At 50.8% G+C, this 115,343-nt stretch carries 108 protein-coding genes and 3 riboswitches (2 of these 111 cut by a window edge); of the genes, 75 read left to right on the top strand and 33 right to left on the bottom strand.

The genetic code is table 11. The features are described from left to right. Both J2Y43_RS00955 and J2Y43_RS00950 read right to left on the bottom strand, forming a co-directional pair. Positions 1-1,582 carry the 5' portion of a TonB-dependent receptor gene (locus J2Y43_RS00955; protein ID WP_309981662.1) on the bottom strand. Its footprint begins 1,190 nt before the window's first position, so 1,582 of the gene's 2,772 nt are visible here — the first part of the coding sequence; the start codon lies at positions 1,580-1,582; its stop codon lies off the left edge, out of view. Then, complete coding sequence (locus tag J2Y43_RS00950) at positions 1,569-2,345, bottom strand: GLPGLI family protein (RefSeq protein WP_309981663.1); 777 nt, start codon at positions 2,343-2,345, stop codon at positions 1,569-1,571. The genes J2Y43_RS00955 and J2Y43_RS00950 overlap by 14 nt, the downstream gene beginning before the upstream one ends. Before the next feature lie 233 nt (positions 2,346-2,578). Between J2Y43_RS00950 and J2Y43_RS00945 the strand changes: the two genes are divergently transcribed. The 4 genes from J2Y43_RS00945 (at position 2,579) to J2Y43_RS00930 (ending at position 8,092) form a co-directional block, all read left to right on the top strand. Beyond that, a complete protein-coding gene (locus tag J2Y43_RS00945) occupies positions 2,579-4,222 on the top strand; it encodes a hypothetical protein (protein ID WP_309981664.1) in 1,644 nt (547 codons plus the stop codon). Positions 4,223-4,306: 84 nt separating this feature from the next. Continuing rightward, positions 4,307-5,767, top strand: a complete 1,461-nt coding sequence (locus tag J2Y43_RS00940; protein ID WP_309981665.1) for a HAMP domain-containing sensor histidine kinase — start codon at positions 4,307-4,309, stop codon at positions 5,765-5,767. Between the two features lie 3 nt (positions 5,768-5,770). Further along, positions 5,771-6,445, top strand: a complete 675-nt coding sequence (locus J2Y43_RS00935) for a response regulator transcription factor (RefSeq protein ID WP_309981666.1) — start codon at positions 5,771-5,773, stop codon at positions 6,443-6,445. A gap of 114 nt (positions 6,446-6,559) precedes the next feature. After that, positions 6,560-8,092, top strand: coding sequence for a carbohydrate-binding domain-containing protein (locus J2Y43_RS00930; protein ID WP_309981667.1), 1,533 nt, complete (start codon positions 6,560-6,562; stop codon positions 8,090-8,092). Positions 8,093-8,099: 7 nt separating this feature from the next. Here the strand turns inward: J2Y43_RS00930 and J2Y43_RS00925 are convergent, their stop codons facing one another. Further along, complete coding sequence (locus J2Y43_RS00925; RefSeq protein ID WP_309981668.1) at positions 8,100-9,815, bottom strand: arylsulfatase; 1,716 nt, start codon at positions 9,813-9,815, stop codon at positions 8,100-8,102. 84 nt (positions 9,816-9,899) lie between these two features. Here J2Y43_RS00925 and J2Y43_RS00920 point away from each other — a divergent pair, with 84 nt between their 5' ends. After that, a complete protein-coding gene (locus J2Y43_RS00920; protein WP_309981669.1) occupies positions 9,900-10,352 on the top strand; it encodes a hypothetical protein in 453 nt (150 codons plus the stop codon). Positions 10,353-10,439: 87 nt separating this feature from the next. After that, the gene (locus J2Y43_RS00915; RefSeq protein WP_309981670.1) at positions 10,440-10,820 is read left to right on the top strand and encodes a DUF1801 domain-containing protein; all 381 of its coding nucleotides are present in this window, start codon (positions 10,440-10,442) and stop codon (positions 10,818-10,820) included. On the opposite strand, the gene J2Y43_RS00910 is transcribed toward J2Y43_RS00915, so the two are convergent. Beyond that, positions 10,817-11,299 (bottom strand): RES family NAD+ phosphorylase, encoded by a 483-nt coding sequence (locus J2Y43_RS00910; protein ID WP_309981671.1) that lies wholly within the window; start codon positions 11,297-11,299, stop codon positions 10,817-10,819. The genes J2Y43_RS00915 and J2Y43_RS00910 overlap by 4 nt on opposite strands. Positions 11,300-11,302: 3 nt before the next feature. Then, positions 11,303-11,734 (bottom strand): antitoxin Xre-like helix-turn-helix domain-containing protein, encoded by a 432-nt coding sequence (locus tag J2Y43_RS00905; protein WP_309981672.1) that lies wholly within the window; start codon positions 11,732-11,734, stop codon positions 11,303-11,305. 170 nt (positions 11,735-11,904) lie between these two features. Here J2Y43_RS00905 and J2Y43_RS00900 point away from each other — a divergent pair, with 170 nt between their 5' ends. Continuing rightward, positions 11,905-14,724 carry a PVC-type heme-binding CxxCH protein gene (locus J2Y43_RS00900; protein WP_409014411.1) on the top strand — a complete coding sequence of 940 codons (2,820 nt, stop codon included), beginning with the start codon at positions 11,905-11,907 and terminating at the stop codon, positions 14,722-14,724. Between the two features lie 299 nt (positions 14,725-15,023). Continuing rightward, a complete protein-coding gene (locus J2Y43_RS00895) occupies positions 15,024-15,506 on the top strand; it encodes a low affinity iron permease family protein (protein ID WP_309981673.1) in 483 nt (160 codons plus the stop codon). Here the strand turns inward: J2Y43_RS00895 and J2Y43_RS00890 are convergent, their stop codons facing one another. Then, positions 15,507-16,691, bottom strand: a complete 1,185-nt coding sequence (locus J2Y43_RS00890; RefSeq protein ID WP_309981674.1) for a DUF748 domain-containing protein — start codon at positions 16,689-16,691, stop codon at positions 15,507-15,509. Between the two features lie 179 nt (positions 16,692-16,870). On the opposite strand from J2Y43_RS00890, the gene J2Y43_RS00885 reads away from it, so the two are divergent. The 16 genes from J2Y43_RS00885 to J2Y43_RS33500 all read left to right on the top strand — a co-directional run bounded on the left by J2Y43_RS00885 (position 16,871) and on the right by J2Y43_RS33500 (position 38,517). Then, positions 16,871-17,212 carry a YciI family protein gene (locus J2Y43_RS00885; RefSeq protein ID WP_309981675.1) on the top strand — a complete coding sequence of 114 codons (342 nt, stop codon included), beginning with the start codon at positions 16,871-16,873 and terminating at the stop codon, positions 17,210-17,212. Positions 17,213-17,300: 88 nt separating this feature from the next. Beyond that, positions 17,301-17,642 carry a YciI family protein gene (locus J2Y43_RS00880; protein WP_309981676.1) on the top strand — a complete coding sequence of 114 codons (342 nt, stop codon included), beginning with the start codon at positions 17,301-17,303 and terminating at the stop codon, positions 17,640-17,642. A 60-nt stretch (positions 17,643-17,702) separates the two neighbouring features. Next, positions 17,703-18,932 (top strand): DUF6596 domain-containing protein, encoded by a 1,230-nt coding sequence (locus J2Y43_RS00875; protein WP_309981677.1) that lies wholly within the window; start codon positions 17,703-17,705, stop codon positions 18,930-18,932. 160 nt (positions 18,933-19,092) lie between these two features. Next, positions 19,093-19,605, top strand: a complete 513-nt coding sequence (locus J2Y43_RS00870) for an ImmA/IrrE family metallo-endopeptidase (protein WP_309981678.1) — start codon at positions 19,093-19,095, stop codon at positions 19,603-19,605. Further along, positions 19,595-19,978 carry a hypothetical protein gene (locus J2Y43_RS00865; RefSeq protein WP_309981679.1) on the top strand — a complete coding sequence of 128 codons (384 nt, stop codon included), beginning with the start codon at positions 19,595-19,597 and terminating at the stop codon, positions 19,976-19,978. The genes J2Y43_RS00870 and J2Y43_RS00865 overlap by 11 nt, the downstream gene beginning before the upstream one ends. 263 nt (positions 19,979-20,241) lie before the next feature. After that, positions 20,242-22,752 carry a glycoside hydrolase family 95 protein gene (locus J2Y43_RS00860; RefSeq protein WP_309981680.1) on the top strand — a complete coding sequence of 837 codons (2,511 nt, stop codon included), beginning with the start codon at positions 20,242-20,244 and terminating at the stop codon, positions 22,750-22,752. A gap of 25 nt (positions 22,753-22,777) precedes the next feature. After that, positions 22,778-25,009, top strand: a complete 2,232-nt coding sequence (locus J2Y43_RS00855; RefSeq protein WP_309981681.1) for a c-type cytochrome — start codon at positions 22,778-22,780, stop codon at positions 25,007-25,009. Positions 25,010-25,038: 29 nt separating this feature from the next. Next, positions 25,039-27,258 carry a PQQ-binding-like beta-propeller repeat protein gene (locus J2Y43_RS00850; protein WP_309981682.1) on the top strand — a complete coding sequence of 740 codons (2,220 nt, stop codon included), beginning with the start codon at positions 25,039-25,041 and terminating at the stop codon, positions 27,256-27,258. A gap of 11 nt (positions 27,259-27,269) precedes the next feature. Continuing rightward, positions 27,270-28,634 carry an enolase C-terminal domain-like protein gene (locus J2Y43_RS00845; RefSeq protein WP_309981683.1) on the top strand — a complete coding sequence of 455 codons (1,365 nt, stop codon included), beginning with the start codon at positions 27,270-27,272 and terminating at the stop codon, positions 28,632-28,634. Between the two features lie 211 nt (positions 28,635-28,845). Next, entirely contained in the window at positions 28,846-29,376 is a 531-nt protein-coding gene (locus tag J2Y43_RS00840) for a sigma-70 family RNA polymerase sigma factor (protein WP_309981684.1), read from the top strand. Between the two features lie 321 nt (positions 29,377-29,697). Continuing rightward, positions 29,698-30,708 carry a FecR domain-containing protein gene (locus J2Y43_RS00835; RefSeq protein WP_309981685.1) on the top strand — a complete coding sequence of 337 codons (1,011 nt, stop codon included), beginning with the start codon at positions 29,698-29,700 and terminating at the stop codon, positions 30,706-30,708. Positions 30,709-30,744: 36 nt separating this feature from the next. Beyond that, positions 30,745-34,158 carry a SusC/RagA family TonB-linked outer membrane protein gene (locus J2Y43_RS00830; RefSeq protein WP_309981686.1) on the top strand — a complete coding sequence of 1,138 codons (3,414 nt, stop codon included), beginning with the start codon at positions 30,745-30,747 and terminating at the stop codon, positions 34,156-34,158. A gap of 28 nt (positions 34,159-34,186) precedes the next feature. Then, positions 34,187-35,719: a RagB/SusD family nutrient uptake outer membrane protein gene (locus J2Y43_RS00825; RefSeq protein ID WP_309981687.1), complete on the top strand. Its 1,533-nt coding sequence runs from the start codon at positions 34,187-34,189 to the stop codon at positions 35,717-35,719. A gap of 31 nt (positions 35,720-35,750) precedes the next feature. Continuing rightward, on the top strand, positions 35,751-37,742 hold the full coding sequence (locus tag J2Y43_RS00820) for a GDSL-type esterase/lipase family protein (protein ID WP_309981688.1): 1,992 nt from the start codon (positions 35,751-35,753) through the stop codon (positions 37,740-37,742). A gap of 72 nt (positions 37,743-37,814) precedes the next feature. Continuing rightward, a complete protein-coding gene (locus J2Y43_RS00815) occupies positions 37,815-38,042 on the top strand; it encodes a UPF0175 family protein (RefSeq protein ID WP_309981689.1) in 228 nt (75 codons plus the stop codon). 241 nt (positions 38,043-38,283) lie between these two features. Continuing rightward, positions 38,284-38,517, top strand: a complete 234-nt coding sequence (locus tag J2Y43_RS33500) for a DUF3368 domain-containing protein (protein WP_409014403.1) — start codon at positions 38,284-38,286, stop codon at positions 38,515-38,517. On the opposite strand, the gene J2Y43_RS00810 is transcribed toward J2Y43_RS33500, so the two are convergent. From J2Y43_RS00810 to J2Y43_RS00795, 4 genes are read right to left on the bottom strand one after another with little or no spacing between them, the layout of a single operon-like run. Then, positions 38,484-39,188, bottom strand: coding sequence for a response regulator (locus tag J2Y43_RS00810; protein ID WP_309981690.1), 705 nt, complete (start codon positions 39,186-39,188; stop codon positions 38,484-38,486). The two genes, J2Y43_RS33500 and J2Y43_RS00810, sit on opposite strands and share 34 nt — an antisense overlap. Before the next feature lie 25 nt (positions 39,189-39,213). Continuing rightward, the gene (locus J2Y43_RS00805) at positions 39,214-39,726 is read right to left on the bottom strand and encodes a copper resistance protein NlpE N-terminal domain-containing protein (RefSeq protein ID WP_309981691.1); all 513 of its coding nucleotides are present in this window, start codon (positions 39,724-39,726) and stop codon (positions 39,214-39,216) included. A 16-nt stretch (positions 39,727-39,742) separates the two neighbouring features. Further along, positions 39,743-40,273 carry a hypothetical protein gene (locus J2Y43_RS00800; RefSeq protein ID WP_309981692.1) on the bottom strand — a complete coding sequence of 177 codons (531 nt, stop codon included), beginning with the start codon at positions 40,271-40,273 and terminating at the stop codon, positions 39,743-39,745. Between the two features lie 12 nt (positions 40,274-40,285). Continuing rightward, entirely contained in the window at positions 40,286-41,362 is a 1,077-nt protein-coding gene (locus J2Y43_RS00795) for a histidine kinase (protein ID WP_309981693.1), read from the bottom strand. A 169-nt stretch (positions 41,363-41,531) separates the two neighbouring features. Here J2Y43_RS00795 and J2Y43_RS00790 point away from each other — a divergent pair, with 169 nt between their 5' ends. From J2Y43_RS00790 to J2Y43_RS00760, 7 genes are all read left to right on the top strand, one after another. Then, a complete protein-coding gene (locus J2Y43_RS00790; RefSeq protein ID WP_309981694.1) occupies positions 41,532-42,506 on the top strand; it encodes a hypothetical protein in 975 nt (324 codons plus the stop codon). 148 nt (positions 42,507-42,654) lie between these two features. Then, positions 42,655-43,503 carry a CHRD domain-containing protein gene (locus J2Y43_RS00785; RefSeq protein ID WP_309981695.1) on the top strand — a complete coding sequence of 283 codons (849 nt, stop codon included), beginning with the start codon at positions 42,655-42,657 and terminating at the stop codon, positions 43,501-43,503. 232 nt (positions 43,504-43,735) lie between these two features. Then, a complete protein-coding gene (locus J2Y43_RS00780) occupies positions 43,736-44,659 on the top strand; it encodes a nuclear transport factor 2 family protein (protein WP_309981696.1) in 924 nt (307 codons plus the stop codon). A gap of 132 nt (positions 44,660-44,791) precedes the next feature. After that, entirely contained in the window at positions 44,792-48,001 is a 3,210-nt protein-coding gene (locus tag J2Y43_RS00775; RefSeq protein WP_309981697.1) for a SusC/RagA family TonB-linked outer membrane protein, read from the top strand. A gap of 11 nt (positions 48,002-48,012) precedes the next feature. Next, positions 48,013-49,497, top strand: a complete 1,485-nt coding sequence (locus J2Y43_RS00770; protein WP_309981698.1) for a SusD/RagB family nutrient-binding outer membrane lipoprotein — start codon at positions 48,013-48,015, stop codon at positions 49,495-49,497. A gap of 58 nt (positions 49,498-49,555) precedes the next feature. Beyond that, positions 49,556-50,032: a hypothetical protein gene (locus J2Y43_RS00765; protein ID WP_309981699.1), complete on the top strand. Its 477-nt coding sequence runs from the start codon at positions 49,556-49,558 to the stop codon at positions 50,030-50,032. A gap of 17 nt (positions 50,033-50,049) precedes the next feature. Then, complete coding sequence (locus J2Y43_RS00760; RefSeq protein WP_309981700.1) at positions 50,050-50,250, top strand: hypothetical protein; 201 nt, start codon at positions 50,050-50,052, stop codon at positions 50,248-50,250. Position 50,251: 1 nt separating this feature from the next. On the opposite strand, the gene J2Y43_RS00755 is transcribed toward J2Y43_RS00760, so the two are convergent. From J2Y43_RS00755 to J2Y43_RS00745, 3 genes are all read right to left on the bottom strand, one after another. Then, positions 50,252-52,456 carry a TonB-dependent receptor gene (locus J2Y43_RS00755; protein ID WP_309981701.1) on the bottom strand — a complete coding sequence of 735 codons (2,205 nt, stop codon included), beginning with the start codon at positions 52,454-52,456 and terminating at the stop codon, positions 50,252-50,254. A 2-nt stretch (positions 52,457-52,458) separates the two neighbouring features. Then, positions 52,459-53,112 (bottom strand): hypothetical protein, encoded by a 654-nt coding sequence (locus tag J2Y43_RS00750; protein ID WP_309981702.1) that lies wholly within the window; start codon positions 53,110-53,112, stop codon positions 52,459-52,461. A 101-nt stretch (positions 53,113-53,213) separates the two neighbouring features. Beyond that, a riboswitch (cobalamin riboswitch) is annotated at positions 53,214-53,412 on the bottom strand. A gap of 77 nt (positions 53,413-53,489) precedes the next feature. After that, a riboswitch (cobalamin riboswitch) is annotated at positions 53,490-53,692 on the top strand. Beyond that, positions 53,656-53,820: a hypothetical protein gene (locus J2Y43_RS00745; protein WP_309981703.1), complete on the bottom strand. Its 165-nt coding sequence runs from the start codon at positions 53,818-53,820 to the stop codon at positions 53,656-53,658. It overlaps the preceding riboswitch by 37 nt. Positions 53,821-53,860: 40 nt before the next feature. Here J2Y43_RS00745 and J2Y43_RS00740 point away from each other — a divergent pair, with 40 nt between their 5' ends. From J2Y43_RS00740 to cbiB, 6 genes are read left to right on the top strand one after another with little or no spacing between them, the layout of a single operon-like run. Beyond that, entirely contained in the window at positions 53,861-55,246 is a 1,386-nt protein-coding gene (locus tag J2Y43_RS00740; protein ID WP_309981704.1) for a cobyrinate a,c-diamide synthase, read from the top strand. Beyond that, on the top strand, positions 55,243-59,523 hold the full coding sequence (locus tag J2Y43_RS00735) for a cobaltochelatase subunit CobN (RefSeq protein ID WP_309981705.1): 4,281 nt from the start codon (positions 55,243-55,245) through the stop codon (positions 59,521-59,523). Before J2Y43_RS00740 ends, J2Y43_RS00735 begins: the two co-directional genes overlap by 4 nt. A 23-nt stretch (positions 59,524-59,546) precedes the next feature. Then, on the top strand, positions 59,547-61,391 hold the full coding sequence (locus J2Y43_RS00730) for a magnesium chelatase subunit D family protein (protein WP_309981706.1): 1,845 nt from the start codon (positions 59,547-59,549) through the stop codon (positions 61,389-61,391). 32 nt (positions 61,392-61,423) lie between these two features. Further along, positions 61,424-62,872 (top strand): cobyric acid synthase, encoded by a 1,449-nt coding sequence (locus J2Y43_RS00725; protein WP_309981707.1) that lies wholly within the window; start codon positions 61,424-61,426, stop codon positions 62,870-62,872. A gap of 3 nt (positions 62,873-62,875) precedes the next feature. After that, the gene (locus J2Y43_RS00720) at positions 62,876-63,898 is read left to right on the top strand and encodes an aminotransferase class I/II-fold pyridoxal phosphate-dependent enzyme (protein WP_309981708.1); all 1,023 of its coding nucleotides are present in this window, start codon (positions 62,876-62,878) and stop codon (positions 63,896-63,898) included. After that, positions 63,877-64,827 (top strand): adenosylcobinamide-phosphate synthase CbiB, encoded by a 951-nt coding sequence (cbiB, locus tag J2Y43_RS00715; RefSeq protein WP_309981709.1) that lies wholly within the window; start codon positions 63,877-63,879, stop codon positions 64,825-64,827. Before J2Y43_RS00720 ends, cbiB begins: the two co-directional genes overlap by 22 nt. Here the strand turns inward: cbiB and J2Y43_RS00710 are convergent. Next, positions 64,784-65,680 (bottom strand): hypothetical protein, encoded by an 897-nt coding sequence (locus tag J2Y43_RS00710; RefSeq protein WP_309981710.1) that lies wholly within the window; start codon positions 65,678-65,680, stop codon positions 64,784-64,786. The two genes, cbiB and J2Y43_RS00710, sit on opposite strands and share 44 nt — an antisense overlap. 50 nt (positions 65,681-65,730) lie before the next feature. Continuing rightward, positions 65,731-65,913, top strand: a riboswitch (cobalamin riboswitch). Between J2Y43_RS00710 and J2Y43_RS00705 the strand changes: the two genes are divergently transcribed. The 7 genes from J2Y43_RS00705 (at position 65,912) to J2Y43_RS00675 (ending at position 71,165) form a co-directional block, all read left to right on the top strand. Continuing rightward, positions 65,912-67,114, top strand: coding sequence for an ABC transporter substrate-binding protein (locus J2Y43_RS00705; protein WP_309981711.1), 1,203 nt, complete (start codon positions 65,912-65,914; stop codon positions 67,112-67,114). (Overlaps the previous riboswitch by 2 nt.) Next, complete coding sequence (locus tag J2Y43_RS00700; protein WP_309981712.1) at positions 67,115-67,699, top strand: cob(I)yrinic acid a,c-diamide adenosyltransferase; 585 nt, start codon at positions 67,115-67,117, stop codon at positions 67,697-67,699. It abuts the gene before it with no gap. Beyond that, positions 67,696-68,208: a bifunctional adenosylcobinamide kinase/adenosylcobinamide-phosphate guanylyltransferase gene (locus J2Y43_RS00695; protein ID WP_309981713.1), complete on the top strand. Its 513-nt coding sequence runs from the start codon at positions 67,696-67,698 to the stop codon at positions 68,206-68,208. Before J2Y43_RS00700 ends, J2Y43_RS00695 begins: the two co-directional genes overlap by 4 nt. A 2-nt stretch (positions 68,209-68,210) precedes the next feature. Next, on the top strand, positions 68,211-69,254 hold the full coding sequence (gene cobT / locus J2Y43_RS00690) for a nicotinate-nucleotide--dimethylbenzimidazole phosphoribosyltransferase (protein WP_309981714.1): 1,044 nt from the start codon (positions 68,211-68,213) through the stop codon (positions 69,252-69,254). A gap of 3 nt (positions 69,255-69,257) precedes the next feature. Then, on the top strand, positions 69,258-70,043 hold the full coding sequence (locus J2Y43_RS00685; RefSeq protein ID WP_309981715.1) for an adenosylcobinamide-GDP ribazoletransferase: 786 nt from the start codon (positions 69,258-69,260) through the stop codon (positions 70,041-70,043). After that, a complete protein-coding gene (cobC, locus tag J2Y43_RS00680) occupies positions 70,028-70,555 on the top strand; it encodes an alpha-ribazole phosphatase family protein (protein WP_309981716.1) in 528 nt (175 codons plus the stop codon). The genes J2Y43_RS00685 and cobC overlap by 16 nt, the downstream gene beginning before the upstream one ends. 46 nt (positions 70,556-70,601) lie before the next feature. Continuing rightward, complete coding sequence (locus J2Y43_RS00675; RefSeq protein WP_309981717.1) at positions 70,602-71,165, top strand: DUF1572 domain-containing protein; 564 nt, start codon at positions 70,602-70,604, stop codon at positions 71,163-71,165. 12 nt (positions 71,166-71,177) lie between these two features. Here J2Y43_RS00675 and J2Y43_RS00670 read toward each other — a convergent pair whose 3' ends face one another. Together J2Y43_RS00670 and J2Y43_RS00665 are read right to left on the bottom strand one after the other, a co-directional pair. Next, positions 71,178-71,522, bottom strand: a complete 345-nt coding sequence (locus J2Y43_RS00670) for a hypothetical protein (protein WP_309981718.1) — start codon at positions 71,520-71,522, stop codon at positions 71,178-71,180. A gap of 23 nt (positions 71,523-71,545) precedes the next feature. After that, positions 71,546-71,848: a sigma factor gene (locus J2Y43_RS00665; protein WP_309981719.1), complete on the bottom strand. Its 303-nt coding sequence runs from the start codon at positions 71,846-71,848 to the stop codon at positions 71,546-71,548. 246 nt (positions 71,849-72,094) lie between these two features. On the opposite strand from J2Y43_RS00665, the gene J2Y43_RS00660 reads away from it, so the two are divergent. After that, positions 72,095-72,499 carry a DoxX family protein gene (locus J2Y43_RS00660; protein WP_309981720.1) on the top strand — a complete coding sequence of 135 codons (405 nt, stop codon included), beginning with the start codon at positions 72,095-72,097 and terminating at the stop codon, positions 72,497-72,499. A gap of 75 nt (positions 72,500-72,574) precedes the next feature. Here J2Y43_RS00660 and J2Y43_RS00655 read toward each other — a convergent pair whose 3' ends face one another. Further along, entirely contained in the window at positions 72,575-75,082 is a 2,508-nt protein-coding gene (locus tag J2Y43_RS00655) for a phosphocholine-specific phospholipase C (RefSeq protein ID WP_309981721.1), read from the bottom strand. Between the two features lie 123 nt (positions 75,083-75,205). Between J2Y43_RS00655 and J2Y43_RS00650 the strand changes: the two genes are divergently transcribed. Beyond that, positions 75,206-75,967 (top strand): DNA alkylation repair protein, encoded by a 762-nt coding sequence (locus J2Y43_RS00650; RefSeq protein WP_309981722.1) that lies wholly within the window; start codon positions 75,206-75,208, stop codon positions 75,965-75,967. A 27-nt stretch (positions 75,968-75,994) separates the two neighbouring features. On the opposite strand, the gene J2Y43_RS00645 is transcribed toward J2Y43_RS00650, so the two are convergent. Together J2Y43_RS00645 and J2Y43_RS00640 are read right to left on the bottom strand one after the other, a co-directional pair. Further along, positions 75,995-76,963, bottom strand: coding sequence for a DUF1080 domain-containing protein (locus tag J2Y43_RS00645; protein ID WP_309981723.1), 969 nt, complete (start codon positions 76,961-76,963; stop codon positions 75,995-75,997). A gap of 43 nt (positions 76,964-77,006) precedes the next feature. Further along, complete coding sequence (locus tag J2Y43_RS00640; protein ID WP_309981724.1) at positions 77,007-78,119, bottom strand: Fic family protein; 1,113 nt, start codon at positions 78,117-78,119, stop codon at positions 77,007-77,009. 242 nt (positions 78,120-78,361) lie between these two features. Here J2Y43_RS00640 and J2Y43_RS00635 point away from each other — a divergent pair, with 242 nt between their 5' ends. Next, complete coding sequence (locus J2Y43_RS00635) at positions 78,362-79,096, top strand: metallophosphoesterase (RefSeq protein WP_309981725.1); 735 nt, start codon at positions 78,362-78,364, stop codon at positions 79,094-79,096. Positions 79,097-79,157: 61 nt separating this feature from the next. On the opposite strand, the gene J2Y43_RS00630 is transcribed toward J2Y43_RS00635, so the two are convergent. Beyond that, positions 79,158-79,409: a hypothetical protein gene (locus J2Y43_RS00630; RefSeq protein ID WP_309981726.1), complete on the bottom strand. Its 252-nt coding sequence runs from the start codon at positions 79,407-79,409 to the stop codon at positions 79,158-79,160. Positions 79,410-79,762: 353 nt separating this feature from the next. Between J2Y43_RS00630 and J2Y43_RS00625 the strand changes: the two genes are divergently transcribed. The 4 genes from J2Y43_RS00625 to J2Y43_RS00615 all read left to right on the top strand — a co-directional run bounded on the left by J2Y43_RS00625 (position 79,763) and on the right by J2Y43_RS00615 (position 81,908). Then, positions 79,763-79,960, top strand: coding sequence for a hypothetical protein (locus J2Y43_RS00625; protein ID WP_309981727.1), 198 nt, complete (start codon positions 79,763-79,765; stop codon positions 79,958-79,960). Then, a complete protein-coding gene (locus J2Y43_RS33495; RefSeq protein ID WP_409014404.1) occupies positions 79,957-80,214 on the top strand; it encodes a type II toxin-antitoxin system RelE family toxin in 258 nt (85 codons plus the stop codon). The genes J2Y43_RS00625 and J2Y43_RS33495 overlap by 4 nt, the downstream gene beginning before the upstream one ends. A gap of 206 nt (positions 80,215-80,420) precedes the next feature. Continuing rightward, positions 80,421-81,263, top strand: a complete 843-nt coding sequence (locus J2Y43_RS00620) for an AraC family transcriptional regulator (protein ID WP_309981728.1) — start codon at positions 80,421-80,423, stop codon at positions 81,261-81,263. A gap of 30 nt (positions 81,264-81,293) precedes the next feature. Continuing rightward, a complete protein-coding gene (locus J2Y43_RS00615; RefSeq protein WP_309981729.1) occupies positions 81,294-81,908 on the top strand; it encodes a c-type cytochrome in 615 nt (204 codons plus the stop codon). A gap of 5 nt (positions 81,909-81,913) precedes the next feature. Here J2Y43_RS00615 and J2Y43_RS00610 read toward each other — a convergent pair whose 3' ends face one another. After that, positions 81,914-82,210, bottom strand: coding sequence for a DUF1330 domain-containing protein (locus tag J2Y43_RS00610; RefSeq protein WP_309981730.1), 297 nt, complete (start codon positions 82,208-82,210; stop codon positions 81,914-81,916). Positions 82,211-82,388: 178 nt separating this feature from the next. Between J2Y43_RS00610 and J2Y43_RS00605 the strand changes: the two genes are divergently transcribed. The 4 genes from J2Y43_RS00605 to J2Y43_RS00590 all read left to right on the top strand — a co-directional run bounded on the left by J2Y43_RS00605 (position 82,389) and on the right by J2Y43_RS00590 (position 85,798). Then, positions 82,389-83,102 carry a hypothetical protein gene (locus tag J2Y43_RS00605; RefSeq protein WP_309981731.1) on the top strand — a complete coding sequence of 238 codons (714 nt, stop codon included), beginning with the start codon at positions 82,389-82,391 and terminating at the stop codon, positions 83,100-83,102. Positions 83,103-83,233: 131 nt separating this feature from the next. Then, positions 83,234-84,661, top strand: a complete 1,428-nt coding sequence (locus J2Y43_RS00600; protein ID WP_309981732.1) for a B12-binding domain-containing radical SAM protein — start codon at positions 83,234-83,236, stop codon at positions 84,659-84,661. 10 nt (positions 84,662-84,671) lie between these two features. Then, entirely contained in the window at positions 84,672-85,037 is a 366-nt protein-coding gene (locus tag J2Y43_RS00595) for a DUF2809 domain-containing protein (RefSeq protein WP_309981733.1), read from the top strand. Then, entirely contained in the window at positions 85,034-85,798 is a 765-nt protein-coding gene (locus J2Y43_RS00590; protein WP_309981734.1) for an oxygenase MpaB family protein, read from the top strand. Before J2Y43_RS00595 ends, J2Y43_RS00590 begins: the two co-directional genes overlap by 4 nt. Here J2Y43_RS00590 and J2Y43_RS00585 read toward each other — a convergent pair whose 3' ends face one another. Beyond that, entirely contained in the window at positions 85,799-89,029 is a 3,231-nt protein-coding gene (locus tag J2Y43_RS00585) for an error-prone DNA polymerase (protein WP_309981735.1), read from the bottom strand. It lies immediately after the preceding gene. Positions 89,030-89,065: 36 nt separating this feature from the next. Further along, positions 89,066-90,577 carry a DNA polymerase Y family protein gene (locus J2Y43_RS00580; protein ID WP_309981736.1) on the bottom strand — a complete coding sequence of 504 codons (1,512 nt, stop codon included), beginning with the start codon at positions 90,575-90,577 and terminating at the stop codon, positions 89,066-89,068. A 147-nt stretch (positions 90,578-90,724) separates the two neighbouring features. Between J2Y43_RS00580 and J2Y43_RS00575 the strand changes: the two genes are divergently transcribed. From J2Y43_RS00575 to J2Y43_RS00545, 7 genes are all read left to right on the top strand, one after another. After that, a complete protein-coding gene (locus J2Y43_RS00575; RefSeq protein WP_309981737.1) occupies positions 90,725-91,168 on the top strand; it encodes a BRO family protein in 444 nt (147 codons plus the stop codon). Positions 91,169-91,269: 101 nt separating this feature from the next. Next, complete coding sequence (locus J2Y43_RS00570; RefSeq protein ID WP_309981738.1) at positions 91,270-91,611, top strand: metalloregulator ArsR/SmtB family transcription factor; 342 nt, start codon at positions 91,270-91,272, stop codon at positions 91,609-91,611. Position 91,612: 1 nt separating this feature from the next. After that, positions 91,613-92,122 (top strand): SRPBCC domain-containing protein, encoded by a 510-nt coding sequence (locus tag J2Y43_RS00565; protein ID WP_309981739.1) that lies wholly within the window; start codon positions 91,613-91,615, stop codon positions 92,120-92,122. A gap of 167 nt (positions 92,123-92,289) precedes the next feature. Further along, entirely contained in the window at positions 92,290-92,901 is a 612-nt protein-coding gene (locus tag J2Y43_RS00560; RefSeq protein WP_309981740.1) for a hypothetical protein, read from the top strand. 4 nt (positions 92,902-92,905) lie between these two features. Then, positions 92,906-93,508: a hypothetical protein gene (locus J2Y43_RS00555; protein WP_309981741.1), complete on the top strand. Its 603-nt coding sequence runs from the start codon at positions 92,906-92,908 to the stop codon at positions 93,506-93,508. Next, positions 93,508-93,906: a VOC family protein gene (locus J2Y43_RS00550; RefSeq protein WP_309981742.1), complete on the top strand. Its 399-nt coding sequence runs from the start codon at positions 93,508-93,510 to the stop codon at positions 93,904-93,906. Before J2Y43_RS00555 ends, J2Y43_RS00550 begins: the two co-directional genes overlap by 1 nt. A 31-nt stretch (positions 93,907-93,937) precedes the next feature. Next, on the top strand, positions 93,938-94,810 hold the full coding sequence (locus J2Y43_RS00545; RefSeq protein ID WP_309981743.1) for an alpha/beta hydrolase-fold protein: 873 nt from the start codon (positions 93,938-93,940) through the stop codon (positions 94,808-94,810). 4 nt (positions 94,811-94,814) lie between these two features. On the opposite strand, the gene J2Y43_RS00540 is transcribed toward J2Y43_RS00545, so the two are convergent. Together J2Y43_RS00540 and J2Y43_RS00535 are read right to left on the bottom strand one after the other, a co-directional pair. Next, positions 94,815-95,339, bottom strand: coding sequence for an energy transducer TonB (locus J2Y43_RS00540; protein WP_309981744.1), 525 nt, complete (start codon positions 95,337-95,339; stop codon positions 94,815-94,817). A gap of 87 nt (positions 95,340-95,426) precedes the next feature. Next, positions 95,427-96,167 (bottom strand): Error-prone repair protein ImuA, encoded by a 741-nt coding sequence (locus J2Y43_RS00535; protein ID WP_309981745.1) that lies wholly within the window; start codon positions 96,165-96,167, stop codon positions 95,427-95,429. A gap of 214 nt (positions 96,168-96,381) precedes the next feature. Here J2Y43_RS00535 and J2Y43_RS00530 point away from each other — a divergent pair, with 214 nt between their 5' ends. Continuing rightward, a complete protein-coding gene (locus tag J2Y43_RS00530; protein ID WP_309981746.1) occupies positions 96,382-96,885 on the top strand; it encodes a DinB family protein in 504 nt (167 codons plus the stop codon). A 79-nt stretch (positions 96,886-96,964) separates the two neighbouring features. Next, positions 96,965-97,378, top strand: coding sequence for a hypothetical protein (locus tag J2Y43_RS00525; RefSeq protein ID WP_309981747.1), 414 nt, complete (start codon positions 96,965-96,967; stop codon positions 97,376-97,378). 54 nt (positions 97,379-97,432) lie between these two features. On the opposite strand, the gene J2Y43_RS00520 is transcribed toward J2Y43_RS00525, so the two are convergent. After that, the gene (locus tag J2Y43_RS00520; protein WP_309981748.1) at positions 97,433-97,840 is read right to left on the bottom strand and encodes a VOC family protein; all 408 of its coding nucleotides are present in this window, start codon (positions 97,838-97,840) and stop codon (positions 97,433-97,435) included. A gap of 120 nt (positions 97,841-97,960) precedes the next feature. Beyond that, a complete protein-coding gene (locus J2Y43_RS00515; RefSeq protein ID WP_309981749.1) occupies positions 97,961-98,683 on the bottom strand; it encodes a DUF1080 domain-containing protein in 723 nt (240 codons plus the stop codon). A 104-nt stretch (positions 98,684-98,787) separates the two neighbouring features. On the opposite strand from J2Y43_RS00515, the gene J2Y43_RS00510 reads away from it, so the two are divergent. The 5 genes from J2Y43_RS00510 (at position 98,788) to J2Y43_RS00490 (ending at position 106,027) form a co-directional block, all read left to right on the top strand. Continuing rightward, positions 98,788-99,876, top strand: coding sequence for a histidine kinase (locus J2Y43_RS00510; protein ID WP_309981750.1), 1,089 nt, complete (start codon positions 98,788-98,790; stop codon positions 99,874-99,876). Next, on the top strand, positions 99,873-100,619 hold the full coding sequence (locus J2Y43_RS00505; protein ID WP_309981751.1) for a LytTR family DNA-binding domain-containing protein: 747 nt from the start codon (positions 99,873-99,875) through the stop codon (positions 100,617-100,619). The genes J2Y43_RS00510 and J2Y43_RS00505 overlap by 4 nt, the downstream gene beginning before the upstream one ends. Before the next feature lie 125 nt (positions 100,620-100,744). After that, entirely contained in the window at positions 100,745-101,554 is an 810-nt protein-coding gene (locus tag J2Y43_RS00500) for a hypothetical protein (RefSeq protein ID WP_309981752.1), read from the top strand. A 114-nt stretch (positions 101,555-101,668) separates the two neighbouring features. Beyond that, the gene (locus tag J2Y43_RS00495) at positions 101,669-104,479 is read left to right on the top strand and encodes a VWA domain-containing protein (protein WP_309981753.1); all 2,811 of its coding nucleotides are present in this window, start codon (positions 101,669-101,671) and stop codon (positions 104,477-104,479) included. A gap of 135 nt (positions 104,480-104,614) precedes the next feature. After that, entirely contained in the window at positions 104,615-106,027 is a 1,413-nt protein-coding gene (locus J2Y43_RS00490) for a dienelactone hydrolase family protein (RefSeq protein WP_309981754.1), read from the top strand. 2 nt (positions 106,028-106,029) lie between these two features. Here the strand turns inward: J2Y43_RS00490 and J2Y43_RS00485 are convergent, their stop codons facing one another. Further along, positions 106,030-107,181: a histidine kinase gene (locus tag J2Y43_RS00485; protein ID WP_309981755.1), complete on the bottom strand. Its 1,152-nt coding sequence runs from the start codon at positions 107,179-107,181 to the stop codon at positions 106,030-106,032. 201 nt (positions 107,182-107,382) lie between these two features. Next, positions 107,383-108,159, bottom strand: coding sequence for a LytTR family DNA-binding domain-containing protein (locus tag J2Y43_RS00480; protein ID WP_309981756.1), 777 nt, complete (start codon positions 108,157-108,159; stop codon positions 107,383-107,385). 98 nt (positions 108,160-108,257) lie between these two features. On the opposite strand from J2Y43_RS00480, the gene J2Y43_RS00475 reads away from it, so the two are divergent. Continuing rightward, positions 108,258-109,376, top strand: coding sequence for a S41 family peptidase (locus J2Y43_RS00475; RefSeq protein ID WP_309981757.1), 1,119 nt, complete (start codon positions 108,258-108,260; stop codon positions 109,374-109,376). A 72-nt stretch (positions 109,377-109,448) separates the two neighbouring features. Here the strand turns inward: J2Y43_RS00475 and J2Y43_RS00470 are convergent, their stop codons facing one another. Further along, positions 109,449-109,877, bottom strand: coding sequence for a VOC family protein (locus J2Y43_RS00470; protein WP_223406842.1), 429 nt, complete (start codon positions 109,875-109,877; stop codon positions 109,449-109,451). 214 nt (positions 109,878-110,091) lie between these two features. Here J2Y43_RS00470 and J2Y43_RS00465 point away from each other — a divergent pair, with 214 nt between their 5' ends. The 3 genes from J2Y43_RS00465 to J2Y43_RS00455 are packed head-to-tail and all read left to right on the top strand — an operon-like array spanning position 110,092 to position 111,732. Further along, on the top strand, positions 110,092-110,424 hold the full coding sequence (locus J2Y43_RS00465; protein ID WP_309981758.1) for a metalloregulator ArsR/SmtB family transcription factor: 333 nt from the start codon (positions 110,092-110,094) through the stop codon (positions 110,422-110,424). Next, a complete protein-coding gene (locus tag J2Y43_RS00460; RefSeq protein ID WP_309981759.1) occupies positions 110,414-110,884 on the top strand; it encodes an SRPBCC family protein in 471 nt (156 codons plus the stop codon). The genes J2Y43_RS00465 and J2Y43_RS00460 overlap by 11 nt, the downstream gene beginning before the upstream one ends. Then, on the top strand, positions 110,881-111,732 hold the full coding sequence (locus J2Y43_RS00455; protein ID WP_309981760.1) for an alpha/beta hydrolase: 852 nt from the start codon (positions 110,881-110,883) through the stop codon (positions 111,730-111,732). The genes J2Y43_RS00460 and J2Y43_RS00455 overlap by 4 nt, the downstream gene beginning before the upstream one ends. Here the strand turns inward: J2Y43_RS00455 and J2Y43_RS00450 are convergent. From J2Y43_RS00450 to J2Y43_RS00440, 3 genes are all read right to left on the bottom strand, one after another. Continuing rightward, positions 111,729-112,637, bottom strand: a complete 909-nt coding sequence (locus J2Y43_RS00450; protein WP_309981761.1) for an NmrA family NAD(P)-binding protein — start codon at positions 112,635-112,637, stop codon at positions 111,729-111,731. The genes J2Y43_RS00455 and J2Y43_RS00450 overlap by 4 nt on opposite strands. A 136-nt stretch (positions 112,638-112,773) precedes the next feature. Further along, positions 112,774-113,013, bottom strand: a complete 240-nt coding sequence (locus J2Y43_RS00445) for a hypothetical protein (RefSeq protein WP_309981762.1) — start codon at positions 113,011-113,013, stop codon at positions 112,774-112,776. A gap of 289 nt (positions 113,014-113,302) precedes the next feature. Continuing rightward, complete coding sequence (locus J2Y43_RS00440; protein ID WP_309981763.1) at positions 113,303-113,797, bottom strand: GNAT family N-acetyltransferase; 495 nt, start codon at positions 113,795-113,797, stop codon at positions 113,303-113,305. Between the two features lie 295 nt (positions 113,798-114,092). Here J2Y43_RS00440 and J2Y43_RS00435 point away from each other — a divergent pair, with 295 nt between their 5' ends. Both J2Y43_RS00435 and J2Y43_RS00430 read left to right on the top strand, forming a co-directional pair. Further along, positions 114,093-114,974, top strand: coding sequence for a pirin-like C-terminal cupin domain-containing protein (locus tag J2Y43_RS00435; protein ID WP_309981764.1), 882 nt, complete (start codon positions 114,093-114,095; stop codon positions 114,972-114,974). A gap of 69 nt (positions 114,975-115,043) precedes the next feature. Beyond that, on the top strand, positions 115,044-115,343 hold the 5' portion of the coding sequence (locus J2Y43_RS00430; protein ID WP_309981765.1) for an alpha/beta hydrolase-fold protein. It continues 741 nt past the right edge of the window; only the first 300 of its 1,041 coding nucleotides appear in the window; its start codon is at positions 115,044-115,046; the stop codon falls past the right edge of the window.

The raw sequence follows: 115,343 nt of genomic DNA, 5'->3' as shown, positions 1-115,343 counted from the left end.
AAATGGGCTCGGTGAATGAAACGGTCATGGTGTTTTGCAATGCCGATTGATTTTGCGCGTTACGCTGATCGATATTTTGCCGGGGACCGGTCGTCAGCGTATCGAAGAAGGTGTTCTCCGACCGGTTGTAAGCCGTTGAATTGCCCGTGGTCAATACGGTGTTCAGATTCGCGGATAGTGAACGGCCTTCCTTCCTGAATTTCCGCATGAGCAACAGATTGTTGTAGCCGTTCAATGCGGTCCCGTGGAGGTCGTAATAAGTGAGACCTCTGTTCAGGGAGTCGGTTAATGAGCGGTAGGAATAGCTGTTGCTTTTGCTCAGCAAGTCTTTTGTCTGGAAGTTGACGTTGGGCGTGAGCCGCAGGCTGGTCAGCGAGTCGATCGGCAGGTCGAAGCGGCCATTAATGCGGTGCGTGAGCAGCGTGTTTTTGGAATAATTGCTTTGATCGGTCAGGAACGACTGGCCGGGCAATATGTTTTCGCGATGACTCTGCCGGTCGGTAGTGGTAACCGCGCGGTTGGCAAAATAGCTGGCGGCCATTTCCGAGCGCTTGCCCCATTTGACGGTACTGCTTTCTGTCCGGTAATTGGCACCCAAAGCGGCCACTTCGGTGATATTCGAAGGTGCGGATGGTCCGTCATCTCCGTCCCCGCCAGGCTGCCCTATAAACTGCGGGCCGCCGCCTTCACCGATTGTGAAGTTCTGCTGATTCAGATTGTTGGCCTGCCCGATGAGCGAAATCTGCCGGTTGGGCCCTCCATTGTGGTTATTGAAGCGGTTCACGTTCAGTTTGGCTTCATATCGTGCCGATTGTTCGCCGCTTTTGGGTCCTGCACCCAATGCATTTTGTCCAAAATAGCCTTTCCCTTTGTCCTTTTTGATGGTAATGTTGATCGTCCGTTCACGGTCGCCGTCGTCTACACCTGAAAATTGCGATTGATCGGAGGACTGATCGTACATCTGAACCTTATCGACAATGTCGGCGGGCAGGTTACGGGTCGCCATTTTGGGGTCATTACCAAAGAACGGTTTGCCATCCACAAGTACTTTGTTCACCGCCTGGCCATTGGCCTTAATGGAGCCGTCGCGCGCCACTTCCACACCCGGCAGCTTGCGAAGCAGTTCTTCCACCTGGGCATTCGGTTGCGTTTTAAATGAACCTGCATTGAATTCGATCGTATCCTGTTTGATCGTCACCGGAGCGCGTTCCTGTTTAATCACCACCTCGTTAAGCTGTGTGCCCTGCTCGGTCATCAGTAACGTTCCCACGTTCAGCGGAGCATCACGTGATACGGTAATAGGCAGCGAAATGTTTTTGTATCCCATAAAAGTGACCAGCAACCGGTAGGGGCCGGGCGCAACTCTCCGGAACAGGAAATCGCCATCGCCGCCGGTGGTCGTCGCGGTTACGTATGCGGAGTCCCGTGCGTGCAGGAGCGAGACGGACGCAATCCGCAGGGGCTTGCGCGAAGCCGAGTCGAGCACCGTGCCGGTGATTTCACCCGCCGCCGGGACTTTTTGTGCGAACACGGGCGATAGCGACAGCAGCAGCAGGCAGCATATCAGTTTAAATGCCTCCACCGCCGGGTCCCATTTTTTGGTGGAAGTCAGCTATTGCTTTCTGGCGGATATCGGTCATTTGTTCCGCGCTAACCTTTTCGGCGTGAACATCCGGCATCACCGCCTTTTCATCGACTTTGCCCAGGCTCACCTTCGTAGCCCTGAACTGCTCACGGCTGCCTTCCACGAGCAATACCACTCCTTTTTCGGGCGTAAGGCTGGGTACCGGCGAGTACCTGAACGGCAATTCGGTCGTAAACCACACGGCATAAGGCTCTTTGTGGTAATTCACCACTGCTTTCTGGCACAAATAGCCTGCGATTTTCTTAGTCTGCTGCGTGAGCTGCCATCCGGCGGTCGGTTCGATGGGCGCCTCGGTTTGGTAGGTATGGGCCTCTTTTTCTTGGCCGACCGTCACGAACGTGAGCACTTTCTGCCCTGCAATGTCGATCACCGCGTATTCTTCAAACGGGCGCCCTGCATTAGTCACTTGCGGCATGCCGCCGGGTTCCTGGATGACCCGCTTCATCATGTTTTCTTCATCGCGGTTTTCGCGTACGAAATTTCCTGCGAACAGCACTTTCTGACCGATGGTGCGGGTGTCGGGAACGTCCGTCGGAAAGTTGGGGTCACCTTGTTTCACTTCCTCGCCGTTTACCATGAAGCGTAACCGCGATTGGTCGATTTTCCGCACGACTTCGTAATTGATCTGACCGGAGGTTTGTGCGAGCATGTCCGGGGCGGCCGCAAAGAGCAGCGCGATGATCGAAAGGAGCTTTTTCATAATGTCACCGTGTTTTTGATTTGATGGATCAAAGGTCAGGCGACAGTTTGTAAGGTTCTGCTATTTAATGTTAAGTAGTGTTAAGAGGAAATCCCGTAAGAGTTCAATAAAAAACTCTCCTGATTCCATTTCGCGACCGAAAACTAAAAAAAATTACATTCCATAGTGCATTATCAGGGGACTGGTCTTATATTGGTTTAACGAACTCAACCTAAGCAACCCTCTGTTTACTAATGGTTTATAACCTCTACTTCAAACTATTTCTGTTTGTTGTCTTTTTTCTATCGACTTTGTGGATTTATAAGGTGTACATTAATGACCCTAAGCACAAAGTTTCCGGAAAAGGCGCGGCAGCGATAATCGCCTCGATCCTGGCGCTGATATGGGCTGTGAGAGTCCCTTTTTTACGCGATAGGGAGTATGACATCGATACAAGTACCTGGCTCAGTGCGGTTATAGCCATCAATCATTACCCCGATAAACTCTGGACATTGCTCAACTACACCGACGCGCGCCCACTGACGGTATTTCCGCTGCTCGCCGGCTCATGGGCGGGAATGCCGGTCAATTACAGCAGCGCCGAAATCATCGGCTTGCTCCTTTGGACGGGGACTGTACTCCTCCTGTATCAGGTATGTAAGTTGTTTGCGGGGAAAAGTCTTAGTTTGGTGATGACTTGGAGCCTTGCGCTCTTTTTGGGCACGATCTGCCATATTTTCGCCGCTTATAACTCCGAGCATAGCAGCATTTTCATGGTGACTGCGGGTGTGGCGCTGTTCTTTTTGTACGTCTACCGGCGATGGACGAGCCCTGCGGTAGCGACTTTTGCGGGTATATTGCTGGGAAGTCTTGTCTATGCCAAATTTCAAAATGCCCCGATGGGATTGCTCACCGGGGCATTTTTATTGCTCGCCATGGCGCAGCGGAAGGACTGGCGGAACATAGCCGCATTGCTGGTGGGCTGCCTTTTGCCTACCGTGCTAATCAACGTGTTTTATGGTTTGAGGGGCAAGCTGGACGTTTTCTGGAACAACTATTTCTGGAACTACTTTTACTATTCCTTCACAACCCAGTTTTCATCCATGCCCATTGCCGAGCGGTTCAGTCCCGGCCGTGTCGTGCGGTTTATCTTCTATGCGACGAGCTCGGGTATCTACGTGCTCACGCTGGCGATGTTGGCCGTTGTATTACCGGTGTTATCGTTCAAAAAATGGAGCTCCGAGTTCAAAACCAACTGGATACCGTTTGTCTTTACCTTTTTGCTTTTGCTGCTGAGTATTTACGCCGTGCTGCAATCGGGTAACAATTTTGAGCATTACAAACTCTTCCTCTTTGTTCCTTTACTGATCTTCAATGCATTATTCCTGTCGGTAACCCAGCCGGAGATTCGGAAATATGCAGTGGGGCTGCTGTTACTCGGCGGCATCGTGCAAACGGCCGTGAGCCTCAAATACCTCGACCAGGATATTGCTTACGACAAACGCGATGATATTGATAAGAAAGTGGTTGGGCATATCGTACAGAATAGCCGCTCGTCGGATCCCGTGGTAGTATGGGGCTGGCGGGACGGGCTGCTGGTGGATGCGCAGCGGCCTATGGGCTACCGCGACGTGCACACCTTCCATTTTTCGATGAAATCGCCGCTTGTTCCGAACTGGACGCGTGATTTTGTGGAAGATATGGAAGAAAACAAGCCGAAAATCTTCATAGAAGCGATGATCCGCGACTATTCGGAGCGCGGAGACGTTTTTCTGCCCCACGACAAAGTGCCGGTCGTACGCGAGTATGTACAGCGGCATTACCGGCTGGTGAGGGAGCTGAACGGCGTCCGGATTTTTCACCGCAAGGAGGCGCCGGCCATTTCGCTCTTGCGTTAGAATACCCTATTAATCAATGCTATTTTGTGTTAAATAGTGTTAAGGTCAAGGAAATCATCCGTTGGGAAAGCGTAGCTTTGCGGTATGACTAACCGCCGTATCCGATCGATTTTCTGGCTCATGACCGCCTGCATTGTCGCGATCAATGCATTCCAGGGATATTGGCTCCTGACAACCTACCGGCTCAACCGGCAGCAGTTTGCGAATGTGGTTCAGGACGCATTGTTTCAGGTTGTAGAGGGACAACAGCTTGACCACGCGCGTATTTTAATGAGAGAGCAGAATGTTCCCTCAAAGCCTCCCGGCCGCGATATTCCTGATGGACCTCCCGTTAGCAACACCTCAAAAAAAGCGCCCGGCAGCGTTGCCCGCGACGCACGTGTGGTGGTCAGGCGGCTGGGTGTTCGCAGTGGCGAGGCCTCCCGGTTCTATTATCAGTTCAACAACGATAGCGTAATAGTGGCGCCGGCCGATACGCTTGCGCGCCGTATATCCAGGTTTGTGGTGCAGGAATGGCAGGAAGGTGGTAAGGTCGACATGAAGAAGATTTACGCGGCCTACCAGTCGGAGTTGGCGAGAAGGGATATTCAGGCTTCGTTTCTGCTCGATACGCTCTATATCCTCCCCAAAGCCGGTGCCAATAACGTGATCATTTTTAATGGTTTGAGGAGGCAGAGCGACGATCGCTTCCGGACATTACCGCTGCCGATCAACCCGGTGCGGCATCTGTTCGTCCAGGCTACGTTTGAAACCCCGGTACCCTATTTGTTGAGACGAATGGCATGGTTGCTCGGTTGCTCGCTGCTCTTGCTGCTGCTTACCACGGGCTGTTTCGTGTTTATGCTTCGGACGATCCTGCGCCAGAAAAGGCTCTCCGACATCAAGAACGATTTCATCAACAATATGACTCACGAGCTGAAAACGCCCATTGCGACGGTTAATGCAGCTGTGGATGCATTGCTGAACTTCGGGGCATTGAACGACCCGCGCAAAACGGAAGAATACCTCCATATTTCACAGAATAACCTCCAGAGGTTGTCGGACCTGGTCGAAAAAGTATTGAACCTGGCTGTGGAAGAGAAGCAGGAGTTTGAATTCCGCACGGAGCCGGTGAGCCTGGCCGAAATCCTGTGTGAACTGGCCGCCAGCCACCGCATTAAAGCCGCGAAAACGGTGGTTTTTAATATGCATATCCCGTTCGGGACGATGGTGCAGGTGGACAGGATGCATTTTGGAAATGTGATTAATAACCTTATCGACAATGCGATCAAATACTCCTACGACCGCGTGACCATATCGTTCAACTACGAACAGGAGCCGCATGGCTGGCAACTCACCGTGGCCGACAATGGCATAGGTATTCCGAAAGCTTACCAGGCCTCGGTCTTCGACCGTTTCTTCCGCGTCCCGACGGGCGATCTGCATCAGGTAAAAGGCTTTGGCCTCGGACTTGCCTACGTGCGACAGGTGGTCGAGAAGCATGGCGGGAGCATTAGTCTGGCCAGCGAGCCTGGGAAGGGGAGTGCATTTGTCTTAAAATTCTGAAAAATGGCTACGGTACTATTCATCGAGGACGAGCCCGCGCTGGGAATGATCGTGAAAGATAGTCTGGTTTACAGAGGGTTCGATGTGCTGTACGCTGCCAACGGGGCCGACGGGCTCGAACAATACCGCCAGCACCAGCCTGATATCGTCGTCGCGGACATTATGATGCCCGATATGGATGGGTTCACGATGGCCGAGCAAATTCGCCGCGACGATCCGCATACACCGATCATGTTCCTCACGGCACGTTCCCAGACAGCGGATGTCGTCCGCGGTTTTGAACTGGGGGGGAATGATTACCTCAAAAAGCCATTCAGCCTCGATGAACTGGTCGTGCGCATCAATGCGCTCCTGCGTACAGGCGCGTCGCGCACGAATGCGAACGGAACGCTCAAAATAGGGCGCTACATTTTTGATCCTGCCAAGCAGAAACTCACCGTTGACGACCGCGAGATAACGCTGTCCCATCGGGAAGCTGAACTCCTCCGGCGGCTGTACCAGCAACGCAACGAAGTGCTCGGCCGCAGCGAAGTCCTTACCGAACTCTGGGGCGACGACTCGTTCTTCAACGGCCGCAGCCTCGACGTCTTCATTACCAAACTCCGCCGCCACCTCCGCGAGGATCCTAAGATCCAGATTATCAATATCCGGGGAAGAGGGTATAAGCTGGTGCTTTGAAAAGCGGGTAGTTTGTATTGAGTTAGAGCAAAACTTTGTAACAATGCGTCACATACCGGCGCGAGCGCGTACTGAGCCATAAGTAATAATTCTGCGCACCAATCATAACTCAGTATGAACCTCCGAATTACACAGTTTACAAGGGCCGCGCTCGCGGCGCTGCTAGTCACGACATGCCTGGCTTGTTCAAAAGAAGATGACAACACGGTCGATCCTGGCAATACCAATGCTGATGGTTCGATTAATATTGACAGCGTCAGTTTCGTATCGACAGCGCCGGAAGGCGACACCGGCACAGCGGCCGATGAGGATGATCTTTTGGCTAATTCTACTTTTTCATCGGTTGTATCAATCCAGTTTGGGAACACTGTTGCGATTACCAATCCACTGGCAGGGAATGGCGTAACGGTAACGGATTCCAATGGCGACGTGGTCGTCCATGCTACGGTAGCGGAAGTAGAGTACGTCTTGTCCGGAACTACCACAAATGGTTCGTTCAAGATTTACAGCGATAAGAAGTTCAAGCTCACACTCAATGGTGTTAGCATTACCAATGCCGACGGTCCGGCGATTAATATCCAGTCGGAGAAACGGGCTTTCATTGTTTTGAACGACAACACTACCAACTCACTGACCGACGGCGCCAGCTATACGGCCAGCGGTGAGGAAGATATGAAAGCGACGCTTTTCAGTGAAGGGCAAATGATTTTCAGTGGAACCGGTACCCTGAACCTGAAAAGCAATTACAAGCACGCCATTTGCAGCGACGATTACGTACGCATTATCAGCGGTGGCATTACTGTCACTGGTGCGGCGTCTGACGGGATCCATACCAACGATGCGTTCATCGCCGACGGCGGCACGGTCAGCATTACCGCGGCGGGAGATGGCATTCAGTGTGAGGAGGGGTATATTGTGATCAATCAAGGCAATTTCACTGTAAATGTAGTCGACAAGGCCATTACGGCCAGCTACGATACCGATACGAGTATCGATCCTTTTGTGACGATCAACGGCGGGACGTTCAATATTAAATCGTCGGCAGGGGAGGGTATCGAAAGTAAGAGCGTACTGACGATCAATAACGGAGATTTCAATATCCAAACTGCCGACGACGGTTTAAATGCGGGTAGTTTTATTTATATCAACGGGGGCAGCATTTATGTATATAGTACCTCCAACGATGGTATCGATTCGAATGGCCCTATGACGATTACCGGAGGAAGGATTGTTTCGATCGCAGCGGGCGGTCCGGAAGAAGGTTTCGATTGTGACCGGAATACATTTAAAATTACCGGGGGCATACTCATTGGCACCGGTGGTGCAACCAGTTCTCCCACAGCGAATGTCAGTACGCAGCCTTCGGTAATTCTGGGTTCGGGCTCTGCAAACCAGTTAATGCACATCCGCTCATCGGACGGCGAGGTAATGACATTCACCATCCCGAGGTCGTATAACACGATGCTGTTTTCAAGCCCTAAAATAAAGCAGGGAACAACCTACCAGGTGTACACAGGCGGCACCACCGCCAATACGACCGACTTTTTCGGACTATACACATCGGGCACTTACACAGCAGGTACCGCCGGCACCAGTTTCACCACGAGTTCAATGGTGACCAATGCAGGCGGCAGTTCGGGCCGTTAGCATTTCGTTATTTTGAGGGGCCTTGTTTGCCTGGTTTTGGAAATACCTGGTGGGTATTGGCCCATTGGTGCCATAAACCTGCCAGGTATTTTACCTTTTCAGGGTGAGTGGCGGCGAGGTTTTGGGTTTCCGAATGGTCGGTCGAAAGGTCGTAAAGTTGCCAGGTGGAATCGGCAGCAGCCGACACGAGTTTCCAATTGCCCTGCCGTGCATAACGGGCACCGAAATGCTCGTTGAAAAGCTCGGAATGGCCTTTGGAAGGTTTGCCTGAAAACGAGGTGACAAGGCTTGTTCCGGTGGTGGGCTTGATCTCGTTGTTTTTGAATTGCTTGGGATACTTCGCGCTCGAAAGTTCACAGAATGTAGCCATCAGGTCCATTACATGGCCCATATGATCGCTGTAACTTCCTTTTTTGGCCGTAATGCCCCCGGGCCAGAAAGCGATCATCGGCGTATTGATACCGCCTTCAAACGATTCGGCTTTCGCATAGCGGTATGGCGTGTTGGCTACACTCGCCCAGCGTGCGCCAATGGACGCATAGCTGGTCTGAGGGCCAGGCATTACCTGCTTTTCGGTGGCGTAGACGATCTTGCGGCCATCGCGCGTTTCACTTGGGCGGTCGAAACCCGGGCCATATTTGGCACAGTTTTCGGGGCTGGCGCCATTGTCGGTCAGAAACAGGATCAGCGTATTGTCCAACTCGCCGGTTTGTTTCAATGCCTGGATAATGCGACCGATTCCCTGGTCCATGCGGTCGATCATCGCCGCGTGGACGGCCATAGCCCTGGCATCCCATTCGCGGTCGGGATTGTCTTCCCACTTCACCGCACCGGCCGGCGTTTCCGGTAGTGGTGTAGTTTTCGGGTCAATCAGGCCCATTTTGACCATTCTTTCGTAACGCGCCTTGCGGACTGCCTCCCAGCCGCTTTTGTAAGTATCCTTGTATTTCTCGATGTCCTCCGGCTTTGCCTGCAAGGGCCAATGCGGTGCGTTTTGTGCCACGTAGAGGAAAAATGGCTTGTCGGATTTAGCAAATTCCCGAATATAAGCGACCGTTGTGTCGTTAATGGCGTCCGTATGGTAGTAGTCCTTAGGAACGCTTTTGACCGGCTCCTTGCCATTCACCAGGCTGAAAGGATCAAAGAAATCGATGACACCCCAGATGGTCCCGAAGTACTTATCGAAACCACGGCTGGTCGGGTACTGCTCAATGGGGGAAAAAGGACCTGCCTCTTTCTGGTGATTCAGCCAGGCGAGCTGCTCTTGTGGGGTCTTTTGTGTAAATGTGTTGGAAACGTGCCATTTGCCGGTCATTCCCGTCTGGTAACCTGCGGTTTTAAGAACCTCCGCCAACGTTACGGTATTTTCGGTGATATGTCCCTGGTAGCCAGGCTGGTTTTCAGCCTCCGTCATTTTCCCGATTCCCGCCTGCTGGTTGTACAGGCCTGTGAGCAGGGATGCACGTGTAGGGCAGCAGCGTGAGGTATTATAAAATTGCCGGTAACGGAGCCCGTTTTGAGCGAGGTAGTCGAGGTTTGGCGTGTGTATTTCGCCGCCGTAGCAGCCCATGTCCGAATATCCCATGTCGTCGGCAAGTATCACGATGATGTTGGGACGTTTGGCAGCATTCGGTTTTGCGGGCGCGTTCCTGCTTTTCAGGGCAAGAAGGCCCAGGCCCGCCGCTAATGCGAGCGCGATCAAGGATAGTTTGGTTTTAGTCATTTCCGAAAGTAGAAATTTTTTTGGATTCGGGTGATAATGACGTGGGGAGCAAGGGTATTAACGAGAAACTTAAACGTAAATCCTATGAATCAGAAAATCACCTTCGCCTTTACATTAGTCCTTGCTCTTATCCATTTTATTTCAACCGGGCAGTCGATCACCGCCAGGGGCCAGGAGAATGCGGTAAAGACCACGACAAATTTTAGAGCTACGGATTGTGAAGAAAGAATGAACCGCTTGTATGAATTGCTGGATGCAAAGGATCAGGAAACTAAACGTTCGAGGGAGCAGGCCACCGAACTGATCAAAGCGCTCGTCAACTTGAAACAGGATACAAGGCCGCAAAATAATGTATCTCAAAACACCTGGACCACGCAATCAGACGAGCGGACCGTTAAACTTGTAGATCATATTGCTTCCGAGCGTAAGCAAAACTATCACGTGGTGAGGCAATACATCCGCGGGCCGCGGGGAGGTTGTTATTATGTTAATTCAAATGGTAACAAAACTTATGTCGATCGCAGCTTTTGTAATTGATACTCTGATGTGTAGCTTTCGGTGAAAGGAAGTCAATGGATAAATTTCTCAATTTACTAACTTCCCGGAACGCTAAAAGACTTGGAAATGGCCGCGAAACACCACTCAATAGACGCATACATCGGTACCTTTCCGAAGGATGTGCAGGAGTTACTGCAAGAAATTCGCGCGGTAATCAGGAGCGTTGCGCCTGATGCTGTTGAAACGATTTCATATGACATGCCCACATTTAACCTGAACGGGACTTATCTCATCTATTTTGCCGGTTGGAAAAAGCATATTGCGCTTTACCCGGTTACCGGAAAGATTTCGGAGGCGCTTGCTGCTGAACTGTCGGGTTACAAAGGGACAAAAGGCTCAGTACACTTCCCGTTGAACAAACCCATGCCGCTGGACCTGATCAGAAAGATTACCGAATTGCGGATTGCGGAAAATCAGGCGGCAGCTGCGAAGCAAGCGGCGAATTAAGCGCCTGTTTTGAAACCATACTTCTTTAATATATCCTCAATCCGTGGATCAGGCATCAGGTCGGTGACCCCGACAAGCGACACACGCGAATAGTCCGGATGGACGGTGTTGACCACCAGATTACAGGAAAGCGGCATGACCGCCGACGGCACTTTCAAGGCCAATGCACGACCTGCACTGAACCACCGGTCTCCCAAAGGCTGGCATTGTGAGTAATCGTTCGGGTCACGCCAACCGGCTTCAAGGTCGCTTTCGGTGACGGATTCGATCACAGCATCGTCGGGTATTTCAATAAACATGATCTTGAAATTACTGTTAAATCCGACTCCCTGCCTTCTTACCATATTTTCAAGTAATGCGAGCGCGACCGTCTCGGACGCGTAAATTACTTTATTGCCCGAGCTGTTCCACCTCCCGCGCATACCGGAAGCGATCAAAGAATGGGCATATAGCTTGTGGACAATCCGGAATACTAGCATCTTTTACGCCGGATAACCTTCCGCCATTTTATCGAGCTCCTCGCTTAGAAAATCCACACCGCCGCCGGTCGTCAGCCAGTCCGAGGGCTTTTCCGTCGAATTCCAGAACGGTTTTTGCAGCCAGTAGTTGAACTCGTCGATCGTTCCGAAAAACTCTTCCCCCTTTTCAAAAAGCGCGATCAGTTTCAAAAGATGCTCTCCATAAAGCGGTTCCAACGGTTTTTGAGCCTCTTTGTAGTTACTGATAGTGCGGGCAGACACGTTCATGATTGCTGCCAATCTCCTTTCCGGCATTTTGATTGCCTCCGCGAAATCATAGAAAACTTTGGTGTGCAGACCTTTTCGGGCAGAGAGCACAATGGAAAAATTGCTGCCCATGGCGATGTGATTGAATTTGGATTTCAAATTGGACCCGGGTTGAGCAAAGGCTTTCATAGCAAAGGAAATTGAGTACTTAAATGTAGGAATTTTTTCAAAATAAAAAGTGAATTTTTTCCAATAAGTATAAACATAGTGCAGCCTTCCTTTATTCCTCAGCTTTTAAAACCGAAATTCCTAAACAGTTAAATATGATCAGGTTGACACACATGCTCGTCCCGCTGGCAATGGCCATGGTGACCGTCCCTGCGCAGGACATTCTCGCGCAAAAACCGACTACTACACAACCTGCCGAGAAGTTCGATCGGGACTATGCTTTGGAGGCAACCATGCTCGGCTTCTTTGCCAAGGATGGCTCCCGCAATCCGACATTGAAGGCCAACAAAGGTGACCGCGTGCGGATCACCATCACAAATGGGGAGCTGATGACACACGATATCGCGCTCGAAAAGTTAGGTATCAAAAGCAAGGTGATCATCGAAAAAGGCACCAGCACCAGTATTACATTCAAAGCCGAGCAAAGCGACACCTATTTCTGTTCCGTGCCTGGCCACCGTGCTGCGGGGATGGTAGGCAGTTTTGAGGTTGTGGAAGGGGTTATTTCCAACGAAACAGTGGCGGGCCAGCTTCCGATGAAGGACGGGCAGCCGTTGAACCTGGGTTTTGAAACAGGCGATCTGAAAAACTGGACGGCCACCGGCGATGCATTTGCGAATGCGCTTTTCAGCTCCGATCCGTCTCCGGTGCATGAAAAGGAAATGAATATAGGATATGAAGGGAAGTATTTCCTCAGCAGCGGTGGTACGCTCAATTACAAGCTAACCGGTACGCTTACTTCCGTGCCATTCCTGGTTACACAGCCATTCGCGGCTTTCAGGGTATCGGGAGGTGCGTTGCAGGATACGCGCGTGGAAATCGTGACAGCCGCCGATAACAAGGTCGTATACCACATTACCGGCCAGGGTAGGGCCACGTTGCAGCCCGCGGTGGTGGACCTGCAACCGTACCTGAGCAAGGAGATTTTTATCCGGATTGTCGATAACGAGACGGGCATTTCGCAGATTCCATACATTCCCAACGACAAATGGGCGCATATTAATTTTGATGATTTTCGTTTTTACCCAAGCCGGCCCGATTTTCCTAATGAGCTGAAACAGAAGGATATCATTATTCTCCCGCCATTGGATCCCGTTTTGAATGCGGGCTTATCGGGCAAGGATGCGGCAAAGGCCATGACGCCCCCGCCGGGCTTCAAGATCACGCTCGCGGCAGCGGAACCGGATATTATCAGGCCTATTAGCTTCACTGTCGATTACCGCGGGAGGCTCTGGGTAGTGGAAGGGCATACTTACCCGGTACGCGCTCCGGAAGGGCAGGGCAGAGACAAGATCCTGATTTTTGAGGATACCGATGGCGACGGTACGCTCGACAAGCGCAAGGTATTTGCGGAAAACCTGAACCTGATTAGTGGTATCGAAGTAGGAATGGGCGGTGTGTGGTTGGGTTCGGCGCCTAATCTGCTGTTTATCCCCGCTGATTTCAAAAATGATAAACCCTCCGGGCCGCCGCAGATATTGCTCGATGGCTGGGGGCTGGAAGATACCCATGAAGTCCTCAACAACCTGCGCTGGGGACCCGACGGCTGGCTGTACGGCACGCACGGCGTATTTACGCATTCCAGTGTAGGCAAGCCCGGGGCACCTGATTCGGAACGGACCAAAATTAATGCGGGCGTGTGGCGCTACCATCCGACTTCGCACAAATTCGAAGTTTTTGCCGAAGGGTCGAGCAATCCGTGGGGAATTGATTTCAATGATTACGGGCACCCGTTCATTACCGTGTGCGTGATCCCGCATATGTATCACGTGATCCAGGGCGCGCGTTACCAGCGGCAGGCCGGAAAACATTTCAACCCATACACTTACGACGACATTAAGACCATAGCCGATCACGTGCATTGGGTGGGCGAACGCGGGCCGCACGCAGGTAATTTCCGCTCCGCATCCGCGGGGGGCGGGCACGCGCATGCGGGAGCGATGATCTACCTCGGCAACAGCTGGCCGAAGGAGTATCGCAACGATATTTTTATGAATAATATCAACGGCGCACGTCTCAATATGGATCACCTCACCCGCTCGGGATCCGGTTATGAAGCAACTCACAAGAACGACTTCATGGCGATGAACGACTCCTGGTCGCAGTGGCTGAACTTTAAGTACGATGCAAGCGGTTCGGTTTGGGCGATCGACTGGTACGATAAGAACCAGTGCCACAGCCCGAATCCCGACGTGCACAATAAGACCATGGGGCGGATATTCAAAATAACTCATGATAACGACAAATGGGTGCAGGTGGATTTGTCAAAAGCGTCCGATATGGAGCTGGTGAATTACCAGCTGAATCCCAATGAGTGGTACGTTCGCCAGGCACGGACTATTTTGCAGGAGCGGGGGCCTAATAAAAAGGTACACAAGGCATTGAAGGAGATACTTGCTAAAAACCCGGACGAAACCCGGAAGCTCCGCGCGTTGTGGACGCTCCATGTGACCAAAGGGCTCACAGAGAAAGAACTCTCCGATTTGCTTTCCAATGACAGCGAGTACATTCGCAGCTGGTCGATCCAACTTCTGACCGAAGGCAAATCGGTGGCGCCGGAAACACTGAAAAAGTTTGTTGAAATGGCGCAAAAAGATAATTCCAAGCTGGTAAGGTTATACCTGACCTCCGGAATGCTCCGTCTCGATCCTTCGCAACGCTGGGATGTATTGGATGCATTGGTACAAAAGGCCGAAGACAAGGACGATCACAACCTGCCGCTCATGGAGTGGTATGCTGCCGAACCTCTGGCGCCGATCGATGCGAAACGGGCATTGCAGCTCGCCGAAAAATCCAGGTTTCCGAAAATGCTGCCTTACATGATACAGCGTATGGAAGCGATTGGTACTGAGGAGTCTAAAAAGGTGCTGAAAGATTATCAAAAGGTGGGTAAAACGGAAATTCCACACCAGCACGGCGACCATGCGACGGGAACAGCAATGAACCATTGAAAAATCAAAAGGGCTTCACGACGAAGCCCTTTTTAATAACGTTGAGTAGAATATTGAAGTACTTCTACAAATATATGCGAATAAATTTATTTGAAAATATGACGAAAGTCATGTTTGTGATTTTAATGCTGTGTTGGGCGAATTGCGGAGCATTGCTGATGGACTGTGTGGCTGGGTTCCGATAAAGTGATTGCCGTCATAACTCGTTAGAATGGCATGTTTTTTATTTGAAAGTCAGTTTGAGAAATAGCTTTTCAGCCCGAAAGGTCGGAGATTACCTTTATCAACAAAGTTTGTTTATGGAAAGGGGAAAAATTAATTTATTTGAGAAAATGGCTACCCGCATTACTGCCTGGACGGGTAGTTCAATGGCATTCGGTGTAGCATTCGGAATCATATTGGTTTGGGGCATTACCGGACCGATTTTCGGGTATTCCGATACGTGGCAGCTCGTGATCAATACCGGCACGACGATCGTCACTTTTCTGATGGTTTTCCTGATTCAGAAATCACAGAATAAAGATTCGAAAGCCATTCAATTGAAACTGAATGAGCTGATAGGAGCCAGCCGCTTTGCAAGCAACCGGATGGTCGATATCGAAGACCTGAGCGAAGCGGAGCTTGATGTACTGCGCAAGTTTTATCAGAAACTGGCCCAAATGTCGGAAGAGGATAGCGACATTCATACTTCGCATTCCATTGATGCGGCACAACGATTGCACAAGCACAAGAAGGGAGGGTTTTCAGGACTGTCCAATGGCGACACCGGCTCACAGGAGTAGCTATTTGCCTTTTTTCTTGTCTTTTTTATTTTCGTCCTCATCCTTGGAGAAGATCTTTTGAAAGAAGGTCTTCTTCTCTTTTTTATCTTCCTTCACCGACGCAATGCTGATCTCGTTGTCAATAGAAGGCTGAATGGCGTGGATAAATGCATTTTGCAGAATGTTGGTAATGGCCACCCATACATTCGTTTTGGGATCGTCGAGCCGGCCCTGGAAAGGGATTTTGGTCGCTACCTGGTCTTTATTTTTGTTTTCAAACAACTTCCCTGCTCCGCCCGCAACGGCTTCCCACAGCTTCCGCAGCAGATTGTCCTTCCGGTCTTCTTTGCCCAAAATATTCAGGTTTTTGATCACGGGCTTCACATATCCCTTGAACTCCTCGTCTTTCGCAGCCACCTCTGTGTACAGTCCGAAGCGTCCGTCATTGACATCCACTTTGGCATATGCCTGGAAGAAGTCGTTCAGCTTTACCAGGTTGGTATGGGTCAGTTCGGCACTCATATCAAAAGTAGGGGCATCGGCCAGCGGATTGAGTTTGGCATCAAAACGGAGCTCCCCTTCGTACACTTCCGCAGTTGCGTGAATGCTTGCGGGCAGTACAGCCGATGAATCGTAGCTGTTGCGGAGGTTCTGGGCGAGCAGGTTCACGTTGGTCATGGCAATATCGACATTGGGCCTGGAACTAAAATCCTTGAATTGAATAGCTCCTCCCCGCAGCTCGCAGCGGTTGATATTCAGAGGCATGAACTGGTCGAGGAGCTTGCGGAAATCGGCGGAGTCTTTTACCACTTCTTTCGGCTCGACTTTATCTTTGGTAAAAAGCAGGTAAGGCCGCTGGAACACCAGCTCACCCACGATTGAACCTTTGAATAGCGCCTTCCATTCCACCGATAGGTCGATCTCCCTGGATGCGAAGAAGGGTGTTTGTTTCTGAGGGACAGAGTCTTCTCCCACGCGGTCCACCTTATTAATATAAATGCTGTCGATCTGGTAAGCACCGCGGAGAATGGCAAGATCGATGTCGTCGATATGCCCATAATAGCCGTTCATATTCGCCAGGCTCTTGTTCGCAAAATGGAGGATGATATATGGTAATACCAGCCGGATCACCACGATGGCGACTACGATCCCGATCAGAATTTTGGCTGTGCGTCTCTTTTTCGAATGTGTGCGTGTGGTAGTCATTCCAAAGTCTGTTTTGCAATGGTAAGGGATTGATATTTAGGCCGCTCATTGAAACAATCGTACCAGCGCAAATGAGTGGTTTTGCAGGTTTTATGATTTTTCTGAAAAAAATCAAACTTTTGTCCAGTATGGCACCGGCCATTCGTCAGCAGGCTTTGAAACTTAAACCTTATATCACAATGAAAGACTTCCTGTTTGTTTTTAGAAATGATCCTGCGGTTATGGCCGGAATGTCGCCCGAAGAGTTGCAAACCAGTATGAAGAAATGGATGGATTGGATCGGCGGCATTGCGGCCCAGGGTAAGCTTGTGGACCGCGGAAACCAACTGGCGAACGAAGGCAATGTAGTAAGGCCGGCCAAGGTCGTCACCGACGGGCCTTATATCGAAACGAAAGAATCGGTCGGCGGCTTCATTATGGTGCGGGCCGAATCCTTGGGTGAAGCAACCGAAATGGCCAAGGGCTGCCCGATTCTCTCCGCGGGTGGCAATGTCGAGGTGAGACCTATCATCCGAATGTAGATTTTGTTAAAAATAAAAACTGAACTTTTGTCCAATCCGGCGCCGGTCATTCGTCAACAGGCTTTAAAACTTAAAACTTTATATCACAATGAAAGACTTCATGTTTGTTTTCAGAAATGATCCTTCCACGCTGGCCGATCGGTCACCGGAGGAAATGCAGGCCAGTATGCAAAAATGGATGGACTGGATCGGGGGAATTGCTGCGCAGGGCAAGCTGATCGACCGGGGCAATCGGTTGAACCCGGCGGGCAAAGTGGTGAAGCCCTTACTGACGATTACCGACGGTCCGTATATCGAAACGAAAGAATCGGTAGGCGGCTACACCATGGTGCGCGCGGAATCGCTGGATGAAGCAGCCGAAATGGCCAAGGGCTGTCCGATCCTGCTTTTCGGCGGTAATGTCGAAGTGAGAGAAATCGACCGCATGTAACCGGTACCCGAATGTTTCACAAGCCTTTGTAACCAGCAAAGGCTTTTTTAATTTGAGGCCATGGAAAACCAGGAATTGATCCCCCATTTGTTCAGGACCGAATACCGCAAGATTACTGCGGTATTGGTTAAAACATTCGGTTTGGAACACATCGAAATCGCTCAGGACATTGCCAGCGACACGTTTTTGCTTGCTTCCGAAATGTGGGCGATTAAGGGGGCGCCCGACAACCCGGTGGCATGGCTTTACACCGTAGCACGTAACAAAACGCTCGATTACCTGCGTAGGGACAAACTGTTTAAGGAAAAGGTCAGTGGGCAGGTGGTAAGAAGCAGTCCGACGGACGAAGAAATCGAGATTGATTTATCGGCCCGGAACATTACGGATAGCCAGTTGCAGATGATGTTTGCTATTTGCCATCCATCTCTTCCAGTCGAGTCGCAGATTGGCTTGGCCTTGAATGTCTTGTGCGGCTTCGGGATCAATGAAATCGCCAGCGCATTCCTGACCAACAAGGAGACGATCAACAAACGACTTTATCGGGCGCGGGAGAAACTGCGTGCCGGGCAGATAAAAATGGAGTTTCCCGATGAAACCGAGATCGAGTTGCGTCTGGAAGCGGTTTTGAAAACCTTATATCTGCTTTTCAACGAAGGCTTTTATTCTGCGGGAAAGGATGTTACGTTGCGAAAGGACGTTTGCATTGAAGCGATGTGGCTTACAAAAATGCTGACAGAAAATCCCGGTACCGACCGGCCGCCCGTCAATGCATTGCTTGCGCTGATGTGCTTTCACGCTTCCCGTTTCGAAGCACGCACCAATCCGGAAGGCGAAACCGTGCTCTACCAGGACCAGGACGATAGTCTCTGGGACGCGGCGCTGATCAATCGAGGCGAGTGCTACCTCAACCGTGCATCCGTTGGCCAGCAGCTTTCCCGCTACCACCTCGAAGCGGCGATCGGTTATTGGCATACCATCAAGGCCGACACTCCCGAAAAATGGGAGCATATTCTCCAATACTACAACCAGTTGCTCATCCTTGAATATTCGCCCATCGCCGCTCTGAATCGTACCTACGCCCTGGCCAAGGCGCGTTCCAAAGCCGACGCCATCCGCGAAGCCGAGAAGCTCAACCTCGCGGAAAACCATCTGTACCATTCGCTGCTTGGAGAGCTGTATTTAGGCATTGATGACGTGAAGGCGCTGGGATATTTCAAGACGGCGCTCGGGCTGGCCAAGTCGCGCGCGGATCGGTTGTTGCTGGTGGAGAAGATCAAAAAACTTGGATAGCACTTAAGAATGCATCAATAATTGATAACGCAAGTCGTTGTGTCGTGCTGAATAGGCTGCCGTTTGAACATTGGTACCATTTGGGATGTAATATCCAGTTGGAAATGTGATAACTTATTTGTGGTAAAGGAATTGCACGCACGAATCATTTACGACAACTATGGCTACTTCAGTCTGTAATATTTCATCACGACCTGATTACTTAAAGGCCAAAACCGAAGCTGCCCGTATCCTGAACGAATTTGGGCTATCGGAGCCACCGGTAAATCCAGCGGATATTGCGCAACAACTTGGCGTAAGGGTGGTCTTTGTAGGCTTTACTCCGGAGTATGACTCCATTTCCGGGTTTTATGATTTTGATGATGAGACAATTTATGTGAACAAGTACGAGTTTCCGCTTCGGCAGACTTTTACCATTGCTCACGAACTCGGCCATAGGCTATTGCATACCGAATGGGCAAAATCTTCCGACTATAAGGTGCTTTTAAGAGGCGATACCAATGGTAATGATCCTGTTGAAATGGAAGCTAATTCCTTCGCAGCTAATCTGCTCGTGCCCCGCTTTATGCTTGACAAATACTGGAAAGAACTTTCTCTTGAACAATTGTCCGTGCTTTTTGCGGTGTCTGTGCCTGTGATCCGTAATCGTATTTCGTTCGAATATGGCGCTTGACCGACGTAAGGCAAAGCGGGAGGGGATTGTTGAAAAGGAGATGGATGATCCCGAATTTGACGATACACTCAAAAGTGCTCACAACCTACAACTCGAGCTAACCCGGGAAAGAAACCATCATGAGCAAGTGATGAAAGAGAAGGAGATGGGAGTTCTGGGTAAATTCTTCGGTGATGGAAAGAACACTCAGACATTCATCGCGCTCCTGTCGGTGTTGCTCGGATTGGGGATTTATGTGGCCTGCCTCATCACAGCAAAGGCGAATCCGAATGCCGTACATTTCTGGTCTCAAAGTGGCTCGAAAGTACTGGCTTTTGCGGGCACGGCACTAGGCTATATTTTTGGTAAAGCGGTGAGTACTTCGAAAAGATAGTTGCTGAATTTCTCTATCGAGCTTCAATTTTCAGCCCTCCAAATAACCTTTTTTACATTTCCTTACCTCATTAAGCTTTTATTAATACCCCTGTTAATCCTGCCTGTCTAATTTGCCCATTGTTTTACCCGGCTAACCAGCAGCGGCGCTCGCCGGACTGTGTTTGAGAGGCAGTATTGCCGGTTGACTAAACTTTAATAACCCAAAGCATTAAAAATTACTGGTTGTGTCCTCTTAACACAAAGGACAACAATACTTTTTTCATGAAACACCTATTCCTAAGCCTGACCCTTTTTGCTTTTACCCATCCAATTTTTGCACAGATGCCGGGCGTCGCTACGCCGGGCGTCGCCACGCCGGGCGTCGCATTGAAGCTCTGGTACAAAAAGCCCGCCGGAAATACCTGGACCGACGCATTACCTGTCGGCAATGGCCGGCTGGGTGCAATGGTGTATGGTAATCCTGAAAAAGAGGTCCTCAAACTCAACGAATCGACGGTGTGGGCAGGTGGCCCCAACCGCAACGACAACCCGAATGCCCTCGCTGCATTACCCGAGATACGCAAGCTGATTTTCGAAGGAAAACACGATGAAGCTGCCAAACTCGCTGCTGAAAAAATCGAGTCGAAGACGACGAACGGAATGATGTATCAGCCGGTCGGTAACCTGAATATCGATTTTCCGGGGCATGATCAATTCACCAATTACTATCGCGAACTGGATATTGAGAAGGCGGTTACCACAACCTCCTATACCGTCGATGGTGTGAAATATACCAGGCAGGTCATTGCCTCCGTACCTGACCAGGTGATTGCAATACGCCTCACAGCCGATAAACCGGGGAAGCTCACATTCACCTCGTTTCTGAACAGCCCTCAGAAGGGAGAAAGGAAGATGGAGAAAGGAGATAGGATGGTTTTTGCGGGGATTAGCGGAGATAAGGAAGGGGTCAAGGGGCAGGTAGCATTCCGCGCGCACGTGCTGGTGGCGCCCGAGGGGGGACAGATGAGCGCAGGCGATACCTCCCTGACGGTCAGCAAGGCAAATGCGGCCACGATTTACATTTCCATTGCTACCAATTTTGTCGATTACAAAACGCTTACGGCTAACCCGCAAGCCAAAGCGGACCAATATCTCAGCAAAGCGGCCGCCAAGCCATTCCAAACAATTCTGAAAAGCCACATCGCTGCCTATCAGCATTATTTCAACCGGGTGAAGCTCGATTTGGGGACTTCGGAAGCTGCACAATGGCCTACGGATGAGCGTATTGTAAAATTCGCTTCGGGATACGATCCGCAATTGGTGGCGTTGTACTTCCAGTTTGGGCGGTATTTGCTGATCTCGTCCTCGCAGCCGGGCGGTAACGGAATTCCTGTGGGGCAGCCGGCCAACTTGCAGGGGATCTGGAACCAGCATATGAACCCGCCATGGGGTAGCAAGTACACCATCAATATCAATACCGAAATGAATTACTGGCCCGCCGAAGTTACCAACTTGACGGAGCTGCACGAGCCATTGGTAAAAATGGTGAAGGATCTGTCGGTTACCGGCCAGGAAACGGCACGTGTAATGTATGGCGCGAAGGGCTGGGTGGCGCATCATAATACCGATTTATGGCGCATTACCGGTCCGGTGGACCCGATTTTCTACGCTATGTGGCCGATGGGCGGGGCCTGGCTGAGCACGCATTTGTGGGAAAAATATTGCTATTCGGGCGATAAAGAGTACCTGAAATCGGTGTATCCGGCTTTGAAGGGCTCGGCGCAGTTCTTTGTCGATTTCCTGGTACCCGAGCCAACCCATAAATGGCTGGTGGTGGTACCCGGCATGTCGCCGGAGAATGCCCCGGCGATCCGCCCGAAAACGACGATCGGTGCGGGGAATACGATGGATAACCAGATCGTGTACGACATTTTTACCGCTACCATCCGTGCGGCGGAAGCCCTCGGAACGGATCCCGATTTTGTCAAAACACTGAAAGCCAAACGCACACAGCTGCCTCCAATGCAGGTCGGGAAATTCGGACAGTTGCAGGAATGGCTCGAAGATCTGGACAGTCCGGAGGACAAGCACCGCCACATTTCGCATTTGTACGGACTGTACCCTTCGCACCAGGTTTCGGCCTACCGTACGCCGGAGCTTTTTACAGCGGCGAGGACTTCGCTGGAACACCGGGGCGATGTTTCTACCGGTTGGTCCATGGGTTGGAAGGTGAATTGGTGGGCCCGCCTGCTCGATGGAAATCGTGCCTACAAGCTCATTACCGATCAGCTTTCGCCGGTTAATGCACCTGGTAAGAAGGGCGGCGGCGGAACCTATACGAATCTCTTCGACGCCCACCCACCATTTCAAATTGATGGTAACTTCGGCTGCACGGCCGGCATCGCCGAAATGCTTATGCAAAGCCACGACGGCGCCATTCACCTGCTTCCGGCCATCCCCGATAGCTGGAAAAACGGGTCGATCAGTGGCTTGCGCGCACGCGGCGGGTTTGAGATTGTGACATTGGAATGGAAAGAAGGAAAGGTCTCAAAGTTGGTTGTCAAGTCAAACCTGGGCGGTAACTGCCGGCTAAGGCTTCCGAATGAATTGAGAGGCCATTCTCTCGCGCTCGCCGCCGACGGCAGCCCGAATAGCAACCCCTTTTACCAGTTGCTTGATATTCCGAAGCCAATAGTTTCGCCTGCCGCGAAAATAACCCCTTCGAAGTTGCCGGAAACGGCTTTGTATGATTTTAGAACAGAGAAAGGAAAGACCTATACTTTCACCCGCTGACCTAACCCTTATTAAACCTATCACCATGAACAAGAAAATTTGGGTCGCCGGAGTGCTGGCGGCCACACTGGTTACCTGTCAGATATCGAGGCAAAGCGGGTCAAAAAACGACATGCTCCGCACCACGGATGCGTCGGTGAGTGCCATTCCCGCATTTACCGATAACCCTTCGCCGGCTCACCTGACGCCCGAGCAGAGCATTAAAACATTCAAATTACCCAAAGGCTACCACCTCGAACTGGTGGTCAGCGAGCCGATGACTCACGAACCGGTGGCCATTGCCTGGGATGGCAACGCGCGTATGTACGTGGCCGAGCTCAACACGTATATGCAGGACGTGGAGGGTACGGACGAGCACGCGCCCACCAGCCGGGTAATGCTGCTCGAAGACACCGATAATGACGGCAAAATGGACAAGAGTTCGGTTTTTATCGATAAAATGCTCTTGCCGAGGATGTTGCTTTGTGTAGGTAATGAATTGCTTGTGAATGAGACCGATACTTACAATGTATATGGCTATAAAGACAATAACAAGGACGGTGTAGCCGACGAAAAGCGCCCGGTTTACACGCCCGATAAAAAGGCACCCGGAAACCTGGAACACCAGCGAAGCGGCCTCGATTGGAATGTCGATAACTGGATTTACATGGCTGTGGATGCCGTGCGCTTCCGCTATACCGATGGGGTCTTGAAAGCCGATTCCATTCCAAGCGGTTCGAACGGACAATGGGGGCTCACGCACGACAACTACGGTCGTTTGTACTTCTCTTCGGCGGGTGGTGAAACACCGGTATTGGGTTTCCAGATTAACCCGGTGTATGGCAGGATGGAGTTTGCGGACCAGTACAAGGAGGAATTCAACGAGGTATGGCCAATTATTAAAACACCTGATGTGGAAGGTGGCTTGAAACGCTTGCGTGCCGATACGACGCTCAACCATTTCACGGCCAGCTGCGGGCAGGTGATATTCCGGGGCGACAAGCTTCCGGCCGATCTGCAAGGGGATTTGCTGATCAGCGAGCCGGTTGGTAGGCTTATCCGCCGCGCGAAGGTGATCAACAAGAATGGCAAGATCACACTCGAAAATGCTTACGATAAGGAGGAATTCATTGCTTCCACGGACATGAACTTCCGTGCGGTGAATATGTACACGGGGCCGGATGGCTGCTTATACATTGTAGATATGAACCGGGGGATCATTCAGGAAGGCAACTGGACAGGGCCGAAAAGCTACCTGCGCCCGCAGATCAAGCGACTGGGGCTCGATAAAAACATCCAGCACGGCCGCATTTACCGCCTCGTGCACGACGGCATGGCGCCCGGACCGAAGCCGAAAATGCTGGACGAAACTTCGCGAAAGCTGGTGAGTTATCTCGGCCATCCCAACGGCTGGTGGCGTGATAATGCACAGAAAGAACTCGTGGTACGCAACGACCAATCGGTGGTACCGCTGCTGAAAGCGATTGCCGCGGGTGAAAGCAATGAGGCGATCAAATCACCATCGGCGCTTGCCCGTTTGCACGCATTGTGGACGCTGGAAGGGTTGAATGCATTGGACCAGAATACCATTGCGCGCGCATTGAAAGACAGCGATTTTGAAATCCGCAAAGCGGCCGTGCGCATGACGGAGCCCTATTTGAAAAAGAATGACGCGATGGTGGAAACGCTGGCAGCATTAAAGTCTGATCCCGTTGCCGACGTACGCATGCAGCTGATATTCTCGCTGGCATACAGCGAGTCCCCGAAAGCGAAAGCATTGGCCGGTGAAATTGTGAGGAATGCAAATGGCGCGGAAGTGCTGGCACGTGCACAGCGCAGCGTGGAGAAAAATGAGGATGCCAAGAAATTCGGAATGAAACTGGGGCGGCTAGACGTGCCGGACAGGACGTTGGTGATGAATGGCTCAGTGATCTACAAATCGCTGTGCGCGACTTGCCATGGTGCCGATGGAAAGGGCCTGACGAGTAAAACCGCACCGCCGCTTGCCGGATCGCGCCGGTTGAACCGGAACAACACCCACGCATCGGTGCGGATCCTGCTGCACGGCTTGTCGGGACCGATCGAGGGGAATACTTATCCGACGGAAATGCCTTCGATGAAGGACAACGATGACGAATGGATCGCTTCCGTGCTCAGTTACGTGCGGTATGAGTTTACGAATTCGCCACCTGTGCGTCCGGCCGACGTGAAAACGATCCGGGAGCAAACCGTATCACGCGATAAGGCATATACCCTGGACGAGCTGTCGATCCAGTAACTGAAACTCTAACCGAAACTTTGAGATTAATGGGAAGCGAGCAGTTTTTGCAGTCGGCGCTTTGGAAAAAGGGCATAGGCTTGTCAGTGGGTGCATTGTGCGTGGCGATGATGTTGGGCAGCGGTTTTTCGGGACAAATGGTTGACGGACAAACGGGACCTGGTTCCGACTGGCCGAATTATGGCGGTAACAAGGCCGGGAACCGCTATTCCCCCCTGGACCAGATTAATACCGGTAATGTTCAGAGCTTGCAGGTAGCCTGGATGTACGACGCGTCCGAGAAGCCCGATCCGGCCAATCCGGGCAGGCAGCGGAACCGGGCCATTCAATGCCAGCCGATTGTCGTGAACGGTGTCTTGTATGGTACCACGCCGGAGTTGAAGCTTTTTGCTTTGAAAGCAGGAACCGGCGAGCAGATCTGGAAATTCGAACCAATGAGGGACGACCGGCTCAATTCGAACCGGGGAGTGGTGTATTGGGAGAATGGTGATGACAAACGTATATTGTACACGGTCGGGTCGAGCTTATATGCGGTGAATGCCGTTACAGGCCACATCATCGGGAGTTTTGGAAAAGATGGTCGGGTAGATATTCACGCCGGATTACAAACCGGGCTGGACCACGATGTAAGCAAGCTTTCTGTGAATGCTACGAGTCCGGGGATCGTTTTCAAAAATACATTCATATTAGGCTCGGCGGTTTCCGAATCCGGCGATGCTGCGCCGGGGCATATCCGCGCGTTTGACGTTGTTACCGGCGATTTGAAATGGGTTTTTCATACCATCCCGCAACCAGGCGAATATGGCTACGACACCTGGCCGAAGGATGCCTACAAGACGATCGGCGCGACCAATAATTGGAGCGGCATGAGCCTCGACGAAAAACGGGGCGTCGTGTATTTTGGCACAGGATCACCGGCCTCCGACTTCTACGGCGGTGCCCGCAAGGGTAGCAACCTCTTTGCCAACTGCGTTATGGCGCTCGACGCCGAAACCGGCAAGCGGAAATGGCATTATCAAACCATTCACCACGATCTCTGGGACCGTGACCATCCAAGCCCGCCGAATCTCACGACCATCACCCATAACGGCAAACGGTTGGATGTGGTCGTTCAGAGTACGAAAGACGGCCTCGTTTACATGCTGGATCGCGATAGGGGAACATCTGTTTTTCCGGTTGAAGAAAGAAAAGTACCTATCAATGGTCTTCCCGGCGAACATCCTTACCCGACTCAGAAATTTCCATTGAAACCGGCTCCGTTATCACGGCAGGTTTTCACAGTGGCGGATATTACTGATATTTCCCCCGAGGCACATGCTTATGTGAAGGAGCGTTATCGCAAAATTAAAACAGACCATAAATTCGCTCCGCCTAGCACTACCGGCACATTGCTGTTTGGTTACAGCGGTGGGGCAGAGTGGGGTGGTAATGCGGTCGATCCGGATGGTGTTTTCTATCAGAATGTAAATGAAGAGCCCTGGGAGCTCATTATGGTCGATGCCGCGCAGAAGAAATCCGAAGCGCCACGGACGCTGGGGAACTCGTTGTATCTGGCTAATTGTGCGGCCTGTCACGGGCAGGATCGGAAAGGCAGCGGGCCGGAGTTGCCTGCATTGGTGGACATCGGTAAAAAACTAAGTCCGATGCAGATTAAAGCCATTCTCAAAACCGGCAGCGGCCGCATGCCTTCGTTCGGGCATTTGTCGGACAAGGAGCACGACGCATTGATAGATTTTCTCTTAAACCGTGAAAAAGAAGGCCCGGCACCGGTGAAAACGGCTAATGCCGCCAAGCCTGCCGGCAAGGACGGCTTCCCGTACATGCCCGCGTACGTGAGCAAAACCTGGCAGCGCTTCACGGATCAGAACGGCTATCCGGGCGTAAAGCCGCCCTGGGGTACATTGAATGCGATCGATCTCAATACCGGCGAATACCTCTGGCGTGTGCCACTGGGCGAATATCCGGAGCTTACAAAGAAAGGCATTCCCATTACCGGCACGGATAGCTATGGCGGCCCGCTTGTGACGGCCGGAGGTCTGGTGTTCATAGCTGGCACCAAAGACGAAAAGATCCGCGCATTCGATAAGAAAACCGGGAAGACCGTTTGGGAATACCAACTTCCCGCCGGCGGTTTCGCTACGCCGATCACCTACCAGATCGACGGTAAGCAGTACATCGTGATCGCGGCTGGTGGCGGCCGTGGGCAGAAAATAGGCGGGAATTACATCGCTTTTGCATTGAAACACTAAACCTGTACATAATGAACAAAAAAGAAAATCCTGCGGAAAACAGTCGCCGGAACGCGATGAAGCTACTCGCGACGGGCTCGGCAGCCGGTTTACTGTCGCTGTTTGACAGCCCCAGGGCCCGTGCCGAGCGCTACGAAACGCCCCAATATGCCAAAGGAATGGCACCGGTAACTATTACCAACGTGAAAGCCATTACCACAGCTCCCGGTGGTTCCAATCTGGTGATTGTGAAGGTAGAAACGTCCGAACCGGGCTTGTACGGCCTCGGCTGCGCCACATTTACGCAGCGTGCGATGGTAGTCATACCCGCCGTGAATATTTATCTGAACGAGTTTTGTGTGGGCAAAGACGTCGATAATATCGAGGATATGTGGCAATCGGCGTATGTGAGCTCGTATTGGCGCAATGGTCCGGTGCTGAACAATGCATTGTCGGGTCTCGACCAGGCGCTATGGGATATCAAAGGTAAGCGCGCCAAAATGCCGGTTCATCAGTTGCTCGGGGGCAAAGCGCGTATTGCGGTGGATACCTACACGCACGCGAGCGGGCCTACGCCCGAGGCCATCGCCGACAAGGTGCAGCAATACATATCGGAAGGTTTCCGTCATATCCGCATCCAGCAAGGTGGTTACGGCGGGGTAGGGGCTATGGACGAAATCAAACCAGACTTCAAAACGGCTGGTTTCGGACGAGCTACCGATGATTTTTCCGACCAGCGCACTTACCTGAAACGCGTGCCAAAGATGTTTGAAATGGTGCGTAAAAGATGCGGCGAAGACATCGAGCTGCTGCATGATATGCATGAGCTGGTGGAGCCGATGGACGCGATCAATATGATCAAAGGGTTGGAAGAATACCGCCCGTATTTCATCGAGGATCCATTCTCGCCCGAGAACATGGGTTGGTTCAAACAGCTGCGCCAGAGCACCACGGTGCCGATCGCGATGGGCGAGCTTTTCAATAATATCAACGAATTCCGCGATCCGATGGCGCATCAGCTTTTCGACTTCATCCGCTGTCACATCTCGCAAATCGGGGGCATTACCCCGGCTATGAAAGTGGCGCGGCTCGGGGAGTGGTTCAACGTGAAAACCGCGTGGCATGGCCCGGGTGACACTTCGCCGGTGGGACATGCGGCTAACAATAATATCGATATCGCGGTCTGGAACTTTGGTATCCAGGAGTCGCAGCGGTTCAGCGAGAAAGTGCAGGAAGTTTTTCCCGGCTGCCCGACAATCAAGAACGGCTATTATTATGTAAATGAAACGCCAGGCCTCGGGATCGACATTAATGAGAAGGAAGCGGCCAAATATCCGATCGGTACGAAGTCGCGGTGGACCGTGCGGAAGAGCGATGGGACACTTTTAAAGCCTTGATAGCCAGTAGTTAAATGTTAATGGCCTATTTTTTATAGGAATTGTTAAAAAAAATGGTCTGAAACGGCGTCTGTTAATGCTTTGTTAAGCTTTTTTTAAGGGTGGGATTTTAGGTTTGCCGGACTTATCGACCAATTTTCCGGCACCATTTCCTATGAATGATTCAGACTTGTGGAGAAGTTTCCGAAACGGGGATGAAACGGCTTTTTCAATGCTTTACAAATCCCATATCGAGATGCTGTACCGGTATGGACATAAACTGACCGCCGATACACAGTTGGTTGAAGACTCGATCCAGGACATGTTCATCGAGCTCTGGAACAGCCGCAAGAGGCTTTCGGATACCGATAGCATTAAATACTACCTTTTCCGGGTGTTGCGCCGCAAGATCACGCAGCACCCGTTAAACCGAAACGTAGCCGGTGCCGGGGCGGAGATTTCCGCTTTCGAGCACCGGTTCTTTTCCGTTTCCACCGAAAGCGAACTCATCGACACCGAGCGTGAACAAGGCCGCTCACGGGTGCTCGGCCGCGCGCTCACGCAACTGCCCCCGCGCCAGCAGGAAGTGGTGAACCTGCGCTACTATCACGAGTTCAACCACCAGCAAATCGCCGAGATCATGAATATTTCGCTGCAATCGGTGCATAACACGCTCCAAAAATCGATGAAGGGGCTTCGGGAGCTATTGTCGGGCTATTCTGAGATCATTTTAACTGCATTATTAATCCTTCCACTAACCTGAAACCGTCATTTAAAAATGACGGCAACAGATTTACTTTTACAGTCATTTTAATAAAGACTGACCGGCAACAGACAAATCCTTTACCGTCATTTTTAAATGACGGATCAGAAGCGGCGGATTTACTTTTTTACAGTCATTTTAATAAAAACTGACCGGCAACAGACAAATCCTTTACCGTCATTTTTAAATGACGGACCAGAAGCGGCGGATTTTTAGGACCAGGCAGTTTTAATTCTTTTTTTTAAAAAAACTTCTTTCTCTGGGGTAATCCGTCCGGTTTTTCTCCATTTTGTTTTCGGAGGATGAAAACCAGATTTTTTCATGAATTATTTGTCATTTGACCCGGAGGATTTTGCGACCGATGCATTTTTTTGCAGCTGGGTGCTTCATCCTACTCCGGAAACGGAGCGCCTCTGGCTCGACTGGCTGCGTAACAATCCTTCGAAAGCGCGGGACATCGAGCTGGCACGTCAGATGGTGCTGCTGGCTTCGTCCGAGGAAACTCCTGCACCGAGCCCGGAAACCGTAGACCGCATTTGGCAGGGTATTGAAGAGGGAAAAAACAGGAAAGTCATTCTTTTCCCGAACCGGACGATCTGGCTGAAAGCTGCCGCGGCGGTGGTACTGCTGCTGGTCGCATTGGGTGGCTATTTCTATCGGACGGGTCAGAAACTTACTTATCACACTGCATTCGGCGAATCGCGGCGGGTGTTGCTGCCCGACGGCACATTGGTGACGCTCAATGCCAATTCAAGTCTGCGCGTGGCCGATCGCTGGGGCAGGCGCACCGAAAGGGAAGTTTGGCTGGACGGGGAGGCTTTTTTTAGTGTAAGTAAATTGAAAAAGGCGGGCCGTGCGGTCAAATTCACCGTTCATACCCACGACTTAAATGTGGAAGTGCGCGGAACGGAGTTCAATGTGAATACCCGGCAGGACCAGACGCAGGTCGTACTCAGCGAAGGCCTCGTGCATTTGCGGTTGAATGACCGCTCGGAAAAGGAGATTCAGATGAAACCGGGCGACCTGGTCGATTTTTCACGGGACAAACAGAAACTGCGCGTCCGCCACCTGCCCGACGCCAGCCCGATGTACTCCTGGAAGAACAATCGCTGGACGCTGAATGACGCTTCGCTGGCCGAAATCGCGGTACTGATCCGGGAAACGTATGGAGTAACCGTTATTATTGAAAATGACTCATTGAAAAAGCAAACCGTGAATGGCGTGGTCCCAACCGACAACATGGGCGATCTCCTGAGCGCGCTGGAAAGCATTCTCCCCATTACCATTACACACGAGGAGCAACGGGTGACGATCCGTGGCCGCCCTGACTAACAGCTAAAATTTTTTCGAAACCTTCAACCATTGCTCATGAAAAAGATCAACTTACTCATGATGGGAATGCTATGCGTGGGCGGTTCTGTGGCGAATGCCCAGACGTTTGCCCGCGGGCAGGTGCCTCAGTCCCAACGCAGCGAGCAGCCATCCTACCGAAGCCTCGACCAGGTCCTGCGCGACCTCGAAAAGCGGCATTCCGTATATTTTATGTACCACAATGATAAGATCAAGTCATTGCAGGTGCAATATCAGAGCCGTAATGGCGAGGGCATCGAGGAAACCCTCGACCGCATCCTGAAAGCCAATGGTTTGGAATACAAAAAACATGGCAAGATCTACGCCATTTTTCCGAAAGACGCCGATTCGAACTCGGTGCGGGAGCTGAAACAAAGCCTGAGGCAAATCCAGCTGCCGCCGGCTAATACATTACCTGCGAATGCGCAGACTTCGCTGGATGATCATCCGGGAGCGAGCACGATCAGTCCTGAAAATGCGCCGAAGGTGCTCAACATCCGTGGTAAAGTGACCGACGAGAAAAACGATGCATTACCGGGTGTGAGCATTGTGCTCAAAGGCACGCAACGCGGCACTACCACCAATGCAGAAGGCCAATATGAGCTCGAAATCCCTGATGAATCGGCATCCGGCGCCGTGCTGGTGTATAGTTTCGTGGGCTATGCAAGCCAGGAGGTGGTCGTGGGCGGGCGCACGAGCATTGACGTGGGTATGCAGGTTAGTGAGCGTGGGCTGGACGAAATCGTGGTGGTAGGGTATGGCGAGCAGCGCAAAAGCGATGTTACCGGTGCTTCCAGTAGCGTTTCGGCACGGGAAATCGCCAAGCGTCCGTTGGTGCGTGTGGAGCAGGCTTTGCAGGGTACCACGTCCGGCGTCACGGTTTCCAGTTCGAGCGGGCAGCCGGGTAGGGGACTGAATGTGCGCATTCGCGGCGCTAACTCCATTACCGGTTCCAATGAGCCATTGTATGTAATAGATGGTTTTGTGGGAGGGAATATCGAGTCCATTAACCCCAACGATATCGAGTCGCTGGAAATCCTGAAAGATGCGTCGTCGGCTGCAATTTATGGTTCGAGAGGGTCGAATGGCGTGGTTTTGATTACCACTAAAACCGGTAAGGAAGGTAAGGCACGGGTCAATTTCAGCACGTGGTTCAGCAAGGCGAGTATTCCGAGAAAGCTGGATCTGATGAATGCTTATGACTTTGCAAGGACGGTGAACGCGCAGTTTGCGTCAACCGGTAATGCGGCTGCATTTTCTGATCAGCGACTAGCTGAACTGAAAGCCAGTGGCGGTACCGACTGGCAGGACGAGCTGCACGAGGAGCCGTGGATCCAGAATTACCAGCTCGATGTATCGGGCGGTTCTTCGAATGTCCGTTACCTGTTTTCGGCCAATTACCTCGACCAGCCGGGTTTGATTTTGAACCAATATTATAAGCGGACTACCCTGCGCGCCAATATTGATGCCAAGCTAAACGACAAAATCGATTTGAAATTCAACGTCGCGGCTATGCTGCCGAAAAGCCGCAATAATGGTTATTCCGGCGATTTGGTGGATCCATTCACCCAGGCTACCGAATGGGACCCGACCTCGCCCGTACGCGACCCGGCGACAGGCCAATTCATTTACACGGCGCCTTATGGTTCTATCCAGTACAATCCTATTGCAAGAGCGACCAATCAGCAGTTCGACAACCGCCAGGCCAATGTGACCGGAACGGCGATTTTGACCTACCGCATTTTGAAGGGGCTTTCGTTTACGACCATTAATACCTACGAAATTCGCACGGGCTTCACGCAAAACCTGTTTGGGCCGGGTACCAGTAATGGGGTCTTGTATGCAGAAGGCAATGCGTCGCGGGGAGGTTTTTTCCAAAATAGCAATTTTTTGACCTACAAAAACACCTTCGGTGACCACTCGATCACGGTTACGGCTTTGTATGAGCAGCAGAACGGGAACAATACCTCCATTAATGCGCGTGCCAATAACCTGTCGTCCTATGCTTTGGGATATTACAACCTGAGCCTCGGTGCTACGCAGTTGACGAGCTCGGGCTATTCGCAGGATGCATTGCAGTCGTACATGGGCCGGGTGAACTATTCTTACAAAGACAAATACCTGCTCACGGCGGCGGTCCGCACCGACGGCTCCTCGCACCTGACCCAGAAGTACAGCACTTTCCCTTCACTGGCGTTGGGCTGGAATGTGGCTAATGAGAACTTCATGAAGGAATCGCGTGTGTTTTCCGACCTGAAACTGCGCGCCAGCTACGGACAAACCGGTAACCAGGCTGTCGGTGCCTATGCAACCATCGCGCAGATCAGCACAGGCGGCCCGCAACCGGCTTATTATTATGACGGTTCCACGCCGAGTGTTTCGACGCCGCTGGGTGCGCCGGTTTCCAAAAACCTCAAATGGGAGCGTACCGAGCAGTTTGACGTCGGTTTGGATGCCTCCTTTCTGCGTGGCCGCTTGACGTTCACGGCTGATGCCTATAAGAAGAATATCTCGGACTTGCTCTACAACTACCAGGCGCCATTCTACATGGGCGGCGGTGATTACCTGCGCAACATCGGAAGCGTGGAGAATCGCGGGATCGAGTTTTCGGTAGGTGGTACGCCGGTAACCTCCGGGAAACTGCGCTGGACGACCAATTTCAACATTTCATTCAACCGGAATAAAGTAACCGACCTGGGCGGGCTGGACAATGTGATCGTGAACGGGATTGGCTCGGCGGGTAACAGTGCTTCCATTTTGCGGGTAGGGCGGCCTTTGGGCGAGTTTTACGGCTACCAGTTCCTCGGAACCTGGAAAACCACCGAAGCCGAAGAAGCGACCAAATACGGCATGAAACCCGGCGACGCCAAATACACCGACGTGGACGGCGACCATGCCTACACTGCGGCCGACCGCATGCCGATCGGGAATGGTACGCCCAAATATTCGTTCGGGTTTATCAACGACGTGAGCTATGGCGATTTTTCACTGAGCTTCATGTTCCAGGGCACGCACGGAAATCAGATTTACTCGCAAACCCTCGCTTATCTCTGGGGCGGTCTGGGTGACCAGCGCAATGCCACCACGCAGGATGCGCTCAACATCTGGACGCCCCAGCATGAGACAGACAACCCGGCGTTCAGCAATACCAGCAAGAACTTTAACAATAGCAGCCGGTACGTTTACAATGCAAGCTACATCAAGCTGAAAAACGTGTCGCTGACCTACAAGGTGCCCGCGCTGGTTTTGAATAAAGTCAAAATCCGCAGCCTGGAAGTGTACCTGAGCAGCCAGAACCTGTTCATGATCACGAAATACCCTGGCTACGATCCGGAGGTTTCGAACGGGTTCAATGCCATTACACAGGGGCTGGAAATGGGTGTGATCCCGAACGCGAAGACTTACACAGTGGGGCTGCGGCTAGGATTGTAACGGTTTCATGACATTTAAAAAGAGCATTATGAAAATCAAATATTCCATACTATCGATTCTGTTGGGTGCGGTGGCATTTTCGGGATGCCAGAACCTGACCGAGGACCCGAAGGCGAACCTGACGCCCGGTACCTATTTCAAAACACAGTCGGATCTGGATGGGGCGGTGTCGGCGATTTATATCCAGTTTGCCCGGGACGGTGCCTGGGGTTTTACCAACCGCAGCACTTCCTACTTCGGCTCCGATGATTTCACGACCGATCCTGGTTTGAACAAAGAGGATTTCCGCCTTTTCGACCGGCTTAGCGGAGGCAGCGGTAACGGAAGCATGGTGGCACAATGGCAGGGACCATGGCAGGGCATTTACCAGGCCAACAATGTGATTACGAATTATGCCAAGGTGAATTCGACAGAGGAACAGAAGAATCAGTCGGCCGGACAGGCTTACTTCCTGCGTGCATTGGGCTACTACTACCTCGTGCGCACATTCGGTCCGGTGCCTGTGATCCTCACGCCGATTGATGTAGACGACCGTCCGGACCGCGATCCGATCGAGAAAGTGTATGAAGCGATCATCGCGGATTTACAGAAAGCGAAGGAGCTGCTGCCCGTCAAATTCGAGAATGCGCCCGGCAAGGCCGACCAAATGGCGGCCCGCTCGCTGCTCGCTGACGTATACCTGACGATGACCGGCTGGCCGTTGAACCAAGCCAGCAACTATGCACAGGCCGCGGCAGAGGCTGATGCGGTGATCAAATCAGGGCAATTCAATCTGAGCACGCCTTATGCGCAGGTTTTCACGACCAACAACGGGCCTGAATCCATTTTTGGATTGCAGTACAATGTGAATGGTGGCTTGCCATTGCGGAGTTCAGGCTCTTCGAGCGTGCCTCTGGACGAAGTCGCTACGAACGGTTCGAGTGGTTGGGATGACTATTATCCTGAAATCAATTTTTACAAAAAGGCCCCGAAATGCAAGCGTACCGACGACACCTTCTACACGACTTTGAAATTGCGCCAGCCGGACGGCAAGACGTTCAAACTCGTGCCGTGGGATTCGCCGGAAACGCATGCGCGGCATCCGTACTACAAGAAATTCCGCGCCGGATTGAATGGCGACGGCGTTTCGGAAACGGAGACGGCCATTAATTCGATTAACCCGAGTACAAACAAAGTGTATGACATTATTCGCTACCCGCTCGTGCTGCTCGCTTATGCCGAAGCGTCGGCGATGTCGGGCGGCGGGCCCACGGCCGCCAGCTACGCGGCGATCAACGAGGTACGGAAGCGGGCGGGCTTACCCAACCTCACACCCGGACTTTCGGCCAATGCATTCCGTGATTCGGTCGTGTATGAGCGTGCGTACGAGTTCGCGGGTGAGTTTGGTGTGCGCTGGTTCGACATTGTACGGCTGCAACTTCTGCCCAAAATCGTAGCAGAGCGCAGTCCGGAAGAGAACCCGATTCCGGCCAACACCAACTTCGCACAGAAATACCTCGCACCGATCCCGGTCAACGAGATGGCGCGGAATCCGAAGTGGAAACAGAATGAGGGGTATTGATCAGAGAAAAAATCAAGGTAACCGCACGCTGGTGTTCAAAATCATCAGCGTTGCGGTTCCTTTTGGTGTGTTGGCTTTGCTGGAATGCGGCTTGCGGCTGTTTCATTACGGCCACGACCTCAGTCTTTTTATAGCATATCCGAACAACAAAAATTACCTATACCTAAACCCTGATGCGTCCAAACGATACTTCATCAATCAGAAGAATGCGACGACCGGTAACGCGGAGCCTTTTCAAAAAAAGAAGGCCCCCGGTACCCGTCGCATTTTCGTTTTGGGCGAGTCGACAACCATTGGCTATCCCTATTTTCACAACGGTTCTTTCCATCGCTGGCTGCAATACCGCCTCGCACACTCGCTTCCCGACCAGCATTTCGAGATCATCAACCTGGCCCTCACGGCCGTTAATTCCTACACCGTGCTCGGCTTCGCGCGCGAGCTGGTCGGTTACCAGCCCGATGCGGTTTTGATTTACACCGGACACAATGAATATTATGGTGCGATGGGTGTGGGCTCTACCGAGCAATTGGGTGGGAATCCTGCTTTGGTGAATGCTATGTTACGATTGCGCTCCCTTAAAATCATGCAACTTGCCGCTGATTGTTATCAAAAAGCATTGGCATTAGGAGCGCGCGGCAAGCCTGAAAATGACGGCACGCGCATGCAACGTATGGTAGCTGCGCAACAGATTCCTTACCAGTCCGAGTTGTTTGAACGAGGGGTAGAGCAATTCCGGGCAAATATGGGCGAAGTGCTGGATATTTTTGCCCGGCAAAATGTGCCTGTTTTTATTGGTAACCTCGTCAGTAATGAGTGTGACCTCAAACCTTTCGTGAGCTTCCCGGCTGATAGTATGCGTTTTCCGGGATTCGCCCGCAACTATCAAATGGCGCTGGATTTTTTGCAAAAAGCGGATAGCGCGCAGGCATATGGTTATTTCAAAAAAGCTGATCAAAACTACGGCTCACATGCCCTTTGCCATTACTACCTGGGGCAACTCGAATCGGCCCGGGGTAATGCTACGGCGGCACGCGGACATTTTTCAAAGGCGCGGGATCTGGATGGGCTGCGTTTCCGCGCACCGGAAAAATTCAATCAAATCATCAGGCAGCTCGCCGATAAGCATTCCAACGTGCATTTGGTGGATGTCAAGCGTGCTTTTGAAACAGCCTCGACGAACGGTATTATCGGAAAGGACCTGATCCTCGAACACGTTCATCCTGATCTGAAAGGCTATGCACTCATGTCGGATGCATTTTATGAAGCATTGAAAAAGGTGAAGTTCATCAGCCCGGCCCCGGGTGCGGAAATGTCTTTTGCCCAACTCCGGAAGGAAATGCCGGTACCGTCGATCGATTCGCTGGCCGGGGTTTATAAAGTGGCTAACCTGAAAAGCAGCTGGCCATTCAATGCCGCTTTGGATAGGGATTCGGTTAAAGCGGAAACCTTCGAAGAGCGTGTCGCTTTCGACCTGGCTTACCGGCGCATTTCCTGGGAAAATGCGATGGATCAGGCCTATAATCATTATATCGAAAGTAGGAACTACCGCGAGGCAAGGGAAATAGTAGAGGCATTGATTCTGGAACAGCCGGCAGATGCCGCATTGTATTCCCAATCAGCCATGCTGAGCGGCCAGTTGGGCGATGAGCGAAATGCATTATTCAGTTTTCAAAAGGCATTCAGCATGGCACCTTCATTCGAGACAGCCCGCTATCTTTTCGTATTATTCCTGAAAATAGATGAGCCGGAAAAAGCCATTCCCTACCTCGACTATGCGATTGGGAACAACACATCGGGCCTCAACCTCACACCCGTGCGCACGCTTGCGCAGGAGGTGATTGCATTACGTTCCAGTTTTTCAACAGACTCCACCAACGTTTCTGTATTGAACCGTATCGCTCTGGCTTATTATAAAATGGAGAACCGGGATGGGGCGTTGTTGTATGCAAAGAAGGTGTTGAGGTTGAATGCGCGGGATGAGGCTGCGTTGCAGTTGGTTGCGTCGCTGAGACTTCCACGTTGAGGTAACGGCTATCCCCGACAGCTGTATAGATTTGAATTTGACATTACTTGTCAGGTTTCGTATTTTTAGCATATGACAACAATCACACTACAAGTACCTGACAGCCTCGGGGAACATCAAAATGACACCGTCCGCTTCATCGGTGCCAAGTTATATGAATCGGGAAAACTATCATTAGGGCAGGCGGCAGAGATGGCTGGGCTGCCTAAACGTACATTTGCAGAGCTATTGGGAGATTATGGAGTTTCATTGTTAAACTATCCGGTCTCTGAAATAGCAGCAGATGCAAAGAGAATATGAAGTAGTCATAGCCGATACCAGCTGCCTTATTCTGCTCGATAAAATTGGCGAGCTGGGACTTCTACAATCACTTTTTCAACGAGTCACGATTACCGAGGAAATTGCAGATGAATTTGGGCTGCAACTTCCTGACTGATTTAATGTCCGCTCCGCCGGGAAAACAAATTTCCAACATGGATGGGACCTGGATATTGGTGAGGCAAGTGCGATTACGCTGGCGCTGGAACTCGATTCGGTGCTTATGATATTGGATGACTACAAAGCGAGAAAAGTTGCACAAAAGGCAGGACTGAACATTACAGGAACGTTGGGCCTTTTCCTGAAAGCAAAACAGCTGAATATTATCAGTTTAGTAAGGCCATTGTTGGAAAAGATCAGCAGACGAATTTCAGATATTCTCAAAAAGTTTTCGAGCAAATTCTTTCGCTGGCGGACGAGTAATCAACCAATCACCCGCATCACCTCCTCCTTATAATTCCTCCCGATCGGAATCTGATAACTCCCCCAGATGATCCGGTTACGCTCAATGCGCCTTATTTTATCAATAGCCATAATAAACGACTTGTGCACGCGCAGGAAGCGGGCGGGCGGGAAGATATCGAGCATGGCTTTGACGGAGCCTTTGATGACGACTTTGCCGGTGCCGGTATGGATGATGGCGTAGTCTTTCAGGCCCTGGATGTGGGAGATATCGTCGAATGCGAGGCGAACACGCTGGACGCCGCTTTTCACAAATATAAAGTCGGGTTTCTCCTCTGATAAGTTCTGTTCGAGGTTAGCATTCTGTTCTTTGAGTTGCAGGAAATCGCGCACTTTTTCCAGGGCGTGCTGAAAACGGGGAAATGAAATGGGTTTTAATAGAAAATCAATGACGCCCAGCTCGTAGCCTTCGAAGGCGTAGTCGCGGTAGGCGGTGGTGAAAACGGTAACGGGCGGCTGCGAGAGCGATTTCAGGAAGTCGATGCCGTTCATTTCAGGCATTTCAATGTCCAGAAACAGCACGTCGGGCTCGTGTATTTGCAGGTACGCGAGCGCGTCGCGGGCGTTGCTGAATTGGGTCGCGCCTGTAATGCCCGATTTGAACAGGTATTCTTCCAGTATTTCTCTCGCGAGAGGTTCATCGTCGATGATCACGCATTGCAGCATACGTCGCGGTTTTTGTTCGGCAAATTCAGTTGGTAGCCCGGTTCGTAACCCGGTTGAAAGTGTAGCTCAGGTAATCGCCGCCGACCATGAGTTTTTTCGAGCTGTCGAGTATAAATAATACATTTTCGTCGCCTTTCAACAGAAAGATCGATTTTTCGGGCTGGTCGGGATCGAGCTGGATCACTATGGCATCCGGGTTTTCGGCGGTGCCTTTCACGAGCGCCCATTGGCCGGTTCGCGGTTTGTCGCGGAAAAGCGAGCCGGCCCACTGATAGGTGGTCGGCTTTTGGGTTTGCGGGTCCTGGTAGAATGTAAATCCCCATTTCAACTTTTCGCAATTGGCCTGGACAGTCATGTGCATTATGGGCGCCATGGGCTGGCAAAGTACGCGGCCATGGAATACGCCCCACACGTTCGGCCCCTCGGCGATGGGATTGCGGGTGGTCGTTTGGGAAGGTACATTGGCAGGCACCACGGATTGGGCCGCCACATTTTGCAGCATTGTGATGCAGGCAGCGAGAAGAAACAACGTTTTCATGGCCAATGGACGGTTGTTACAGATTAGCGTTCTGTTTGTTGAAAGTATAACTGAAACCCGCATTGCCGATCATTAAATGACCCTGCGTATCCAATAAATGCAGCATGCGATCGCTCATTTGCAAGAGGGTAATAGCAGTTTGCGAATCAGTTGGTTGTAATGCAAAAATCTGCTTACCCGGCATCTGTCCGGTGTTTTTAGAAATAACCCATTTCCCCGAAATCTCCTTAGTGAACCCATCATTCATGAAACCTTGCGTGCCGGGCTTGGTCATGCCGTAGGTGTATTGCAGCTTGAAATCGTCGCGGCCGAGGTTGCGCGGGTCGCGGCGGAGCGTGAGGCGCCATTTGATCATTTCGCAATCCAGGTTGGCGGGGATTGCCAGCAAATGTCTCGGGACGGCATCACACGGGGTGGCGGCTACAAATGCCTCAGGCTCGGGCGAGACTATGTATGTGGGCGCCACCCAGCCTGATGCGGCCCAGCCTAATGCGGCCCAGCCAATTGCGGCGAAACCCATGAGCGATAAAAGCGAAAACCTTTTCATGACTGTTTTTGATTAAGCGTTGGCTAAATTGATTTCCATAAAAACACTGAAACGCTCCTGTTGATCATCGATCCGCAGGCTGTGGCGCGACGGGTACAGCAATTCCAGGCGCTTGCGGAGGTTGGCCAGGCCAATGCCCCCCTTCCCGTCTTTCGATGTTGTGTTCGATTTGCTGTTTTCAATCGTTACTTCCAGGGCCGAAGGGCCGACGTGGATCTTGCCATGCAGCCAGCCTTTCTCGGATTTACGGCTCACACCGTGCTTGAATGCATTTTCGACTAGCGGCAATAGCAGGAGCGGGGCAATTTCCTTGCCGTCGGGATTACCGGCTACTTCCAGCGAAATGTCCGGATTGTTGTCGTAACGGATCCTTTCGAGTTCAATATAGTTGTGCAGATAGCTGATCTCCTTGTCTAGCGAAACCGTACTGTCGTCGCTGTCGTAAAGCATGTACTCCATCATTTCGGATAGTTTTAGCACCACTTCCGGCGCCAGATCCGATTTCTTTAAGGTCAATGCATACAGGTTGTTGAGGATATTGAAAAGAAAATGAGGGTTCACCTGCGAACGAAGGAAGTTGACTTCCGCATTCAGTTTTTCTACCACGATCTTTTGCAGGATACGTTGTTGTTCGTACCAATCGATGCTCAGTTTGAGGGCGACCATGAGTGCCAGGTACCACAGCGTGCTGAAAAAGTTATAGGAAAGCGCTTCCACAATATTGCTGTTCCGCATGGGGCCGATTACGTACCCGTACAGATAGTAGTCAAAGAAAGATTGAATGAAGAGGTACCCGAGGATCGACAGCAGCACCATCCCGAAATACCGACCGTACTTTTTCCGTGAAAGGTATTTAGGTAAAAAGTAATGCAAATTCAGGTATGCAATCACGATCAGCAGGATCACGCGAGCAGCCACGCAAATCGCGAAATAGTTGAGGCTTGCCTTGAAAATCAGGTAGCGCTTTTCATACAGAAAAAAGCCCGTCACCAGCAGCCAGTAGCAGACATGTACCAGTGCATATTTGGCTGAAACCGTTCGGTTTGAGAAAGGAAGCCGTACTTGCTTTTCCAGGAAGGGCGTTTCCATAGGCGCGTTTTGAAATGATGTGGTAAATGAATGGAAAAGATCGCTGAGGATGAAATTATATCGACCAACGCACGAAAAAGTAGAGGAAAGTAATGGGAACTATGTTTCTTAAATTTCACTAATTTCGAATCCGCTTGTCTGGTAGTATTGACAGTTTTAATTTACACACATGCCTTCAAATTTTTGGCGAAGTCCATCTGCGTTGTTCATCTGTTTTTTTCTTATTGTCGCAGTGCGTTTCAACCGGAACGATCTGCTGGTAAAGCGCTCGCTGGGAGATGCCGCTTTTTACATCGGAAACGTGCAGTTTCTGCGGGGCGAGCATGTGGAGTTTTACTTGCAAGCCCCATTTAATGAACGCCTGCTCGTGACGCTTGCGGCATCACAGTTGCCGTTTGATCCGATGACATCCATCAATATCATTAACGTTATCTTCCTGCTTGCGGCAATCTGGTTCCTTTATAAGCTACTGGAACATTTCGGTTTGGACGACAGGCTCGTTTGGGCTGGCTTATACCTGTTCGTTATTTCTTTTCCGACATTTTATTACGGTACGATCGGCTATGTCGATTCGGGCGTTTTGCTGATGATATTCGCCGGAACATACGCTATTTATAAGGAAAATCATTGGCTGTTTCTGCTTGCCGTGGTTTTGGGAACCATTGCGAAGGAAGGGATTGTGCTTTTGATCCCTGTTGCCGTAGCCTATGGATTTACCCAAAAGGATAACCGATGGTATTATTCAGCCGCCGCAGGGTTACTGCTTTACCTGGTAGCATGGGGCCTTGTCAAGAAGTACATCCCGAATGGCCATGGCAACACGCCGGTGCTTTTCTGGCAACCGATTACCTGGCGTATTGTCGATAACTTCACCCGCTCGCACGCTTATCTGAGCTCTATCCTGAGTTTCGGCATTCCGGGGGTTTTATGCTGTTATTACCTGTATAAATATGGTGGAACGATAAAAACTGCCTGGAAAGAGGAACTGCCGTTGTGGATAGGCACGGTAGGAGGGTACCTGCTTTGGTTTTACACGCTTTTTTCCGCTCATACCGACGGTCGCTTCTTCTGGGTAGCCTATTGTTTTCCCATCGTTTTGTCTTTGCTGTGGTGGCGCCGTTTCGGGAAACCCCATTATCGTTAACACCACGGATAACGCCTTGGTTGGTTGCGATTTGACGAATTATTTCTTAATGTTTTATTCATCCAGGTTGTCTGCAACTGTGGGTATTTAATTGTAATTTTAGAGGAATAGTTTATACAAATCTCTCAACTCAACCCAACAAAGCCAAATGATGAAAATTCTATGGAAGTTTGGACTGGTATGGGTGCTCGTCGCGCTGTTTGCAGCATGTGACGACCACGATACCCCGCAAGATGTTGTTAAACAAAACGGTCTGCCGCTGAGCGGTTCGCAGGAAACGCCGGCAAAAAAGACATCGGCTACCGGCTGGGCCGATGTTTCGTACAACAAAACCACGCACATGCTCACATTTACGCTCAACTGGGCCAACCTGACGGGTATTCCCACAGGCGCGCACATACACGGGACCGCGGCGCGGGGAACTAATGCGAGCGTCAAATTCGACTTCTTTTCAGCTATTCCAAAGACTATCACGGGTAGCTATGCGACTTCGGTACTCGTGGACGGAACGATTATCAACGAAAACGACCTGCTGAACGGGCTCTACTATTTCAACATCCACACACCGACCAACCCGGGCGGTGAGATCCGCGGGCAGATCGAGTTTTACGATCAGCCGCAGATTGTTGTTGCAAAAGGTTTGATGCTTCAAGGTGCGCAGCAGGTACCGCCTGTCGTTTCCGCCGCAACGGGAACAGTGGATGTGATGTACAACAAATCGACGAAATTGCTCAGCTATTTCATCAAATGGAAAGACCTGGAAGCCACACCAACCGGCTCGCATATTCACGGAACAGCCACTCCGGGTGCCAATGCGCCTATTCAGCATGACTTTTTCGCCAATTTCCCCAAGGATCTGTCTGGCGAATTCTCCAACTCGGTGATGGTCGATGGCGTGAAGATCAAGGAAACGGAGCTGCTCAACGGGCTGTACTATTTCAATATCCATAATGTACTCCATCCGGCCGGAGAAATCCGCGCGCAGATCGTGTTCTGATTTTTTCAAGCACTAAAAGGCAATCCCGCTCCTGGCTCACAGGGCGGGATCGTTTATTTAAATGCCTTAAAAAGCCGACGAACGGCGCAATGCGATATTTATACGACAATTTTATTCTACAAATGCATTTGGCCGATACTTGGGGTCGTTCGTCGACTGGCCGGTTCGCTGCTTTTACTATTCCGTAAGATGCTGTATCATTGCGTTATAACTCCTAACTAGATCGTTCCCAATGTCTCCGTTTTTACTTATCCCGCGTCATACTGCCCGGCATTTCCGCCGGTGCCTGATTCTTTGCGTTGCGTTGGTTTTGGGTTGCGTATATCGTGTACAGTCACAACAGGTCGATCCCGATCTGGCGACATTAATTCAGGAGGAAAAAGCATTTGCGGCGAAAGCGGAGGAAACGGATGTTCCGACCGCTTTTCTGGCGTATCTGGACATTGCGGGAGTAATATTCAACGGAGAAGGGGCCGTGAATGGCATAGCGCAATACAGTAAGGTGCCAAAGGGCGGAAAGGACCTTTTGAAATGGTACCCGATTATCGGCCATGTTTCCCAGGGCGGCGATATGGGTTTTACCTCCGGCCCTTTTCAATTTTTGGCTGACCGGACGCAGGGAGCCGTCGGTTCGGGCTACTTTTTTTCGGTTTGGAAGAAGAATGCAGCGGGGCAGTTCAAGGTCATGCTCGACGGCGGCGTGATCCATTCCGGCAATGCGACGGAAGCATTCCAGCGCGATCCCGAGCCGCAGAGCAACACGGCGTATGCTTATATTTTACCGATTCCAAAGGTAAATGGCAGCACTCCTCAACCCTGGAAGGCCGAGGATGCGTTTTCTGCCGCTGCCGGAAAGGATGCGGACAAAGCTTACAAGCAATTTTTGGCTGAGGAGGTGGTGCTGCTGAGGAGCAACCGGCCATTTGGCAAAACCAGGGCCGATGCACTTGGGACGTTAGCGCAGCAACAAATTCAATCATACCAATTTATCAGGTCAGGAGAAGGTATTTCCAAGGCAGGCGACCTCGCTTACTGTTTTGGCAAAGCCAAAGCCGTGAAGGGCGACAAAACTGTGGAGGGATTCTTTACCCGCGTCTGGCAGCACCGGCCCGAAGGCTGGAAAATCGTTGCCGAGCAGGTTAGCCTGTTTCGTTAAAAACTAACGCATTCATTTTCGCACCGGCCAAAACCTGTGAATGGGAGCATTGTGCCCGTTGCATTGCTTCAATCCTTTGCCGCGTCCTCATGCAGGCAACACGTGCGTATTTTTTACCAATTCATATATACCATGAAAAATATCTATTCGCTATGGTGCATGCTATTGCTTCCGGCAATGCATGCGATCGCACAGGAGAGGATGGTGACCGGCTCGGTGACCGCCCAGGACGACGGGACCGCGCTCGCGGGGGTTAATATCAAGATCAGGAATGCGAATGTCGGAACACAAACGAACGGGAACGGGGAGTATTCGATCAAGGTCGGAAGTGATACTACGGTGTTGGTTTTCAGTTATATTGGTTTTGAAACGCAAGAGGTGAAGGTGGGCAACCGCACGAAGCTCGATGTAAAACTGGCGCAGGATACCCGGCAGCTGGGCGAGGTGGTGGTGACGGCGCTGGGGATCAAACGGGAAGAGAAATCAATCGGTTTCGGAGCCCAGAAACTCGACGGCGGCGAGCTGAGCAATGTGCGGGAGGCAAACCTCGTGCATTCGCTTTCGGGCAAGCTTGCGGGCGTGCAGGTAGCGGGAAACACGGGCTCGATGGGCGGCTCGGCGAAGATCAATATCCGGGGTATCAACTCGATTTACGGTAACAACAACCCGCTTTTCGTCGTCGACGGCATGCCGATGGAAAACCGTAACACCAATTCGCTCGAACAGCAGCGCGGGGCGGGCGGCTATGATTTCGGAAACTCCGTTCAGGATTTGAACCCGAACGACGTCGAGAATGTGACGGTGCTTAAAGGAGCGGCGGCTACGGCATTGTACGGCAGCCGAGGTTCGAACGGCGTGATTGTGATCACGACGAAAAAGGGCGGGAAATCGCGGAAGCCCAATTTGACCTACACCTTTGGCTATAATATCGACAAGGTGTACAAACTGCCGCGGTATCAGAACAAGTACGGCGGTGGTTATGAGTTTCAGAAATTGTATTACAACCAACACCCGGAGGCGTTTCCGGACGATCGGAAGGGGAGCTACGACGACAACGATGGTAAAGGCCGCTACGATTTACTCCCGCAGTATGCGACGGACGAATCGTGGGGGCCGAAATTCGAGGGGCAGCTTTATCGGCCATATTGGAGCTGGGATAAGGACAGTAAGAATCCGGATTTCGGCAAAGTGGTGCCCTGGGAAGCGCAGCCGAACAATATCAGGAGCTTTTTTGAGACCGGAAGCACTTTCAACCACAATGTGTCTCTCGACGGCGCTACGGAAAAAGGGACCTATCGCATTTCGTATTCCAATTTCGATCAGAAGTTTATCCTGCCCAATTCCAAACTCGTGCGCCATAACGCGAGCATCAACGGCAGCTATGAAGCCATCAAAAACCTGACAATCTCGGGTGCTGCCAACTTTGTGACGCATTCGGCCAAAGGCAGGCCCGGGACCGGTTACGGCGACGACGGCGGGAATGTGATGGTGCAGTTCACCCAATGGGGCCAGCGGCAGGTCGATTTTAACAAAATGAAGGAGTACGAACTGGTAGACGGCACACAGCTGACCTGGAACCGCTCGGCATGGTACGATCCCACGCCCCGGTTCTCGAACAACCCTTACTGGGTAAGGCACAAAAATTATGAAACCGATGGCCGTACCCGCGTTTTTGGAAACCTCGCAGCGAATTACAAGCTCGCGGAAGGGCTTACCGCGGAGGTGAAATACATGACGGATACCTACTTCGAAACACAGGAAGAACGGGTGGCTATCGGCTCACAGTACACGTCACAATACTGGCTGAGCAAATACAGCCATTTGGAAAACAATATTCAGGGATTATTGTCTTACAGCAAGCAGTTTACCAAAGACTTTTCCTGGAATGCAAACGTGGGTGTGAACCGTATGACACGCACGGGATCGACGCTCATTTCGAAAACCGTCGATGGTCTGAGTTCGAATGTGTTCAGCCTCGAAGCATCGATGGGACGGCCGGATATCACGGATTTGAAAACTAAAAAGCGCATTAACTCGGTATTTGGAAGCTCTTCATTAGGGTATAAGGACATACTCTTCCTCGACCTGGGCGCGCGGAACGACTGGTCGTCGACACTGCCTGTGAAGCACAACTCGTATTTCTATCCCTCGGGCTCGGTGTCGTGGATTGCTTCAAGCCTCATCGATGCCAACTGGCTGAATTTCCTGAAACTTCGCGCGGCGCTCGCACAGGTGGGTAACGACACCGATCCTTACAATGTAACGATGGCATATTTGCTTTACCAGCCGTTCGGCACGGATTCGCGCGTTTCGGTGCCCAATACGTTGCCTAACCCGGATCTGAAACCGGAAACTACCTCTGAATACGAGTTTGGCACCGAGTTGAAAGTGCTGAACAACCGGTTAGGACTGAACCTGTCGTATTACAACCGCCGTACCCGGAACCAGATTGTTCCTCTGAGCCGCTCGGCTGCTACCGGCGCCACTTATAAGTATGTGAATGCAGGTTTGCTTCAAAATAAAGGCATTGAGCTAAGCCTGAATGCGTCACCGGTTTCGACCGAAAATTTCAAATGGGACATTACGCTGAACTGGGCGAAGAATAACAACAAGATCGTGCGGCTTACCACCGACCAGAAAACGATGGTACTGGCCAATGCGCCGTTTGCGGTGCAGTTGGAAGCGCGCGAAGGAGAGTCGTTCGGCTCCATTGTGGGTTATGATTTTGTATACAATGAGAAAGGACAGAAACTCGTAGACGAGGAGGGCGTGTACTTGCGCTCAGACGACCAGAAAGTGCTTGGCTCGGTGTTGCCTTCTTTCACCGGCGGTGTGATCAATGCATTTCGTTACAAGGGCTTTAACCTCTCGGCCCTGATAGATTTCCAGAAAGGAGGCAGTTTCTTCTCGACCACGCAGATGTTTGGGCGGGAAACGGGTATCCTGGAAGAAACCGCAGTAGGCAGCATGCGCGAAGACGGCGTTATTGCCGAGGGCGTGAAAGAGGACGGTACGTCCAACGACGTACTCCTTTCCGCTCAGGACTATTTCCTCTATAATGGAGGGGACAATATCAATTCGGTCGACGTGGTTGATGCCAGCTACATTTACCTGCGCGAGATAAGCCTGGGTTACAGCCTGCCGGCGGGATGGGTTTCCAAAACGCCTTTTAGTAAAGTGCGTGTGTCGCTTACAGGACGGAACCTGTGGCTGATCAAATCCAACTCCAAGCATGTCGATCCCACCGCGATCACCAATTCTATATCCAACTGGCAAGGTCTCGAAGGCGGCGCTTTACCGTCGGTCCGTTCGATGGGCGTGAATGTTTCTTTCGGATTTTAATGAAAACAGCTATGAAAAACATCAGGAAAATAAGCAGTCTATTGCTGCTGACCTCGGCGCTGGCATGTACCGACGGTTTTGAGGAAATGAACAAGGATCCCAACCGGGCAGAGCAAGCCACCTCGGCACAATTACTGACCAATGCACAGTACAATTTTTCCAATAACATTACCGACGAGTGGAACAATGGCCGCTTTGGAATGTATTATGCCCAATACTGGTCGTCGACCTATTATTCCGGCGAAAGTCGTTACCAGATTCGGGAGAACACGAACCAGATCATGTGGAATACCTTCTATACCGACGTGCTGAATGAATTGCAGAAATCACAAGAAATAGAGGAGGCGTCGCAATGGCCGGGTTTCAAGAACCGGATCGCTATTTCAGAGATTGTGAAGGCCTATACATACCATTTCCTGACCGACATTTACGGCGGGCCTATTCCTTATGCCGAAGCGCTGAATGCGGAGGATGTTACGCCTGCCTACAATACCGGCGAAGAGGTTTATGCGGGCCTGCTGGCTACGCTCGATGAGCAGGTGAAGGTCCTGGATGCAAATGAGCCGAGCTACGCTACCGGCGACGTTTTGTACCAGGGAGATGTGAATGCCTGGAAACGCTTTGCCAATTCGCTGCGGCTTCGGATTGCATTGCGGATGATCGACGTGAAACCTGCCGAGGCGACCGAAGCCATCAAAAAAGCACTGGACCCGGCCAACGGCGGCATTATCAGCACGCAGGAGCAAAGCGCGTTGTTCCGCTGGCTGCCTTCGCCGCCCAATAACAACCCGATGAATCAGTCGTTCAAAGTGCGTGTTGACTTTTCGATGTCCAAGCCGTTTATTGATTACCTGAAACTGTACAGTGATCCCCGGCTGCCGGTATTCGCGGAGCCCCGCCGGAATACCAACGATTACGTGGGGGAAGTATATGGACAGGCAAGCAGCAGTGCCAGCTCCAATGGAGATCCGTCGCGCGTGAGCCTGCCGACGAATTATGCCGTTGGAGCCACCGCCCCGACCATCTGGCTGGATCTGGCCGAAGTGAAATTCATGCTGGCCGAAATCCAGGCCAGGGAGCTGAAAGTGGGGCTCACCGGAACCGCCGCCCAGTACTACCAGGAGGGAGTCGCGGCGTCTATGCGCTTCGCAGGCATACGCGAGGAAAATATCACAGCATATCTCAAAAAAGTGCCCTACAATGCCGCCAAATGGAAAGACAGCATCGGCTCCCAGAAATGGATTGCCATGTACACCCAGGGCATTCAAGGGTGGCTCGAACGCCTCCGCCTCGATTTTAAGGACCCGATCACGGGTAAAGCCATCTTCGCCCTCCCTGCCGACGGCTCGCTCGACCCGGACGTCACCGACGTCTCCAAACGTATGACCTACCCGCTCGTGGAAGCATCCCTCAACGGCGCGCACTACCGGACGGCGTTGGAGAAGTTGGGAGGTAGAAATAGTAAGGGGGCGAAGAACTGGTGGGATAAGTACTAATTATCAGCCGGTCGCAGCGATAACCGTTCGTTGCGACCGGTTTTGGTAATTTTGGTGCATGACAAAAATTTACACACTATCATCTGCTTTTATATTCAATGCAACAGGCGAAAAAGTGGATGCCGTGGCCTCACCTGCGACTTTAAGCGAATTGTCTGAATCAAGGCATAGCTTTCAGTTTAATTTTTTGAAACTGAACCAAAAATATATCGTATATAAGTTGCAAGCCAGAGGCGATTCAACGATACAGGGCTTGGTTGCTTTCAGGCCGACTCAGGGAGCCATGGAATGCTCTAATATGGAAATTTGTAATGCCAATAAACACGGAAAGCCAGTCTACCATGGAGCAGGTAAAGCTATGGTAGCATTGTGCTGTAAAGTGTCATTTGACGAGGGACTCGATGGATGTATTTACTTCGATGCTAAGAATAGATTAATTCCTTACTATGAGCGGTTTGGCGCAAGACGTATCTTCGGGCTGCGCATGATTATGGACTCGGTCAATGCGAAGAAACTTATTGATTTATATTTCTAATTTGTTTAAATTGAATCATGGAACCTATATCAAAACAAAGAGAAGATACCGCTGATGAGTGGGAATTTGAAGATCCTACGGGGCCGATGATGCATTGGGAAGGAGACAGATCGGAGGAAGACAGGCAATGGATGAGTAATTGGTTTCTTGCTCGTAAGACCGAACTCGAAAGAGAACGAACCCATTTGGCGGTTAAGGCCAAACAGGCTCGTTATTGACTCAAAAACTCTTCAAATACCGCACCGAAAACGTCCGTCCGGGCAGGTTGTAGCCGCGTTTTTCGTAGTAATTTTCGTCGGTTACATTGTTTAATTTCAATGCGATGGTGTGGCCGCCAGAGATTTTGAATTGTGTGGCAAAATCCAGTACCATATATTGTGGATACTCGATTTCAGGATTGATCGGGTCAGTGTAGTCGATGTCTTTTCTGGTGCCGACTGCCCTTCCTGAAAGCCGCAGTTGCAACCAACTCAGGTTGTCATAAGCCAATCCAAAATTAAAGGTATTGCGGGCGACGTTCTGAATGTCGCGGCGTATTTCGGAGGCGTCGGTACCTACAATGAGCTCTTTTGCCTTGATTATGGAATTGCCGTTCCAGAATGCCTTCAATGAATAGCGATAATCGCTTTTTGCCCCGAAATCATATGATAGCTCGGTTTCAAGACCTGTGATTTCAGCATCGGCCGCGTTGACAAATGTGGCACGCGAAGTGATTACATCGCCGTTTTCCAAAGGCTCATTCACGACTTTGATGACTTTGGCAATGCGGTTGTCGACCTTAGTGCTGTAAAATGTCACATTAGCCGCGAAACCGGATTGCGGCTTGTTGAAATCCAGGCCCAGGTCCCAGCTCAGGCTGCTTTCGTTTTTCAGGTCGGGGTTGCCGGCCGTTACGGCAATGCGGCCTTTGGAATCGCGGACTTCATTGTACCCAGCTACGCTGTAAGCATCGGTGGTAACGAATGCCCGACCGATATTGGCTTTTGCCCGGAGCGATGGCAGCAGTGCATAGGTAATACCGAGGCTCGGACTGGTGAATGGCGTTGACTTTTTACCGGCCTTGTAGGTCGGCAATAGCGGTGTTTCACGTACATCGAAGGTAATGTGGTCGAAGCGGATGCCCGGTTGCAGCGTGAATTTACCTACGTTTAAGAGCGCCTGTCCGAAAAATGCGCTGGAAATCAATGCATATTCGGGCTGGGTAGGAGCACGTTCGGTGGTATCGTTGGTCCAGCGGCGGCTGTTGGTGGATGCATTAAGATAGTCGTAGCCCAGTATTACCGAATGGCGACCTAGTTTCCAGACGTCTTTCACCTGTACACCCTTCCAGGCATTATGTCCCTGCGCGGAACGGAACGGTATCACCGGCTTGCCGGATACATTCTGGGTGTAGTTTCTGGTGTTTTCTTCCGAGGCATAGACTTTCACACTCGGGTTGTGTTGCCCGATTTGCCCGGTCAATGAGACATCGAGTGCCTGGCGATCGACATCCTTGGTACTGGCTTCTGTACTTCCGGAGGACAGTTCACCCGGCGATTCCACATCCCGCGCCTGGAATTGCTCCCCGCGTACATCCACGCGCCAGCGATCGTTGATCTGATAGCCCAGCCTCAAAGCACCTGAAAAATAATGCAGCTTCGTGAATGGCCGCCGGTTGCCGTCGCCGGTTGTTTCGTCGGTTTCAACGGCTGGGCGATCGGTATAGTTTTTCTGCGCATGTTTGTAGCCAAATGCATTGCGGAGCCAGTTGTCCTCCCCGATTTTGTAATCTTTGGACCTTTCCAGATAGCTGAATGAAAGGTCATAATCCAATTTGGAAGTGATATTCCCGCCGGTATTGAGGCCGGCCTGTAATGTCTTGAAACTTCCGTATTCCAGGTATGCATTACCGCCTGGCGTACCTTTGGAGCGTTGGGTAATGACGTTGATCACCCCGCCCATGGCCTGCGAGCCGTACAATGACGATGCGGGTCCTTTCAGTACTTCAACCCGTTCTACGCCGTTCAAATTGATCTGCGAAAGGTTGGTAGCGCCCGCCGGGCGGCCGTCGATAAGTAGTAACGTCCTTTGATTTAACCCTGAAAACTGCGGACGAAAGCCCCTGATGCCGATTCCGGAAGACAAATTGGGATACTGGATTACATCCACCGCGGCCGTTTTTCGGACAATGTCGGTCAGGTCGTTGGACGGCGTCATTTGAATATCCTCTTTCGAGATAATATTCAGTTTTTGAGCGATCTTTTCTTTTTTTGTTTCAAAACGGGTGGCGGTTACCACGACCGGGTCGAGCAGTTTTTTACCGGAAGAATCGGTGATGCTTTCCTGGGCTAATACCGTCGAGGTGGGCAGCGCTGAAATGGCGAGGATGGAAAGAATCAGTCCGCTGGCGGAAATGCGGGCGGGGCGGTAGAATGAAATATGCATTGTTAAAATTGAAATGATTCAAAGAGAGTTATCGCGCCGATCAGGATGGAGAATGCACCGACCGCGTAGTTGACGATCATCAGAAAACGTTCGCGCTTTCCGGCAAAACGGCCGATGGAAAAGGCAAAAAAATAGCCGTATGCCGACATGGAGAGAATAATGCCGATGCTTTGCAGTACAATGATCCAAACGGCTGTCATGGCGTCACGCGCGGCAAGTGTAAGCGCTACCGCGCACGCTCCGCCTGTACCCGCAAGGCCATGCACCATGCCCACCCAGAACGAGCGGCTTACCTTGCGTTCGGCCGGTGCCGATGCAGGTTTTTCGGTTCTGAAATTCCGGCGGATCGCCATAAGACCGAGCCAGATCATCAGCGGGCCTACGAGTAGCTCAACCTGGTCGGCAATGTGCAGCGACATCGTCGATTTGAGCAAAAGCACCAAAATGGCGAATAAAATCAGCGTAAGAGAATGCCCCAGCGCCCAGTGCGAGGACCGCCAGATGAGTTTCCATCGGAGGGATGGACCTCGTTGGGCCGGGCTTCGTTGGGCCTCGTTCTCTTCTGTCGCCAGAACCGAAACCGCAGCCATATGGTCGGGTTCGAAGGAATGCTGCACGCCAAGGAGCAGAGAATCAATAAGTAAATAGTGAATCATTGGGTTTCCGCATAAATTAACAGATAACTTATGGGAGAATGCAGGGACTAGCCTGGCCGCAACGCAGCCTGCCGCTTCCTCTTGCCTTTCTTCCCGAAAGCAAAACCGGATCATTCAACGGCAGGTCTTCTGGCTCGTTCAGCTCTTGCGCCTTCCCGGGAGGAATGATTGAATTATCTCCCAGTGACATCTAACAAGAACATCGTTTCGTGAACTTACAGCAGCGGGTACTGCTCCGGATTTGCACCGGATTCCCTTTTAATCACGCCGGAGGCGCGAACCAATGAATATGCAAAGCTAGGTGTTTTTGTCGGAGATAAGCCAGAAAAATAGCCGAATACCGCTAACTTTGCAGCATTAAAAGTTCTTTAACATACTTCTCCAACAGGAAAAGGGATTGCGTATCAACGCATTCCGGGGGAATCGTGTAAATCCACGAGCTGTCGCGCAACTGTGAGGTGATAATGTCTGAATGACCGAATGACCGAATGACCGAATATTTACTATTCAATCATTCTATCATTCACTCATTCAATCATTGACCTAAGCCAGAACACCCATCCTTTTCCTTGTTGACAATGCTTTCGCGGTATGAAGCAGGGTCTGGTTTGGATATTCGTCGGTTTTCACCCGTTTTGCGGTACGACGCTCGCCTGGCGCGTTGCTGCCGGGGAATTCCTTTCTGTTTTCTTTTACTGTCGAATGCATTTGAAGTTGTCAGAACTTCCAATTCACCGATTGTTGAAAGATGTCTGCTCCAAAATCCAGTTTCCTGATATCCGCGCCATCGAGCAATTCGGGGAAGACTACGCTGACCCTGGGGCTGCTGCGTGCGCTGCGGGACCGAGGGCTTGAAGTGCAGGCGTTCAAATGCGGGCCGGATTATATCGACACGATCCACCACGGTACAGCGGCCGGGCGGCCAGGGCTGAACCTGGATACTTTTATGGCCTCGGAAGCACATATGCGTGAGGTGTACGAGCGTTATGCGTCCCGCGCGGACGTGAGTGTAACCGAGGGCGTGATGGGGCTTTTCGACGGGGCCGATAAAATGAAGGGCAGCAGCGCGGAGATCGCGGCCCTACTGGATATACCGGTAGTGCTCGTGATCAATGCGCGGTCGATGGCGTATTCGGCAGCTCCGTTGATTTACGGGTTGAAGAACTTTTATCCGGGCATCCGCGTGGTGGGGGCCATATTCAACTTTGTGAACACCGAATCGCATTACCGGTTTTTGCAGGACGCATGTGTCGATGCCGGCGTGGAAGCACTGGGGTATTTGCCTAAAAACGAGGAACTGAATATTCCATCCCGGCATTTGGGGCTGCATATATCGGCCGAAACCGATTACGAACAGATTGTCCAAAAGCTGGCAGAGATTATCCCGCGGACAGTTAACCTGGAAAGGTTGCTGGAACTTACTGCCGTGAGTAGCAATGATGAAAATAAGCCGGTTTTAAGTCGGGAAAATCAATCATACCTTCAAAATAATCCCCGAAACCTGCGCATTACCGTCGCGAAAGATGAGGCATTTTCATTCTTGTATCACCAGAATATAGCATGCTTACGCGCCTTCGGAGAAGTGCAGTGGTTCAGCCCTCTGCACGACCGGGCTTTGCCTGAAACCGACTTTCTGTACCTGCCGGGCGGATATCCCGAGCTATTTGCAAGGCAATTGTCGGGCAATCAAACGATGCTGGAAAGCATCCGGAACTACTGCGCAAATGGCGGACTGGCCTACGCGGAATGCGGCGGGCTGATGTACCTGGGCAGGGAAATCACCGACGGCGAAGGTAATGCATTTAAGGTGGTAGGTGCACTAGACCTGTTGACGACGATCCGGCATTCGAAAATGACGCTCGGCTACCGGGTCATGCATTGGGATGGCCTGGAAATCAGAGGCCACGAATTCCATTACTCTTCACTGAAAGAGCCATTTGTGCAGGCGCCGCTTGCAACAATGACCAATGCAAGGGGTATACCTGTCGGTACACAATTTTTTAGAGCGAAAAATACCTTTGCCAGTTATGCCCACTTCTACTGGGCCGACAAGCCTGAGTTTGTTCAACACCTCATCAACAAAACCACAAAAAAAGCCGACGGCCGACAGCCGAAAGCTGACAGCCCGCAATGAAACGCCAGCGTGTTACCCGGTCCGACGGAAAGTCCATTAACCTCGTGCAGCGGCGCGGGCATCTTTCCTATTGCTACAATGCCTGCTGCTGCGGGCGTGTCGATCGCGGGTATGCGCCTATTCCCGTGGAATTGTACAAAAATGAATGGCTGAGGCGGAAGCTGCGGAATGTGGTGCATATGACCAAAGGCGGTTGTCTGGGCCCGTGTACGCTGGCAAATGTAGTAACGTTGTTGTTTGACGGGCATTCGGTGTGGTTCCATTCCATTAATTACGAATGGCAGATCATCGCGATTTTCGACTACATCGAAAGCATGGTAAAGGCCGACCGCTACCTGGTGCCGCCTTCGGACCTGGCCGAATATGTATTTCAATTTTATACCTGGAAAGGCTCCGAAACAGCTACTGAACTCGGGCAAACTGCCATTCCCACTGACGGTATCGTGTTCCTCACACACGCGGACACGGATCTGCTCACGCTCGACCGCGCGATGCAACTCCTGCCGGATGATTTTCCCAAAACGACGGGCATCAGCCTGATGGCGATCAAAAGCGAGGAGCAGATGCAGCAGCTGTTGCAGCGTGAGATCGCAGAGGCGAAAATTATCGTCATCCGCATTCATGGGCGGCTCAGCAGCATTCCCGGGTTTAATGAGCTGGTAAAACTGGCCGGGCAGCGGGGCCAACATCTGATCGTGGTGAGCGGTACCGGAGAGCTGAACCCCGAATTTGCCGCAGTATCAACGGTTTCGCCTGACATTTTGTATGAAACCCTGGCCTATTTGCAGGCAGGAGGTTACAGTAACCTGATTTCGCTCCTGAGCTACCTTTCGGATCATTTGCTGATGACCGGTTTCGGGGCGGAGGCTCCCGTGAGTTTGCCCGAGCAAGGTATTTACCATCCCGATTTGCCCGAATTTGCCGATCCATCCGACTGGCTGAAATACCGCAACCCTGCCCTGGTGACGGTGGGCATTACCTTTTACAGGGCGCATTGGCTGAGCGGGAATACCCAGTTTGTGGATGCGATGATTCGCGCGCTCGAAGAACGTGGCGTGAATGTGCTGCCGGTATTCACATCTTCGCTCAAATCGGTTAATACCGAAACCGGAAAGCCGCTTGCATTTGAGTTTTTCGAACCGGGTGCGGGCATGGGAATCGATGTGCTGGTCAATACGATTTCGTTTGCCATGACAGATATTCAGCCGGTAGGACAGGGGAGCGACCCCTCCCGGGCATTACTCGACCTGAATGTGCCGGTTTTGCAGGCGATCACGAGCGGTATGGGACGTGGGCCGTGGGAATCGTCGTCGCGGGGGCTCAATCCGCTTGATACGGCCATGAATGTGGCTATTCCCGAGTTCGATGGGCGCATCATTACCGTACCTGTTTCATTTAAGGAAAAAGGAAAAGATACGCGTGGGTATGAGCCATTGGATAACCGGATCGAACGGGTTGCTGGTTTAGCTATCCGGTTTGCACGTTTAAGATATTTGAAGAATGCCGATAAAAAGGTCGCATTCATATTTACCAATTCCAATACCAAAGCTTCGCAGATCGGAAATGCGGTGGGGCTGGACGCGCCGGCGTCGCTCATGAATATCCTGCGCACAATGCGTGACGAAGGCTACCGGATCCATGACCTGCCTGCAACGGGAACGGAGTTGATTCATACATTGATAGACCTGTGTGCCTATGACCAGGATTTCCTGACACCAGGCCAACTCGCCCAGGCTGCGGCCAGGGTTCCTGCCGCACAATATGCAGGTTGGTTTGACGAATTGCCCGAAGCTGCCCGGCAGAAAATGCTGAAACAATGGGGCCCGGCTCCGGGGGAAACCTATGTGCACGAAGGGTATATTGCATTGGCCGGGCTCGATTTAGGCCATGCATTTGTGGCATTGCAGCCGCCACGAGGCTATGGTATGGACCCGGACGCGATCTATCACCAGCCCGATTTGCCGCCTACGCATCATTATTACGCATTATACCGATGGCTCCGCGACGGCTGGGGTGCCGATGCCATTGTGCACGTGGGTAAGCACGGGACGCTGGAATGGCTGCCTGGAAAAGGGATAGGACTGTCGGAGAATTGCTTTCCCGATGCGTTTCTGGCCGATTTGCCATTGTTTTATCCATTCATTATCAACGACCCCGGCGAGGGTTCACAAGCCAAAAGGCGTGCGCATGCGGTGATCGTCGATCATTTGACGCCCCCGATGACCTCCGCGGATACTTATGGTGAATTGGCGCAGCTCACGCAACTGGTGGATGAATATTACCAGGTTGAAAGCCTGGACCCCTCCAAATTGCCGCTGCTGCAAAGGCAAATCTGGGATCTGATCAAACAGACCAACCTGGATGCGGATCTTGCGGCCATGCTGAGCCGCGACCACGGGGACCATAAGCATGACTGGGACGATGACATGACGCCCGAGGGAGTGCCGGTCAGCCTCGCGGAGATGGATGGAAAGGACATCGCGCATTTGATCGAGGATATCGACGGCTATCTGTGCGAGCTTGGCGCCGCGCAAATCCGGAACGGATTGCATACGCTGGGTGAAATGCCGGAAGGGGATGCATTGCTGGACATGCTGCAAGCGCTTACGCGGCTTCCGAATGGTCCAGTGCCGGGTATGCAGGCTGTTTTAGGAAGTTTGTATGGTTTTAATATTGATACACTTCATCAACAAAAAGGGCAAAAGCTGCCCACACCGGCAGATAACCTCGCGGCTTGGGCCGGCAGGCCGGTTATAACCGCGGCCGATGCGCTCGAAGTCCTCGATGAAATGGCGGCGCATATTGTCAGGCTGTTTGAATATTACAGGTTTGACGCGGCAGCGATTGACCAGGTCATATTTGAGTCGATCGAACGTAACCCAAACTTGCCGGAGCTGGCCGGCCTTCGCAAAATATTGAGTTTTGTATCCGGGCAGCTCGTTGGGAGTCTGGCTCGTACGGATGAGGAGATTACTAACCTCTTGCACGGCCTCTCGGGCGGATACGTACCTGCGGGTCCGAGCGGAGCGCCTACGCGCGGGATGGCGCATATCCTGCCTACGGGAAGGAATTTTTACGCCGTCGACCCTCGGGTGTTGCCTTCCAAGGCGGCCTGGGAAGTGGGCCAGCAATTGGCTAGGGAGGTGTTGGGCCGCCATTGGAAAGAAACCGGCAGGTATCCCGAAAGTGTCGGGATCAGCATCTGGGGCACGAGCGCGATGCGGACGCACGGCGACGATGTGGCCGAAGTACTGGCATTGCTGGGTGTACGGCCCGTTTGGCAGGCAGAAAGCAGGAGGGTCAATGGTTTGGAAATCATTCCGTTGGCTGAACTAGGTCGCCCGCGGATCGACGTGACGACGCGCATCAGCGGCTTTTTCAGGGACGCATTTCCACACCTGATCGAACTGATGGATGAGGCGGTGCAGATGGTGATTGCTGCGGATGAGCCATTGGAGGAGAATTTTGTAAAAAAGCACTATTTAAAAGATCTCGCCGACCTGCAAAAGGACGATACATTATCCATTGAACAGGTCGAAGAGCGGGCTGCCTACCGCATTTTCGGGGCTGCGCCGGGTAGTTACGGGGCCGGGATATTGCCTTTGATCAATGAAAAGAACTGGCAAACCGATGCTGACTTTGCGCAGGCGTACATTAACTGGGGCGGCTACGCGTACTCGCGCAACGCGCAGGGCGTGGATGCCAGGAAGGAATTCACCCGGCGCCTTGCAGGCGTGGAAGTAGCATTGCATAACCAGGATAACCGCGAGCACGACCTGTTCGATAGTGACGACTACCTGCAATTTCATGGCGGGATGATCGCCACGATCCGTAACCTGACAGGCCAGCAGCCCAGGCATTATTTTGGCGATTCGCAGGATCCTGCGCGGCCGGTAGTAAGGGATTTGAAAGAAGAAACGTTGCGTGTATTCAGGTCGCGCGTCGTGAATCCGAAATGGATCGAGAGAATTAAAAAACACCACTACAAAGGTGCGCTGGAACTCACGGCCACGGTCGATTACCTCTTTGGCTACGACGCTACGGCCGGAGTCGTGGATGATTGGATGTATGAAAAGGTAGCCGAAACCTACGCGCTGGATGCCGCCATGCAGCAGTTTCTCGAAGAGAACAGCCCGTGGGCACTTCACGCCATTGCCGAGCGCCTGCTGGAAGCGGCACAGCGGGGACTTTGGGAAAAGCCATCGGAAGAAGCACTGGAAGGTTTGAAGGATTTGTATCTCAAAAGTGAGGCGCTGCTGGAATCCAGGAGCGAATAATGCTCTTGTAAATGAATATTGAAATGAATTTATACCCGTTTTCCGCGATCGTCGGGCAAGAGAAACTGAAAAAGGCATTGCTGTTGTGCGCCATCAACCCCGGCATCGGCGGAGTGCTGATCAAGGGAGAGAAAGGTACGGCCAAAAGCACCGCGGTACGCGGACTGGCGGAGGTAATGCCTGTGCTGGCGCACACAGGCGAACCGGTGCCATTCGTCGATTTGCCTTTGGGCGCATCGGAGGACCGGGTACTTGGTAGCCTGGACATCGAGGCGATCCTTTCCAATAAAACCAAAAAGTTGCTCCCAGGCCTGCTCGCGAGCGCGCACGAGGGGATTTTATATATAGATGAGGTGAATCTCCTTGCCGACCACCTGGTGGATGTGTTGCTGGATGTGGCGGCGTCGGGAGTCAATACGGTTCAGCGCGAAGGGCTTTCGGTGAGCCATCCTGCGCGGTTTGTGCTGATCGGGACAATGAATCCGGAAGAAGGAAATCTGCGACCGCAGTTCCTGGACCGTTTCGGGTTGATGGTGGAGGTAGGAGCCCAAACCGATGTGCAGGCGAGGACCGAGGTGGTGCGTAGAAGGGTTGCGTTTGAGAGCGACCCGGTTACGTTTGTGAAGCATTGGGTGAATGGGCAGGAAGCTGTAAGGGAGAAAATAATTAGCGCGAGAGCTTTGTTGCCGCTTGTCCAAATGCCCGACGGATTGCTCAAAATGATTAGCCAGCTATGCATTGAATGGGACGTGAGCAGCCTACGAGCTGACATCGTGTTGTACAAAACGGCGATCACAATAGCCGCATTGAACGGGCGGACGGTAGTAACCCCGCAGGATATACGCGAAGGAGTCGAGCTGGTTCTGACTCATAGGAAAGGCAAAAAGGCATTGCCACCGCAAACCGGTCAGGCTACGGATGATAGCCAAAAGGATTCTGAGCAGGACAATGCAATCCAGCCTGATACACAATCTTCTAATCACACAAAAACTGGGGCGGACCATCAGGAAAAAGAGGAATGTGGCGAGGGGAATTGCGAGAACGGCGACGACGAGACTGTCGCCGGGATTGATTTTAGAATGAATATTCCAGAATTTACGAATGTCGAACCTGCTACCATACCAAATTCAGCGAATGGTCGTGCAATTAAAGCCAGACAAAGCGAGAAAGGTTTCCAGGTACGGGCGATTAAAAGCGATACTACCGCCGACATTGCATTAACTGAAACAGTAGTACATGCCTTAGCGCGCGACCCTCATCAACTGAGTATCGGCAGGCAGGACCTGCACCAGAAAGTCAGAAATGGGAAGGCCGGTCATCTCATTGTTTTTGTGGTAGATGCTTCGGGCTCAATGGCCGCCGGCAAACGAATGGAGGCCGTGAAAGGAAGCGTGATGAATTTGCTGCAAGATGCTTATCAGAAACGTAATATGGTGGCAGTGATAGGCTTCCGCGGTGTGGAAGCGACGGTGCTGCTCGAACCGACACGAAGTATAGAGCTTGCCGAGTTGGCTTTGGAAAAACTGCCGACAGGAGGGCGTACACCATTGCCGCACGCATTGCAGCTGGCCGGAACTATGCTCACATCGGTCGTGAAAAGCGATCGGATTCAGCCATTTCTGGTGATATTAAGCGATGGGAAGGCCAATGTACCTTTGCCGGGTGCCGGCGGCGATGCCTGGGCGCAGTCGGTGCAGCTGGCCGGAAATTTGAAATATCCCGCATTAGTGCTGGATACCGAAAGTGGCTACGTGCGTTACGGAAAAGCGAGGGAGCTCGCAGTGGCGCTGGGAGGAGAATATTTGTCGTTGCAGGAGCTCTCGGCAAATGAAATTACAGGCTCTATTGCGGGGCGTATTGATATTTGAAAGCGATGAATACTAGGAAATTACGCCCGATCATGTTTGTAGGGACAGGGTCGGATGTGGGTAAAAGTGTGATCACGGCTGGTTTTTGCAGGATATTCAAACAGGACGGTTACCAGCCGGCCCCATTCAAGGCGCAGAATATGTCGCTTAACAGCTTTGTAACGGCCGACGGCCTCGAACTCGGACGCGCGCAGGCCGTGCAAGCGGAAGCAGCGCAAATTCCCTGCGAGTCGGATATGAATCCCGTGCTGCTCAAACCGACAAATGACAAGACTTCACAGGTCGTTTTGAATGGAAAGCCCGTCGGGAATCAGTCGGCTTACGAGTACTTTATGGCGAATGATCGTACGGAGTTATTTTCGGCCGTGAAGGAGGCGTTCGATCGGCTTGCTGCCAGATATTCGCCGATTGTTATGGAAGGAGCGGGGAGTATTTCGGAGCTCAATCTGAAACACCGGGATATTACAAATCTAAGAATGGCCGCTCACGCCGGAGCAGCTACTTACCTGATAGCCGACATCGATAAAGGTGGGGTTTTCGGGAGTGTTTATGGCACCATCGCATTGCTTACGCCTGAGGAGCGCGCGTGTATGAAGGGCGTCATTATCAACAAGTTCAGGGGCGATGGAAGGCTGTTCGAAGAAGGTAAAAGAATGCTGGAAGAGTTAACAGGCTTGCCGGTAGTGGGTATTTTACCTTATTTCAGGGATATTCACATCGAACAGGAAGATTCCGTTTCATTGGAACTCAAATACCGGTCGGCGGTAGAAGGTAAAGTGAATGTGGCGGTGATCCTGCTGAAAAGGCTTTCAAACTTCACGGATTTCGACCGTCTTGAAAAAGACCCTCGGGTGAATTTGTACTATACCAATGAGCCGTCGGAAATTACCAAAGCCGCCGTGATCATCATTCCAGGAAGTAAAAACACGATCGAAGACATGCTGGCCGTGAAAAATAGTGGTGTAGCGAAAGCCATTTATGATGCGCACAAGCTTGGAAAGACTGTGATAGGCATTTGCGGGGGCTATCAGATGCTCGGTGAGCGCATTCTCGATCCGCATCATGTCGAAAGTGATATCGAAGAGTTGCCCGGGCTGGGGTTATTACCTGTAAAAACCATTTTGCAAGTTGAAAAGACGACATCGCAATGTACATTCCGGTTCTGCCAAAGTGAGGAGCAATGTTTGGGCTACGAGATCCACATGGGCGAAACCACAGCATTGCAACCCGGGGAGGCCGTTGCTACATTCTCCGACAGCCGTCGCGACGGCTATTTCCGCGACGAACGCACGTGGGGCACCTATCTGCACGGTATTCTCGATAATCAGGTGGTGATCGATCATATATTAGCCCCTTATACCAACGAAGCAGTTGTGCGGTATGATTACCAGGAATTTAAGGAACAGCAGTATGATAAACTGGCGGATCTGCTGCGGGCGCACATTGATATGAAACTGATTTACAATAGTATAGCGGAGTAGGATATGTTACACGGGCACGGTGACGATGGCTATCGGTACGGCAGCAAGATCGTCGCAGATTTCAGTACGAATGTCTGGTACGGAGGTGAGCCGGCCGGTTTGAAAGCGTATGTTTTTGAAAAATGGAGTGAAATTAACCGCTACCCCGAGGTGCTGGCAGAGAGTTTGCGGGAAAAGATCGCCCGGCATCATCAAATGCCGGTAGAGCGGACCCTGGCGTGCAGCGGCACTACCGAAAGTATCTACATCATTGCACAATTGTTCTCCGGGAAACGGACGGCGATCGTCACGCCTTCATTTGCCGAATACGAAGATGCGTGCCTGGCATTCGATCATGAAATAACCAGTCTCAGCTGGCAGGATGCGCTGGAATTGCCGAGATTGAAAGCTGATCTGGTATTTATTTGTAGTCCTAATAATCCTACCGGGCTTATTTTTAATGATTTACAATATTGGCTCAAGCTGAACCCGCAATGTCTTTTTGCGGTGGATGAGGCATTTATTGATTTTACGGAGGCAGGGGACTCCGCTATCTCACTAATGGCCCGGTTTCCGAACCTGCTGATTATGCGGTCACTCACAAAGACTTATGCGATACCAGGGTTACGTCTTGGTTATTTGCTTGCGAGAGAAGAGGTCGTAGAGTCGCTGATGAATATCAAACAACCCTGGACGGTCAATACGATGGCCATGGCGGCGGGGCACTATATTTATGATCATTTCGATCAGATTCAGCCATCGATTTCGCAACTTCTGAGTGATAAAAGAACGTTCGTTCAAGAATTGCAAAAACTGGAATGCATAGAAGTGTTGGAAAGCGACACGCATTTCTTTTTAGCCAGAACTTTGGTGCGGAATGCCGCTCAGTTAAAAGACTTTTTAATTGAAAAACATGGTTTGCTCATCCGTGACGCAGGTAACTTCCGTGGTCTCACACGGCAGCATTTCCGCCTCGCTACCCAACGCCCGGAAGATAATGAGAGCATGATCAACGCATTGAAAGAATGGCAGACGCTGTACTATTGATTTTGCCGCTCGTTGCGGGCTACTTACTCGATTTGTGGCTCGGTGATCCCGACAACTGGCCACATCCGGTCCGAGTGTTCGGCGATGCTATCGCGAAAGGGGAAAAGTGGTTGAATCGCGGCCAGTTCCGTTTTTGGAAAGGGGCGACATTGAGTGTAGTATTAGTCGTGTCGGTGTTTACATTTTTCCAATGGCTGGATCTAATACTTCTGCGAGCACCTGCCTTGTATTTAGTTGTTAATGGCATTTGGGTTTACTATGGTCTCGCCAACCATTCGCTCATTGCGGAGGGCCGGGCGGTATTTTCAGTTTTGGAAAACGAAGGATTGGAAGCGGGAAGGAGGCAGCTTTCCCGGATTGTAGGGAGAGATACTTCGAAACTGAATGCACAGCAGATACGCATTGCGGTGCTGGAAACAATGTCCGAGAACCTAAGTGATGGAGTCGTAGCACCGCTTTTCTACTATGCTTTGGCGGGCGTTCCGGGCATGATGGCTTACAAAATGATCAACACGATGGATTCCATGCTCGGTTACCGTAGTGAGCGCTACGAATGGTTCGGGAAATTTGCGGCAAGGTTGGATGACGTGGCAAATTTTATACCTGCTCGGCTGACGGCCTTGCTGATGGTTTTAGTGACAGGAAGCAGACGTGGGTTGCAATTTGTCTTCAAATTTGGCAACAGACATAAAAGCCCGAATGCCGGGTATCCCGAGGCAGCATTAGCGGGGATTTTGGATTGCCGCTTCGGCGGGCCGAATGTGTACCATGGGAAATTGGTAGAGAAGCCGTTTATCGGCGAGAACGACCGGGTAATTGAACCGCCGGAAATTGCAAGAGCGGCAAGTGTGAATCAGCGGACCTGTATGGCAATGGTGCTGATTATTAGCTTCTCGTACCTGGTTTTCGATGCCGCATTTCATCTTTGAGCTTTTGGACAAATTCGGGCGATACACCAACTATTCGGGCGATTTTTTCAATAGAAAAAGAACTCTCCCGTAGCAGGTTTTCGGTTGTCTCAATAGCAAACTCCTCTTTAAATGCACTCTTAACAAGTTCCTCGATACCCATAGACGTGTTTTCTTGTATTAGATGATCGACTGCTTCTTCAAATTTAACACCGCTTTCACGGTTTTCAAAGCGAATGTACAATCGTAGAAAGCCCAGTAACCTTCTGATTTTCGTTTTCGAAAGTTTTCTTTCCAAGAGATTTTTAGCTATCTCGATTTTTAGACTAAGTAGTTCATCATCAGTAATGCATTTGCGTTTCAAGACAGCTTTTACTGTCAATGCCACAATCGCAAACGGATTGTCACTGCGCCCCAGCATTTCCTCGTCCTGTTCCAGGATTTTGAATGCATTATACCGGTACAAAACGCTCGTACCCATGAATTCGCGGTGGTACTCGCAGGGTTTGAATGCCGCATTGCTTTCTGTGAAAATGGCAAATGCGGTAATCGGCTTGTCATATTTATCCAGTATTCGCGAATAGTAAGTGAACATCCGCCGTCCAAAGTCAGGATCATGGTAACCTTGCACTTCCACGTGCACGAGTATCCATTCGGTGTCGCCGTTTTGGCAATGCACTTTTACAAGTTTATCTACAAAGCGGGTTTGGTACGAGTTATCCTCCGGCGGGAATAATTGTTCAAGCTCCTTGTCGAGATATTCGAAATCCTTGGAAAAATCAAAGAAGGAACCTGCGTCGGGGTAGAAGAAAAGCAGAAAGTCTTCGAAAATATCTTCGAGGATGGATTTCCAGAGGGTGTCGTCGCGTTGCATGAAGGGTGTGTGTAAATGAAACTGTGCAATGATAAGCAATAAAATATTGCTAGTTTTGCGGTCATCCAGGTACACGTGTCATGCGTGATTAAAAGGGAATCCGGTGAGAATCCGGAACAGTCTCCGCTGCTGTGAGTTCAATACGAGGCTCTTGCAAAATGCCACTGGGCTAAGCCCGGGAAGGTGCAAGGGTTGAACGAGTCAGAAGACCTGCCTGCAAACATTGTTAATATGGCTTTCGGAAGAAAGGCCGGTGACTACATGATTATCAGAAAAATACTTGCAGCCCTGCTGCTGTGCGGCTTGCTGGCCGGTTGCAGCACCTCTTCGTCGCTTTACGAAAAAGGCGATTCCCACTACTCAGGTCCCGATCTGTTTCCTGAAAAAGCCAAAGTAACCCACGCCAAAGGCTTTAAAATCTCCTACCACAAATATTACAAGGTGGTCAAGATCATGAGCCCGTTCGAAAAGTCGACGGACACGCTCACGTACGTGCTCGTGCAACGTGGTAAGCCGCGACCCATCGGGTACAAAGACAGCCAGCTCATCGAAATTCCGGTACGGAGCATGGTGGCGATGTCGTCGCTGCATATCGGGTTGATTGGCTTTCTGGGTTGTGAGGATATCCTCACAGGAATGGGAAACCTAAGATATGTTTCTTCCACCAAAGTGCTGGACCGGATTAAATCGGGGAAGATTGTCGAGGTAGGGAAGGATCAGGGGCTTAATGAGGAACTGCTGGTGAGTATGCATCCCGACCTCATTATGGCTACCGGCAGCCCTGTTTCGAAGATAAGCCGGTATGAATCGCTGCATCAGGCGGGGATTCCGGTGATGGTCAATTCGGAATGGGTGGAAACGACGCCGCTTGGGAGAGCCGAATGGGTGAAGCTATTGGCCGCGCTGATCAACAAGGAGGGAGCGGTAAACCGCAAATTTGCCAATGTGGAGCAGGAGTACGTACGACTGGCGCGCCTTACCGGCAAAGTCGCAGTACGCCCAAGCCTGATTACCGGAATGAATTCCAAAGACGCGTGGAATGTCCCGAATGGCGATAGCTACGTGAACCGTTTCTTCCAGGACGCAGGCGCCTCCTATCACTGGTCCGGGACAAAGGCGACCGGGAGCCTGCCGCTGAGTTTTGAAACCGTTTATCCGATTGCATTGCAGGCCGATTTCTGGCTGAATGTGAGCATCGGAAATGTGCAGACGAAGAAAGATGTCCTGGCACGCGACGTCCGTTATGCCGATTTTAAGGCATTCAAAACCAATCACATTTACAGTTATAACAACCGCATGAATGCGCAGGGAGCGAACGATTACTGGGAATCCGGCGCGGTAAACCCGCATCTGGTCCTGGCCGATCTGATCCGCATCATTCATCCCGAGCTGCTGCCGAATCACGAGTTGATCTATTATAAATCAATTAATTAAATGAAAATATACACCAAAAAGGGCGACAAAGGCACCACCGGGCTATTTGGCGGAAGCAGGGTAAGTAAGGACGATGTTCGAATCGAATGCATCGGAACACTCGATGAAGCGAATTCGACAATCGGGCTGTTACGGGTAAAGCTGGGTGATGGGCACGAATGGCAGCCTAATTTGCATAAAATCCAAAAGGACCTGATGGACATGATGTCGCATCTGGCACGGCCTTCGGATGCAAAAAAGGAGAACAAAAACCCAATGCCGGTGGATGGTGCTACTTTTTGTGAGGAGTGGATTGATGCGCTCGAAGCAGCCATGACTTCTCCATCGGATTATTTTCTATTGCCGGGCGGAAACGAGGTGTCCGCACTTTGCCACGTAGCGCGTACGCAACTGCGCCGGGGAGAGCGCAGTTTGGTATCGCTGATCAAAACCGACGAGGTGCATGAAGCCATCCCGGCCTACATTAACCGCCTTTCGGATCTGTTTTTCACGCTCGCGCGGGCCGAAATGGATAAGGCTGGTGTGGCGGAGGAAAAGTGGCAGCTCTTCCTGTACAAGCGCTTCAAAAGCGCAGAACCGTCATGATTACGTATGTGACGGGCGGCGTCCGCAGCGGAAAAAGCAGGTTTGCGATGGATCTGGCATTGCGGAAAAGCGCCAATCCGGTGTATGTAGCCACTTCGAGGATCTGGGACGAGGATTTTGCCCTAAGGGTGAAACGGCACCAGGACGAGCGGGGGCCGGAATGGACGTCGCTGGAAAGCGAGCGGGATATTCACCATTTGCCGCTGACGGGGCGGGTAGCGGTCATCGATTGCGTGACATTGTGGCTCACGAATCTATTCGTCGCATTTGAATATGATATTGAAAAAGCGCTGGCGGCATTTAAAGCGGAAATCGATGCGCTGGCGGCTGTTAACGCCACTTTGATCATCATTTCCAACGAAATAGGCATGGGTGTCCATGCGGAAACGGAAGCGGGTAGGAAATTCACCGATTTGCAAGGCTGGGCCAATCAATATGTGGCTGCGGCGGCGCAAGAGGCGATTCTGATGGTGTCGGGGCTTCCATTAACCTTAAAAACAATCCAATAACAATGCATACCGCTACAATTACCAGTCAGGAAATTCAGGCCAAAATTGATTTGAAAACCAAGCCGCTGGGCGCGTTGGGTAGTCTCGAAAAACTGGCATTTCAGATTGCTTCGGTGCAGGATACTTTGTCGCCGGAGCTTGTAAACCCGCATGTCATTGTTTTTGCGGCCAGTCATGGGATAGCTTCGGAGGGTGTGAGCGCCTATCCGTCGGAGGTAACGCCACAGATGGTATTCAACTTCATAGGCGGTGGTGCGGCGATCAACGTTTTTACACGGCAGCATGGCATTAACCTTTTATTGGTGGATGCAGGTGTGGATTATGATTTTGGTCAAAATGAAAAGCTGATTGACGCAAAGATCAATTTTGGTACCAAAAGCTTTGTACAACAACCTGCGATGACGGCAGTGGAATGTCGCCGATGCCTGGAAAAAGGCGCCGAATTGGTCCGGGAAGTGCAGCAGACGGGTTGTAATGTGATCGGTTTTGGTGAAATGGGCATTGGTAACACTTCTTCGGCGTCTGCGCTCATGAGCCGCTTGCTGAATATTCCGGTGGCTGAATGCGTAGGAAGGGGTACCGGGCTCGACGAGGCGCAGCTGGACAGAAAAACAGCAGTATTAACCAACGCATTGAAACACCACCAAAATGTACCTAACGACGCCGAATCGGTGTTGGCGGCATTTGGCGGGTTTGAGATCGCCATGATGTGCGGTGCGATGCTCGAAGCTGCGCGATTGGGTATGCTTGTGCTGGTGGATGGTTTCATCGCGTCCGTCAGTTATTTGTGTGCCTTTCAAATGGCCCCGTCGGTTCAGCGATATGCCGTTTTTTGCCATCAATCCAATGAAAGAGGCCATCGGTTGCTGCTGCAATCACTGGGCGCGGATGCATTGCTGAAACTGGATATGCGCCTTGGCGAAGGGACTGGGTGCGCGCTAGCTTATCCGCTGTTGCAAAGTGCGGTTGCATTTCTGAATGAAATGGCGAGTTTTGAAAGCGCAGGTGTGAGCCAGAAAACGGAGGATCCTGCTGAAAACCGATAACCGATGTCCTACGTCCGTCACCAGTTGGATCTGTTTTTCACGGCATTGCAATTCTACACCCGGCTGCCTGCACCGAAGTGGCTGGTTTACCAGCCCGAAAACCTCAGTCTGGCGACGGCCTACCTGCCATTTGTAGGTTGGATCGTGGGTTTTACTGCCGGAACCGTTTGGTGGGCGGCGGATTATCTCACAAACCCTTCGATAGCTGTTCTGTGCTCCATGGTCACTTCCATTCTACTGACCGGTGCATTTCACGAAGATGGATTTGCGGACGTATGTGATGGTTTCGGGGGCGGGTGGACGCGGGAAAAGATCCTGGAAATCATGAAGGACAGTCGCGTAGGCACTTATGCTTCCGTGGGCCTGATACTGATTCTCGCATTGAAATTCGCATTGCTGCAATCCATTGCCGGGCGAGAAAATAGTATGATAGGCATGCTCGTTAGCGGGCACGCATTGAGCAGACTAATGCCTGTATTTGTCATTTATATGATCCCTTACGCACGTGATACCGATAGCAAAGCAAAGCCGGTTGCTGAGAAGCCGCCTTTTGGGGTGCTTATCTCGGCTATTGTCTTTGGGGTTTTGCCTTTGTTTGGCATGGTGGTATATCTGGGGCTGCCGCAACTTTTGGCAGTAATCCTGGTTTTGGGGTTGATCACGATCCTGTTGGCGCGCTATTTCAAAAAATGGATCGGCGGCTATACTGGCGACTGCCTCGGTGCCATTCAACAGGTTTGTGAAGTTGCATTCTATTTTTTCATCGTTGTGCTATGGAAGTTTATCTGATCCGCCACACGACGCCGGTTTTCGAGCCAGGGCTGATTTACGGGCGGAAAGAGCTTTTGCTGCACGCCGATTTTGAATCCGAACTGGCAGCCATACGCTCGCAGCTCGATACGGATTTTGAAATAACCTATTCCAGTCCGGCATTCCGATGCACCGAGCTTGCCCGGGCACTTTCACCTACGTTTTCGACCGATTTTCGTTTACAGGAACTGGATTTCGGAGAATGGGAAGGCAAAACCTGGGATACCGTCGATCGGCGAGCACTGCAGGTGTGGATGGACGACTACGTGAACGTACGCACGCCCGGAGGCGAGAGCATGATGCAGATGTACGCGCGGGTGAGCGAGTTCTGGTCAGAACTGGGGCAATCTCCATACGGGAAAGTTGCCATTGTGACACACGCAGGTGTGATCCGCTTGATCCTCTCGATTGTTAACGAAATAGCACTGACCAATATATTTGACATCAAAGTGGCCTACGGAGAAGTGATCCGGGTTCGCATTAGTAAGTAGCAATTCGTAATTTGGGGATAGAAATCAATCCCAAAATTACACCGCCATGAACCAGGAGTATATCGATAGCGTCAGAAAGCAGTTTGAATACTACAAAATGCTGGGTGAAAAGACCATCGCGCAACTCAGCGACGAGCAGCTTTTCTGGAAATACAATGAGGAAAGCAACAGCATTGCCAGCATTGTGAAACATTTATGGGGCAATATGCTTTCCCGCTGGACCGATTTCCTGACAACAGACGGAGAAAAGGAATCGCGCAACCGCGACGCTGAATTCGATAACGACATCAACGACCGCGAGGATCTTCTTGCGAAGTGGAATGAGGGCTGGAATTGCCTTTTCAATGCGCTGGATTCACTGAATGCATCGAATTGGGATACCGTTGTTTACATTCGGAATCAGGGGCATTCGGTGATGGAAGCCGTTAACCGGCAGCTGGCGCATTATCCCTATCATGTGGGGCAGATTGTGTTTATCGGGAAAATGGCGCTGGACGAAAAATGGTCGTCGCTTTCGATCCCGCGCGGCAAATCGCAGAACTATAACAGTGAAAAATTCGCGCAGCCCAAGACCAGGACGCATTTTACCGATGAGTATCTCAAAAAGTAGGGGCGGGTCGGCTCATGTCATGAACCAGTAAACTGCGAGTGCAGCCAGCAGTAGAAATGCAGCCGCAATAATCTGAATAAAACCGTTTTTACGGTAGAAGGGGATCGGCTGTTCGTCCCGGGTTTCTTCGGCGACCATACTTTGCCGCAAACGTCCCAAAAGCCGACTGGATACCGCCGGTTCGATCTCCTCGCTTTTTGTAAAGATTTTACCAGCCTCCGAAGTCATTACTTCATCGAAAACCCATTTGCCTGCCGGTGTCTGCAGGTGGCGAAGCAGTTCGTCCTGCTCGTGACCGTCGCACTGGTTCGAGATATATTTGTAAACGAGGTTCCTGATATGAATTTCCTTATCCATTGATCTGGCCCGGTTCGGAATGGTCAAAGTTGCAGCACAGCCTGGTCCTTGCCTGCGCGCGTAAGCGTATGAAAAATTTGACTTTTGCAGATTTTAAGCAGGTAGCATTTCAGCGAAGACTCGTTATTCAATCCATCGCGGTTCTCCCACAATTTCAGGAATACATCGTGTACAGCTTCTTCGGCATGTTCTGTGGACTTCAAAAACCGTAATGCAAAGCGAAACAAATAGGCGTGGTAGGTTTCATAAACCCTTGTAAAAGAGGGTATGTCGCCATTGCGAATGCTTGCTGCAAGGATATGATCCTGCATGATCGGTTCTTTCATATTTCAGGTTTTGCGGGCTACGTTTGAATTTCAGATATAAGCAAGTTACTAATAATTTCTACTTTTTGTAACCTACAACGCGGTAGAAACAACTCCAATTGTGTCGAATCAGACATATAACGTTCTGACGGTGGCGCAAATGCCCCCTAATACTGCCGTTTTCACACAGCGCCCAACCTTCTGGCACCTATTAGTTTTGTATCAACCAAATCAATCAAACAAAACCTGTATAAACCAAAAGAAATCATGGAAGCTACATTTGTTACCCCAGCCGCAAAAGGTCGCACCGATAAGACCGCACTTGCTGGCAAGATTATCAGCGCGTTGTGTGTTTTGTTTCTCCTTTTCGACGCACTAGGCAAGGTATTTAAGGAATCGCATCATATGGAAGGCTCCGTTGCGCTGGGCTGGCCTGCCGACCAGGTACAGAGCATCGGAATCGCGCTGCTGATCTCCACCATCCTTTATATTATTCCCCGCACTTCCATTCTGGGAGCCATTTTAATTACGGGTTACCTCGGCGGAGCAATCGCCGTCATGGTTCGCGCAGGCCAGCCGTTGTATTTTGCAGCTGTGTTTGGTGTGCTCGTGTGGGCGGGTTTGTACTTGCGCGATGAGCGGGTGCGGTCGTTGATTCCCTTCAAGAAATAGCAGTCAGATTACACTTCATTAACAAATACGGGTCGGATAGCTGATGGCTCCCGACCCGTTTTCGTAATTATCGTTCTATACCATGCCACCCATCAACGGGTCGGTTTTCGTGACGGCGCCGGTTTCAACGTGTCCTGCGAAGCGCTCTTCGTAGTCGTCATAACCTTGCACTTTTACGCTGAAATCGTACCAATGGAATGATTTGTCCAAATCCAGGACAAGGGAAGCCTTGCCGCCGACGGCGAATGTCTTGTTTTTGACGCCGGTTTTGTAACTATTATCCTCAATTATAACATGATGCGGTTTGGAATCTAAATTTTCGATCATTACTACCACATTACCGGTCGGTTTCGAGGCCTTAACCTCATATTCGCAGCTTACTTTCAGTTTTGGATTAGCCGTATTGCCCATGAATTCGCGGTAGAAGCCATTTGGGCCATAGATGCGGAGGTGGTAGGCATTGTTTTCAAAATCGGCGAGCTGCCAATCGTCGGTTAATTTGTCGCCGGCTGCAACACTGTAATCCCAGGAGCGGAGCGTTTCATTGCGATAAGTTTTCATGGCATACACGCGGTAAGGAATACCACTGGCTTTGCTTCCGAAATGCTGGTTGCCAGCCTCGAACGACAGTTGAAGTGCGTCTCCGGATTTGCTAAGCTGCGCATTCACAAACGGTTCATAAGGCAATGCGCAGGCCGGCCGCACGCCTTTTTCTTGAACGGGGAATAATGCCGATGTTTTCGGGCCTTTATTCAGCTCTGCCAATTCGGCAGCGCCAAGCTTTTTGAAATTCTCGGGAGCATGCTTGAATTGCGCCTGGTGAATGCTTTCTATGAACGGTTTTTGTTCAAGAAAGACCGGCTTTTCGATCTTTTCGCCATTATAGGGCCTGAATACCGACGTGAGGTCACCGCAGATGGTCCGGCGCCATTTGGTGATATTCTCCTCGTGTACTTTTTTGTTAAACTTCTTTTCCAGAAAGTTTTCCAGGAATTGAAGCGAAGAGGTATGATCAAATACTTCTGAATTTACGTAACCGCCTCTTGACCAGGGCGACGCGATGATCATCGGCACGCGGTAACCAAGGCCGATAGAGCCTTCGCGAATGCTGGCCGGGTCGGCCGAAGGGTTGGTTTGCTGGTCAGCTAATGCGAAATCCATCTTCGGATCGATGCCCGCGGATACTTTGCCAGTGCCTTCTTTGTAAGGATTGGGAACGGTAAATGGCGGCAAATGGTCGAAATAGCCGTCGTTTTCATCATAAGTCACGATGAAAATGGTCTTTTTCCAAACCTCGGGATTTTGCAGCAAGATCTCCATGGCTTCGCTCACATACCATGGGCCAAACCACGGCTCGCCGGGGTGATCGGAGAAATGCGCAGGCGGCATCAGCCAGGATACCGTCGGCAATGTGCCGTTCTTTACGTCCTCCCTGAACTGGTGGAACACATCGCCTTTCGGGACATTCAAAGTCCTTTCAGTACCGTTGTCGGAGTACTGCATCGACGTCAGTTCGTGGAAATTCGGGTCTTTGATATTGGTACTGAATGCCTTGTCGTTCAATTTCTTATCCTTGTCCGAAAGCCTGGCGTAGGTGTCTTTGTTGAATTTCGTTTGGGCTGTTTCAATGTTTTTCAGCAGTCTTTTGGCCGCTGCAAGCCGCGTCGCCGCGCGCGAATCGGTGGCGGCTTGCTTTTCGAGATCGGCGATCGTTTGGACTACCGTCTGCCGTTTGCTTTCAAGGTTAGCGATCCCGCCCTCATGGAACCGCACATTGTAAGTTTTGAAATACTCCAACACATTGGTACCAAAGTTGCTAAGCCATGCGCTCTCTTCTCCTTTGAGGCCGTAACCCATCGTGAGCTCATTCTGGTACACTTTCCAGTTGATACCGTTTTCTTCGAGCCGCTCGGGGTAGGTTTTCCATTCGAGCTCCGGGTATTCGTAGTTGCTGATATTCCACAAATGCGCGAGGCCGGCGGGCTCGTTTTTCTCGCGCACGGTGCCCGTCATCCAGTAGTAGCGGTTGGGGTGCGTGCCGGTAATGCTCGAACAGAAATTGTGGTCGCAAACGGTGAACGCGTCGGCGAGGGAGTAGTAGAACGGGAAATCCGAACGATCGCAGTAGCCCATGGTGAGCGGGATATGCGCATATTGCTTGTTCCGCGGGGCTTTTACGTCGAGCCAGCGGTCGTACTTGCCATTGTTCATGGCGTCGGTCTGGTCGGTCCAGCCGTGCGGGATGGAGCCCATCCAGGCCACTTTAGTATCTTTTACATTGAGACGGAAAGGCCCGTAAGTTTCACCGGCCTTGTTGGTCTGGAACCACACTTTGTTCTTATCGGCCAGATCTATCGCCCGTGGGTCATTGAAACCTCTCACCCCCTGCAACATGCCCAGCTGGTGGTCAAACGAGCGGTTTTCCTGCATCAGGAACACAATGTGCTCGGCATCATAAAAGGTGCTGCCTGGCGCGGGATCGATCGCCAGGGCTTTTTGTATCACAGGCGGGAGTGTGTTCGCCATTGCGCCCGTACCTGCGAGGAGGGCTGCTTTTTTCAGAAAATCTCTTCTCGAATCCATTAAATCGGTGAGTTTAGGACTTCAAAATTATTCCCGGGACCGTTACCGGTTGTTAACCGAGGGTTATGATTTGATCATTTTTATATCGCTATATTTGAGAAAAGCACTTTCAAGCACATATCTATGGCAGCCATCGAATCAATTAAAGAAAAACCGATGAACCTGGCGGCCGGGCATTTTATTGAACACATTGAAAAATACCGCTCACCGGTCGAGGCTATGAAGCAGATGCGCTATTTCAAGACCGGCGAGGGACAATATGGCGAGGGGGACGTGTTCATGGGTGTGCGCATGGGGCAGATTTTCGAAATGGCGAAGGCGTACATCCATATGCCTTTGGAAGAAATCGAATTGCTGCTTCAAAGTCCGATTCACGAAATCCGTACGGGCGCATTGAGCATTGTCGACAAGCAATCCAGAAGCAAGAAAATTACGTTGGATCAACGGAAGCTGCTATATGAATTGTATTTGCGTAACACGCACAGGATCAATAACTGGGACCTCGTGGATATTTGCGCGCCGCGTGTGGTAGGAGGGTATTTGTATGTTTCGGGAGAGCCAAGGGACGTGCTTTACAACCTGGCTGTTTCCGAAAACATTTGGGAGCGCCGGACGGCCATTGTCGCCACGGGGTATTTCATCCGAAAAGGTGATATAGAAGATACTTTCCGGATCGCGGAGCTGCTTTTAAACGACCGGGAAGACCTTATTCATAAAGCAACCGGCTGGATGCTACGCAGCGCCGGACAAGTGAACCGGCCGCAGTTGCAGAAATTTCTGGACAAATATGCCGCTACCATGCCCCGGACCCTGCTTCGTTACTCGATCGAACATTTCGACAAGCCTTTGCGCAGTCATTACATGGGTTTGAAAAGGGCAGGGTAGCGGCTTTTGAGGTTGCCTCCTGACGGGTTATTTCGCTGGTGTGATCACGATGTTGCGGTATTCAACCGGACCGTGGTCGCCCTGGATGTAGAGCGGGCCTGCTTCGCCTTCGTTGCTATCCAATGCACCGCCGGTAATGCCGGGGATTTCCTGGTTGCTGATCACCGTCTTGCCATTTGCCACGAGCGTGAGCATGCGGCCCACCAATGTGATATCGAACGTGTTCCATTCGCCGGCTTCTTTGGCTACCATCTCGCTTGGCGTAATGAAACCGTAGATTGCGCCCATCTGATCGAGGGCCGGCTCCATGCCTTTGCCGTCGGTGATTTGTACTTCGTAGCGACCGCGCAGGTACACACCGCTGTTGCTGCCTTTCGGAATGCGGAACTCGATGTGCAGTTTGAAATCATTGAATTTCTGGTCGGTCACCAGGTTTGCACCCGATTTCGGGCTGCGGAGAATGCCGTTTTCGGCAACCCACTGGTTTTCGCCTGTCGCATGCCATCCTTTGATTTCGTTGCCGGCCGTCAGTTTGATCGGCGTTCCCCACGCCGGTGTAGCTTTTCCACGCAGTGACGGGGCGCGTACGCCTTTGTAGCTGTACGTCTTGCCGTCGGGCGTGGTGAGCGATCCGGTAATCGCGTCGCCGGAAACGGTCCCTTCCACTTTCAGGTCGCTTTCGCCGCGCTCCCATTGTGGCGGGATCGAGAAGTCGAATTTGCCTTCCTTAAAATGGATCACCGAAATAGGCCGTGCGCTGCCGGAAAAACCGGTAAACTGGCCTACGAGTGTTTTGGTACCCGAGTGGCGCACTTCCAGCCACGACGGTAACACTTTGCCATTCGCATCTACGGAAATGTCCCAGCGTCCTTCGATCGGCGAGGCGAGCGGGGCGTTATCAGCTTGGGTCGAAAAGGTTGCCATCAGCAGGGCACCCGCCGAGAGCATCAAGTTCCGGGAAACCCGGTACAGATTGGTTTGGAATACTTTCTTCATAAATTTTTTAGGTATTAAAGGGTGGGAAAGTTAGAGATAAAAATCAATTTTCTGGAATACTTAGCTGGTAGCTTGTGCTGCGCCCACCTCCGGAAGCGCTAAGGCATTGAATTTCTGCAAGGTGCTGCAAGTCGCGGGTGGCGGTAGCTTTGGAGGTTTTGGTGATCGACATGTATTTCTTGGCGGTCATACCGCCTTCGAAACCATTCGGACCCGTTTCGAGCATTTTCTGGATCACTTTTGTTTCCCGTTCGTTGAGTAAATCTTTGAAACGATCGAAAAAGCGGGTTTTCTTCAATGTAAAATCCAGTATGTTCCGCGTCTCGATTTGTGCGTCTACGATGGTTTGCACAAAGTAGCGGATCCAACTGGTGATGTCAATGTGTTTTTGGGCGGTTTCCAGCGATTGGTAATACTTTTTGCGCTCCGCTTCGATCGTCCGGGAGAGGCTCAACATGACCGGCCGACCGATGGTTTGCGACAATGCCTTTTCGGCGATCACGCGTCCGATCCGTCCGTTACCATCCTCGAAAGGGTGAATGGTCTCAAAATATAAATGCGCAATGGCAGAGCGTACGGGCGCTTTGGTAATTTCTTTCGGGCCCCCCGGTGCGGTCGCATTAAACCATTTGATAAATCGTGCCATTTCCGCAGGGACTCGCTCAGAGGGCGGTGCTTCGAAATGCACTTTTTCTTTGCCAATGGAGCCGGAGACGACTTGCATAGGGGCCGCATCCTTACGCCACGCGCCGGTGGTGATGGTCTTGCTGTCTTTAAGCAATGTTTGGTGCCAAGCAAAAAGCATTGCCTCCGTAAGCGGTTCCGCGTAGAAGTTGCGCGCATTCACCATGAGCTCGGCTGCACCCTGTGCCTTCCGGTCCTTCACCGGTTCTGGTTTTTGGGCGATGCCGAGGTTGTTTCTGATGGAAGAAACCACATCCTGCCGGCTCAGAAACTCGCCTTCGATTTCCGACGTTTTAATCGCCTCAGCGACGAGCGTGTTGATCAGCGTTTCCACTTGCAGTGCATCGGGCGTACCCTTCAAAATGCCGCTGATATGGCCCGTTTCTTCGGCAAAAAGGAACAGGATATCTTCCGTACCGGTAAGGTCATACCGGAATTCGGGCCATTCAGGATGTTGCCAAATGTAAGTCATGAGCCGATTGGAAACGTTATTCGGCTCAAATGTAGCAAAATTTTGAGCCGAATAATCTCGTTATTCGGCTCAAATGTCATAAGATTCTCAAAATCAGTCTATCCTGGCATAGCCCGTCTACACTTGACAACACTTGACCACCCCTGACCTCTTTTTACAAAAACGGTACAATGCAAATTGACGGATTGGATCAGTTATTGCAGCGATTTTCTCGTAAACTTTGAGAAAACAAACTGACAGCTATGAAACGGATTGCGCAGATAACAGACATTCATTTAATGGAAGAATGGTCGGCCAGGCATGGGGCCGATACGGATTCGAATTTGAAACTGGTTTTGCAGGATGTCGGTGCGCGTGGGATCAGAAATGTGATTTTTACGGGTGATATCGGGCATGCGGATGCTTATCAACGCTTTTTCGCATTGCTCAAAGACTTTCATTTTACGGTCATTCCAGGCAACCACGATACGTTTGCGGACATTAAACCGTATTATTTTCCGGAGTACCTGAAAACGAAAGCTGAAATGTTTCATGCCACGGAGGAAGAATATTTTAAGTATATTTTCCTCGATTCTTCGTCCGATTCTATCAGTGAAATTCAGTTGCAATGGCTGGAAAATGAATTGGTTACGACAAAGCATGTGCTGCTTTTTATCCATCATCCTGTGTTGCAGGTGCTTACTGCGGTGGATTTTAAATACCCATTATTAAACCGCAATGCCGTGAAGGACGTGCTTGTGCGCAGCGGGCGCGAGATCACCGTTTTTTGCGGGCATTATCATACCGATGATTTTACCAAAGAAGAGAATATTACGCAATATGTAACTCCCGCTGCATCGGTGCAGATGGAGAAGAACCCGCTGGAAATTGTGATCCATAGCCGGTACTACGGCTACCGCATTATAGAGCTGGAAGGCCGGGCGGTTGGTACGCATGTGGTACTGAACCACGGAAAGGGGTTCGATGTGGTTGATTAAAACAAAGGACCACGATCCTGAGACCGCAGCCCTTGCATTCGCCAGCGTTTGCATTGCTCCCTTACGCGTTCGCGTGCGAAGATTGGCGTTGGTAACGTTTCAGCATTCGTAGGAAACGTACCATCAAAAAACTGTTGTCAAGCGCATTGGCCGTGTTTTGTAAACCCAAATTCCATTCGCTCGTGGGGCGGAGGTGGTGGTGCAGCATATCGATGTAAAGCATTTCCACTTCCTCCATGTCGATGTCGTTACTTAGTAAGTCGTTGATAATTTCCTGTGCGCTCTGCGCTGACTTTGTTTGTTGATACTGCATAATGACTGTTCAAGATCGTTATGCGCAACAAAGAACGGTGCCGCACTTGCCGTTGCTCACCTCATCACAAGGAACGGAACATAACTCCATTACGACCACGGCACCGTTCTCTGGTGCGTCAAAAAACATGTAGCCATATAAAATGCCTACGACTTTGTGTCATGCAGTTATGTTTCGATAATGATGATTTGAGCGTCACAAACTTATATGCATTTATTGCCGCTTACAACTGTTCTACACGCCCAAAACGCCATAACATATCAAGTGGTTGGTATCAATGAGCCTTCGTCAGATAATCTGCTTCGAGGGCTGAAAAAGAATGCGTAACTTGCTAGTAGAAACAAGAGAATCTTATGAAACTGCAAGGCATTAAAAGTGAATACACGCAAAAGGGTAAGTTGAAAAAAGTGACGATCAATGCGGCTTCCAAATCGGAGTTCGTGGAAGATTTACTTGACTTGATTGCGGTGGAGGCAACCAAAAATGACTCAACAAAACCATTTGAAGAAGTAGTGGCGAGGCTCGATAAAAAACACGGAATAAAGCGTTGAAATACAAAATTGTAATTACACACACTGCCGAAAAATGTTTGAATAAGCTAGCTAAGAGGAACTATGATCTGGTAATCAGAGCCATTTACTCGCTGGCTAATAATCCCTATCAATCAGGTACCAAAAAGTTACAAGGTGCCGAAGATGTTTATAGAGTCAGGGCTGGAAACTACCGCATTTTGTATAGAGTAAGCAACGGAGAATTGACCGTCACCGTCATCAAAATTGGTGATAGAAAGGATGTATATAATTAATTACTGAACTCACCTATACGATTTCCTGCCGTGATCGATTAGTTAAATCGATAGTCTTCACAGGTTTTTGCGCCGCTTACTAATTCCAATACCCAATAATGCATTGGTATTTAGGTAATTCGCATTCAGATGTCGCTTTTTTACAATACAGGCTTTCGGAATACCCCTAGTTTTGTAGCGTCAATATAAAAAAGCCCTTTTCATAAATGATGAGTTCAGGTTATCAGGAATTTAAACCATCTGCCGAATTACAGCCCTATGTGGAGTGCTACTGGTTGCACCGGTTCGAAACGGTGGGCGAGCGCGAGTCGCCCGTGCAGCGCTGCATGCCGTTCGGTACGCTGGAATTGATCCTGCACCTGGATGATAACCGGTGCAATGCGTTTTTCGACGGGCAGTGGGAGAAGCTGCCGCCAGCGTTCCTGGTGGGTTTGTACCGCGATGCCGTGCAATGGAAAACCGTCGGGTCGTGCAGAAAATTCGGAATACGGTTGCGGCCCGAAAGTGCGCTGGAACTGTTCCGCATACCGATCGCGCCGCTCTTTAACCAGTTTACAGATGTCGAAAGCTATTTCGGAAGCGAGATAAACCGACTCGTGGATGACGTATATGGAGTACAGGACATGGAGGAGGTCGTTCGCATTACGGAGGTGTTCCTGTCTGGGCTTTTGAAAAATACCCGCTCGAAAGGGCATCATATTTCACAAGCGACGCGGCTGATCCGTCAGACGCAAGGCCGGCTGTCCATCGATGCTTTGAGCGAAAACCTGTACATCGGCAGGCGGCAGCTCGAAAGGATTTTCAAAGACCATTACGGCACCACACCGAAGATGTACCAGCGGATTATCCGGTTCAGGAATGCTTATGAATCGTTTTGCAGCATGTCGTCGACGCCCAACTGGGCCGAGGTTTCTTATAAATTCGGCTATTCCGACCAGGCGCATTTTATCCGCGATTTCAAAGAATTTACCCAGGAAATACCAACCAATATATTTCAAGACCGATACCAATATTTCAGGCTGCCCGACAAGCAGGTGCGGTTTGCCTGATCCCAGTTTTTAACTTTAAATCTATTTACCATGAAACTTGTTTATTTGGCTGCTTCGGCGGCTGTATGGTCCATTTGTGCTTTTACAAAACAGGCTGACGCACCCAAAAACGTGATGCTTGCCCCTGTGGAAACGGTGGCGAAGTCATCCCAAACGGTTGCCGATTCAAAGGACGACGTTGTGAAAAGGGGACAATACCTGGTTACCATCATGGGATGCGCGGATTGCCACGCTCCCAAGAAAATGACGGCGCAAGGGCCGGCACCGGATATGGACCGCTTCTTGTCGGGGCACAATAGCGCCCAGCCAATGGGTACTTTTGATAAAAGCATCCTCAAAACCGGCGAATGGGTGGTGTTCAACGGACAAAGCACGGCTTTCGCGGGTCCGTGGGGGATGTCGTTTGCAGCTAACCTGACGCCCGACGAGACCGGGATCGGTAACTGGTCGTTCGAGCAGTTCAATACCGCCATGCGCAAAGGAAAGTTCAAAGGCCTCGAAAACAGCCGCCCGCTCATGCCGCCTATGCCGTGGTTCAATTACGTGAATATGGCCGACGGCGATATGCGAGCGATTTTTGCTTACCTGAAATCCATCAAACCGGTTTCCAACGTAGTGCCATCGTACATTCCGCCTGCGCCCTGAGTGCATTACGGCTGCTTGACGGTCAATACTTTCAATACCGAATCCTCTTTTAAGTAGAGATATTGTTCGCGGGTCTGGTCGCCCATATAGGCAGCCAGGTCCGCCTCCGATTCAAAACTCACCAAATGTACTTCATAAGGCGCTTCCAGCTCGCCTTCGATCAACTGTTCCGGGCTTGTGCGAAGCCTCAGGAGCAGTTTTCCGTTGTATTGCGGTATCAGCGGCAGCACCAGCGACTCGAATTGCTGGAAAATGTCCCCCTTACCTTCTTTGATATAGACAAATTGCGTGATCGTTACCATGGTCGTGCGGTAGTTTTGTTCCCCAATCTCGAAAAGAATTTACATTCGCTGCAACTTTCATATTTGAAACATCCTCTTTGAAACAAATTGATGGCCATCAATATAAGGAATGGGAAAGCTCTTCCCATTGAGTAATTTTTGTGTTTTTATTCAAAAAATATTCCACCCCTTGATAGCCATGAGAACGAAGAAAATCCACTATGCCTTTTTGCTGGCACCGGCCCTCTGGCTGGCCAGCCTTGCGCCGACTACCGCTCAGGTAGCAAGCAAGAAGTCCGCGAACGCACAGCTCGTTGCCGGGCAGCTCGCCGCCGGGCAGCCGTATGTAGAATCCGACAAAGGTTACTGGCAGGTCCACACTGACCCGAACTCCCGCAACACCGTAGTGCAGTTCTTCGACGGCAATAATCAATTGTTGTACCAGGAGTCGATGGCGCGCAAGTATGTTAAGCTGTCGAGGCGGAATGTCAGGCTTTTTGATGATCTGCTGGCCAAATTGATGGCCCGCGAATTATTGTCCGAAAAGGTGAAAGCCTACGATATCGTTGCCGATAGCCGAACAGATTACCGCAGTGCGTCGGAGCCGGAATGGGCAGCGCCAAGCGTGAATGTGAAAACGGCCATGTCGAACGTGTATGTGGTGCAAAACGGAAAAATGAAAGTCATTCTCAAAAATCCTGCGCAGGAATCATACGATATCCGCATTATAGACAGCGAACTGCGCACGATTTACCATGAACAGGTTAAAGACCTCAGTTACGGACGTTGGTTTGATGTGTCGAAACTCGCGGAGGGGACTTATAGCGTACATATCGCCAGTCCGAGGAAGAAATTGAATTACAAGTTGGTGGTCGATGATTTCCTGGGCTACCGGCTTGAAGATTTAAAATGATGTTGTAGTCAGATTTGTGAGTTACAAAACGGCCTCCGGTTTCCGGAGGCTATTTTTTTGGCGGCTGGGGGTATTGTTTATGTCAAATGCATTAATTTACTTTGTAATACAAAGTACTTTTAAAATATGCTATGAAAGTAAAAATGATCCTGCCGGCACTGACAGAAGCGGAGAGTCCGCTGTGGCGCCCCATTAAGTATTCGCTGTTTCCGCCCCTGGGGCTAGCCACGCTGGCGGCCTTTCTTTCACCCGAAGACGAAATCGACCTGCAAGACCAGCATGTGGAGGCGCTTCGACTGGACGACACGCCGGACCTGGTAGTCATCCAGGTTTACATTACCAATGCTTTCAGGGCGTACGGTATCGCGGATGCATACCGGAAAAAGGGGAGCTATGTTATTTTGGGCGGCTTGCATGTGACTTCGCTCCCGCACGAGGCCATGGCACATGCGGATAGCATTTTCATTGGTCCGGGTGAGGATACATTTCCGCAGTTTCTGGTAGATTTCAAAAACCGTACTCCAAAGCCGGTTTACACATCGACCGTGAGAACACTGGTCGGAATACCGCCCATTCGCCGGGACCTCATCAAGCGCAACCTGTATCTTGTACCCAACTCCATTGTCGTCACCAGGGGATGCCCGCACCATTGCAGCTTCTGTTATAAAGATGCGTTTTTTGAAGGTGGAAGGACTTTTTATACCCAGCTGGTCGACGACGCGCTCGCGGAAATTGACCGGTTGCCCGGGCGGCATTTGTATTTCCTGGACGACCATCTGCTGGGCAATGCGAAATTTGCGGAGTCGCTGTTTGAGGGAATGCGGGGAATGAACCGCGTGTTCCAGGGAGCTTCCACGGTGGATGCCATATTAAGAGGGAACCTGATTGAAAAAGCTGCCGAAGCGGGTTTGAGAAGCCTTTTTGTAGGTTTTGAAACATTCTCACCCGAAAACCTGAAACAGAGTAATAAGAAGCAAAACCTGGAAAAGGATTATGCAAAAGCAGTGAACCGGCTGCATTCCCTGGGGATCATGATCAATGGAAGCTTTGTATTTGGATTGGACGAGGATGATAGCGACGTGTTCAAGCGGACTGTCGACTGGGGTGTTAACCACGGTATCACCACTTCGACCTATCATATATTGACGCCTTATCCCGGTACGGAATTGTACAAAAACATGGAAACTGCCGGGCGGATACTGACCCGTAACTGGGACCGGTACGACACCCGGCATGTGGTGTACAAAACCATGGGGCTTAGTGCCGAAGCATTGGAGAAGGGCTATTGGTGGGCGTATGAAACATTTTATAGTTGGAAAAATATATTCAAATCAAGCTTTCGGCATGATTCCGTGAAGCATATTGCCAAGCATTTTTTGTACACGGGTGGCTGGAAAAAGTTTGAGCCGCTTTGGAATTTTATCATTAAAACGGAAGGGCTGAATGCCATGCTGCCGTTGTTGGAATCTATATTGTCGAAGGTTAAACCGCGAAACGGCGGAGAAAGACAACCCGATCGTCCCGAGTTAATCAGACCAGAACCGTTAACCCTGCATTGAAATGTTTAAAATGAATTATTTAACAGCTGCATTAGTGATTTTCGTGCTTGAAGTATTGATTGCCTTGTATGTGCACGACGACTTTGTGCGGCCGTGGGGTGGAGATGTGCTGGTGGTCGTGTTACTGTATTGCTCTGTGCGCGGTGTTACCCGGTTGAATGTACTGTCGGCGGCATTGGCGGTTTGGGTATTTGCCTGCTTTATCGAATCGTTGCAATACCTGCAAATCGTCAGGATACTCGGTTTGGAAGACAATGCATTTGCCCGGACGATCATCGGGACGACCTTTTCGTGGTCGGATATCGTTGCTTATACATTGGGCATTGTGTTGGTGGTGGGAGTAGAGGTGGTAATGAGCAAAAGGCAAGCGGTATGAAATGGTTTGTGGAAGAAGGTTCGATCGTGCGGGAAATCTGGGGAAAGGCGGACACGATATTGTTCATTTTTGCGGGGGCGTCGGCTGAATTTGCCCTCAATAAGTCGGTAGACTGGCTTTATTTTACCGGAAAACTCCCCGCGGACCCGCTGGGAAGGCTCTTTTCGACCGTCGGTTATGCGAGGCAAATCGTGTTTTCGGAGTACGACGACGCCATGCGGGCCATTCGTCAGATCGCGTCGATCCACCAGGGTGTGGAGCGGAGCCGTAATGCCCGCATTCCCGACAGCGCTTACCGTGACGTGCTTTTTATGCTTATCGACTATTCGATCCGCTCGTTCGAACTGCTGGAAAGAAAACTGACCACCGCCGAAAAGGAGGAGCTTTTCAATGTTTTTCACGCAGTAGGAGAGGGTATGGGTGTCCCTGGGCTACCCGCGAGCCTTCGCGCATGGGAGCGGATGCGTGCGGAGCATTTGCAGGAAAACCTCGTCAAAAGCCGTTTCACCGTCGATCTTTATAAACAATACCGGAAACAGCTCGGCTGGTACCGGTACCATTTGCTCCGGAATGTGCAAATGCGGCTCGTGCCCGAACGCGTGAATGCATTGCTCGGCCTGGGGCAAGGCTGGCTTGTGGGTCTGCTGCTTCCCGTTTACAAATTTAGCCGGCAACTGGGTGTCGGTACATTTTTGCGCAATATGCTCCTGCCGGAAAACTACAAAATGCAGGTTATCGACCTCGATATGGCTGTACACTGATCACCGGAAATCACGTGATGACGGGAAAATCTCTGCTTGTACGTTCCTGCGCGGCTGCAACTTCCGGGCTTTGGCCTGTGATTCGTACTCGTCCTTTTCATCAGCTCGTGATAATGTGAGCACATCGGGCTCCTGCTCCGCGCTTGCTGCAAGATTTCGGAGCAATCCGGATGCATTAATGCATTTGGTCACCACCACATGTATCACCGAACTCTCCTTTTGCACTTTACCCTCAACCATCAGCAATTTGGATCGTAACACTTCCTTGCGATAGGTATCAAACATGTTTTGGAAAACGACCAGGTTCGCCGTGCCGGTTTCGTCTTCCACAGTAATAAAACAAATGCCGCTGGCTGTCCCGGGCCGTTGCCGTACCAGTACCAGGCCCGCTACTTTCACGATTTGACCATCCTTGATATTTTCGAGCTCTTTGCTGGTTACCGCGCCGAGTGCATTGAGTTGCTCGCGCACAAAACTGACCGGGTGTTGTTTCAACGAAAGCGACGTGGCCGCATAATCATGGATGACGTGCTCGGAGAGCGTCATTTGGGGCAATTGCACATCCTCTTCACCGGCGCTGGGCGACGGCTGCCCTTGGAAAAGACCAATCGGCCTGTCGGCCAATGCGGAGGCCTCCCAGAATGCCTGCCGACGATCGAAACCGATAGACCGGAATGCATCGGCATCAGCCAGTTTTTCCAGCGCGGTATGCGAAATCCCCGCTTCGAGCAATTGGTGGATGTGGGTAAATGGCCTGGTTCGGGCCGCCGTCAGAATTTGCATTTCTTCCTCCTTTAACCCTTTTACCTGCCTGAAACCCAGTCTTAATGCGCATCGTTCGCCGGGAACGTTTTCAAGGGTATTGTCCCAAAAGGAGTGATTAATGTCGATCTCCCTAACTTTCACGTCATGGTTCCGCGCATCGATCACGATCTGAGCCGGCCGGTAAAAACCCATAGGCTGGCTATTGAGCAGCGCCGCCGCAAAGACATCGGGATAGTGGCATTTGATCCACGAAGAAACGTAGACAAGCAATGCAAAACTCGCCGCATGACTTTCCGGGAAACCGTAGCTTCCGAAACCTTCGAGTTGTTTGAAGATGCGCTCGGCGAAGTCTTTTTCGTAGCCATTATCCACCATGCCGTTGATTAGCTTGTCCTTTAATTTCGTAACAATGCCTTTGGATTTGAAGGTGGCCATGCTTCTTCGCAATTCATCCGCCTCAGTGGGTGAAAAACCGGCTGCCACGATTGCGATTTTCATTGCGTGTTCCTGGAAAAGAGGTATCCCCAATGTTTTCTTCAAAATATCTTCCAGTTCCTTTTTGGGATATTCTATCGGCTCTTCTCCGTTTCTTCGACGTAAATAAGGATGCACCATATCGCCTTGAATCGGTCCAGGACGTACTATGGCCACTTCAATTACAAGGTCATAAAAACGTTCTGGTTTTAATCTCGGGAGCATCGACTGCTGGGCTCTACTTTCTATTTGGAAAACACCGATTGTGTCGGCTTTGCAGATCATTTTATAAACTTCAGGGTCTTCGGGTGGGATAGTGGCAAGAGTGTAATCCTGATTATAATGTTTTTTGAGAAGATCAAAAGCTTTACGAATACATGTAAGCATTCCTAGTGCCAGCACATCTATTTTTAGGAAACCTAATGCATCGATGTCATCTTTATTCCATTCAATGCAGGTTCGGTCTTCCATGCGTGCATTGAGGATAGGGCAGAGATCGGAAAGCTTGCCTTGTGTGATTACAAAACCGCCTGTATGTTGGCCGAGTTGGCGAGGGAAGCCCATGTATTGCCGGGTCAGATCGAGGATTTTAATCAAATGCGGATCATTGGGATTGAAGCCATGCTCGGTAATCAGCTTGCCATCAAACCATTCATCTGTAAACTCCCATAATGAACTGGATAGCCGGTTAATGGCGTCCATAGACATACCCATGGCCTTAGCCACATCGCGTACTGCACCTTTTTGATGCACTTGCGTAACTGTCGCGACGATACCCGCCCGGTCACGGCCATATTTGTTATAAATGTATTGCATTACTTCCTCCCGCCGCTCATGCTCAAAGTCTACATCAATATCGGGTGGTTCATTGCGGGCAGAAGAAATGAAACGTTCGAAAAGCAGGTCAATCTTTAATGGATCTACCGCAGTAATACCCAGGCAGTAGCAAATCACAGAGTTGGCAGCAGAACCGCGCCCTTGGCAGAGGATTTTTTGTTCGTTTGCAAAGCGGACAATATCATACACCGTCAGAAAATAAGAGGCATAATCCATTTCCTCTACGAACTTGAATTCGTGTAGAATTTTAGCATGTATGTCAGGGCGAATGCCATCCGGAAATCGCTTTTTAGCTCCAATCCAGGTCAAATGTTTCAACTCCTCCAAAGGCGTCCTCCCCTCGGTAGTCAACTCCTCGGGATACACATATTTCAAACTACTCAGCGAAAACTGGCAGGCATCCGCGATTTCCTGCGTGCGCTCGATGGCCTCCGGGAATTTCAGGAACAGTCGCTGCATTTCGGCGGCGGGTTTTAGATACCTTTCCGCGTTTTCGTGCAACCGGTAACCGGCATTATAAATGGTGCATTTCTCTCGCACGCATGTGAGCACGTCCTGCAACTCGCGCCTTTGCAGGTTGTGGTAATGCACGTCGTTGGTGGCTACCAGCGGGATGTCGAACCGCTGAGAAAGCTGGTCGAGGCGGTAGAGCTTTTTCATATCATCCCCCTGGTAGGAGCGTATGGCGCCGAGGTAGAGGCTGGTGCCCAGGGCATCGCGGTACTCTTTCAGGTTTCGGGTAAATGAAGGGTCAAAATCGAAAGACTCATTTAAGGCGGATGGCGGCACGGCTATGAACTTGGTGCCTTCGGCATGCTGGTATACATCCGCCTTGTATAGGTCGCATTTGCCTTTTTCGGTGCGGAGATTCCCTTTGGTAAGCAATGCGGAAAGGCGGCTGTAAGCCTCCCGGTGGGTAGGGTAGGCGAGCAGGCTGGGGCCATCTAGCAGGTCGAGGCGGCAGGCCGGAATGATGCGGAAATCCTTGCCCTTCGCGGCCGCATGTGCACGTACGATGCCTGCGAGCGTATTGCGATCAGTGATGGCAATGGCATTGTAACCCAGCTCAATGGCATGTGCCACCAGTTCCTCGGGGTGCGATCCGCCCCGGAGGAAGCTGAAATTGGTCGTGACTTGTAATTCGGTGTAATGCATGATGATGAAGTGTAATTCGCGCAAACAGTTTGACCGTCAGGCGAAAAAGCCGTGAATAAACCATTCCGGACGTTCTTTGTTCTCCTCTTCGGAGTACGGGCCAAGCCTGAAAACCCAGTAACGCTGTCCTTCCCGGTCTTCCAGCGTGTAGTAGTCGCGGTGCAGGCCCTGTTGCAGCCACCATTCCTGTTCGATGCGTTCGGGGCCTTCCGATTTATCTATATAATGAACCTTCCCCTTGTATACAAAAAGCGTAGGCGGGTAATCGGGTATGGGCGCGGTGACCTCGATGCTTTCAGGTTTAGAAAGCAGGAAAACAGGCCTTTGCCGGTCGGTACGCCAGGTTGTTTTTGGTTTCTCACGCAGGGAAGTCACTGTTTTGACGGACCTTTCCGGCCAGTGATGTTCGTCGGGCAGATACCGGTGAATCGTTTCTGTGCCCGTTCGCCCCATAACAGCATCGAGCAATTCGGTAATGGCCGCACTTTCAAAACCGCCCGTTGTGTCCCAGATCGTCTCCTGTGAAGCGTCCATATCTTCTACCTCTGGCGCTTCAAGCAGGAATAATTCGATGCCGAAGCCGGGTGCGATGGTTTTGATTTTCAGCTCAAAAAGCCTGAAAAGGTGCTTTACGTGATGTGAAGCGCGGTTCGTCACAATATCGATTTGCTGCGTTTTACCATCCACACGAAAACAGCTCAAAACGCTTTTGCGTAGCCCCTTTCCCTCTTTTACGAGTCGGGCACAAAGCATTTCCAATAGTTTTTGCAATGCTATTTCAATGCCTGTGGCCGTTACAATGGGTTCCAGGCAGGGGAGCCGTTCCTGGTAGGGGATAGCCTGCCGGATAGGTTCGATGAATTCCTGCGAGGAGCCGACTGCTTTATTCAATTTTTCCAGCAAATCCTCTCCGAACCGCCGGCGCAGCATTCTGGCAGGTATCTGTATAAAGCTGTTGATGGTATAAAACCCCAGCTTCTGCATTTTCTCCAAGGTTTCAGGTGGCAGGCGTAACGCGGCAGGAGGGAGTTTGAGTAATGCATTGCGCTGTTCCCCACTCGGGACAATGGTGCCCTGGCGCCCGAAATGCGCGTGCGCCCATGCTGTTCCGATCGTGTCGGCCATTGCCGCACGTATCGTGTATCCGGCATCGCTGAGCCTGGTGATAAGGTCGTGCATATATGCGTGCTCGCCACCCCACAGGTACGCACATCCGGTCACGTCCAGGATAAGGCCATCCGGTGCATCGAGCGCGACGGTAGGGGTGTAGCGCAGGCACCACTCGGCCAGGGCGTGCAATGCCTGCCTCGTAACTTCCGGGTCATCGTCCAGCACTACCAGCGAAGGAAGTATGGCCCGGGCGTCCGCCACGACCATCCGGGTTTCAATGCCTAATGCACCAGCTTCGGCACTTACGGCGGTCACTACCATCCGTCCGCGTTCGGGTGCCGCAAGCGCAAATTCAAGGCCGAACAGCTCTGGCCGCACCCGAATCTGATGGTCCGTCGCCAGGTTTGGAAACCATATGGAGATGAATCTGTGTGACATTTAAATGTATTGTTGATGAAGTGGTTGCTGTGTTTTGATATTATAAATATCTTAAATTAGGTTACAATAATATCAAAACGCTTTGAAAATTGCCAGCAATTTTTTTGCTTTGTTGAAATGATTTTACACACCTAAAATTTGAATAGTATGACCTCACAAGAAGCCCCCACGCTCTTCGAGCAAATCAGAAAATCCGACGATAACGGTAATGAGTTTTGGAGCGCCAGAGATTTGGCAAAAATGCTGGAATACACGGAGTACCGTCATTTCAAACCTGTTATTAAAAAGGCCAAAGAGGCCTGTAAACAAAGTGGTCAGCTAGTCGAAAACCATTTCGTGCATTTGCACGAAATGGTTGTAATCGGTTCAGGTGCGAGCCGAGAATTAGAAAGCGCCAGGTTATCCCGCTACGCTTGCTACCTCATTGTCCAGAATGCCGATCCGGCGAAAGAAGTAGTTGCCCTGGGACAGACTTACTTCGCTGTACAAACCCGTTTGCAGGAAATCCGGCAAATGGAGGAATACAACAGGCTGAATACGGAGGATGAAAAGCGAATTTTCTTGCGAGGTGAGCTGACAAGCCTCAAATAGCCTGATTTTCATGAATTGATAAACTTTTGGAAAATTCTGCTTCGAAAATTTGCGTAAGTAAATACTTACATTTAACATTGCGTAAGCAAATACTTACATATATGTCCGTTGAAGCAAGAAGAGATGTTTTTCAGGCGATTGCAGATCCCACGCGTAGGCAGATCATTAACCTGATCGCCTATCAATCGATGAACCTGAATGCCATTGCTGAGAACTTTTCGATCAGCAGGCCGGCTGTTTCGCAGCACATTAAGATCTTAATGGAATGCGGGATGGTGATGGTGAGGCAGGAGGGGAGGGAGCGGTATTGCGAGGCGAAGCTGGATGCTTTGAAGGAAGTGTCTACCTGGGTCGACCAATACCGGCAGTTCTGGAATACGCAGTTCGATTCTCTCGATCATTATCTGAACCGAATTCAAAACAACAATCAATCCGATCAATAACATGGAAAACCAGGTAACACCAAAAGCAGAACTAAAAATCGTACGCCAATTCAAAGCGCCGCAGTCATTGGTTTACAACGCTTTCGCTTCCCGGGAAGCCTTCGCGGCATGGTGGGGACCGGCGGGATCCACACTCACGGTGCTGAGTTTCGATTTTCGAGAAGGTGGAAGGACCCACTACAAGCTGGATAACAACGGGTTGCTCATGTGGGCGCTTTTCCGCTATCAGAAAATCCATCAACCGGATTCCATTGAATTTCTAAGCTCTTTCACCGATCCGGAGGGTAATATCAGTTCGTCACCCTTTCCAATCGATTTTCCATTGGAAGTGCATAACCGTATTGCATTGAGCGAAACCAATGGCATTACCACGCTGACTCTCCATGCCGAGCCCGTAAATGCTACTCCTGAGCAGGAAAAAACTTTCGCAGATCTTAACGCCAGCATGAATCAGGGCTACGAAGGTACCTGGGGACAATTGGATACTTACCTTGCCGAGGTGCAGGGGTAATGCCTTTTGAATGCGCCGTTAACTCAAATTATTGTAAATCAGTAGTGTTATAATGCGGTTGTAGTCCTGTGTACATTGCGTTTGGTTGCATGACATCCTAAGTTTGCAGTCCGGTTCAACAGTGAGCCAGACATCACATTCTTGTTTCGCACATCATTCATACACGCATGAAAATGATTCTCCAATCGATTACCCTCGTCATAGCCTCTCTGCTGTTGGCCTCGGTTCAAAGTTTTGGCCAGAACAGCAAGCCAGCGGTTAATTACATGGGTATCCCCGGGCCTATTGTATTTCAAAAAAAGAGCTACCCATTAAAATGGTCTTCGCATCCGGATGCTTCTCTTTATAAACAGGAATACCTGGTGGCTGGTGATGATTTTCCAAATTACAAATCAATGATTACGATTGATTTTGTAGTGGCAACGGCGAGTGTGGATGATGCAGTACGTACCAAGCTTCGTGAACTGGATCAGTTGAAAAAGACGCTCAATGTCAATTATGAAGTGATCGGTAATGCTGCTACCGGCGAGAAGATCATCGATTGCTTGCTCGGGCAGACGGCGGCCGATGATTCGAAAAGTATTTATGAATACGATGTGTACCGTTTCAAAGCGATTACGGCGAAGTCGGGGCAAAAAGGTATATTGCTTTATGCACTCAGTAACCGCGCTTATGGCAAGGACATTCAGCCATTCCTGACCCGGCTAAAAACTGAACGGAAGACGTTGATTGCTGAGGTCGCAAAGACATCTGTTCCCGAGATTACCATTAAGAAATAACGACATGGAAAGCGAAGCTATCCGTTACGTAGGCCCGCCGACGACGCGTTATGCATATGCAAAGGAATTTTGGGTGGAATGCCCGAAATGTGCCAAAGCAGCGCGGGTGATTAAGAAGGACCTGGTGGGGATCGGCGACGACAAACTGTCGTGCCATCATTGCAACTATTTGGAAACTGCCCAAAAGCGTTTGCGCTACACGGCAACAGTTAGTCGTGCTTGCGGCCATTGTGGAGGGTCCATCGAGGTGAGTATTCCGAATAACCGGGACAAAGTGACGGAGCTGAAATACTCTTGCCCGCACTGCCATGTCCCCGAAGTGTATAAGCCTAATAATGTGCCCTATCGGTTGAAGTATAGCTCCGAAAGGTTGACGGATCCGGTATTTGGCCTGCGGCTTTGGTTTCAGGAAAATATCAAAGGCGATACGCTTTGGGCTGGTAACAAGGAGCATTTACTCGAAATTCGTAATTACGTGACCGCAAAGCTGCGGGAGAGGCAAACGATGCGCATTACGACCATGGTCGAGAAGCTTCCGCAATTTATTAAAGCCGCGAAGAACCGGGAGGCGGTTTTGAAGGCTATCGAACGAATGTTGAAGAAGTAATGATGGAAACAACTACCCCAACTTTTGCTCCCGAACTTTACATTCCGAATGGCGTGAGGGATGTCGATTTTTACATTAATGGCCTTGGTGCGGTTGAGCTTCGCCGTTTCAGCAACGACGATGGCACCATTCATGTTTCGGAGCTTTCGATCAACGGCGCGGTATTTCATTTGCATGAGGAGACGCGGAATCCTGCTTTATTTAGCCCATCGCGTCATCAGGGATCGACGGTGACGATAGGTCTGTTCGTGGACGATGTGGATGCTTACATGGCAAGAGCGGTGGGCGCAGGGGCAAAAGTTACCTCGCCGGCGCAGGATTACGACTATGGCTACCGGCAAGGCGATGTTGTGGATCCATTCGGGCATGTGTGGATGTTTGAAAGCAGGATTATGTAACTTGCATGAACAAAATTCAATTTCATCGTCCATGTTCAAGCAGCTATTTTCCGCGTTCCTGATCCTCGTTGCGTTTTCCGCCAATGCCCAGCACGTACTGGATTCACTATTAATCGATGGGCATTACCGGGTGTATGCCTATAATCCATCTGTTAAAGTGAAGCCTGGGGCTAGTATGGTGTTTGTTATGCATGGATCCGGTGGGGAGCCGTTGGGTTTTGCGCGCCGGGGCGCGAAGCTGGAATCGCTTTCGGAATCGGAGAATGTGCTGGTGGTTTATCCGGGCGGGTACAAAAAGTATTGGAACGAATGTCGGAAGGCATCCACGGCGGTAGCGAACACGCAGAATCTGAACGAGGAAGCTTTTTTCAATGCATTGATAGACCTTTTTGCTTCAAAATATAAAATCAATAAAAAGCAGGTTTTCGCGACGGGCTTTTCGGGGGGCGGACATATGGCGTACAAGCTCGCGCTTACGATGCCCGGAAAAATCCGGGCCGTTTCGGCGATCGTGGCCAACCTCCCTACCGATGAGAATATGGATTGCACGGCCATGAATGTGCCGCTTCCGGTTATGATCACCAATGGCACGGCGGATCAGACGAATCCTTACAATGGAGGTGAGGTAACAACGCCGGGCGTCACGCTGGGGAAAGTACGGTCTACGGATCAGTCATTCCAATATTGGGCAAAGCTCGACGGATATTCCGGTGAGCCGGTGAAATCCATCATGCCCGATGGCGATACTTCGAACAATATCACTGTGGAGAAATATACTTATCAAAAGAAGGGTAAGCCAGAGGTGACGTTGCTGAAAGTAGTCAACGGCAAGCACGAGTTCGTGACGGATTTCGATATGTTCGAGGAGTCGTGGAAGTTTTTTAAGAGACAAATAGGGAAATAATGACCTAGTGGCTGCGGTAATCGAAGGGTATTTCGAGATAATGCCTGATACTCACTGGTATGCCATCTTTGACTGCCGGTTTCCATTTGGGCATGTCGTTAATCAGCGTCAATGCTGCCTGGTCGCAATTGTACTGCAAACTCTTTACTACTGTGGCTTCCTTTATTTCGCCCGTTTCAGTAATAATGAACGACGTGTATACTTTACCGTTTAGTTTCAGGCGTTGGACTGCGCGTGGTATTTCGAGGTATTTGTCCATGTAGTTTTGAAGTGCGGTTTGCCCGCCGGGAAACTGGGGCTGCGTATCCACATCGATAGGCACGAAGTCTTCGGGAACCATGATCAGTTCTCCGTCAAAAGCATTGGGCATATCATCGTAGAATTCGCCCTTGGGTATGGATTGTTCTTCGATGATGATGTTGGTTGAGTCAATTGCTTTGTTTCCGGCGACATGGGGGGCTGGTTTCTCGCAAGTCAGCAGTGCCGCGTGAAAAACGAAGGCAAATGGAAGCAGTAAATAACTCGTCATGGCTAGCGATCAATTTTTAATTTATAAGTATAAAATAAAATTATATATATAAATTAAATAATTAAAATAAACTTGTGCGCATTTCGATTAGCCGGTTTGCCGCAAGTAAACCGGTGGGGTTTCTGCAACCTCTTTTGCGAGGTATTCGAACTGCCCGCTTGCCCATTGCATATCCCATTCTCCCGGCTCTCCATTCCGGATTTTTTGCAGCTGCACACGCCAGCACGGATACCCCACGCCGGGCATCCCTACTTCCAGTTGGCTGGGCATAGGGGTTACCTGCCAGCGCGATACGCAGGCGAGGGTATTTACAGCGCGGGGATTGCAGCGGTGCAGAAAACCGGTAACCCGGCTTTGCTCCACGGCCAGTTGCAGGCGTCGGGATTCCGTAAAAGTAATTTCGCGAAGCTCCCCGACCACTGCCGCCAGCGATTCGCATTTCAATGCTTCTTCCACGGCCCAGATTACATCCTTTTCTTTACTGAGGTCGATGAAAATAACGCGGTGCGGCTCCACGCCAAATGCTTTCAACGCCGCCGCGAACACAATGGGGCGTATACCGATCCACAGGCATATACCATATTCCCCCATCAATTTCCCCAGCAGTGCTGCCATAAAGCCAGTTGTCGCCGCGGCACTTTCAGGATCGCTGCTGATAAATTCATGTACCGCTCCGGTAGGGAACGTATGATTGGGGAAGGAGGCATCCATAACCCCTAGCCCGAAATCAATTTTCCTGGCCCCAACAGGCGCACGAAATCCCTGCAATGCAAGAATATCTTCTTGCAACCTGTTAAACATACCGTTTTTCAGGAATGGGAGAGCCATAAGGAACGTTTGAGTAGTTTATTGATATTTTTAATATCAATAATTAGATCTCAAAAATAACTATTATTGTGCACTTGTGGCAACAAAAGCGGATTTAAATGTTTCGAAAGCGTCTGGGTAGTTCGTTTGTCTACTACAAATGGTGTTTTGTCGACATAAGCGTTTTTTATCACCCAAAAGCGCGAACTTGAAGCAATGATTTATCCCAGATATCATGACTGAATCTTTTGAGGAATACAAAAAGCGAATAATAGGCTATGTGCAATCGCAGGAGCCTATGGCATTGCTGGAAAAAATGCCTGACATTCTGGAAACACTGATAAAAGGGGCTTATCTTGATCAATTAAACGTCCGGCCTGCACCAAACAAATGGTCAGTTAACGAAATCGTGGCGCATCTGGCTGATGATGAGTTGGTGGGAGCTTACCGCATCCGAATGATTTTGAGCGCACCGGGTATATACATCCAAGCGTTCGATCAGGCTGAATGGGCGGTGCGAGGTAAGTATGGACAAATCCCGGTTGATGATTCCCTGATGTTGTTTACCAGATTGCGCTATGCAAATCTGCAATTGTTACGCCTGTTGGAACCCCACCAATGGGATTATTTTGGGATACATGCCGAAAGGGGTAAGGAAAGTATCCGTGATATTACGTTGTATTATGCAGGGCATGATATTAATCATCTGCAACAGATCCGGGCAATCCTGAATAGGTAAGGAGGGATAGGATAATGGCTTTTAGCAAATAACAACCATGGCATAGAAAGCCATGGCAAACGTTAAAGCTGCTATTCCTATGAAAAAACTCCTGGCCCTCGCCACCATTGCATTGGCCTGTTCCGAAAAGAAAGTGGATAAACGTGATAACTGCGTGCCGGTAGAGCAGGTGGCGGTTTCGTCCGATTGTTATGTGGGTACCGCCGGGCTTTTGCTGACAGCCGATACGCCTTCTTCCATAGCCCTCGATTGGGTATTGGCGCCGTTGAAGGATACTTCGGGCGCGCAGACGTACGTGCCTTATTACGCGAGCACGACGTCTAATCAGCTGGTGGTGCCGGATAGTATTGTGCGGAAATATCCGAAAATTGGGGTCATGTTTGTGGGCGCTTACGGATGCCCTTCGGATATGTATTTCAGCTTTGTGCGCAGGATGGACGGTGATTCCTGCGCCCGCTGGTATTTGCAAGAGCGCTTTTTGAAGGATGGCTAATAAAAAAGCCGGGCTTCGTAAATGAACCCCGGCTTTCGAAATGCTTCGCATGGCCTATTGCGCCCGCACGTCGATCATCCAGTCGATCCCGTACTTGTCTTTGAAGGCGCCGAAAATGTCGCCCCAGACTTGTTTCTCCATGGGTACGGTAATGGTGCCCCCTTCGCTGAGCTGCGCGAATTTATTGCGGAGATTGGCCTCGTCGAAGCCGCTGAGCGAAAGCTGGATCTTGTCTCCTCCAAGCGGGCCGGGCTTTGGCGTGTCGCAAGCCATAAAATCGATTTCTCCACCCATGAGCGACGCATGCATGATATGATCGCGGATGGCGGCCGGGCAGCTGTTATCTACTTGCCCGAAAGTCATCATGTTCAGCTCACCGCCGAAAATACCTTTGTAAAATTCCATCGCTTCGCGGCAGTTGCCTTCGAACATCAGATACGGGTGTAATACGGCCTTTTCCATTGTGCTTAGTTATTATGGTGGTTGTATGAGTGTTACAATCACAAAGTTAATCCGGCATGAACAATGCACGCGGGTGCTAACAGGACAACCAAAGGGGGACAATGCGACAGCGCCCTATGCTTACAGTTTTCTCAACTTGATATTGCGGTACCAAACCGTGCTGCCCCAATCCTGCAAGCCTATGCGCCCCTTGTAATTGCCTTTGGAAATCGGCGCGGCTTTGAGCCCGCTGTTGGCAATGCGCTGCTTCCAGTCGGTGCCGTTGAGGTCGTGCTCCTGAACCATGAACTCGTTTTGGTACACGGTCAATTTGCCTTTTTTGACGATGAAATGAATCTTGTTCCATTCTCCCTGCGGATTGCCTTCGCGCAGGCGGGCATTCGCTACACCGAAAAAGTCGCTCGCGCGGTGTGTATTTTCTTTGGCACCTTCATAAATTTTATCGTCGATCACCTGTAATTCCAGCCCGGTGTCGTGCATGTTTTTGTAGGTAGGGGATTCTTGTACAAAAAAGAAAATACCACTGTTGGCATATTTGCTCACTTTCCATTCTGCTTTGAATTCGAAATCGCCATTTACGACATCGTCTATCACGATGTCGCCCCCGTTTTTGGCCTTGTTACCAGCTCTTTCGGGTACATTCAGTTTAATGGCGCCATCCTCGATCAGCCAGGCGGAGCCGGGAGTCTTGCCATTGTAGGCATGCCATCCTTTCAGGTCCTTGCCGTCGAACAGCAATTTCCAACCTTCTTTCTTTTCAGTTGCGGTGAGGGTGTTGAGGGCTTGCGAGTAGGCGTTCAGGGAAATGAGCACAGCCACTGCGCTAACGAAAAAACGGGTCATAGGGGGCAGATTTAAGTGTTTTTGATGGATTTGACTCTTGCAAAATACTGATAAATTTTCATGAAATTACCTTATTTTTGGGCATCCTAACTGACCTCTTAACTATGCGGCCTTATCTTTTCGGGCAAAAATGGCTGCTGGGTTTCGCCCTTGCACTGGTATACATTCCGCTCCGAACGTACATAAATGTCCCCCAGCAATATTGGCACACCATCCCGCGCAACCTGCCGCTTTTCGGGCTGGAAATCGTGATCAGTACCGTTTTTTATACCGCCTGGATTTACCTGATGGACTGGTTCCTGAGAAAACAGGCCTCGCTCACTGGCACCGACAAATCGCCCGCATTCAGCATCCGCGACCAGCTCATTGCATTGGTACCTGCCGTGCTGCTTGCATTTTTGTTCAATATGATCCTGGCGCGTACCTGGGGGCTGATGAGCCATTTGTGGAACCCGTTGCCGCGTCCTTCACTGTCGGACTTTCGCGTGCGCGACCTCATGTATACGCGCTGGCGTGCAGGGCAGGCGCTCACGATCCTCGCGCTCATTGCCGCCTATTACCTCTGCGTGAGCAACCAGGTGCAGGAAAAGATGAAAAAGCTGCTGGTCGACTCCGAGCGGCTTGAAAAGGAGAATATGCATGCACGTTTTCTGGCATTGAAAAACCAGGTCAGCCCGCACTTTTTGTTCAATAACCTCAGTGTGCTGTCTTCGCTGGTGGAGTCGCGGCCGGAGCAATCGGGGGAGTTCATACAGGAGCTGTCGTCGGCGTACCGCTATATTCTGGAACAATCGGAGCTGGACAAGATCAGTTTGAAGGAGGAAATGAAGTTTCTCGATACTTATATGTACCTGCTGCGGACGCGTTTCAAAGAAAAGGTCGTGCTCGATTCGTCGCTGTCGCCAGCGGACCAGCAGCGGTATTCCATTATCCCGCTGACTTTACAGTTGTTGGTGGAAAATGCGGTAAAGCATAATACGATGTCGTTGCTTAACCCTTTGATAATCAGCATTCAGATTGTGGATCAGATGCTTGTGGTCAGTAATCCTTTGCAATTGAGGCAACAAGACCAGCCTACAACGCGTCTTGGCTTAAAAAACATTATCAGCCGATATAGGTTGTTGCAGGATAAGGATGTGGTGATCGACAAGACGGCCACCCATTTTACAGTGAAAATACCATTACTATCATGAATGTACTGATTGTCGAGGACGAGGAACTGAGTGCCGAACGCCTGCAAAACCTGATCCGTAATATAGATCCTTCCACTCGCGTGCTGGGTATCATTCCGTCGGTTTTCGAAACCATTGCTTATTTACAAAACAAGGATAATACGCAACCAGACCTTATTTTTCTCGACATTCACCTCGAAGACGACAACGGTTTCAAAATCCTTGAAAGCGAAGGGCTCATGACCCCGGTTATTTTCGCAACGGCATACGACGATTACCTCCTGCGTGCATTCAAGGTGCATAGTATCGACTACCTGCTGAAACCCATTAATCCGCTCGAATTGCAGGCATCGCTGAACAAGTTTCGCAGGATCAGGGCAAGTGGCGGCCCACCGGCCGAGGAGATCATGCATTCACCGGAGAAATACAAAGACCGTTTCCTGGTGAGCGCCGGCACGAGGATGTTTACATTCAAAACATCTGAAATCGCCTATTTCACAATCGAAGAACGCGCCACTTTCATGCGGCTGTACGATGGCCGGCATTTTGCGGTGGAATACAGTCTGGAAAAGCTCTCGCAAATGCTCGACCCCGCCGAGTTTTTTCGCATTAACCGTACCATGCTGCTATCTCTCCATGCGATCCGTGAAATGCATGCGATGTCGGCCGGAAAGCTGAAAATTGATTTAAATCCGGCTGCTGCGCAGGAAACTTATGTGAGTTCCGAGCGTATGACGGAGTTCAAAAACTGGTTGGGAAAATAACCTGGCGTTTACTTCTGCACTTAAAATTGCCGTTTCAGCCCCGGAAAACGGGCGTTCCGCGATTTGCATTTTCATTCCAAATGTGGCTTGACCAAATTGGGTTCAAACAGCAGGAGGTTTGTGTTATGTCAGTAATTCAATTTAATGCCCATAAGAAGTACCATGTACTTCAAAGCAAGACCCGTGTTTGGGAAACCCACAATGATCTGACCCCGCATTATCGCATTCTATTTATCCGCAGCGGGGAGGGGCATTTCAGTCTCGACGGGAAATTGCATGATTACGCCGAGCACGGCGTTATTCTGCTTCGCCCCGGTCAGCATCCGATATTCCAGGAAGACAGCAGCGCCGAAATCTTTCTCATCGCGTTTGATACCTGGCTTTCCGAAGATTTTTTGCAGAAAAAGGAGTTCAGTCCTGATTTTGCCGACATTTACAAACAAGCCGAACACCTCTGCGACGGCTTACGCCTTACCCAGGGCAAACCTCTGCAAAACGAGCGCGACGCCCAGACGATAACCTACCTGATCAACCAGATCCTTTTCGAAGTAACCCAGCAGCCGACCTCGCATAATAAGCTCATTCGCGGGAGTATTGATTTGATTGTCACGATATTGGCGAGAAATAATTTCGAGAGTAGAAAAGTGGAAGAAGCTACTTCTCGCCAACGCCTCGCCGGTGCCATTATCGACTACCTGCGGCAGGAATTGCATCAGAACAAAAATATCCGCGTGCCTGAACTGCTCATGCGCTTCAATATTTCGGAAGACGTCGCCAATCTCTGCGTGCTCAACCAGACGGGGATGTCGCTGCGTAACTTCATTTTTAAATACAAGGCTGACCTTTTCAAAAGCAGGATGCTGAAAATCGACATTACGGAACTCACCGGCTACCTACAATCGGGCGGCCAGCAAACGCAGCATTTGGCTGTATAGACCCGCTCTTTATACGTGTGACTTATTTTACGGAAGTAGGTGTTTCACCGATTTTCGGGTAAAAATCCCGACCTTCGTGCATTCGATAACACACATACTTCCAGTAGTTTACGTATGAGGCGATTCTTCACCCTGCTTATTCTTTTTGCATTCACTATCAGTCCGGTTGCCGCGCAGCAGGAAGCGCCGCAGACTTCCTTGAACCATTATATCGAATTTTTGAGCCAGTCGTCGGAACAAGTTATCCGCCGGTTTAAAATGCTTCGTGATTATCAGGACGACGTGACCCGTTACCGTAAAAAGCCGGATTATGGTTTGCGGCTGCCGTCGTCGGGGCCATTGGAGGAGTATTATTACAAAAAGGCATTTCATGGCCTGGGCGTTGAAGCGGGCAAACGCAAGCAGTTGAATGCAGGGTTGGAAAACGTATGGAACGGGCTCAACAAGCTTGATGAAACCTGCAAAACGCTCGAAACTTATGTACGTTTGAAAGATTACGAACGCGACAACCTGAAAAAATCTGATTCGCTGATTGCGGAAATACAGTCGCTATTTGAACGCTATGCACACGACAAAAATGCATTGTACACTCAAATCAGGCAGGTTTACACGGGCGTTCAAAATCGCCCGGCTACTGATCCTTATATTGTAACAGAGAAGGCCATGGGCGAGGTGATCACCGCCCAGCAGCGTTTGCTGGACGCATTACCTTACTATCTGAATGAAGCAAATAAGGCCGAATGGCCCGTTGCGTTAGTGCGGCAGAGCATGCTCGACGATGAAAAGGCGCTGGCGACTATTGGCAATACAGCTTCTCAGTTACAGTATCCGGCGTCGGATATGGTGGGAAGCTTCAAGTCGGCGCTGGCTTCTATGCAGGATATCAAACGGCGGGCGCTCGACGATCACAATTTCGCGGCGCAACAGTCAGCGGAGCACGGCAATGCGGTGTATTTGTCGCTGGTGGAGCAGTTCAACCACGATATGCTGGAATTTCACAAGGCATTTGTCGGGTACAGCAAGCCGGCACATTTGTTACTGAATTATCCGTTTTTCAGCCCGGTCATAAAAGCGGAAGGCTCGGCTGATGTCGCCCCCGCCAGCAAAAGTACCCCGCCGTTTCAGGACAAATCTTTTCAGCCATTGAATGTTAAAAAAGCGACTGCACCCGCCAGCGCGGCGGTGGTTAAGACTTTAAATCAATATGTGGACTGGATTAACGAGTCGCTGCGGCAAATGCATTCGCTGCAAATGATCGTCCGTAATTATCAAAGTTCAGCCGAATACTACCGTGACCCGGCCAAGGCACAAAAGCGGGCTAATCTTAGCTACTCACATGAGGATTTTAAACTGCCTTCTTCCGAATATACCTTGCTGCTGAGCGCTAGCACGGTCATTCCGGAGCCTTACCGCAAGTCGGTGACCGGCCAGGCGGAGGTGCTGATGAATGTTTTACAGGAAATGGACGGTCTGAGCATCGAACTGATCCGCTATACTTCTGAAAAACAATACCTGCAAGACCAGCTCAAACGCTCCGATGCCATTCTCGATCGCTACCTCGTTCTTTTCGATGTTTTGGATAAAAAGAAAGAGCAACTATATAACGACGTCCGCCGCATTCACGAAAGTTATCCCAATGCAACACCCACCAGCTCGTGGTACATTGCAGGTAGCGCCATGCTGAAAACGATGGATAACGGCCATGACGTAATGTTTGGGATGCGGGATTACCTGAAAGGTGAAGCTTCGAAACTGCCGGAAACCGACCGATTGGAAGCCGATAGCCGCCAGTTGATCGCCGACGAATACAAAAACATGAAGGGACTGCAACGCTACGGGCGGAATAACGGGCTTTGTCCGTATACGCCTTATGAGGATCTCGGCGCCAATGCGGGCCGGTTTGCCGAAAGTGTGCGGAAATACAAGCCGGCTACATCGGGTTATGCGGCGCATCCCTATGAGTCGTTTTACTACTTCTATAACAACGAGCTGGTTTATGAGTATAACAACTTTATAGAACTTTCGAAGGCCGGGCTCCTGAAAATGATTAACCAGCCCGATGTTTTTGCTTTCCGACGGACGACTCCCCAGAAACCGGGTGCGCCGCCGGCGAAAGTGGAGGAGCCGAAAGTGGATAAGCCCAAAGTGGAAAAGCCGGCCGAAGCCATAGCGCAGGTTCAAACCAGCAATAGTGAGATATCTGGCGCACCGAAGCCTCCTGTGCGCCAGGATACGCGCCCAGTCGCAAATGAGGGCGCGCCTCTGCCTGTTGCACAGGTGAAGCGCGATACCGTGTACGTGGAGCGCGTACGTGTAGATACCGTGTATGTAGATCGCAATGCGCAGCTGCAAAACGTTACCCGTTCGCTCGAAGGCTTCGCCCCGAACAATATGGTGCTGTTGCTCGACGTATCGTCGTCGATGAACTCCCCTTACAAATTGCCGCTGCTGAAACGCTCCATTAAATCGCTGCTGACGCTCGTACGGCCCGAGGATATGATTTCGATCGTGCTTTATTCCGGCAAGGCGAGGGTGGTATTGAAGCCGACTTCCGGCGCCAAAGCATCCGAAATTGCAAGGATGATAGACCTGCTGCAATCCGATGGCGATACGGATGGTAACGAGGGCATTAAACTCGCCTACAAAACCGCCAACAAACAATACATCCGCGCTGGTAATAACCGCATTGTGCTCGCTACCGACGGCGAGTTCCCCGTGAGCGACGAGGTGGTGGATATGATCCGCCAAAATGCCCGGCAGGACGTCTATCTGAGCGTTTTTACCTTCGGGCGCAACGAGCATACCGGGCAGAAGCTCAAAAAGCTAAGCGAACTGGGCATGGGTTCCTACGCCCACGTAACCGACGCGAGCGCTGACTTGCAGCTGATCCTGGAAGCACAGGCGAAGAAGCTGGCTGGTAAGTGATTAACTGAATGTTTCTGGCAGGGTTACCCATCTAAATGCAGATGTAACCGATCGTGTAAGAGAAAGTGAAATCGTGGAGTAAGTTTTCTTTCTTGGAATACTTGCGACAACTCCTTCACCAAAACGCCTGCTCTGATGAACCCCAAGCCGCTCAGCAAGGATTTCTATTCCTTTATTATTTTCTTTTTATCGATCCTGATTGTTGTTTCTGCAATCCAGTCGGTGGCGTTGCTGGTTATCGGGTCCGCGATGATGAGCCTGGAATCATTCAATAGCTGGTTTTGGCTGGTTCTTGGCGTGTTTGTGGTTACCAATGGAGCGATGGTCCGCTATCTGTTGCATCGGGAGTACCGGCTGGCTGCGATCGCGTGTGTGGCTTCATGTATAGCTGTGTTATTTCACTATTTGTTGATCCTCAACCGGGAATTTCGCGTGTTCTATCAGGAACATTATCGGGAGGTAGCTTCCATTCTTTTCGGAACGTCAGTACTTTGGGGATTGAGCCTGGTATTTACAAAGGCAGGAGAAAACAGGTGGCTACGGCTGGGTGGTATCCTGACGGTGTTTTTCTCGCTTTTGCTGACGATTTTATTCTTTCTCTACTTTCAGGTCAGTGAAGGCAGTACAAAGATATTGATCGACAAGCTGAGCCGATGGGTTTCGTTCTTCGAACTGACCGCGGCGTTCTGCATTGTTGTCCATTTTTATCGGGAAGACGAGCGTTTGACGGTCACCGACAACCGGCCGGCCCAAACCATTCCCGCACTCCTGAAACTGGCCGCGTTCCTCGGGCTGCTGTTTTTGGGCTTCAATTTTTCGGTGGAAGCATGGAGGTACAGCATGCCTTATAAACCGTCGACTACCGAAGTGCGCCGCGCAAAACTTGTGCAACCCCATCATTTTATCGATAAAAGCGGCGACTCGCTCGGTTATCGCTTACTTAAACCGCTCGATTATGATTCGACCAAGCAATATCCGCTGATCGTGTGCCTGCACCATGGCGGCGCGCACGGGAGGGATAATATCCGGCAGTTGTCGGCCGATCCGGCGCCTTTTTTGATGGAACAGGGTAACAGAACCAGGTACCCTTCATTCATTTTCATGCCGCAGTGCCCGCAGGGTATGGGTTTCAGCGGCGCATATGGGAATGCAAGTGTCGACTCGCTCGTTTTCAGGGCAATCCGGGAATTGCAGGGGCGGCTGCCGATCGACCCTAAACGCATTTATGTCCTCGGGGTTTCCGGGGGCGGTTATGGCTCGTGGCACTTCATTAGCGCTCATCCCGAAATGTTCGCCGCGGCGGTGCCCATTTGTGGTGGAGGCGAGCCGAAATATGGGCCGAAGCTCGTGAATGTGCCGGTTTGGGCTTTTCATGGCGCCCGCGACAAGCTGGCACCGGTAGAGCATTCGCGCGAGATGATCGCTGCGATCCGTAAAGCCGGCGGTCACCCGAAATACACCGAATATGAGTTTGCCGGGCATGGGATCTGGGATAATGTGAGAAAGGAGGGAATCATGGAATGGATGTTTGCGCAGCATAAGGAATAGCCTCAGGCGAGTGTGTGGGAAGGAATGTCGCTGGTCCTGGTACTTTTGGTTAACCTTATTTTTAAATGAATATGATAAGCTCCGTCCTCGTCCAGGATTGCGAGTTCGTGGCCGGGATATAATGCATCCAGCCGTTTTCGGACATTCAGTAAACCAATTCCCCCCGTTTGCTGCGAAGCATTCGGCGTCTTCTGGTTGCTGATCATTAAAGTCAGATCGTTATCTTCCAAACGGATTTCAAGTTTTACCCACGATTTCCGCGTAGTATTGTGCACGCCATGCTTGAATGCATTCTCCACGAAAGCGATGAGAATGAATGGCGCGATCTGTAAATCTCCACTGGCTAGGGTGGGGAGCACCAGTTCTAGTTGTAATCTTTTGGCGGTCCGCAGCTCTTCCAGTCCGACGTAGTCGCGGATGAATGATAATTCTTTATGGAGCGGCACGAGGGCTCCGTCGGTTTCGTATAGCGAATACCGCATCATAGCCGAAAGTTGGTCTACGATGCGGGCCGCACGTGGGTTGTCTTCCTCGGTAAGTACGTAAATGCTGTTCAATACATTAAACAGGAAATGCGGATTGATCTGGCTTTTGAGGAAGTCCAGTTCGAGACGTGTGTATTGTTGTTCCAATTTGAGATTGCGCACATGCCGTCGGTAAATCTCGATCAGTAACCTTGCTGCGAGCGGATAAAATGCCCTTTCAATAATGAACAACAAGTGGAAAAAGGTGATGGGATGGAACAACGCTTCCCTGAACGACAGCCGTTCGAAGTGGTTAATAGAACCAGTGTAATCATCCGGTAAACCGAAGTAGTGCTTTACTACGTAGGACGCATAATAGTAGCAGGTAAACACCACAAAGTAGTAGGCTGCCAATCCCGGAATAAGTACCCACGGCTTTCGCGCATAGTGCTTTACCAGGTACACCAGCATATAATATTGCACGATCACGCAAAATACATCCCTCAAAATTGGCCCCGCATATGTTTTGAATGGCAGATTCAGCGGGGATGCCGGGTAGAGAAACCATGGGAGATAGGCGGAAATGATCAGCAGAAATACGCCGAATATGAGCAGACCATGGAATGCAATGCGGGTAACGCCGCGGTAGCGGGTTTCGTCGGTAATAAGGGTCAGTACGCGTTGAGCCATAGCGATTTTGAATGCATGCTAAATTACCTTCTATCGATGATGCCCGGCACATTGTTTCGACAAATGCCGCCGGATTTTCGATCAAAATGCAAAGCAGGTCTTTAACGAAAACATAGGCAGGTTCATCGAATAAATTCAGCAAGCTGATGGCGGAGCGATACCTTCGTTTTGCATTTGAATCCCGCTGAAAACATACGAATGTCAGGAATTGGCAAGCCACTTTTTCATCAGGCTCCGAACTTCATCCCGGTAATTTGGGCCGATCAGCAGCTCCTTCCCGGACGACAAACGGAGCATATTGCCCTCCATGCTCCGGATATGTTGAAGCTGGACGATATGGGACCGGTGAATGCGGACGAAAAGTCCGGCAGGCAGTATTTCGAGCAATTTCTTGACTGTCAAATGCGTAACGATGTTCCGGTCGGACAGGAAAATACGCAGGTAATCGCCCAGGGCTTCTACATACTCGATATCTGAGAAAAGTACCTGTTCAAGGCGCTTGTCGGTTTTGAAATAGGCAAAGCCGGACTCGATTACGGGGGACTCCTGAGGCGGAATTGCCATTGATGAAGCGGCCTGAGGCACTGGCTTTTCAGAAACCTCCGCCATCGCCGGAAATCGTTCGCGAACGCGGCCAATGGCTTTCAGGAAACGGTCGAAAGTGATGGGTTTCAGCAGGTAATCGGCCACGCCGAGCTCGAAGCCGTCGAGTGCGTGGTTCGGGTTCGCGGTGGTCATGATCACAACCGGATGCGGCACGGGCAGAGCTTTCAGGAACTCGATGCCGGTCATTTCAGGCATATTAATGTCCAGAAAAATAATATGAGGCGCCAATGCGGGCAATTCTGTAAATGCGGCGATCGCGTCGTCGAACGTTCCTGCGAGGTTCAGAAACGAAACGCGGCGGACATATTTTTCTAGCAGTTCCTGCGCCAATGGCTCGTCTTCGATAATGGCGCAGCGAAGTGTTTGGGACATGCGGGACTGGATTTGTGGCCGTCTCACGGCCGAAGGTAACCGCATGAAAGTAGCAAACCTTTTCATTTAAATCAAAAACAGTTACATCACCTGACGCAATGAAATCAGTTCGTTTTTTCAAAATCTGCATCCTGGGCCTGTTGGTCCGGATGAGTCCTGCCATCGCGCAATCCGATAATGCGCAATCGAAGTTGCTGACAGCCCAATGCGGCTGTGAAGAGATGTTGGAACAGGCCATCGACAAGGTAAGCCGCATTTACGCCGGGTTTGACGACAAGGTAACGGAACAGACACGCCCGGCTTACGATAAACTGGTTAAAGACCTTCGCTACCGCGCACCCGGAGCAAAAACGGAAGGCGAATGCCTTAAAATCCTGCAAGACTATACCGGTTTTTTCAAGGATAGCCATGTTTTTATGATCTGGCAGGGATGGAAAAACGACGGAACGGCAGCCCGGAAGGCCAATGCATCGCGCACGGATCTGGTGCAGTTTAAAAGGCTGAACGCCGATTTTTTGTATTTGAAATTAGGCGTGTTCAACCAACAGGAGGTTAATCAAATTGACAGCATCCTGCTCGCCAATAAGGCGCTTTTGGCGAGCACGCCGTACCTGATATTTGACCTGCGCGGCAACGGCGGTGGTAATGCCGGCACTTCCGACGAAATGGCCAAGTTGATTTACACGAACCCCATCGTTTATCCGTCGTGGGATTACCGGTCGAGCAGTGAGTACATTTCCTCGATGGAAAAGGAGCTCAAATCGCAAAAAGACACAACTAATCCTTATTACGGGAGAGCGCAGCGGCTATTGAGAGCAGTGAAAGAAAATCCGGGCAAACTCGTGAACGATGGCGAGGATCTGCAACGTGCCTACAACATTGACCCAAAGGCATACCCGCAGCATATTGCCTTCCTGATGGATAAAGGTTGCGGCAGCGCAACGGAATTCTTTATTTACGAGGGTAAACAAAGCAAAAAAGTAACACTTTTCGGGACCAATTCACATGGTGTCATGGATTACGGCTCCGACCAGAACTTCGACCTCTGCGACGGCACATTCAATCTGGCCGTTCCATGGGGCCGCAATGGTTGGGTGCGCGAATTCCGCATTGATAATGTGGGCTTCGCACCACACGTGCGTATTCCCGTGGGTGAAGTCGATTGGGTCGCTTTTGTGCAGCGGTGTTATGCCAAAAGGGATAGTACAGGAAAGTAATGCAGGGTATTTCAATAGAAAAAGGCCGGTTCGCATCTTCGTGAACCGGCCTTTCGTCATTACAACTGTACATTATGCGCCTTGCTGCGCAGGGAAGTTAATCATCCAGTTTACCCCGAACTTATCCTGGAAAGCGCCGAAATAGTCGCCCCAGAATTGGTCTTCCATCGGCATTTCGATGGTACCACCTGCCGACAGGCCATTGAAAAACTCATCGGCCTGTTCGCGACTGTCAGGAAAAATGGAAACGTAATTATTATTGCCGACTTTGAGCGTCTGGCCCATGGAAGGCATAATGTCGGATGCCATCAGCAACTCATCGCCCACTGGCAGAGCAATGTGCATGATACGGTTTCTTTCATTTTCGGGCAGATTTTCAGTTCCCGGGGCGCCGTCCATTCTGTGAACACCCCGGAATTCGCCACCGAAAACGGATTTGTAGAAATTGAAAGCCTCTTCCGCAGTTCCGTCGAAGTTGAGGTAAGGATTGATTTTGGGCATAGCTAAAAGATTTAAAGGTGATTGGACTTGATTTTAGATTGTTGACAGATGCAAAAGTATGGACTTGCGCCGTCACGCATGCTCCCTAAAACGGACATTCACAGGGGGCGGTCGCGACAAATTGAAGCCCTTTTTCTGACACTTCAAAATTAACAAATAAATATTGCGCAAGTAAATACTTGCATATATATTTGCAAGCAAATACTTGCCTATTATGAGAGCACGAAGAGATGTATATCAGGCCATTGCCGATCCCACGCGCCGGGCGATCATCGGCATGTTGGCCGGACAGCCCCAGAATGTGAATGCCATTGCCGAGCAGTTTGATATGACACGCCAGGCTATTTCCCTCCATGTCAAAATCCTGACGGATTGCGGGCTGATTTTTATCCGGAAGGAGGGAAGGGACCACATTTGCGAGGCCCGGCTCGATAGCCTTAGCGAGGTGTCGATGTGGGTGGAGCAGTACAAAAAGCATTGGGAAAGCAAACTGGATTCCTTGGAAAGCTATTTGGAACAACTAAAAAAAGAGCGATATGGAAAATGAAAAAAGCAGCACCCACGACCGTGAACTGATCATTACCCGCAAACTGAACGCGCCGGTGGAGCTCGTGTGGGAGGTATGGACCCAGCCGGAGCACATTGCGAAATGGTGGGGGCCAAACGGCTTTACCAACACGATCACGACGATGGACCTCGTGCCGGGTGGCGTGTGGGAGCTCGTCATGCACGGGCCCGACGGAAAAGATTATCAGAACAGGAGTATATTCAAGGAAGTTGTTCCCTTAAAAAAGATTGTATACCAGCATTTTGCGCCCAGCTTCGTGACCACGGTTGAGTTTGAGGCACAGGGTGAGGAAACGTTTCTGCGCTGGCATATGCTTTTCGAATCGGCCGAGCAGATGATCCGTATCGTGAAATCGAACAATGCGGCCGAAGGTTTGAAACAGAATGTCGACAAGCTGTCGGTGTATCTGGAAGGCAGGAAAGCTACAAGTCGGTCATGAAAACGCTGGTCGTTGCATTGTTTGGTGCAATGCTGCATTTATCCGTTCAAGCACAGCAAACTCCTATGGAAACCAAAACAACCGGTTATGCGCCCGTGAACGGGCTGAAAATGTATTATGAGGTTTACGGGGACGGCGATATTCCGCTGGTGCTCATTCACGGTGGCGGCTCGACGATCGAAACGACATTCGGCAATATCCTGCCCATGCTCGCCGCATTCAGCAAGATTATCGCCGTTGAGTTGCAGGCGCACGGGCGTACGAGCGACCGCGACGCGCCCGAGTCGTTTCAGCAGGATGCGGACGATGTGGCCGCATTGCTCCGCTACCTGAAAGTAGGGAAAGCAAATGTCCTTGGTTTCAGCGACGGCGGCTGCACGACCATGCAGCTGGCAGGTCGTCATCCGGAATTGATCAACAAGATCATCGTCGTGGCTTCCAACTACACCCGCGCCGGGATGATCGACGGCTTTTTTGAAATGATGGATAATGCTTCGCTGGATAATATGCCCGCACCTTTGAAAGAGTATTATCTCAAAGTGAATCCCGATCCGAAGGGCCTCCAAACGATGTTCAACAAAGACCGCGAACGCCGCCGGACTTTCGCCGACTGGCCCCAAAGCGACCTCACGCGCATACAAGCGCCCGCATTGATTATGTCGGGCGACAAGGATGTGATCAAGACCGAGCATATTGTCGAGATCTCGAAACTGATACCGAAGGCGGAGCTTGTGATCCTCCCCGGCGTACATGGCGCATTGCTGGGCGAGATTTGTACTGCGAAGGCCGGTAGCAAGCAGCCGGAAATCGCCGCGGCGCTGGTGAAGGAGTTTTTGGAAGGACACTAATCGACCAATGCTTCCCGAATCTTCGTCCATTTAATTTCCGGATAACGCGCATTATCCAGCGGGTCTAATTTTGGTAAGCCGCTGAGCATATCGTGCAGATACTGCATGCCCTGCCAAGGCGGGAATACTTCGTCCCTGGCGGGTGCAATGGTGCGCATGATGCGGATCATCGTCGCCAGAAAGCCCAATCCGCCGATCCTCCACAACCGAAATTCCTTTCCAAAGGCTTGGCTGGCTGCCCGTTGCAAGTCCCGGATGGAGGCTACCTCGCCGGCAATGCGCAGGAAGCGCGGTGCTTGTGAGTCCAGCGCGGCAGCAGCGGTAAATGCGGCAGTGTTGGCCATGGTGGTGAAATCCATCGGCTGGTCGGCTTCGCCCCAGTAGATCACGCGGCTCAGTTTGGGAAGGATTAGTGGCGCCTGATCTTTGAGTAAGTCCGTAAACATACCGTTGAGGACGGAAGTAGTGTGGATCGGCGTGTTGTCGATGACCGACGCGAATGCGCGGCGGAGGTCGAGGTTACGGTTGGAGCCGTTTGGCAGTTTTGTATAATCGATGCAATAATCGGAAGGAATGAAGCGCGGCACGTCCGCATTCAAAGCGGCTTTAAGCAGGTCGGATTGCGTTTCGACAATCACATCCTGCAAACCCGATAATGCGGAAACGACGCATTGTACATTCCGAAGCGCTTCGGTGAGCATTACGGTGTTCTGATAATCGACCGGAATCACAACGGCTCCCGCTTTTTCCAATGGTGCAGTCTTAGCCAGGGGCGTATCTCTCCGCACGAGCGCCTTTACGTGCGCATGCCGCGTGACGAGTTCCTGGATGATCAGCATTCCGAGATGCCCCGTCGCACCGGCTACGACGATCGTTTGTGGTGTAGTGTATTGCTGTCCGATCATTGGTGTCTTTTTCTGTAACTATTCCATGGTTAACGCCCGGTTTGAGATGCGGAAACAATTATGCCAATTGGAATAAAAAAGGAGAGGCATTGGCCTCTCCGGGGTCGTTCGTCCGTACAAATCGTTTCTAACAGCATCAGGAGATTTCTTTAACCCTTTCAAAGAAAAACAGCAACTCCCTAAATGAACAAAAGGTGTCGGCAATGCGCGGGTCATAGCCGAGCTCCTTCTGTGCGAGCATGAAGCCGGTGTAAATCGTCCAAAGGTCATCTACCCAGGATGCTGGATCACCGGCACTCAATAACAATTTTACTTCCTGGCCATAAGCCATGCAAACGCGATCTTCCGGGCCAGTGGAGGTTAATAATGCATTCATATTTTATTGCGTTTAAAGGTGTTGATAAAAGCCCTGTCTTAGGCGCCTTTATGCACGCAATCCGCATCCGGGGACTTTCGTCGTATCCGCACCATAACAGGGCATTTCTTGCAAGTTTTTTCATGATTAATCATTGCGTTTATTAAAGGTGGCCGCATATTCGAGAGAAATATGGGGCTGCACAAGTCAAAAAGCGCAAGACTTTTCAATCGGCAATGGTTGATTATCGCATGCCTACCTCTTACTTACCAGTCGGGAGAATGGTTTTGTGTGGGACCAATGCGCCTTGCTACAAATCCAGAATGTAATCATGCCGCATCACATCGCCGTCGGGTACTTCGCGGAAAAAGCGGAATTGGTGTTTGGTAAGTACATTAACGGAAGCCCGGTTTTCGGGTATTACCAGGGCAACGAGTGATTCGACGCTGCCGCATTCGCGGGCGTAGGCAACGAGCCGGCTCGTGATTTCGGACGCGTAGCCTTTGCCCCAGAACTCGGGCAGGAGCGCATAACCAATCTCTGTGAGACCATCCTCGAAAGGCACGATTTTACCCAGGCCTATATACAAACCGGTAACCTGTTCGTAAACAGCCACAAAGCCCATTTCGCTTTGCTGGCCGTCGGCATGGAGTGATCTTTCAAATCTCTTGCGGGCGCCTTCCATGTCGAGCCCGGTACCGCTGATGTAGAGCATTACATCCTGTTGCGAGACGAGCCGGAAGTAGTCTTCGAAATGGTCGGGAGTGAATTTTTCGTAGCGTAAACGTTCTGAATAAAACTGCATTGTGAAGTGTAAAATGGGATTTTAATGGGTACATGGCTTGGGTTACGTAGTTTCGCTCGCACCCCTGTCACCCTTTTTAACAAAAAGTTGACAGAAAGAATTTGGTTCTTGGCCGGATTTTCGCATTTGTTAACAATTTTTTGTCATTTATTGGTCTTTGGAGTATCAGAAATCGGGCGGGCGATGGCCGCGCTAACCAAATGTATAGCGGGTTAGTTGGATGGATGAAGCGTCGTTTTTGTTAGCTAAATGAGGCCTGCAAATGGCTTCATTAATTCAAAAAAGGAAACAGATCATGGAAAATCAAGGTATTGTCAGAAATATAATGAGTATCAAAACGCCGCCTGCCCAGCCCGGATTTCTGGGCCCCGACCACACGGCGCGTGCGGTGGTTTGCCATGAATTCGAGCACAGCGATCCGTTCATTGTGCTGATGGATGATTTTTTGGATAAAAAGGACGATGAACCCGTTGGAGGGCCGCATCCGCATGCCGGTTTTGAAACCGTTTCGCTGTTGCTGGAAGGTGAAATCGGCGACGAAACGCACACGATGAAACAGGGCGACTTTCAGATCATGACCGCCGGCAGCGGCATTGTGCATACCGAGACGATCGAAGGCAGATCTCGGATGCGCTTGCTGCAAATGTGGCTGAACCTGCCGAGAGCCAATCGCTGGGCGACGCCGAGAGTACAAGACCTGACATTTGCCAATGCGCCAGCGGCCGACAGGAATGGCGTGAAAACGGTTTTGTATAGCGGTTCTTTTGCCGGCCTGCGTTCGCCTGTGAAGAACTACGTGCCGCTCATTGTGGCGGACATCCGGTTGCAACCCGGTGCCAGCCTCGCCGAATCGTTGCCGGCTTCGTATAATGCTTTTTTGTATGTCATTGCAGGAAATGTGGCCATAGGTGATGAGGCGAAGGATTTGAAAACCAACCAGATCGGTTGGCTGAGTCGGGGAGCAGCCGGTGAGTCAAGTGAATTGATCGTCGCGGCCGGCACGGAAGGCGCACGCGTGGTATTGTACGCGGGCGAGCCGCAAAACGACAGCATCGTTTCGCACGGTCCATTCATTGCCGACCATCAGGAGGAGATCAAGGACCTTTACAGTGATTTCCGCCACGGCAAAATGCGGCACGTTTCGACATTGTCGGACGGACAACGGTTTAATTACTGATCCGCATTCAATGCGCTTTAAGGGGCGGTTAATCTTTCTTAATTTACGGCATATTCAAACCTGACCGTAATGAAAAGAAAAAGATTGACCGCCTTTTTGCTCATAATCCTGCTCACACCCGTTTTTGCATTCGGGCAATCGCCGCTCAAAGGCTCGGTGGAACGGATTAAAGTACATGGCAAATCGCTGGAAGGGAATCTGGAAGGTAATCCCACCGATCCCGATGTTTCAATCTACCTGCCGCCGAGCTACAAAAAGGAGTCGAAACGCCGGTATCCTGTGGTGTATCTACTCCATGGCTTCACGGATACCGACGCGCAGTGGTATGGATTTGTAAAGCATTGGATTAATCTGCCGGTGATCGCGGAT

It is taken from the genome of Dyadobacter sp. BE31 (assembly GCF_031457695.1).
Taxonomy (GTDB): domain Bacteria; phylum Bacteroidota; class Bacteroidia; order Cytophagales; family Spirosomataceae; genus Dyadobacter.
The sequence above is the reverse complement of the archived record's forward strand: the minus strand, read 5'-3'. Positions and strand labels throughout refer to the sequence as shown.

Coding starts and splice junctions, on each gene's coding strand:
- J2Y43_RS00470 (WP_223406842.1), bottom strand. CDS start 109,877: ATGCCCAAAATCAATCCTTACCTCAACTTCGACGGAACTGCGGAAGAG.
- J2Y43_RS00845 (WP_309981683.1), top strand. CDS start 27,270: ATGAACAAAAAAGAAAATCCTGCGGAAAACAGTCGCCGGAACGCGATG.
- J2Y43_RS00600 (WP_309981732.1), top strand. CDS start 83,234: ATGAAAGTAAAAATGATCCTGCCGGCACTGACAGAAGCGGAGAGTCCG.
- J2Y43_RS00605 (WP_309981731.1), top strand. CDS start 82,389: ATGAGAACGAAGAAAATCCACTATGCCTTTTTGCTGGCACCGGCCCTC.
- J2Y43_RS00635 (WP_309981725.1), top strand. CDS start 78,362: ATGAAACGGATTGCGCAGATAACAGACATTCATTTAATGGAAGAATGG.
- J2Y43_RS00495 (WP_309981753.1), top strand. CDS start 101,669: ATGAGGCGATTCTTCACCCTGCTTATTCTTTTTGCATTCACTATCAGT.
- J2Y43_RS00755 (WP_309981701.1), bottom strand. CDS start 52,456: ATGCATATTTCATTCTACCGCCCCGCCCGCATTTCCGCCAGCGGACTG.
- J2Y43_RS00435 (WP_309981764.1), top strand. CDS start 114,093: ATGGAAAATCAAGGTATTGTCAGAAATATAATGAGTATCAAAACGCCG.
- J2Y43_RS00555 (WP_309981741.1), top strand. CDS start 92,906: ATGGAAAGCGAAGCTATCCGTTACGTAGGCCCGCCGACGACGCGTTAT.
- J2Y43_RS00725 (WP_309981707.1), top strand. CDS start 61,424: ATGTTTGTAGGGACAGGGTCGGATGTGGGTAAAAGTGTGATCACGGCT.
- J2Y43_RS00440 (WP_309981763.1), bottom strand. CDS start 113,797: ATGCAGTTTTATTCAGAACGTTTACGCTACGAAAAATTCACTCCCGAC.
- J2Y43_RS00445 (WP_309981762.1), bottom strand. CDS start 113,013: ATGAATGCATTATTAACCTCCACTGGCCCGGAAGATCGCGTTTGCATG.
- J2Y43_RS00565 (WP_309981739.1), top strand. CDS start 91,613: ATGGAAAACCAGGTAACACCAAAAGCAGAACTAAAAATCGTACGCCAA.
- J2Y43_RS00895 (WP_309981673.1), top strand. CDS start 15,024: ATGGAAAGGGGAAAAATTAATTTATTTGAGAAAATGGCTACCCGCATT.
- J2Y43_RS00610 (WP_309981730.1), bottom strand. CDS start 82,210: ATGGTAACGATCACGCAATTTGTCTATATCAAAGAAGGTAAGGGGGAC.
- J2Y43_RS00780 (WP_309981696.1), top strand. CDS start 43,736: ATGTCTCCGTTTTTACTTATCCCGCGTCATACTGCCCGGCATTTCCGC.
- J2Y43_RS00750 (WP_309981702.1), bottom strand. CDS start 53,112: ATGATTCACTATTTACTTATTGATTCTCTGCTCCTTGGCGTGCAGCAT.
- J2Y43_RS00850 (WP_309981682.1), top strand. CDS start 25,039: ATGGGAAGCGAGCAGTTTTTGCAGTCGGCGCTTTGGAAAAAGGGCATA.
- J2Y43_RS00890 (WP_309981674.1), bottom strand. CDS start 16,691: ATGACTACCACACGCACACATTCGAAAAAGAGACGCACAGCCAAAATT.
- J2Y43_RS00935 (WP_309981666.1), top strand. CDS start 5,771: ATGGCTACGGTACTATTCATCGAGGACGAGCCCGCGCTGGGAATGATC.
- J2Y43_RS00815 (WP_309981689.1), top strand. CDS start 37,815: ATGACAACAATCACACTACAAGTACCTGACAGCCTCGGGGAACATCAA.
- J2Y43_RS00745 (WP_309981703.1), bottom strand. CDS start 53,820: ATGCATTCGACAGTAAAAGAAAACAGAAAGGAATTCCCCGGCAGCAAC.
- J2Y43_RS00830 (WP_309981686.1), top strand. CDS start 30,745: ATGAAAAAGATCAACTTACTCATGATGGGAATGCTATGCGTGGGCGGT.
- J2Y43_RS00465 (WP_309981758.1), top strand. CDS start 110,092: ATGAGAGCACGAAGAGATGTATATCAGGCCATTGCCGATCCCACGCGC.
- J2Y43_RS00620 (WP_309981728.1), top strand. CDS start 80,421: ATGATGAGTTCAGGTTATCAGGAATTTAAACCATCTGCCGAATTACAG.
- J2Y43_RS00615 (WP_309981729.1), top strand. CDS start 81,294: ATGAAACTTGTTTATTTGGCTGCTTCGGCGGCTGTATGGTCCATTTGT.
- J2Y43_RS00795 (WP_309981693.1), bottom strand. CDS start 41,362: ATGGAAACGCCCTTCCTGGAAAAGCAAGTACGGCTTCCTTTCTCAAAC.
- J2Y43_RS00765 (WP_309981699.1), top strand. CDS start 49,556: ATGACAAAAATTTACACACTATCATCTGCTTTTATATTCAATGCAACA.
- J2Y43_RS00770 (WP_309981698.1), top strand. CDS start 48,013: ATGAAAAACATCAGGAAAATAAGCAGTCTATTGCTGCTGACCTCGGCG.
- J2Y43_RS00685 (WP_309981715.1), top strand. CDS start 69,258: ATGTCCTACGTCCGTCACCAGTTGGATCTGTTTTTCACGGCATTGCAA.
- J2Y43_RS00535 (WP_309981745.1), bottom strand. CDS start 96,167: ATGGCTCTCCCATTCCTGAAAAACGGTATGTTTAACAGGTTGCAAGAA.
- J2Y43_RS00720 (WP_309981708.1), top strand. CDS start 62,876: ATGTTACACGGGCACGGTGACGATGGCTATCGGTACGGCAGCAAGATC.
- J2Y43_RS00505 (WP_309981751.1), top strand. CDS start 99,873: ATGAATGTACTGATTGTCGAGGACGAGGAACTGAGTGCCGAACGCCTG.
- J2Y43_RS00870 (WP_309981678.1), top strand. CDS start 19,093: ATGGCTACTTCAGTCTGTAATATTTCATCACGACCTGATTACTTAAAG.
- J2Y43_RS00860 (WP_309981680.1), top strand. CDS start 20,242: ATGAAACACCTATTCCTAAGCCTGACCCTTTTTGCTTTTACCCATCCA.
- J2Y43_RS00905 (WP_309981672.1), bottom strand. CDS start 11,734: ATGAAAGCCTTTGCTCAACCCGGGTCCAATTTGAAATCCAAATTCAAT.
- J2Y43_RS00915 (WP_309981670.1), top strand. CDS start 10,440: ATGGCCGCGAAACACCACTCAATAGACGCATACATCGGTACCTTTCCG.
- J2Y43_RS00900 (WP_409014411.1), top strand. CDS start 11,905: ATGGCCATGGTGACCGTCCCTGCGCAGGACATTCTCGCGCAAAAACCG.
- J2Y43_RS00530 (WP_309981746.1), top strand. CDS start 96,382: ATGACTGAATCTTTTGAGGAATACAAAAAGCGAATAATAGGCTATGTG.
- J2Y43_RS00930 (WP_309981667.1), top strand. CDS start 6,560: ATGAACCTCCGAATTACACAGTTTACAAGGGCCGCGCTCGCGGCGCTG.
- J2Y43_RS00485 (WP_309981755.1), bottom strand. CDS start 107,181: ATGGCTCAACGCGTACTGACCCTTATTACCGACGAAACCCGCTACCGC.
- J2Y43_RS00550 (WP_309981742.1), top strand. CDS start 93,508: ATGATGGAAACAACTACCCCAACTTTTGCTCCCGAACTTTACATTCCG.
- J2Y43_RS00500 (WP_309981752.1), top strand. CDS start 100,745: ATGTCAGTAATTCAATTTAATGCCCATAAGAAGTACCATGTACTTCAA.
- cobT (WP_309981714.1), top strand. CDS start 68,211: ATGCATACCGCTACAATTACCAGTCAGGAAATTCAGGCCAAAATTGAT.
- J2Y43_RS00545 (WP_309981743.1), top strand. CDS start 93,938: ATGTTCAAGCAGCTATTTTCCGCGTTCCTGATCCTCGTTGCGTTTTCC.
- J2Y43_RS00525 (WP_309981747.1), top strand. CDS start 96,965: ATGAAAAAACTCCTGGCCCTCGCCACCATTGCATTGGCCTGTTCCGAA.
- J2Y43_RS00675 (WP_309981717.1), top strand. CDS start 70,602: ATGAACCAGGAGTATATCGATAGCGTCAGAAAGCAGTTTGAATACTAC.
- J2Y43_RS00595 (WP_309981733.1), top strand. CDS start 84,672: ATGAATTATTTAACAGCTGCATTAGTGATTTTCGTGCTTGAAGTATTG.
- J2Y43_RS00695 (WP_309981713.1), top strand. CDS start 67,696: ATGATTACGTATGTGACGGGCGGCGTCCGCAGCGGAAAAAGCAGGTTT.
- J2Y43_RS00775 (WP_309981697.1), top strand. CDS start 44,792: ATGAAAAATATCTATTCGCTATGGTGCATGCTATTGCTTCCGGCAATG.
- J2Y43_RS00585 (WP_309981735.1), bottom strand. CDS start 89,029: ATGCATTACACCGAATTACAAGTCACGACCAATTTCAGCTTCCTCCGG.
- J2Y43_RS00855 (WP_309981681.1), top strand. CDS start 22,778: ATGAACAAGAAAATTTGGGTCGCCGGAGTGCTGGCGGCCACACTGGTT.
- J2Y43_RS00740 (WP_309981704.1), top strand. CDS start 53,861: ATGTCTGCTCCAAAATCCAGTTTCCTGATATCCGCGCCATCGAGCAAT.
- J2Y43_RS00630 (WP_309981726.1), bottom strand. CDS start 79,409: ATGCAGTATCAACAAACAAAGTCAGCGCAGAGCGCACAGGAAATTATC.
- J2Y43_RS00570 (WP_309981738.1), top strand. CDS start 91,270: ATGTCCGTTGAAGCAAGAAGAGATGTTTTTCAGGCGATTGCAGATCCC.
- J2Y43_RS00945 (WP_309981664.1), top strand. CDS start 2,579: ATGGTTTATAACCTCTACTTCAAACTATTTCTGTTTGTTGTCTTTTTT.
- J2Y43_RS00645 (WP_309981723.1), bottom strand. CDS start 76,963: ATGAAGAAAGTATTCCAAACCAATCTGTACCGGGTTTCCCGGAACTTG.
- J2Y43_RS33500 (WP_409014403.1), top strand. CDS start 38,284: ATGATATTGGATGACTACAAAGCGAGAAAAGTTGCACAAAAGGCAGGA.
- J2Y43_RS00640 (WP_309981724.1), bottom strand. CDS start 78,119: ATGACTTACATTTGGCAACATCCTGAATGGCCCGAATTCCGGTATGAC.
- J2Y43_RS00810 (WP_309981690.1), bottom strand. CDS start 39,188: ATGCTGCAATGCGTGATCATCGACGATGAACCTCTCGCGAGAGAAATA.
- J2Y43_RS00710 (WP_309981710.1), bottom strand. CDS start 65,680: ATGCAACGCGACGACACCCTCTGGAAATCCATCCTCGAAGATATTTTC.
- J2Y43_RS00910 (WP_309981671.1), bottom strand. CDS start 11,299: ATGCTAGTATTCCGGATTGTCCACAAGCTATATGCCCATTCTTTGATC.
- J2Y43_RS00510 (WP_309981750.1), top strand. CDS start 98,788: ATGCGGCCTTATCTTTTCGGGCAAAAATGGCTGCTGGGTTTCGCCCTT.
- J2Y43_RS00670 (WP_309981718.1), bottom strand. CDS start 71,522: ATGGATAAGGAAATTCATATCAGGAACCTCGTTTACAAATATATCTCG.
- J2Y43_RS00940 (WP_309981665.1), top strand. CDS start 4,307: ATGACTAACCGCCGTATCCGATCGATTTTCTGGCTCATGACCGCCTGC.
- J2Y43_RS00885 (WP_309981675.1), top strand. CDS start 16,871: ATGAAAGACTTCCTGTTTGTTTTTAGAAATGATCCTGCGGTTATGGCC.
- J2Y43_RS00540 (WP_309981744.1), bottom strand. CDS start 95,339: ATGACGAGTTATTTACTGCTTCCATTTGCCTTCGTTTTTCACGCGGCA.
- J2Y43_RS00560 (WP_309981740.1), top strand. CDS start 92,290: ATGAAAATGATTCTCCAATCGATTACCCTCGTCATAGCCTCTCTGCTG.
- J2Y43_RS00515 (WP_309981749.1), bottom strand. CDS start 98,683: ATGACCCGTTTTTTCGTTAGCGCAGTGGCTGTGCTCATTTCCCTGAAC.
- J2Y43_RS00805 (WP_309981691.1), bottom strand. CDS start 39,726: ATGAAAACGTTGTTTCTTCTCGCTGCCTGCATCACAATGCTGCAAAAT.
- J2Y43_RS00480 (WP_309981756.1), bottom strand. CDS start 108,159: ATGTCCCAAACACTTCGCTGCGCCATTATCGAAGACGAGCCATTGGCG.
- J2Y43_RS00790 (WP_309981694.1), top strand. CDS start 41,532: ATGCCTTCAAATTTTTGGCGAAGTCCATCTGCGTTGTTCATCTGTTTT.
- J2Y43_RS00590 (WP_309981734.1), top strand. CDS start 85,034: ATGAAATGGTTTGTGGAAGAAGGTTCGATCGTGCGGGAAATCTGGGGA.
- J2Y43_RS00705 (WP_309981711.1), top strand. CDS start 65,912: ATGGCTTTCGGAAGAAAGGCCGGTGACTACATGATTATCAGAAAAATA.
- J2Y43_RS00950 (WP_309981663.1), bottom strand. CDS start 2,345: ATGAAAAAGCTCCTTTCGATCATCGCGCTGCTCTTTGCGGCCGCCCCG.
- J2Y43_RS00925 (WP_309981668.1), bottom strand. CDS start 9,815: ATGACTAAAACCAAACTATCCTTGATCGCGCTCGCATTAGCGGCGGGC.
- J2Y43_RS00800 (WP_309981692.1), bottom strand. CDS start 40,273: ATGAAAAGGTTTTCGCTTTTATCGCTCATGGGTTTCGCCGCAATTGGC.
- J2Y43_RS00580 (WP_309981736.1), bottom strand. CDS start 90,577: ATGTCACACAGATTCATCTCCATATGGTTTCCAAACCTGGCGACGGAC.
- J2Y43_RS00840 (WP_309981684.1), top strand. CDS start 28,846: ATGCTTTACAAATCCCATATCGAGATGCTGTACCGGTATGGACATAAA.
- J2Y43_RS00460 (WP_309981759.1), top strand. CDS start 110,414: ATGGAAAATGAAAAAAGCAGCACCCACGACCGTGAACTGATCATTACC.
- cobC (WP_309981716.1), top strand. CDS start 70,028: ATGGAAGTTTATCTGATCCGCCACACGACGCCGGTTTTCGAGCCAGGG.
- J2Y43_RS00875 (WP_309981677.1), top strand. CDS start 17,703: ATGGAAAACCAGGAATTGATCCCCCATTTGTTCAGGACCGAATACCGC.
- J2Y43_RS00920 (WP_309981669.1), top strand. CDS start 9,900: ATGAATCAGAAAATCACCTTCGCCTTTACATTAGTCCTTGCTCTTATC.
- J2Y43_RS00660 (WP_309981720.1), top strand. CDS start 72,095: ATGGAAGCTACATTTGTTACCCCAGCCGCAAAAGGTCGCACCGATAAG.
- J2Y43_RS00825 (WP_309981687.1), top strand. CDS start 34,187: ATGAAAATCAAATATTCCATACTATCGATTCTGTTGGGTGCGGTGGCA.
- J2Y43_RS00785 (WP_309981695.1), top strand. CDS start 42,655: ATGATGAAAATTCTATGGAAGTTTGGACTGGTATGGGTGCTCGTCGCG.
- J2Y43_RS00520 (WP_309981748.1), bottom strand. CDS start 97,840: ATGGAAAAGGCCGTATTACACCCGTATCTGATGTTCGAAGGCAACTGC.
- J2Y43_RS00730 (WP_309981706.1), top strand. CDS start 59,547: ATGAATTTATACCCGTTTTCCGCGATCGTCGGGCAAGAGAAACTGAAA.
- cbiB (WP_309981709.1), top strand. CDS start 63,877: ATGGCAGACGCTGTACTATTGATTTTGCCGCTCGTTGCGGGCTACTTA.
- J2Y43_RS00650 (WP_309981722.1), top strand. CDS start 75,206: ATGGCAGCCATCGAATCAATTAAAGAAAAACCGATGAACCTGGCGGCC.
- J2Y43_RS00655 (WP_309981721.1), bottom strand. CDS start 75,082: ATGGATTCGAGAAGAGATTTTCTGAAAAAAGCAGCCCTCCTCGCAGGT.
- J2Y43_RS00625 (WP_309981727.1), top strand. CDS start 79,763: ATGAAACTGCAAGGCATTAAAAGTGAATACACGCAAAAGGGTAAGTTG.
- J2Y43_RS00735 (WP_309981705.1), top strand. CDS start 55,243: ATGAAACGCCAGCGTGTTACCCGGTCCGACGGAAAGTCCATTAACCTC.
- J2Y43_RS00455 (WP_309981760.1), top strand. CDS start 110,881: ATGAAAACGCTGGTCGTTGCATTGTTTGGTGCAATGCTGCATTTATCC.
- J2Y43_RS00760 (WP_309981700.1), top strand. CDS start 50,050: ATGGAACCTATATCAAAACAAAGAGAAGATACCGCTGATGAGTGGGAA.
- J2Y43_RS00700 (WP_309981712.1), top strand. CDS start 67,115: ATGAAAATATACACCAAAAAGGGCGACAAAGGCACCACCGGGCTATTT.
- J2Y43_RS00475 (WP_309981757.1), top strand. CDS start 108,258: ATGAAATCAGTTCGTTTTTTCAAAATCTGCATCCTGGGCCTGTTGGTC.
- J2Y43_RS00490 (WP_309981754.1), top strand. CDS start 104,615: ATGAACCCCAAGCCGCTCAGCAAGGATTTCTATTCCTTTATTATTTTC.
- J2Y43_RS00575 (WP_309981737.1), top strand. CDS start 90,725: ATGACCTCACAAGAAGCCCCCACGCTCTTCGAGCAAATCAGAAAATCC.
- J2Y43_RS00665 (WP_309981719.1), bottom strand. CDS start 71,848: ATGAAAGAACCGATCATGCAGGATCATATCCTTGCAGCAAGCATTCGC.
- J2Y43_RS00880 (WP_309981676.1), top strand. CDS start 17,301: ATGAAAGACTTCATGTTTGTTTTCAGAAATGATCCTTCCACGCTGGCC.
- J2Y43_RS00835 (WP_309981685.1), top strand. CDS start 29,698: ATGAATTATTTGTCATTTGACCCGGAGGATTTTGCGACCGATGCATTT.
- J2Y43_RS00450 (WP_309981761.1), bottom strand. CDS start 112,637: ATGATCGGACAGCAATACACTACACCACAAACGATCGTCGTAGCCGGT.
- J2Y43_RS00865 (WP_309981679.1), top strand. CDS start 19,595: ATGGCGCTTGACCGACGTAAGGCAAAGCGGGAGGGGATTGTTGAAAAG.